This is a genomic window from Terrabacter aerolatus (assembly GCF_007991735.1).
Taxonomy (GTDB): Bacteria; Actinomycetota; Actinomycetes; order Actinomycetales; family Dermatophilaceae; genus Terrabacter; species Terrabacter aerolatus.
This window is the reverse complement of record NZ_BJYX01000003.1, coordinates 171848-286104: the sequence shown is the minus strand read 5'-3', so window position 1 is coordinate 286104 and position 114257 is coordinate 171848. Positions and strand designations below refer to the sequence as shown.

Here is a 114257-nt window from a genome sequence, read left to right as displayed (position 1 = left end):
TGGCCGCGCAGCGCAAGGAGCTCAACAAGCTCGTCTCGACCTATGCCCGCCAGAAGGGCCTGCCGCACGCCAACGTGCACATGGACCTGCGCCGCGTGTGCGGCGGTCCCGACCTCGCGGCGGCGTCGTCCGACCAGGTCACCGAGCGCATCGACAAGATCCGTCTCTGGCTCGTCGGCCGTCGCTGACGGTTCACGATCCGGACGCCTGCTCGCCCCAATACGGGCGAGATGTCGCGTTAGGGTCTGCCTTGCGCCTCGGGGGAGAGCCGCGCACCTGTGACACGGGAATGCTCCGATCGAGCACCGGACAGACAAAGGACGACATGAGCAACGAACACACCTCCACGAGCCCTGACCTCCTCGGGTCCTCGACCACCCGCCGCCAGCTGCTCGCCCTCGCCGCCGTCGGTGGCGCTGGCCTCGCCGCGGTCGGCACCGCCTCGACCGCCGCGGCCGTCCAGGCAGCGCCCGGTCCCGGGACCAACGGCGAGGTCGTGCGGCTCACCGTGCTCGGCACGACCGACCTGCACGGGAACGTCTACAACTGGGACTACTTCAAGAACGCCGAGTACGACGACAAGGCGCACAACGACATCGGCGTCGCCAAGGCGTCCTCGATCATCAAGGCGATCCGCGCCGAGGTCGGTGCCGAGCGCACCCTGACGATCGACGCCGGCGACACGATCCAGGGCACCCCCCTCGCGTACTACTACGCCAAGATCGACCCGATCACCGGCGGCTCGACCCACCCGATGGCCGCGGCGATGAACCAGGTCGGCTACGACGCCGCCGCCCTCGGCAACCACGAGTACAACTACGGCCTCGACACCCTTCGCGCGTTCGAGAAGCAGCTGCGCTTCCCCCTCCTGTCGGCCAACTCCGTCGACTGGAACACCGGCGCGCCGGCCTTCAAGCCGTGGGTCATCAAGACCGTCAAGCTCCCCGACACCAAGGCGATCAAGGTCGGCATCCTCGGCCTCGTCACGCCCGGGGTCGCGATCTGGGACAAGGCCAACGTCGAGGGCAAGGTGAAGTTCCCCGGCATCGTCGAGCAGGCCAAGGTCATGGTGCCGCGGCTCAAGGCGGCCGGCGCCGACGTCGTCATCGTCGCGTGCCACTCTGGCGACAGCGGCAAGTCCTCGTGGGGCGACTCGCTGCCCTACGTCGAGAACGCCAGCGCGATCCTCGCCCAGGAGGTCCCGGGCATCGACGCCGTGCTCGTCGGGCACGCGCACCTCGAGATCCCGCAGCGCTACGTCACGAACACGGCGACGGGCAAGCAGGTCCTGCTCTCGGAGCCCTACTACTGGGGCATGCGCGTGACCCGGATGTCCATCGACGTCCAGAAGATCCGCGGCCAGTGGCAGGTCGTGCACTCCGAGGCGACCCTCTACAACGCCAACGTCGCACCGGAGGACCCCGCCGTGACCGGCGCCGTCGCCGCGGCGCACCAGAAGGTGCTCTCCTACGTCAACGGCGTCATCGGCACGTGCACGCAGGCCATGTCGGCGGCGACCTCGCGCTACGAGGACACCGCCGCGATCGACTTCATCAACTACGTCCAGGCCGACGCGGTGAAGAAGGCGATCGCCGGCACGCCGGAGGCGTCCCTGCCGGTGCTGTCCATCGCCGCCCCGTTCAACAAGCTCGCGGCGATCCCGGCCGGGCAGGTGACGATCCGGGACGTGGCGGGGCTCTACATCTACGACAACACCCTCCTCGGCATCGTGCTCACGGGCGCCCAGGTCAAGGCCTACCTCGAGAAGAGCGCGGAGTACTTCCAGCCGTGCACGAGCACGGGCCCGGTCGCCGCCGACTCCGTCACGAACGCCAACGCGACGCCCGACTACAACTACGACGTCATGGGCGGCCTCGACGCCGACCTCACCTACGACATCGACCTCGCCAGGCCGGTGGGCTCGCGCATCGTCGGACTGGCGTATGCCGGCACGCCCGTCGCGTCCGACGCGCGGTTCGTCGTGGCGATCAACAACTACCGCCAGTCCGGTGGTGGCAACTTCCCGGGCGTCGTGACGGCTCCGGTCGTCTACAACCGGCAGATCGAGATCCGCCAGCTGCTCATCGACTGGGCGACCGCCAACAAGGTCATCGACCCGACGACCTTCGCGAGCATCGACTGGAGGCTCGTCAGCAACGGCAGCCCCATCACCGTCACGCCCTGACGACCGCCCGCGCTGGGATCGGCCGACGCCCGGCCGGTCCCGGCCGGGGTGCCCCGCTGCTTGGGAGGACAGCGGGACACCCCATCACCGGACGTGCTGCGGGTGGGACCACAACACGGCAGAGGCGTACCCGCCGGGACAGGGGAGCACCGACGGGTACGCACCTCCATCCTCGCGGATCGAAGCCCGTGATGTGATCTGTTTCGACGGGTTCCCGCCACGATCTGCGACCTCCGTCATCCGCCGGACGACAGGACGGCAGCCCCGAGCCGTCCGGGACCTCGGCTGGCTCGGGTGTGGCTCGGGGAGCGCTGGCCGGGGGCCCTCCCGGTGGGCGCCGCCGGTCAGGCGCCGACGAGCACCCGGTAGCCCCAGGCGGGCAGGTCGTAGGCCTGTCCCCGGGTCAGCTCGAGCGTCTCGCCGGTGAAGGCGTCACGCCACGAACCGACCTGTGGACCGTCGCCGAGCGTCACCGTCCGGTCCTCGCCGCTGAAGTTGAAGGCCCCGAGCACGCGGTCGTCGCCGACGGCGCGGACGAACGTGAGCACCGAGGACTCGTCCGAGTTGGGCACGCGCACCATCCGGCCGCCGGCGGCACCGTTCCACAGCGCCGGGTGCTGCTTCTTGAGGGCGAACAGCGCCCGGTAGAGCTCGCCCTGCTCGTCCTCGCGCCAGTCGATCTCGTCCTTGTCGAAGAACGTCAGGCGCTTGTCGCTGCCGGCCTCCTGCCCGTTGTAGACCAGCGGCATGCCCTCGCTGATGACGGAGAGGACGATCGAGGGCAGCAGCGCGTCGCCGAACTGCTCGTACTCGGTCCCCTCCCAGGCGTTCTTGTCGTGGTTGCTGACGAACAGCATCCGGTAGGCGTCCCGCTGGTAGAAGCGGTCGTTCCACGCGTAGTAGACCTTGAGCGCCTCGACGTCGGCCTTGCCGTGGGCGATCTTGTGCAGGGTCTCGTTCCAGCTCCAGCCGTACGTCATGTCGAAGGCGCGCACGTGCAGGTCGCGGGACTCCCACTCGGCGAGCATGAAGACGGGCTTGATCTCGTCGAGCTCCCGACGCACGTTGTCCCAGAAATCGACCGGGACGAATCCCGCGACGTCACAACGGAACCCGTCGAAGCCGACGTCACGCACCCAGAACTTCATCGCCTCGGTCATGTAGCGGCGAAGCTCGGGGTTGTCGTAGTCGAGGTCGATGATGTCGTCCCAGTCCCACCACGGGGTGGGCCGGAAGTCGCCCTTCCAGTCGCGGGCGTACCAGTCGGGGTGCTCCTCGGCGAGCGGGTTGTCCCACGCGGTGTGGTTGGCGACCCAGTCGAGGATGACGTGCAGGCCGAGGCCGTGGGCGGTGTCGACGAAGTGGCGCAGGTCCTCGAGGGTGCCGAACTCGGGGTTGACGTCGAGGTAGTCCTTGACGGCGTAGGGACTGCCGAGGACGCCCTTGCGGTTCTGCTCGCCGATCGGGTGCACCGGCATGAGCCACACGATGTCGATGCCCAGCTCGCGGATGCGGGGCAGGTGCGCCTCGGCGGCCCGGAAGGTGCCCTCGGGGGTGAAGTGGCGCTGGTTGACCTGGTAGATCGTGGCGCTGCGGCTCCACTCGGGGTGGGTCAGCTCGACGGCTGCCCGGGGGGCGTAGGGGTTGGCGGTCACGGGAGTCTCCTGGTCCGAAGGGGGGTGGCCGAGGCCGGGTGGGTGCTGCGCTCGTACCCCGTCACGACGAGGCGTCGAGCAGGTGCTCGACGAGCGGGATGGTGCGGTGGTCGAGGCGGGTGGCGAGGGAGATGACGGTCGAGGCGCGCGTGACGTGGGCGTCGTCGACGACCCGGTCGATGACCCGCTGCAGGTCGGCGTTGTCGCGCCCGACGATGCGGATGAGCACGTCGCCCGAGCCGGTGATCGTGTGCGCCTCGAGGACCTCGGGGATCGCGGCGAGGTGCTCGACGACGGGGGAGTGCCCGCCGCGGCCCTGTCGGATCTCGAGGGTGCAGAAGGCCGTCACGGGGTAGCCGAGGGCCGCGGGGTCGACGTCGGGCGCCATCGACCGCAGAACGCCCGTACGCTGGAGGCGGTCGAGACGAGCCTGGATCGTGCCTCGCGCCACGCCCAGCCGGCGGGAGGCCCCGAGCACCCCGACCCCGGGCTCGGTGAGCAGCAGCAGCAGGATCCGGCAGTCCAGGGCGTCGACCGGTGGGCGGGCCGCCGCGCCCGCGGGGGAACTCATGGGCACAGTGTCCAGCACCACCCGGCATACGGGCAACAGTTTGTGCACTCTGCGCAGCCGGCGAGCCTGCTGTTGCACACTCCGAAGGTGTCGGTCACTCTCACACCATGACCGACACGATGCCGTCTGCGGCCACCGACCTCACCGTCCAGGAGCGCGAGGCCGACCTCGACCTCGACCAGCTCAAGCAGCTCGTCGGTCTCGTCGAGTACGACGAGAACACCGACGTCTTCCCCGTCACCGGATGGGACGCGATCGTCTTCGTCGCGGGCAACGCCACCCAGAGCGCGCGCTACTATCAGAGCGCCTGGGGCATGGAGCTCGTCGCCTACTCGGGCCCCGAGAACGGCAACCGCGACCACAAGTCGTTCGTCCTCAGGAGCGGCTCGATCCGCTTCGTCATCATGGGCGCCGTCGACCCCGACAGCCCGCTCGCCGACCACCACCGCCGCCACGGTGACGGCGTCGTCGACATCGCCCTCGAGGTGCCCGACGTCGACAAGTGCATCGCCCAGGCCCGCAGGGCCGGCGCCACCGTGCTCGAGGAGCCGACCGACCACACCGACGAGCACGGCACCGTGCGCACGGCCGCGATCGCCACCTACGGCGAGACGCGCCACACCCTTGTCCAGCGCCAGGTGGACGGTCAGAGCTATGCCGGTCCGTACCTTCCCGGGTACGTCGCTGCGAGCTCGTCCCACGAGAAGCGCGAGGGCCAGCCCAAGCGACTCTTCCAGGCCCTCGACCACATCGTCGGCAACGTCGAGCTCGGCCACATGGACGAGTGGGTCACCTTCTACAACAAGGTGATGGGCTTCGTGAACATGGCGGAGTTCATCGGTGACGACATCGCCACCGACTACTCGGCCCTCATGAGCAAGGTCGTCGCCAACGGCAACCACCGGGTGAAGTTCCCGCTCAACGAACCGGCCATCGCCAAGAAGAAGAGCCAGATCGACGAGTACCTCGAGTTCTACCGCGGCGCCGGCGCCCAGCACCTCGCCGTCGCGACGAACGACATCCTCGCGTCCGTCGACGCCTTGCGCGCCAACGGTGTCGAGTTCCTCGACACTCCGGACAGCTACTACGAGGACGCCGAGCTGCGCGACCGCATCGGCAACGTCCGCGTCCCGATCGAGGAGCTGCAGAAGCGCAAGATCCTCGTCGACCGCGACGAGGACGGCTACCTCCTGCAGATCTTCACCAAGCCGCTCGGCGACCGCCCCACGGTCTTCTTCGAGCTCATCGAGCGGCACGGCTCGCTCGGCTTCGGCAAGGGCAACTTCAAGGCGCTCTTCGAGGCGATCGAGCGCGAGCAGGACAAGCGCGGCAACCTCTGACGCACCTTTCGCTGGCGTCCGCGACGCATCGACCGTGGTCCTGGCACGCCGGGGCCACGGTCGAGCGGCGTCGTGGCACAGTTGTGCCATGAGCCAGCAGCCCTCCGGGTGGTACGACGACCCCAGCAACGCCGACATGCTCCGCTACTGGGACGGCGTGTCGTGGACCAACCACACCGCGCCGAAGAAGTCGCCGACGCTCTCGCAGAGCACCATCGGACTGCCCCAGCAGGGCACACCGGGCCAGGCGCCCGCCGACCGGACGGGCGCCGCCACCCCGACGACCCCGATGCAGCAGGGCACGGGCTGGCCCAGCGCGTCCCAGGCGCCCCAGCAGCAGACCCCGCAGGGCTACTACCAGCAGGCGCCGGCCAACGCCCAGTGGATGCACAACATCAAGACCACCGCCGACGGCGTGCCGCTGGCCTCCTGGGGCAAGCGCGTCGCCGCGTGGCTCATCGACGGTGTCCTCCTCGGGATCGTCGGCGGGGCCGTCGCCTGGGCCGCCACTCCGGCCCTGCAACAGACCATGTCCCGGCTCTTCGACGCCGCATCCCGCGGGGACCAGGCCGCCGCCACCCAGCTGCAGAGCGAGCTGATCGGACCGTCGGTCCAGTTCGGCATCGTGCTCTGGCTCGTCGTCACCGCCTACTGCCTGGTGTTCTGGACGACGACCGGACAGACGCTCGGCAAGATGGCACTGGGGATCAGCGTGCGTCGGGCCGCCGAGCCGGGTCCGCTGCCCCTCGGTACGGCGCTCCTGCGTCGCGTCGTCCCGCTCGCCGGCCAGTTCCTCAGCCTCCTGACCCTCATCGACTACCTGTGGCCGCTGTGGGACGACAAGCGCCAGGCGCTGCACGACAAGGTCGCGAGCACCCAGGTCGTCGAGGGCAAGCAGCCGCGCAAGCAGCCCTGACCCCGACCCGTCCGCGCGACGGGTCCGACCCGCGGGTCAGGCCGAAGGGCGGATGGTGCCGACGACCTCGCCGAGACCGATGCGGGCGTCGCCGGGACCGGGAGCCCAGGCCGTGATGGTCACGGTGTCGCCGTCCTCGAGGAAGCCGCGCGTCGTGCCGTCCTGCAGCGTCAAGGGCTCGGTGCCGTTCCACGTCAGCTCCAGCAGGCTGCCCCGGGTGTCGCGGGTGGGGCCGCTGATCGTCCCGGACCCGAACAGGTCGCCGTCGCGCAGCGAGGCGCCGTTGACGGTGAGGTGTGCGAGCATCTGCGCCGGCGACCAGTACATCCCGGCGTGCTCCGGGCGTGAGACGACGGTGCCGTCGATGCTGACCTCGACGTGCACGTCGAGGCCGAAGGCGTCACCGCGCAGGTAGGGGAGAACCTCCGGATCCGACTGTCCCGGAAGGGGAACGCGGGCCGAGGCCAACGCCTCGAGCGGCGTGACCCATGCCGACACGGACGTCGCGAACGACTTGCCGAGGAACGGCCCGAGCGGCACGTACTCCCACGCCTGGATGTCTCGGGCACTCCAGTCGTTGAGGACGACCACGCCGAAGAGGTGGTCGGGCGCCTCGTCGACCGAGACCCGGGTGCCGAGCTCGGTGGCCCCGCCGACGACGTAGCCGAGCTCGGCCTCGATGTCGAGGCGGATGCTCGGCCCGAAGACGGGGGCGGGGTCGTTCGGCCCCTTGCGCTGCCCGGAGGGTCGCACGACGTCGGTGCCCGAGACCACGACCGTCCCGGAGCGCCCGTGGTAGCCGATGGGCAGGTGCTTCCAGTTCGGCGGCAGCGCGGCGTTGTCGGGCCGGAAGATCTGACCGACGTTGGTCGCGTGGTCCTCACTGGCGTAGAAGTCGACGTAGTCGGCGACCTCGACGGGCAGGTGCAGGGTGACCTCCTCGAGGCGGTGCAGGTGCGGGGAGACGCCGTCCCGGTGGACCTCCTGGCCCAGCACCTCGGTCAGCCACTGCCGGGCCGTCGTCCACGCGGGACGGCCGAGGGCGAGGAAGGCGTTGAGGCTGGGGGTCTGCCACGCCGTCGCGAGGTCGGGTCCGTCCCCGACGAGTCCGGCGTCGCGGCCGACCGCGGCGACCGCGCCGGCGTCGAGCACGAGGTCTCCGATGCGCACCCCGACGCGCCGGACCGGGTCGTCCGCCGTGCTGAAGACGCCGTAGGGCAGGGTGTCGATCCCGAATGGGTGCTCGGCGGCGACGTCGAGCCAGGTGGTCGGCCGGGTGGTCGGCGTCATGCGTGGGACTCCTCGGTCGTGATCAGCCCGAGCGCCTCGAGCTCGGTGAGCGGGTCGAGCACGCCGCAGCAGCCGTAGGCCGTGAGGCTCTCGCGGACCTGCTCGGCGTCGTCGGTGGTCAGGCTCGAGAGCGCGGTGACGAGCACCTCGGTGTCGCGGCGGGCGAGGACGCCCGCCAGCTCGTGCGCCTCGGCTCCACCGAGCGCCTCGTGGGTCGCGAGCAGGACGTTGAGCAGGCCGTGCATGGGCTCGCCGGCGTGGTCGCCCCGGGTCGCATGGTGCAGCCCTCCGGTGAGCTTGAACGCCAGGCCGTGCAGCACGACGGCGTCGAGGAACGCGCCGAGGCTCGCCTCGTCGGGCCAGGCCCAGGTCGGCGTCGCGCCGGTGCGGAACTTCGCCGTCACGTCGTGCTCCTCGTCGACGGCGGCGGCGATGTCGTCGAGGCCGCGTGCCTGCTCGTGGCCGAGGCCGACCTCGACGACGACGGGGACCTCGGCAGCGAGGACCTGCCGCCACTCGGGCGACCAGCCGAGCTCGGCTGCCGTGACGAGGACCCGCTCGTCGTCGCGCAGCGAGGCGAGGGCCTCGACGAGCGGTTGCACCGGGTTGCCGGGGCGCACGACGAGGCTGACCGCGAGAGGGTGGTCGGCGGTACGCGGGTCCGCCGCGGCGAGGGTCGCGAGCTCGGCCTCCGCGGCAGCGGGGACGAGGAGCGGCCCGATGTGGGCGGCATACGGTCCCGTTCGCCGGTCGAGGTGCTCGCGCACGGCCCGATCGAGCGGGGCCAGCCCGGGCGGGAAGACGGCGGCGTCGTCGACGAGGTGGTCGAAGAGGGGCGCGAACGGCGTCCTTGACATGACCGGGAGCGTACTCCACTGTTGCAATAGCGATACACCAGCGTCCGCTCAACGGACGCGCTCGACGGAGAGGCTCTCGCCCATGGCGCACTACCAGGCGGTCGGCAGCATCCCGCCCAAGCGGCACACGCAGCACCGGCGACCCGGGACGGGTGACGCGCCGGGGGAGCTCTACTACGAGGAGCTCATGGGCGAGGAGGGCTTCAGCTCCGACAGCTCGCTGCTCTACCACCGCAACATCCCGTCGACGACGGTCGGTGCGGCCGTCTGGGAGGTTCCCGACCAGTCGACGACGCCGAACCACCCGCTGACCCCGCGCCACCTCAGGCTCCACGACCTCTTCGACGCCGAGGCCGTCGGGAGCACCGACGTCGTGACCGGCCGCCGTCTCGTCCTCGGCAACGGGGACGTGCGCATCTCGTATGCCGTCGCCGGCGCGCCGAGTCCGTGGTACCGCAACGGGATCGGCGACGAGTGCGTCTACGTCGAGCGCGGTGCGGCGCGCGTCGAGACGGTCTTCGGAGCCTTCGAGGTGGGGGAGGGCGACTACGTCATCCTCCCGCGGGCCACGACCCACCGGTGGATCCCCGTCGCCGACGCCGACGAGCCGCTCCGGGCCTACTGCATCGAGGCCAACAGCCACATCGCGCCGCCCAAGCGCTACCTGAGCAAGTACGGCCAGCTCCTCGAGCACGCCCCCTACTGCGAGCGCGACCTGCGCCAGCCCGTCGGGCCGCTGCTCGCGGAGGACGTCGGTGCCAGCCCCGACGAGCAGACCGACGTCTACATCAAGCACCGCGGCAACGGGCCGGGTGGCGTCGTCGGCACGATCCACACGCTGCCGTTCCACCCCCTCGACGTCGTCGGCTGGGACGGCTGCCTCTACCCCTACGTCCTCAACGTGCGCGACTTCGAGCCGATCACCGGCCGCATCCACCAGCCGCCGCCGGTCCACCAGGTCTTCGAGGGCTGGAACTTCGTCATCTGCAACTTCGTGCCCCGCAAGGTCGACTACCACCCCCTCGCCATCCCGGTGCCCTACTACCACTCGAACGTCGACAGCGACGAGATCATGTTCTACGTCGACGGCGACTACGAGGCCCGCAAGGGATCGGGCATCGGCAAGGGATCGGTCTCCGTGCACCCGGGCGGGCACCCGCACGGCCCGCAGCCCGGTGCGACCGAGGGCTCGATCGGGGTCGAGGCCTTCGACGAGCTCGCCGTCATGGTCGACACCTTCCGCCCCCTCGAGCTCGGCGAGGGCGGCCTGGCCGTCGACGACGGCCTCTATGCGATGTCCTGGTCCAAGGGGGTCGCGGCCCGCGACGCAGCGGGCGGCCCCGCCGTCGGCAGTCCCCACTCCGAGGGCTGAGGTGCCGTCCTCCGCCGGCAGCCCACGAGCGGAGTCCTCCCAGACCCTCGACCGAGGCATCCGGGTGCTCGAGACCCTGGCCGACGCCGCGGACGCTACAGGTCTGACGATCACCGAGCTCGCGGCTCGGCTCGGGGTCGGGCGGCCGGTGGTCTACCGGCTCGTGACGACGCTGGAGGAGCACCACCTCGTGTCGCGGGCGGCCGACGGCCGGGTCCGGCTCGCGTTGGGCATCAGCCGTCTCGCCTCCGCGGTCACGCCGGTCGTGCGCAGCGACGCGCGGCCGGTGCTGCGGGAGCTGGCCGACGCCGTGGGCGCCACGGCCCACCTGACGATCGCGGAGGGCGACGAGGCACTGGCGCTCGTCGTCGTCGAGCCCTCCTGGACCGACGTCCACGTCGCCTACCGCTCGGGTGCGCGCCACGCCCTCGACCAGGGCGCCGCCGGCAGGGCCATCCTCGCCGGCCGCGCCGGAGCGGGCGGTGTGGTCGGCACCGACGGTGAGCTGCAGGCCGGCGCCCACGGGCTCGCCGTGTCGCTCGCGACGCGTGACGAGCCGGCGCCCGGGGGCGTCGAGGCCTCGGTCGGGGTCGTCTCCCTCGAACCGCTCGACCTGCGTGCGGTCGGTCCCAGGCTCGAGCGCGCCGCTCGGGACCTGCGCGCCGTCCTGCGCTGAGCGCTGCGGACAGCTGGCTGGGACGCGTCCCTCGGCGCCCTTGCGGCGCAAGGGTATCGGCGTAGGCCGTCAGCCCGGGGTCGTGGGCGCCCCGAGCAGGCGCACGCCTGCCTCGGCGAGCTGCGCCAGGGCCGCCTCGGTGGTCGGGGGCGCCACGCCGGCGGTGAGGGCCAGCAGCACCGTCGTCTCGAAGCCCTCGCGCCGCGCGTCGAGCGCCGTCGCCCGCACGCAGTGGTCGGTGGCGATGCCGACGACGTCGACGCGTGTCACGTCGCGCTGGGTCAGCCAGGTCGCGAGGGCGACGTGCTCGTCGCCGGCGGAACGGCCCTCGAACCCGCTGTAGGCAGCCGCGTGCTCGCCCTTTCGGAAGACCGCCTCGATGCCGTCGAGGGCTCCGACGAGGTTCGGGTGGAAGTCCGCGCCGTCGCTGTCGGCGACGCAGTGGACGGGCCACGAGTCGACGAAGTCGGGGGTGGCCGAGAAGTGGTCGCCCGGGTCGACGTGCCAGTCCGCGGTGGCGACCACGTGGTCGTAGTCGGCCGCGCGGGCGTTGACGTGCTCGCTGATGCGCCGGGCGACGTCGGCGCCGCCGCTCACCGCGAGCGACCCGCCCTCGCAGAAGTCGTTCTGCACGTCGACGATGATGAGCGCTCGGCCTCCGTCGCGCTGCAGGGATGCGGTCACGGCTCAGTCCTTTTCGTAGAGGGTGGGGATCACGGGCTCGCCCCGGGAGAGCTGGGCTGCCGCCCGGGGCAGCTCCGCGCGCGAGGCCTCGTGCCGAGCCCGGGCCTCGTGGATGTCCGGGTGGGCGACCACCTCACCCGCGCGGACGAGGTCGACCATGAGGGGTCGGTCGTTGCCGTCGTCGTGCGGGTGCTCACCGATGCCGATGACCTCGGCCCGGGCCACGCCGGAGTCGTCGAGCCGGCGCAGGGCCCACTTGCGGCCACCCACCGAGGCCTTGTCCTTGCTCTTCTTGGCGACGCCCTGCATCAGCCCCGAGGAGTCCTCACGCTGCACCAGCTTGTAGACCATCGAGGCCGTGGGTGCCCCCGAGCCGGTCACGAGCGCGGTGCCGACGCCGTAGCCGCTGACCGGCCCGGCGGCCAGTCCGGCGATGGCGTACTCGTCGAGGTCGGACGTGACGATGATCCGCGTGTCGGTGTTGCCGGCGGCGTCGAGCTGGGCACGCACCTCGGTGGCCTGGATGAGCAGGTCGCCGGAGTCGAGCCGCACCGCGCCCAGCTCCGGCCCGGCGATGTCGATGGCGAGGGCGACGGCGGTCCTGACGTCGTAGGTGTCGACGAGCAAAGTCGTACCCCTGCCGAGCGACTCGACCTGCGCGGTGAACGCCTCCTTCTCCGAGTCGTAGAGGAGCGTGAAGGCGTGGGCGGCCGTACCGGTCGTCGGCACGCCGTAGCGGCGCCCCGCCTCGAGGTTGCTCGTCGCGTCGAAACCGGCGACGTAGGCGGCTCGGGCGGCCGCGACGGCGGCCTCCTCGTGGGTGCGCCTGGACCCCATCTCGATGCAGGGCCGCCCGACGGCGGCGGTCGTCATGCGCGAGGCTGCGGACGCGATCGCGGTGTCGTGGTTGAGGATCGACAGCACGAGCGTCTCGAGGATGACGCCCTCGGCGAAGGTCGACTCGACGACGAGCACGGGCGACTGCGGGAAGTAGCACTCGCCCTCGGCGTAGCCGCTGACGTCACCGGAGAAGCGGTAGTCCGCGAGCCAGTCGACCGTCCGCCGGTCGACGACCTCGCGGTCGGACAGGAAGCGCAGCTCGTCGTCACCGAAGCGGAACTCCTCGAGGGCCTCGAGCACCCGTCCCGTCCCCGCGACGACGCCGTAGCGTCGACCGTCGGGCAGCCGGCGGGCGAAGGCCTCGAACACGCACCGTCGGTCCGCCTCGCCCGAGGCGAGGGCGGCCTGGAGCATCGTCAGCTCGTAGTGGTCGGTCAGCAGCGCCGTGCTCGCGGCGCGGGGGCTCGTCGGGCTCACGAGCCCACCCTAGGTGCGAATGCTCCTCGGGGACGGTCCGCCCTGCGCGCCCGGTGGACCTAGGGTGGCCCTGTGACCGCAGCCGCCCTCTCCCTCGCTCCCGTCGAGCAGGAGGTGACCTCCACCGACGAGCTCGTCGCACCCGACGTGCCGTGGGTGACGATCGTCTGGAACGACCCGGTCAACCTCATGACCTACGTGACGTGGGTCTTCGAGACGTACTTCGGCTACGCGCGGTCCAAGGCCGAGAAGCTGATGATGGACGTCCACGTCAAGGGTCGCGCCGTCGTGTCGAACGGCCCGCGGGAGTCGATGGAGCGCGACGCCGAGGCGCTCCAGAGCTACGGGCTCTGGGCGACCTTCGAGAAGGACAGCTGATGGCCCGCGCCTTCCTGCGCGAGCGGGGCCGCTACGTGGGCCTGCTCGAGTCGACCGAACGCATCGTGCTCCAGGGGCTCATGCAGCAGACCCGACTGCTGCTCTCGCCGGAGATCGAGCCCACCGGCGACGCGTTCGACGACCTCGTCGCGTCGATGGGGCTGTCCCTCAGCGCCCAGGACCCGCGCGACCAGGACCACGGCGATGAACATCGTGGCGCGGGCGGTCATGTCTCCCAACCGGACTCGTCGACCTTCGCCGACCGCGACCCCGCGCTCGACCGGCTCCTTCCGACCGCGCACCGCGGCGATGACCAGATCGCGGCCGAGTTCCGCAGGCTCACCGAGGAGGGGCTGCGCCAGCGCAAGAGCGGCAACCTCGACGTCGCGCTCCGGTGCGTCGAGGAGGCGGTGGACGACCGGGTCGTGCTCGACGAGACGCAGGCGCCGGCCTTCCTCATGGCGCTGACCGACGTGCGGCTGCTGCTGGGTGAGCGCATGGGCATGCGCACCGAGGAGGACGCCGAGGCGCTGCAGGCCGCGCTGGAGGACATCGACGACGAGGACCCGCTCGGCTACGCCATGGCGTGGTACGACTTCCTCACCTGGCTGCAGGAGACCCTGACCCAGGCGCTCATGGGCACCGACCTGCGCGACGTCGTGACGGCATACGACGACGATGAGGGCGACGCCGGCGACGACGGGCACGAGCCGCACGACGGGCCGCCGCACGGTTCGGTGTGACGCAACCGACGCGCGGCCGTCGGGCCGGCGTCGGCGCCGGCACCTAGGCTCGTCACGTGGACGTCACGATCGTCGGGTGCTCGGGATCCTTCGCCGGGCCACGCTCGCCCGCCTCGTGCTACCTCGTCCGCGCGGAGCACGAAGGACGCACGTGGAGCATCGTGCTCGACCTCGGCAACGGGGCGCTGGGCGCCCTGCAGCGTCACATCGAGCCGTATGCCGTCGACGCTGTCCTGCTCAGCCACCTGCACGTCGACCACTGCATCGACATGTGCGGGCTCTACGTCATGATGCGCTACGTCCCCGGCGGTCCCGGACGCCCGACGATGCCGGTCTGGGGCCCATCCGGCACCGGGGCCCACCTGGCTCGCGCCTACGGCAGCGGTGAGGCCGAGGACGTGCTCGGCGTCTTCGACTTCCACGACCTCCGGCACCGCGCCACGGTGACGATCGGCCCGTTCGTCATCACCCCGGTACGCGTCAACCACCCCGTCGAGGCCTACGGCTTCCGCGTCGAGGCGGGCGGGCGCGTCCTGGCCTACACGGGCGACACCGACACGTGCGACCAGCTCGACGAGCTCCTCGCCGGTGCCGACCTCGTCCTCGCGGACTCGGCGTTCGTCGACGGACGGGACTCCGTGCCCGACATCCACCTGTCCGGTCGTCGCGCCGCCGAGGCGGCGGTGCGCGCCGGGGGAGTGCGGCGGCTCATGCTCACCCACATCCCGGCGTGGAACGACCCCGACGAGTGTCGCGCGCAGGCCGCGGCCGTGTGGCCGGGCGAGGTCGAGCTCGCGGAGCCCGACGCGACCCACTGCGTCTGACGCCGTCCGCCCGACGCGCGACCTCCCCCCGGTGGAGACGGCCGGGAGGCGACGGACGTGGGTGCCCGTCGTCCGTCCAAGGTCGGTGACCGGGTCGAGCACCCGGGTATGGACCGTGACGGTGCGGCAGCCGCCCGGCCCCTGCCGGGAGGTGCGCCGCCCGAGACACACCCAACCCAGGAGGCACCGTTGCAGCAGCGAACCATCGGATCGAGGAAGGTCAGCGCGATCGGTCTCGGCGGCATGCCGATGTCCATCGAGGGCAGGCCCGACGAGGACCGCTCGATCCGGACCATCCACGCCGCGGTCGACGCCGGCGTCACCCTCATCGACACCGCCGACGCCTACCACCGGGACGCCGGCGATGTGGGACACAACGAGTCCCTCATCGCCTCGGCGCTCGCGTCGTGGTCGGGCACCTCGTCGGACGTCCTCGTCGCCACCAAGGGCGGCCACCTGCGGCCCGGCGACGGGTCGTGGACCCTGAACGGGCGCCCGGACCACCTCAAGGAGGCCGCCAAGGCCTCGCTCCAGCGCCTCGGTGGCGACGCGATCGGGCTCTACCAGTTCCACCGGCCCGACCCCGACGTGCCCTACGCCGAGTCGGTGGGCGCCCTCTCAGAGCTCCTCGACGAGGGCGTCATTGAGATGGCCGGGATCTCCAACGCGAACCCCGAGCAGATCCGCGAGGCCCAGCGGGTGCTCGGCGGCCGGCTCGTGTCGGTGCAGAACCAGTTCTCGCCGGCGTTCCGCAGCAGCCGACCCGAGCTCGACCTGTGCGCCGAGCTCGGCATCGCGTTCCTGCCGTGGAGCCCCCTCGGTGGGATCAGCAGGGCGGGTGACCTCGGCAGCCGTCACGACGCGTTCGCGGAGGTGGCCAAGGCCCACGACGTGAGCCCGCAGCGCGTCGCACTCGCGTGGGAGCTCGCCCTGGCCCCGACCGTGGTGCCGATCCCGGGCGCCTCGCGACCCGAGAGCATCGAGGACTCGGTGCAGGCCGTCGACCTCGAGCTGTCTGCCGACGAGCTGGACCGCCTGTCGGCCGAGGCGCTCGACTGACGACGGGGCCGCAGTCGTGCCGGGACGGGACCTTACGGTTCGCTCACGAGCCGTGCGCGCCCGTCCCGGCACGGGCGATTGAGGCCTAGCGTGGAGTCATGGCTAGCCTCGTGGGCATGACTGACCGACATGACGGCCGTGCCCCCGACGAGACCCGAGAGGTGCGCATCACCCGCAACTGGCTCGACCACGCGGAGGGCAGCGTCCTCGTCGAGTTCGGGCGCACCCGCGTGCTCTGCGCGGCTTCCTTCACCGAGGGCGTCCCGCGCTGGCTCAAGGGCAAGGGGACCGGCTGGGTCACCGCCGAGTACGCCATGCTGCCCCGCGCGACGAACACCCGCTCCGACCGAGAGAGCGTCAAGGGCCGCATCGGCGGCCGCACCCACGAGATCAGCCGCCTCATCGGCCGCAGTCTCCGGGCCGTCATCGACACCAAGGCGCTGGGCGAGAACACCATCGTCCTCGACTGCGACGTGCTGCAGGCCGACGGAGGCACTCGCACCGCGGCCATCACCGGCGCCTTCGTCGCCCTCGCCGACGCGATCGAGCACGCCCGTGCCGAGGGCCTCATCGCCAAGAAGGCCCAGCCGCTGATCGGGTCGGTCGCGGCCGTCTCGGTCGGCATCGTCGGAGGTCGCGCCGTCCTCGACCTCGACTACCCCGAGGACTCGACCGCCGAGACCGACATGAACGTCGTCATGACCGGCGACGGCCGCTTCATCGAGGTGCAGGGCACCGCCGAGGGTGAGCCGTTCGACCGTGACCTGCTGGGCCAGCTGCTCGACCTCGCGACGAAGGGCTGCTCCGACCTCACCGAGCGCCAGCGGGCCGCCCTGGCCGAGGGGGTCGCCCAGTGACCAAGGTCGTCCTCGCCACCCGCAACGCGCACAAGGTCGACGAGCTGCGCGAGATCCTCGCCGACCTCAGCGCCGACCTCGGACTCGAGATCGTCGGGCTCGACGCCTACCCGGACGCCCCCGACGTCGTCGAGGACGGCGTGACGTTCGAGCAGAACGCCATCCTCAAGGCCGCCAGCGCCGCGCACGCCACGGGCCTGCCCGCCCTGGCCGACGACTCGGGCCTGGCCGTCGACGTCCTCGGCGGCGCCCCCGGCATCTTCAGCGCGCGCTGGTCCGGCGGAGGCGGCGACCGGGCCAACGTCGAGCTGCTCCTCGCCCAGCTCGGTGACGTCCGCGACGAGCACCGGGCTGCCTCGTTCGTCTGTGCGGCTGCCCTCGTGCTGCCCGACGGGCGGTCCGCCGCCGAGCTCGGACGGTTCCCCGGGACGGTGGCCCGCGCCCCTCGAGGCACCGGAGGCTTCGGCTACGACCCGGTCTTCGTCCCATCCGACCAGCACGACGGCAACGAACGCACACTGGCGGAGTACGACGCCGACGAGAAGAACCACGTCTCGCACCGGGCGCTCGCCTTCCGTGCACTCGCGCCACATCTGAAGGAGCACCTGAGGCCATGACCACGACCAGCCCGGCCACCCGTCCCGAGACCGCACCCGAGGCGCCGGCCCGCCCGCTCTGGTGGGGTGCCCTCGACGGGGTGGTGGCCGGGCTGCTCACGGTCGGCATCGCGACCCTCGTCGCGTCCTTCCTCACCGCGGTCGGTCAGTCCTCGGGCCAGCCCGCCCCGATCGCGGCGGTGGGGGGCGCCTTCATCGACCGGACACCGCCGTGGCTCAAGGACTTCGCCGTCTCGACCTTCGGCACCAACGACAAGCGCGCGCTGCTCGTCGGCACCGTCGTCGTGCTGGCGCTCGCCTGCGCGGCGATCGGCGTGCTCGCCGCCCGACGTCTCGTGGCGGGACTCGTCGTCTTCGCGGTCGTCGGGGTCGTCGGGGCAGCGGCCGTGCTGACCCGTCCCGGCGCCGGCCCGGTCGACGTGCTGCCGACGATCGTCGGCACCGCGATCGGCCTGTGGTTCCTCAGCCGCGCCGCCGCTCCGGCATCGGGCGCCTCGGGCGCGGGCAACCCCAGCCGGCGGTGGGTGATCGGGGGCGCGGTCGGCGCGGTCGCCGCCTATGCCGGCAGCGCCTTCGGGGGCGACTCCGCCGCGGCGACGGTGTCGCGCGACGCGCTCCGCACCGCGCCCCTGACCGGCACGAAGCTGACCGTCCCGGCGGGCGCCGACCTCAAGGTGCCCGGCCTGAGTCCCTACATCGTCCCGAACGCCGACTTCTACCGCATCGACACCGCCATCGTCGTCCCGCGGATCAACGCGGCCGACTGGAAGCTCAAGGTCACGGGCATGGTCGACCGCGAGGTCGAGATCGACTGGAAGACCCTGCAGAGCAAGCAGATGCAGGAGGCGCTCGTGACCCTGACGTGCGTCTCGAACGAGGTGGGCGGCAACCTCATCGGCAATGCCGTGTGGACCGGCTGGCCGGTCCGCGAGCTGCTCGCCATGGCCGGCCCGAAGGCGGGCGCCGACATGGTGCTCCAGACGAGCATCGACGGGTTCACCGCCTCGACCCCGCTCGGCGCCCTCACCGACGACCGCAACGCCCTGCTGGCGATCCGGATGAACGGCGAGCCGCTGCCCTTCGAGCACGGCTTTCCCGTGCGGGTCGTCGTCCCGGGGCTCTACGGCTACGTCTCGGCGACGAAGTGGGTCACCGAGCTCAAGGTCACGACGTATGCCGCCGACGTGGCCTACTGGACGCCGCGCGGTTGGTCGGCGATGGGGCCCATCAAGACCGCCTCGCGGATCGACGTCCCCCAGGCCGGTGCGGTCGTCAAGGCCGGCACGGTCGCCGTCGCCGGTGTCGCGTGGGCGCAGCACACCGGTATCTCCAAGGTGGAGGTGCAGGTCGACCAGCAGCCCTGGACCCAGGCGCGGCTCGCCGCCGACGCGAGCATCGACACATGGCGTCAGTGGGTCTACGAGTGGCAGGCCACCCCCGGCAGCCACGACATCCGCGTGCGTGCCTACGACGCGAAGGGGCAGGTGCAGTCACCGCTAGAGGCGCCGCCGGCGCCCGACGGTGCCACCGGCATCCACGTCGTCAACGTCAGGGTGGAGTGACCTCGGGCGAGCCCGGACCCGAGCCTGAACCCGACGGCGATCCGACGACGGCGTCGGCCTCGATCTCGACGAGCAGGTCGGGGTCGATGAGAGCCGACACCTGCACCATGGTCGAGGCCGGCCGTACCGTGGCGAAGACCTCGCCGTGGGCCCGTCCCACCGCCTCCCAGTCGCGGATGTCGGTGACGAACATCCGTGTGCGCACGACGTCCGCCGGCGTCGCACCGCACGCGGCGAGCGCCTCGACGACGATCTCGAGGGCCACGCGCGCCTGCGTGTAGGCGTCGCCCGGCCCGACGACGCGCCCGTCGCGGATCGCTGTGGTCCCCGCCACGTGGACCTGGTCACCGACCCGGACCGCCCGCGAGTAGCCGACGACGCCCTCCCAGGCACTGCCCGTCGCGATGTTGCGCCTCATGGCCGAAGGCTAGCCGGGTGTGGCGGGCGTCGGCAGGCACCGGCGGGCGCTGGTGGGCGCACAGGGAGTGGCGGCGGGTGCCCGCCGCGCGAGGGGAACTACAGTGGGGCCGCGCACTGCGCCAGCGGACGTGGTGGAACTGGTAGACACGCAGGATTTAGGTTCCTGTGCCCTAGGTGTGCGGGTTCGAGTCCCGCCGTCCGCACCATCGGCCCCCGCCGTCCCCTCGCGGGCGGCCGGGCAGGAGCCGGCAGGCGCGGAGACCGCGGCGCCGGTCGCGGCTCCGCCCGCGATGTGCTCCGGATGGGTACGGGACGTACCGATACGATGCCCGAAAGGCATTCGTCCAGCGGGGGATTCGGGCGCGTCGGCGCCAGCGACCACGGTCCGGCTCCCGGAGCCGACCACGAAGGAGCACACGTGACGTCCAGACTCGAGCCCGGCGAGCAGGCCCCGGCCTTCAGCCTGACCGACGACAGCGGCCAGACCGTCAGCCTGGCGGACTTCGCGGGCCGCAAGGTCATCGTCTACTTCTACCCGGCAGCCATGACCCCCGGGTGCACCAAGCAGGCGTGCGACTTCAGCGAGTCGCTCGACTCGCTGAAGAAGGACGGCTACGAGGTCGTCGGCATCTCCAAGGACAAGCCGGCCAAGCTCGCGAAGTTCCGCGAGCGCGACCACCTCACCATCCCGCTGCTGAGCGACGAGGACCTCGCGGTCCACACGGCATACGGCGCCTGGGGTGAGAAGAAGCTCTACGGCAAGACCGTCGAGGGCGTCATCCGCTCGACCTTCGTCGTCGACGAGGAGGGCAAGGTCAGCCACGCGTTCTACAACGTCAAGGCGACCGGCCACGTGGCCAAGCTCCGTCGCGACCTCGGCATCGCCGACTAGAGTCGCACCGTCCCCGAAAGGAAGCCAGATGAGCGACACCGCACGCATCGAGCAGGACATCCAGGCCGCCCGCGCGCGGCTCGAGGGCACCGTCAACGAGCTCGCGTACCGCGCCCAGCCCCAGGTCATCGCCCAGCGACAGCTGCAGGGCCTGCGGCTCCGTCTCGACGCCGCGACCCACACGGAGGACGGCGAGCTGCGCATCGAGCGCATCGGCGCCGTCGTGGCCGCGGCGGTCGTCGTCGTGGTGGCCGTCGGCTGGCTCCGACGTCGGCGCTAGCAGCAGCCCCCAGCACGGACACGAGAGGACCCGGTCACGCGTCGCGTGACCGGGTCCTCTCGTGTCCGCTGCCGCCCGAGGGACGGGACCGCGACTCCACGGGCGGCACAGGCAAAGGCCCCCGTCCGGATCTCTCCGAACGGGGGCCTTCTCAGTGCGCCGCCAGGGACTCGAACCCCGAACCCAGTGATTAAGAGTCACTTGCTCTGCCAATTGAGCTAGCGGCGCAACGAGGTGAAACGTTAGCAGCCGTTCCGGGCCGGGACAAAATCGGCCGTCGCGGCGCCCCTCGCAGTCCGGACCGGGCAGCCCTCGAAGAGCGAGCGTCCCGGTCCTGCGGGCGGATTCGTCGACCTAGGGGGTCGCGGACGCCGACGAGAGGAGCGACAGCGCGAGGCTGACCACCATGACGCCGATGATGACGCCGACGGTGATCCGCTGGGCCTTCTTGTTCCCCATGAGCATGGGTCCATTGTGGGGCATTCGCCGCCGGGACCGGGCCCGTGGCGCGCACCGTGACCGCTCGGGACCTCTCTGGGCGAGTCCTGGACATGGCCGTGGCCCGGCCCCCTGGAGAGGGGACCGGGCCACGGGCACGTCCTGCCGAGCAGGACCATCGGGGTGAGTGACGGGACTTGAACCCGCGGCCACCTGGACCACAACCAGGTGCTCTACCAGCTGAGCTACACCCACCATGCACAACACGAGCCGGGCCCGAGGGCTCGGCGCCGTGTGACGGCGTCGACAATGCTACAGGCTCTCGTGAGGTGCTCGTGACCACCCCGCCGGCCACGTCTCCGCCCGGTGCGGTCGGCGCCGGCCGGAGACGTCAGGGCGTGATGACGTGGGGGGTCGCGAGCGCCTTGGCCGTGGCGCTGTCGGGTCCGGGCTGCGGCACGAAGACCGCCTCGCGGTAGTAGCGCAGCTCCGCGATCGACTCGCGGATGTCGGCGAGGGCGCGGTGGCCGCCGGACTTCTTGGGCGCGTTGAAGTAGACCCGCGGGTACCACCGACGCGACAGCTCCTTGATCGAGCTGACGTCGATGATCCGATAGTGCAGGTAGGACTCGAGCACGGGCATGTCGCGGGAGAGGAAGCCGCGGTCGGTCGCCACGGTGTTGCCGCCGAGCGGGGCCTTGCGCGGCTCGGGGACGAAGGTGCGCACGTAGTCGAGGACGATGTGCTCCGCCTCCTGGAGCGTGACCCCGGAGTCGAGCTCGGTGATGAGACCCGAGCTCGTGTGCATGTCGCGGACGAAGTCGTCCATCTGCTCGAGGGCCTCGTCCGGCGGCTTGACGACGACGTCGATGCCGTCGCCGAGCTGGTTGAGCTCGAAGTCCGTGACGAGGGCGGCCACCTCCACCAGGGCGTCGGACTTCAGGGACAGGCCCGTCATCTCGCAGTCGATCCAGATGATCCGGTCGGCGATGGCTCGGTGGTTCGTGTCGCTCACCGCTCCACCATAGAGGCTGAGTGCGACGCTCCTCGCCCGCTCGCGCGAGCACGAGCCCGGGTGCGCGGCCGTGCGGCTGCACTAGCCTGCCCCCATGACCTCAGGGGACGTGACGACGCAGGGCCCGGGTGCGGTCCCGGGCGACCAGGCGCAGCAATGGAGTCCGGTGCGCAACCCGACCCGGCGACCGCTGCTGCGCACGGCCCTGACCATCGGCGTCGCGGCCTCGGTCTTCCTCGTCTGCCTGCTCGTCCTCCTCGGCATCCTGGGCGAGCGGCTCAGCACCCAGACGCTCCTGACGTCGGCGCTCATGGCGATCATCCCGGTGCTCGTCATCGTGCCGACGTTCCTCTGGCTCGACCGCTACGAGGCCGAGCCGGTGCGCTACATCGTGTTCGCCTTCCTCTGGGGAGCGCTGGTCGCGGTCGTCGGGGCCTTCTTCCTCAACACCTTCGGTCTCAAGCTGCTCGTCGAGGCACGCTGGACGGATCCGCTCGAGACGGGCGCCGTCTACCTCGCGCCGGTCACCGAGGAGACCCTCAAGGGCCTCGGCGTCCTGCTCATCTACCTGCTCCGGCGCCGCGAGTTCGACGGCATCGTCGACGGGATCGTCTACGCCGGGCTCATCGGGGCGGGCTTCGCCTTCAGCGAGAACATCCTCTACCTGGGTCAGGCCTACAACGTTTACGGCAGCGAGGGGCTGACCTCGACCTTCCTCGTGCGCGGGCTCATGGGTCCGTTCGGCCACCCCCTCTTCACGTCGCTGACGGGGATCGGCATCGGGATCGCCGTGACGACGCGACGGCCGGCCGTGCGCGTCGTCGCCATCGTCGCCGGGTGGGTGTGCGCCATGCTGCTGCACGGCCTGTGGAACCTCTCCGCCCTCGCCGGGATGGACGGCTTCTTCGCGGCCTACGTGACCTACCAGGTGCCGCTCTTCATCGCCTTCATCGGCTTCCTCCTGTGGCTGCGCCGTCGTGAGGGCCGCCTCATCGGGCGCTACCTCTCGCCCTACGCCGACGCCGGGTGGCTGACCCACGGCGAGGTGACGATGCTCTCCCAGCTCCGCCTCCGCCGGGCAGCCCGGACCTGGGCCCGGCAGAACGGCGGTCGCGCGGCGAAGCGCTCGATGGACGCGTTCCAGGACAGCGCGAGCGACCTTGCGCTGCTGCGCTCCCGGCTCGTCCACGGCACGGCCGAGGACGGCGCGTCGGAGCGCGAGATGGTGCTGCTCGAGTCGATCACCGCCCACCGCCGCGCCTTCGTCGGCTCGCCCGTGACCTGACCGGACATCCCGTCGCGGGTGCCTATCATTGGACCGCGCCCGGATCGGGCGCCGGCCCCTGTAGCTCAGCGGATAGAGCAAGAGCCTTCTAATCTCTTGGTCGCAGGTTCGATTCCTGCCGGGGGCGCCGAGAGGTCGCCTCGCGCGCGACCGCGCTCGTGGCACCCGGGCCGAGGACGGCATACGTCCTCGGGAATCGTCGGCAGGCCAACGATCTTCGGCGCCCAGGGCGTATGCCGGGCCCCGTCGTCGGGCGTGGGAGCGGCGGCCGCGAGGACGGCTCAGGTCACGACTCGGGTACGTCAGGGAGGCGCGCCGCCTTTCGGTTTGGTTGTGTAAGCGCGACACGAAAGGATACGGGCGTGGCAGGTGATTCAGGGGTGGGCAATGCCCGGCTCCTCGCGGGCGTTGCGGCACTTCGGTCTGCCGTCGCCGAGGCGACCCTCCCGCTCGAGCTGCCCGGCGCTGCCGAGGCCCGGACGGCCCGCGGGCGCCTGCTCGACCAGCTCGACGACTACGTCATCCCGCGGCTCACGTCGCTCGACGCGCCCCTGCTCGCCGTCGTCGGAGGCTCGACCGGGGCCGGCAAGTCGACCCTCGTCAACTCCGTCGTCGGGCGAGAGGTGACCCTGCCGGGTGTCCTGCGTCCGACGACGCGGTCGCCCGTGCTCATCCACCACCCGTCCGACGCGGCGTGGTTCTCCGGCCCGCGCATCCTGCCCGGCCTGGCCCGGATCACCGGCCGGCACTCCTCCTCCGACGGCCCCGGTGCCGTGCGGCTCGTCTCCACCGACGAGGTGGCGGCCGGCCTCGCCCTGCTCGACGCCCCGGACATCGACAGCGTCGTGGAGGCCAACCGCGGCCTTGCCACCCAGCTGCTCGCGGCAGCCGACCTGTGGGTCTTCGTCACGACGGCCGCGCGCTACGCCGACGCCGTGCCGTGGGAGCTGCTGCGCGATGCGTCGGAGCGCGGCACGTCCGTGGCCGTCGTGCTCGACCGCGTGCCCCCGACGGCCGTCGACGAGATCCGCACCCACTTCGCCTCGATGCTGCGCGAGCAGGGGCTCGACCAGGCCCCGATCTTCACCGTCGTCGAGTCCGACCTCGAGGACGGACTCCTGCCCGCCGAGCAGACCCAGCGGCTGCGCGGGTGGCTGGCCGCGCTCGCCGGTGACGCCCAGGCCCGGGCCGAGGTCGTGCGGCAGACGCTCCGGGGGGCGCTCGTCTCCCTCGACGCCCGCACGCTCGCCCTCGTCGAGGCCTCCACCGAGCAGACCTCGGCCGGCGAGGCGCTCGTCGCCACCGCCGCGGCTGCCTACGACGACGCCAGGAGGCAGGTGCACGAGGGCATGCTCGACGGCACCCTGCTGCGTGGCGAGGTGCTGGCCCGCTGGCAGGAGTTCGTCGGCACGGGCGAGTTCTTCCGCCAGGTCGAGTCCACCGTCTCCCGCGTCCGGGACCGCTTCACCTCCTTCCTCCGGGGCGAGCCGGCGCGTGCCGACCACCTCGGGGAGGCCCTGCAGTCCGGCGTCGAGTCACTCGTCGTCAACCACGCCGAGCTCGCCGCGAGCTCGATCGCCCGCGCGTGGCGCACGCTGCCCGGCGGCGACCAGCTGCTGAGGGCCGACCCGGCGCTCGGACGCTCCGGCGCCGACGTCGACCGGCGCATCCAGCGCCTCGTGCGCGACTGGCAGGGCGACATCCTCCAGATGGTGCGCGACGAGGGGCGGGACCGTCGCACCACGGCCCGGATCATGGCCTACGGCGTCAACGGGCTCGGCGTCGTCCTCATGCTCGTCACGTTCGCGAGCACCGCCGGCATCACGGGCGCCGAGGTGGGGATCGCCGGTGGCACCGCCGTGGTGGGGCAGAAGCTGCTCGAGGCCGTCTTCGGCGACCAGGCCGTCCGCGAGCTCGCCCGCAAGGCCCGCGAGCAGCTGGCCGACCGCGTCGACGAGCTCTATGCCGCCGAGCTCGCCCGCTACCAAGGAGCTGTTACGACGTTGCAGGTCGACACCGCCCAGACCGAGCGCCTGAGCGCGGCCGCTGCTGCGGTGAGGGAGGCCCGATGAGCCCGATCCGGATGGGGCGCGCCACGGTCAAGGCGGTCTCTGCCGCCGAGCTCGGCAGCCGCACGACGGAGCTGTCCATGGCGCTCGTGTCGGGCGCCGACGAGCTCGACCCCTCGGGCGTCGCCGCAGCTCGCCGTGTCGTCGACAAGGCCGTCGAACGCTCCGGGATGGGCGGCGACCACACGGTCGTCGCGCTCGCCGGGGCGACCGGCAGCGGCAAGTCCTCGCTCTTCAACGCCCTCGTCGGCGCTGACGTCGCGACCATCGGCGCCCGCCGCCCGACGACCTCGCGCCCGACCGCCGGCCTGTGGGGCGAGTCCGACGCGACCGAGCTGCTCGACTGGCTCGGTGTCGCGGACCGTCACGTCGTCGACACGGAGGCGCCTGGTGCGCCTTCCTCGGCGGCCTCGGCGGCCTCGGCGGCCTCGGCGGCCGCGGCGGCCGCGTCGGCCGTCCAGGTGGCGGGCTCTCTCGACGGCCTCGTGCTGCTCGACCTGCCCGACTTCGACTCGCGCGAGCTCGAGCACCGCCGTGAGGCGGAGCGGGTGCTCGAGCTCGTCGACGTCTTCGTCTGGGTGACGGACCCCCAGAAGTACGCCGACGCCCGCCTCCACGACGAGTTCGTCAGCCTGCTGTCGCAGCACGACGCCGTCACGCTGGCCGTCCTCAACCAGGCGGACCGTCTGCAGGGCGATGCCGTCAAGACCCTGACGCAGGACCTCTCGAAGCTGCTCGTCGCCGACGGCGTCGCCGATGCGAAGGTGCTCGCGACGTCGACCGTCTCCGGTCAGGGCATTCCCGAGCTGAAGCAGCGACTGGCGAATGCCGTTGCAGGACATGCGGCGTCGCGTCAGCGGCTCAAGGCTGACATCATCGGTGCTGCGGCGCGACTGCGTCCCGGCGTCGGCGACACCGAGGTCGAGGTGGGCCGCGTGCCTCGCGACGAGCTCGATGCCTCGCTGGCCCGTGCGGCCGGCGTGCCCATCGTGCTGGACGCCGTCGCGCGCGACTACCGCCGCGAGGCCTTCGCCCACACCGGGTGGCTCTTCGCCCGCTGGACCAAGGGCTTCGCCGCCGACCCGCTGCGCCGGCTCCGTCTCGACCGCACCGGCGGGCGTCCACCCATCCACGTGGAGATCGACGGGGCCGACGTGAGGGCGCTGCTCGGTCGCTCGTCGATCCCGGCGCCGACCGTCTCGACCGTGTCGGCCGTCGACCTCGCCACCCGCGGCTTCGTCCGCGAGGCGTCCCAGGGCCTGCCGGTGCCGTGGGCCCAGGCCGCCGAGGACGCCGTCGACCCCGGTGAGGGAAACCTGACGGACTCCCTCGACCGCGCCGTCATCGGGACCTCCCTGCGGGCCCGCCGGCCCGTGTGGTGGTTCGCGGTCAACGTGCTCCAGTGGGTGCTCGGTCTCCTCGCCCTCGTCGGGCTCATCTGGTATGCCGTCCTGTGGGCCTTCGCGCTCCTGCAGCTCCCCCGGCCCGAGACCCCCTCGGTCGGCATCGTGCCGCTGCCGCTCGTCCTGGTGGTGGTCGGCGTCCTCGTCGGGATCGGCCTCGGCGCGCTCTCCCGGTGGTGGGCGCGCGTCGGCGCCAGCCACCGCAGGACCGTCGTGGAGCAGCGGCTCACCGAGTCGGTGGCCACCGTGGCCGACGAGCACATCCTCATCCCGGTGGACGAGGTCCTCGTGCGGCACCGGGAGACGCGCGAGCACCTCGAGGCCGCAGCCGGCTGACGGGGGAGCGGTCCCGGAGGGGGCGGACGGGGGCGGTCGGATCCCTCGTCCACACCCCCGGCGGGCCGACCCGTGGTGTCCACAAGCGGCAGACGTCGTCTGTCGGCCCGGGCGAGGGCGCCCGAAGGTGGTCCCAGGCGGCGCGAGGCCGCCTCTGGACCCTCCCGAGGAGCACCGATGAACGAGATCCGCATCACCGTGCACGGCAACGTCGTGAGCGAGCCCGTCGAGCGACAGGCCCGCAACGGCAGCACCTACACCACCTTCCGGGTCGCCACGACGCCCTACCGGCGCACCGGCGACGGCCGCTTCGTCGACGGCGACACGAGCTTCTTCGACGTCATCGCCTTCAACGCCCTCGCCGCCAACGCCGCGACGGCCCTGCGCAAGGGGCAGCCCGTCATCGTCGAGGGCAACTTCTCGGTCAAGCAGTACCTCAGCAACGACGGGACGCCACGCAGCTCCCCGCAGATCGACGCCGCGCACGTCGGGCACGACCTGTCCTGGGGCCGAGCCACCTTCGAGCGGGTGAGCCGGGCGGCCGCCCTGGGCCACGACCGCACGGCCGACCCCGACGTGCAGGCATCGGTGCGGGCGATGACCGAGGGGGCGTCGGGTCCGTCGGATCCCCGGCCGGACCACGTCGACGCGGACGGTGTCGTCGACGACGACTACGACCCCGCGTCGGACTCGGTGACGGGCACGGACGACGTGCTCGCGACGGGCGACCCCGAGACGGACGACTACGAGGTGGTCGAGCGGCTCTCGGCCTGAGCCGGACGGCGGTCAGCGGGCGCGGACACCGATTCGGTGCCGCGCTCGCCGACAGATAGCCTTCTGCGCATGGCCGAGTACATCTACACCATGACCCGTGCGCGCAAGGCACACAACGAGAAGGTCATCCTCGATGACGTCTCGATGTCCTTCTACCCCGGCGCGAAGATCGGCATGGTCGGCCCGAACGGTGCCGGCAAGTCGACGATCCTCAAGATCATGGCGGGACTCGACCAGCCGAGCAACGGCGAGGCGCGTCTCGCGACCGGGGCGACCGTCGGCATCCTGCTCCAGGAGCCGCCTCTCAACGAGGACAAGACCGTCCTGGGCAACGTCGAGGAGGGCGCCGGCGAGATCAAGGCCAAGCTCGACCGCTACAACGAGATCTCCGTGGAGATGGCCGACCCCGATGCCGACTACGACGCCTTGCTCGCGGAGATGGGCAAGCTGCAGGAGGACATCGACCACGCCGACGCGTGGGACCTCGACAGCCAGCTCGAGCAGGCGATGGACGCCCTGCGGTGCCCGCCGCCGGACTCGCCGGTCACCAACCTCTCCGGTGGTGAGCGCCGCCGCGTCGCCCTGTGCAAGCTGCTCCTGCAGAAGCCCGACCTGCTCCTGCTCGACGAGCCGACCAACCACCTCGACGCCGAGTCCGTCCTGTGGCTCGAGCAGCACCTCGAGACCTACCCCGGCGCCGTCATCGCCGTCACCCACGACCGCTACTTCCTCGACAACGTCGCGCAGTGGATCGCCGAGGTCGACCGCGGCCGGCTCTACCCCTACGAGGGCAACTACTCGACCTACCTCGAGAAGAAGTCCGAGCGCCTCCAGATCCAGGGCAAGAAGGACGCCAAGCTCGCCAAGCGGCTCAAGACCGAGCTCGAGTGGGTTCGCAGCAACGCCAAGGGTCGTCAGGTCAAGAGCAAGGCGCGCCTGGCCCGCTACGAGGAGATGGCGGCCGAGGCGGAGCGTACGCGCAAGCTCGACTTCGAGGAGCTGCAGATCCCGCCGGGCCCGCGCCTCGGCTCGACGGTCATCGAGGTCAAGAACCTCAAGAAGGGCTTCGGTGAGCGCGTCCTCATCGACAACCTGTCGTTCTCGCTGCCCCGCAACGGCATCGTCGGTGTCATCGGCCCCAACGGTGTCGGCAAGTCCACGCTCTTCAAGACCATCGTCGGTTTCGAGCAGCCGGACGCCGGTGAGGTCAAGATCGGTGAGACGGTCAAGATCTCCTACGTCGACCAGGGCCGCGAGGGCCTGGACCCGAAGAAGAACCTCTGGGAGATCGTGTCCGACGGGCTCGACTACATGAAGGTCGGCAACGTCGAGATCCCGTCGCGGGCCTACGTCTCGCAGTTCGGCTTCAAGGGTCCCGATCAGCAGAAGCTGTCCGGCGTCCTGTCCGGTGGTGAGCGCAACCGTCTCAACCTCGCCCTGACCCTCAAGCAGGGCGGCAACCTGCTGCTGCTCGACGAGCCGACCAACGACCTCGATGTCGAGACCCTGGGCTCCCTGGAGAACGCCCTGCTCGAGTTCTCCGGCTGCGCCGTCGTCATCACCCACGACCGGTGGTTCCTCGACCGGGTCGCGACGCACATCCTCGCCTACGAGGGCACCGAGGAGAACCCCGCCAGCTGGTACTGGTTCGAGGGCAACTTCGAGTCGTACGAGGCCAACAAGGTCGAGCGCCTCGGGCCTGAGGCCGCGCGTCCGCATCGCGTCACCTACCGCAAGCTGACCCGCGACTGACGCGGTCGGTGGCCGGCGCGGGACGACAGTCGATGGGAGGGCCGGGGCACGTGGTGCCCCGGCCCTCCCGCGTCGTCAGATCCAGCCCTTGCGGCGGAAGACGCCGTAGAGCGTGACGGCCACGCCGGCGATGACCGCAGCGCTGAACAGCACGCCCCAGGCCCGGCCGAAACCGGGGTAGGGCACGTTCTGGCCGAACCAGCCGGTCACGGCGGTCGGAACCGCGATGATGGCGGCCCACCCGGTGAGCTTCTTCATGACCGTGTTGAGCCGCGCGTCCTGGAGCGACAGGTTGGTCTCGAAGATCGTCGTGACCATGTCGCGCAACGACTCGGTCCACTCGGCCGCCCGCAGCACGTGGTCGTAGAGGTCGTCGTAGAAGCCGTCGAGCGCGGTGTGTCGCTGGTCGAGCTCTCCGCGGTGGCGCAGGACGGCGTTGACGACGTCGCGCATGGGCAGCACGACCCGGCGCAGCTCGACGAGCTCCTTGCGCAACCGGTACGTGCGCACCTGCACGGTGTGCATGTGGCCGCGCTCGTCGAAGAGCAGGTCCTCGAGCTCCTCGATGGCGTCGTCGAGCTGTTGGATCGCCTCGAAGTGACCGTCGACGACGGTGTCGAGCAGGCCGTGCACGAGCGCACCCACCCCGAGCTGCAGCAGCTCCGGGTCGTCGTTCCACCGCTCCAGCACCGGACCCATGTCGACGTCGGAGCTCCCGCGGACCGTGATGATGCCACGGGGCAGGACGAACGCCGAGATGCGGCTCGTGCGCAGCCGGGACTCGCGGCCCGATGCGGTGGGATCGTCCGACAGGGACGAGGCCTCCTCGCCGGACAGCAGCCGAGTCGCGTAGACGGTGAGGAAGGTGTGCTTGGCGTGGCGGGTGGCCTTGGGCCGCTCACCGGCCGACGCGGCGTCCTCGACGGCATGCGGGTCGAGGTCGAGCTCGGTGGCGAGGGCGCGCAGCCCGGCGTGGTCGGGCTCGCAGAGGTCGACCCAGATGAGGGATCCCTCCCGCTGGAGGAGGTCTGAGACCTCCTCGAGGGCGAAGCCCTCGTCGACGACCTTGCCGTTCTCCCACCGGCAGGAGGTGATGCGCCCGGTTGCGTCGTTGGTCACGCGGTCAGTCTCGCAGCCCATCATCATCCGGTGGCCCTCCCGTCACACCCGTCACAGGTCGGCGTGTTGCAGGTGGGGAGTGGCGACGGAGCCTTCGGCGGCGATCATGGAGAGGTCAGGCGATGAGGGGGCTGACGTCGCGGGTGGTGGGGCGCTCACCGAGCGCCAGCCGCCAGGCCTCGGCGAGCCGCCGTCCCACCTCGTCGGCCTCGTCGGGGGCGACGCAGAAGGGCACGCGCACCCACCGGCTGAAGCCGCCCTCGACCCCGAACTGCGCGCCGCGGGCCAGGCGCACCCCGGCGGACTCCGCCACGCGTGCGAGCTCGTCGCCGCGGGCCTCGGGCAGCTCGCACCAGAGGTTGAGGCCCCCGGACGGGAGGGCGAAACGCCATTCCGGCACGTGGCGGCGCAGGGCGACGGTGAGGGCGTCGCGCCGGGCGCGGGCCTCCCGCCGCCGGTCCGTGAGCAGGGCCTCGCCCTGGCGGAGCAGGTCGGTGACGACGAGCTGCTCGAGGATCGCGGTGCCGAGGTCGAGGCTGTGCCGCGCCTCGATGACGGACTCCGTGGCGCCCTCGGGAGCCCGGACCCACCCGACGCGCAGGCCGCCCCACCACGTCTTGCCGGCGCTGCCGAGGGTGTGGGCCTGCCGGGACGCGCTCGCAAAGGGCGCGGGGCGGTCGACGTCCTCGTCGAGCCCGAGCTCGACGAAAGTCTCGTCGACGACGGGAACGGCGTCGGCGCGCGCGAGCACCGTCGCGAGCCGGTGCCGCGTCGGGGTGTCCATGACGAGCCCGGTCGGGTTCTGGTGGTCCGGGATGAGGTATGCCGCCCGCGCCCCGCTCTGGCGCAGCCCCACCTCGACGGCCTCGACGTCCCACCCCGTCGGGGTGAGCTGCGTGGGCACCGCCCGGTACGCCGAACGCCGAACTCCCACGATGGCATTCGGGTAGGTCGGGCTCTCGACGAGGACGCGGTCGCCGACCTCGAGCTGGGCGCGCAGCACCGCCGACAGGCCGCCGTGCGCTCCCGAGGTGATGACGACCTGGTCGGGCGACGTCGCCAGCCCGCGGGCCTCGAACCACTCGGCCACGGCGGCCCGGGTCTCCGGCAGGCCGCGCGGGTCGTAGCCCGCCGTGGCCAGGAAGCGCGGCAGCTCGAGCAGGGCCCGCTCGTAGGCGGCGGTGACGCCGGCGGCGGCCGGGAGGGCGGCATACGTCAGGTCGATGACGTCCGGGGGGACGTCGGTGGGGATGAGCCCGGCCTGGGACAGGGCGAGGCCGGACGGTCCGGTCGGGAGGCGGACGACGCTTCCGGAGCCGCGGCGGGTCGCGACGAAGCCCTCGTCACGAAGGGTGTCGAGGGCAGCGCCCACGGTGGTGCGGCTGAGGCCGAGCTCGGTCGTCAGCGTGCGCTCGCTGGGCAGGCGGGTCCCGACGAGAAGCCGTCCGTCGGAGACGAGCCGACGGATGCCGTCCGCGAGGCCCCGGTAGGCCGGCCGGGGGAGGGGATCGGACCCGAGAAGCAGGGCCAGTGAGCGAGCAGAGATGGTGCGCACCGGTCCACTGTCCCACGACTGGCCCTTAGAAATGAGTCCACCCGCGATCATCATGGAGACCATGAGTCGGAACGTCCCCCTCGCGAACCTCACCCCGCGCCAGCAGCTGGGCGCCGGCCGCCTCCCGCGCCGCGTCCTCCAGCTCGTGATCGGGCTCGTGCTCTACGGCGGCTCCATGGCCATGATGATCCGCTCGACGCTGGGCCTCGATCCGTGGGACGTCTTCCATGCCGGCATCGCCTCGCACGTCCCCCTGTCGTTCGGTCAGGTGACGATCGTCGTCGGCGCTCTCGTCCTGCTCCTGTGGGTGCCCCTTCGCCAGTGGCCGGGGCTGGGGACCGTCGCCAACGTCGTCGTCATCGGTCTCGCCGCCGACGCCGGCCTCGCGTTCATCGTCCCGCCGGAGTCGATGTGGGCACGCGTCCTGCTGCTCGGGTCCGGCATCGTGCTCAACGGCGTCGCGGGCGGCCTCTACATCGGCAGCCAGCTCGGACCGGGACCGCGCGACGGGCTCATGACGGGCTTCGCGCGCCGCACCGGGCTCTCGATCCGCCTCGTGCGAACGACGATCGAGGTGGTCGTGCTGTCGGTGGGCTGGCTCCTCGGTGGCCCCGTCGGTCTCGGGACCGTGCTGTATGCCGTCTCGATCGGTCCGCTCGTCCAGTTCTTCCTGCCCCGGCTGACGGTCGACCTCGGGGTCGCGGGCCGGCACCCGTCCGGCCAGGGAGATGCGACTCTGCCCGTGGCTCCTGCATCGGCGCTGGGCTCGACGACGACCTGAGGCCTCAGGCGGTCGTGCCCAGGGGCCACGAGTGCAGGATGCGGCACGCGCCCGGTTCGTACCACGCCAGGTCGAGCCGCTCGGCGCGACACCGGACCGGCACGTGGGCGTCGACGAGGCCTCGCGTGGAGGCCTCGGTGACGGTGTCCGAGAGGGCGTCGAGCGTCAGGTGCGGGACGACGTCGCCGAAGCGGCCGGCATACGGCGGGCACTGCGGGAAGGCCCGCCACAGGTCCGCGGTGAGTGCCGCGAAGGGTGCGGCGGGATCGGGCAGGAGGTGCACGATCCCGTTGGGGAAGGTGCTCACGATCTCGAGCGCGAACGTGAACGGGCTTGTCGTCCGGGCTATCTCGGCGACGAGGTCGACAGCCTCCTGTGTCAGGGCGTCGCGGTCGAGGAACGGGGCGAGAGCCGTGACGTGGGCGTGGACGAAGGCCGGGTCGGCCGAGACGTAGTCGGTGTCGTAGTGCCGCGTCCGGGCGACGACGAACGGCTCGAGCTCCGGCACGGGCACCTGGAGCACCGAGTGTCCGGTGGGGGACACCTAGTGCCCGGCGCCCACGAGCCGGAGGGCGAGTGCGGCGTTCGTCGCGCCGATCTGCGACGGGGTGCGGCGGATCGTCGGGGAGTACCAGCGGGCCACGTCGACGACGATGGACAGCAGCGCGAGGGCCGTGTCGGCGCTGTCGTCGACGGAGAAGGTGCCGTCGGCGACGCCACGGTCGAGCACGTCGCGCACGAGCGAGTCCATCTCCTTGCGCAGCGCCAGCACCTCGGCGTGGTGGTCCGGTGTGAGGTGGTGGTGCTCGTACTGCACGACCCTGGCCACCTGGTACTGCTCGACGTGCCACTCGGTGAAGCGGGCCATGACGTGGACGAGCTGCTGGGTCGGGTCCGATCCCTCGGCGATCGCCGAGCGCATGAGGCGCAGGGCCGACTCGTGGCCGCTCCGGCTCAGGGCGAAGAGCAGCTCCTCCTTGGAGCCGAAGTGGACGTAGACCCCGGCGGGCGAGAGGCCGGCACCGGAGGCGATGTCTCGCGTCGTCGTGGCGTGGAAGCCCTTGTCGGCGAAGGCGTGCGCGGCGGCCTGCAGAAGTCGCTCGACCGTCGACGCGTCGGGGTCGGACGTCCGGGCGACCGTCGGGGACGGGCTCGTGGTGGGCTGCGGCACGTTGACAGCATGCCGCAGGGGAGGGAAACTAAGCAAGCGCTTAGTTACCCGCGGGTACCAGCGCGCCGCACCCGTGAGCACGCCCGATGGAGGACGACATGCCCCGCAACATCTATGACGAGGACCACGAGGCGATGCGCGCGTCGGCGCGCGAGTTCGTCGCCCGCACCCTCGCGCCCCGCGCCGAGGAGATGATCGCGGGCAAGTCGATCCCTCGCGACATCTGGCTCGAGGCCGGCAAGCAGGGCTTCTTCGGCCTCGACATCCCCGAGGAGTTCGGCGGTGCCGGTGTCGACGACTACCGCTTCAACGCCGTGGTCGCCGAGGAGATGTCGCGCTTCAACGCCGCGACGAGCTCGTGCTTCGGCATCCACTCCGACGTGTGCCCGCCCTACATCGTCGACCTCGGCACCGAGGAGCAGAAGCAGCGCTGGCTGCCCGGCATGGCGAGTGGGGAGCTCATCTGCGCCATCGCGATGACCGAGCCCTCGGGCGGGTCCGACCTCGCGGCGCTCAAGACGACCGCCGTCCGCGACGGCGACTCGTGGATCCTCAACGGTTCCAAGACCTTCATCACCAACGGCTACCAGGCCGACCTCGTCATCGTGGCAGCGCGCACCGACCCGTCCAAGGGCGCCAAGGGGATCACGCTGCTCATGGTCGAGCGCGGCATGGACGGCTTCGTCAACGGCCGCAAGCTCGACAAGGTCGGCATGGACGAGTCCGACACGGCCGAGCTCTTCTTCGAGAACGTCCGGGTCCCCGACGAGAACCGTCTCGGTCCCGAGGGCATGGGTTTCATCTCGATGATGCAGCGCCTGCCGCAGGAACGCGTCGGCGCCGCGGTCTCCAACGTCGCGCACGCCAAGGCGATCCTCGAGGAGACGATCCAGTACGCCAAGGACCGCAAGGCCTTCGGGCAGCCGATCGGCGCGTTCCAGCACAACAAGTTCCTCATGGCCGAGCTCGTCACGAAGATCGAGGTCGCCGAGGCCTACGTCGACGACTGTATCGCGGCCCACGCCGAGGGCAAGCTCTCGGCCGTCGACGCCGCCAAGGCCAAGTGGTGGAGCTCGGAGGTCCAGAACGACGTCCTCGACCACTGTGTCCAGCTGCACGGCGGCTACGGCTTCATGAACGAGTACCGCGTGGCCCGGGCCTGGCGCGACGCGCGCGTCACGAAGATCTGGGCGGGCTCGAACGAGATCATGAAGGAGCTCATCGGCCGGGACCTCGGCTTCTGATGGCGGCCGACGCACGCGGCGGGCGCCACGAGGGTGCCGTCGCGATCATCACGGGCGCCAGCCGGGGTATCGGTCTCGGCATCGCCGAGCGCCTCGTCGCCGAGGGTGCCAAGGTCGTCATCACGGCACGCAAGCCCGAGGCGCTCGCCGAGGCGGTGGAGCATCTCGGTGGTTCCGCGAACGCCCTCGGGGTGGCCGGCAACGCCGCAGACGAGTCCCACCAGGACGAGGTCGTCGCCAAGGCCCGTGAGACCTTCGGCGGCCTGCACCTGCTCGTCAACAACACCGGCATCAACCCGGCCTACGGCCCGATGCTGGACTCCGACCTCGACATCGCCCGCAAGGTCCTCGACGTCAACGTCGTCGCCGCCTTCTCGTGGATCAAGAAGGCGGTGGCTGCGGGCCTCGGAGACGACGCCCACCCCGGGGCGGTCGTCAACCTCGCCTCGGTCGCCGGCCAGGGTGCGAGCGGGGTCATCGGCTGGTACGGCGTCTCCAAGGCGGCCCTCATCCACCTGACGACCGAGCTCGGCTACGAGCTGGGTCCCGACGTGCGGGTCAACGCCGTCGCCCCGGCCGTCGTCAAGACGAAGTTCGCCGAGGCGCTCTACGAGGGGCGCGAGGAGAAGGTCGTCCGCGCCTACCCGATGAAGCGCCTGGGCCTGCCCGAGGACGTCGCCGGCGCCGTCAGCTTCCTGCTGAGCAGCGACGCGTCCTGGGTCACCGGACAGACGCTGACCATCGACGGGGGCGTCACGCTGGGCGGCGCGCTGTAGCGCCTGCCGCCGGCCTCGTCGGTCCATCGCCGTTCCCGGCCCCGCGCCTGCGCGCGGGGCCGGAACCGTGTGCGGCCTCGTCCGCAGGTCGTCCCCATGGGGTACTGGAGACAGGGACGCGCGGGCTGAGCAGCGCCTTCCCAGCCGCGAACGGACGGCACGTCGTCTCGCGGCGCGCCGACCGGCATACGACCGCCTTGCGCTCGATGGGCTCCGGCAGGGGAGAATGCGCTGTGCGGCCACCGCCGTCCGCAGGTCGCCACCCCGTGGCGCCGTGGCCCCGTGCCGCGACCGAACGACGGAAAGTAGGTCCATGGAGATCTGGCCGGGCAAGCCCTACCCCCTCGGAGCCACGTACGACGGCTCCGGAGTCAACTTCGCGGTCTTCTCGGAGGTGGCCGAGCGCATCGAGCTGTGCCTGCTCGACGACGACCTCACCGAGACCCGACTGGACCTGCCCGAGACGGACGGCTTCGTGTGGCACGGCTACGTCCCCTACGTGCAGCCCGGGCAGCGCTACGGCTTCCGCGTGCACGGTCCCTACGACCCCGAGCACGGACACCGCTGCAACCCGAGCAAGTTCCTGCTCGACCCCTACGCCAAGGCCATCGAGGGCCAGGCCGAGAACGACCAGTCGCTCTACTCGTACACCTTCGGGGACGAGAAGGCGGCGACCACGACGGAGATCAACACCGACGACAGCGTGCGCCACACGATGCACTCGGTCGTCATCAACCCGTTCTTCGACTGGGGCGACGACCGGCCGCCGCGCCACGAGTACCACGAGAGCATCATCTACGAGGCCCACGTCAAGGGCCTGACGATGCTCCACCCGGAGGTCCCGGAGGAGATCCGCGGCACCTACGCCGGGATCTCGCACCCGGCCGTCATCAAGCACCTGAGCGACCTCGGGATCACCGCCATCGAGCTCATGCCGGTGCACCAGTTCGTCCAGGACGCGCCGCTCGTGGACCGCGGCCTGTCGAACTACTGGGGCTACAACACGATCGGCTTCCTCGCCCCGCACAACGAGTACGCCGCCGGCGGCCAGCGCGGCCAGCAGGTCCTCGAGTTCAAGGCCATGGTCAAGGCGCTGCACGCGGCCGACATCGAGGTCATCCTCGACGTCGTCTACAACCACACGGCCGAGGGCAACCACATGGGGCCGACGCTCGCCTTCCGCGGGCTCGACAACAACAGCTACTACCGGCTCGTCAGCGACGACCTCACGCACTACTACGACACGACCGGCACCGGCAACAGCCTGCTCATGCGCAGCCCGCACGTGCTGCAGCTCATCATGGACTCGCTGCGCTACTGGGTCACTGAGATGCACGTCGACGGCTTCCGCTTCGACCTGGCCGCCACGCTCGCCCGCCAGTTCCACGAGGTCGACAAGCTGTCGGCCTTCTTCGACCTCATCCAACAGGACCCGGTCGTCAGCCAGGTCAAGCTCATCGCCGAGCCGTGGGACGTCGGCGAGGGCGGCTACCAGGTCGGCAACTTTCCGCCCCTGTGGACCGAGTGGAACGGCAAGTTCCGCGACACGGTGCGCGACTTCTGGCGCGGCGAGGGTGGCGCCCTCGGCGAGTTCGCCTCTCGCTTCACGGGATCCAGCGACCTCTACGAGCACTCGGGACGCAAGCCGATCGCCTCGATCAACTTCGTCACGGCCCACGACGGCTTCACCCTGCGCGACCTCGTGTCGTACAACGAGAAGCACAACGAGGCCAACGGCGAGGGCAACAACGACGGCGAGAGCCACAATCGTTCGTGGAACTGCGGCGTCGAGGGTCCGACGAGCGACCCCGAGATCCGGGACCTCCGGCTGCGGCAGCAGCGCAACTTCCTCACCACCCTGCTCTTCTCGCAGGGGGTGCCGATGATGCTGCACGGCGACGAGCTGGGGCGCACCCAGGGCGGCAACAACAACGGCTACTGCCAGGACAACGACATCTCGTGGATCCAGTGGGTCCTCGACGAGGACGACCAGAAGCTGCTCGTCTTCACCCAGTCGCTCGTGAAGCTGCGCCGTGAGCACCCGGTGTTCCGCCGCCGCCGCTTCTTCGCCGGCAACGCCGACCACGGCGGCGAGAGCGAACTCGGTGACATCGCCTGGTTCACGCCCGAGGCCCAGCACATGGACGAGGACGACTGGAGCAACGGCCAGGCCAAGTCGCTCATGATCTTCCTCAACGGCTCGGCCATCCCGGAGCCGGACCCGCGTGGGCAGCAGATCCTCGACGACTCGTTCCTCGTCATGTTCAACGCGCACGACGAGCCGCTGTCCTTCACCCTGCCCGACGGCGAGTACGGCGCGGAGTGGATCCCCGTCATCGACACGGCCCTGCACGAGGTCGAGGCCAACCACCTCGAGCCGACGTGGCAGATCCAGGTGCAGCCGCGCAGCATCGTCGTGCTGAGGTGCCCCCGCGAGATCGTCTCGCCCATCATCCCGGGCGTCACGGAGGAGGCCACCGCGTGAGGTACTCCAGCGCACCGGTCTCGACCCACCGGCTCCAGCTCGAGCCGGACTTCACCCTCGACGACGCGGCCGCGCAGGTGGATCACCTTGCGACACTAGGGATCACGCACCTCTACCTGTCGCCGGTCCTGCAGGCGACGGTCGGCTCGAAGCACGGCTATGACGTCACCGACCACACGACGGTGTCCGAGGGGCTCGGCGGCCACGCCGGGTTCGCCCGGCTCGTCGAGGCCGCCCACGGGGCCGGGCTCGGCGTCGTGGTGGACGTCGTGCCCAACCACATGACCACTCCGACGCCGCTCTCGCTCAACCGGCCGCTCTGGGAGGTGCTCCGCGAGGGCCGCCAGTCGGCCTACGCGACGTGGTTCGACGTCGACTGGGACGCCCAGGACGGCCACATCCTGATGCCGGTGCTGGGCGCGTCCCTCGACGACGTGCTCGCCGCCGGCGAGCTGTCCGTCGGCGAGCACCACGGCGAGCCGGTCGTCCAGTACTACGACCACGTCTTCCCGCTGGCACCCGGCAGCGACACGAGCCGGCCGCTGGCCGAGCTGCTCGAGGCCCAGCACTACCGCCTCGCCTCGTGGACGGTCGGCGACTCGGAGCTCAACTACCGGCGGTTCTTCGACGTGACGTCGCTCATCGCCGTGCGGGTCGAGGACCCCGCGGTCTTCGACGCGACGCACGCGCTCCTCGTCGACGGCATCCGCTCCGGCGCCATCGACGGGCTGCGCATCGACCACCCGGACGGGCTCGCCGACCCCGAGGGCTACCTCGACCGTCTCGGTGACGCGACCGCTGACGCCTGGGTCGTCGTCGAGAAGATCCTCGAGGGCTCGGAGCAGCTGCCCGACGGGTGGCGGACCGCCGGCACCACCGGCTACGACGCCCTGCTGCGCATCGGTGGGCTCTTCGTCGACCCGGCCGGGGCGGGGTCGCTCGATGCGCTGTCGAGCGAGCTGCTCGGCCGGACGCAGGACCTCGAGGCCATCGTCACCGAGTCCAAGCGGTGGGTCGTGCAGGTCATGCTCGCCACCGAGGTCAGCCGCCTCCTGCGGCTCGTCGCCCGGGCGAGGCCCGATCTCGACCCCGACTCGGCGCGGGCCGTCGTCGAGGACCTGCTCGTCGGCATGGAGCGCTACCGCGTCTACCTCAGGCCGGGCAGTCCGGCCGACGCCGACGACGCGTCCGAGCTCGAGGCAGCTGCGGCGCGGGGCGGCGAGAGCGTGGCCGGCACTCTGGATGCGGTGACCGTGCGCGGCGTCCTCGACCTCGCCCTCGGACAGGGCTCGCCCGTCGACCGCGAGGCGGCCGACGAGTTCCTCGTGCGGTTCCAGCAGACCTGCGGACCAGCGATGGCCAAGGCCATCGAGGACACGGCGTACTACCGCTACGTCCGGCTCGTCGCACTCAACGAGGTGGGCGGCGACCCGACGCAGGTCGGCGTGCCGGCCGACGCGTTCCATGCCTTCGCGGGGACGCTCCTCGCGTCGTGGCCGCAGTCGATGACGACCCTCTCGACGCACGACACGAAGCGCGCCGAGGACGTCCGGGCGCGCCTGTTCGTCCTCGCCGAGCGTCCCGACGCGTGGGCGACCTGGGTGCGCACGGCCCGGGAGCTGGCCGCTCCGGTGCGCGGCGACGAGCTCGACGCGCTCACCGAGTACTTCCTGTGGCAGACCGTCGTCGGTGCGTGGCCGATCAGTGAGGACCGCCTGCAGGCCTACGCCCTCAAGGCGATTCGCGAGTCGAAGCTCTACACGCGCTGGACCGAGCCCGACGAGGCCTACGAGTCGGCGGTCGAGCGCTTCGTGGCCGGCGTGGTGACGAGGCCCGAGATCGTCGCCCACATCGAGTCCTGGGTCGAGGCGACGCGGTCCGAGGCGCGGGCCAACGTGCTCGGGCAGAAGCTCGTGCAGCTGACGATGCCCGGCGTGCCGGACGTCTACCAGGGCACCGACCTCGTCGACCTCTCGCTCGTCGACCCGGACAACCGACGCGCCGTCGACTATGCCGAGCGCCGGGACCGGCTGGCGCGTCTCGACGCGGGAGTGGCTCCGGCCGACCTCCACGACGAGAAGCTGCTCGTCACGAGCGCAGCGCTGCGCACCCGACGCGCGCGCCCCGAGGTGTTCACGGGGGCGGACGCAACCTATGTGCCGATCTCGACGACCTCGGAGCACGTCGTGGCCTTCGGCCGCGGCGCGGGTGAGGGCGCCATCGAGGTCGTCACCGTCGTGACCCGGCTGGCCGGGCGTCTGGCCGACGAGGGCGGGTTCGGCGCCGCCACGATCGACCTGCCCGAGGGACCCTGGCGCGACGCGCTGTCGGGGTCGGCGCACGAGCTCGACGGAGGAACGACACCCCTGGACGACGTCGTCGGGGGCAGCGGCCTGCCGGTCGCTCTGCTCGTGCGGGTACGGGACGAGTCATGACCGCACGCTCCAGCACCATCCGCGTCTGGGCGCCGCTCGCCTCGCGCGTGGACGTCCTCGTCAACCCGGTCGAAGGCAGGGGCGAGCCGACGTCCGCCGCGCACCGGCACGCCATGACGGGCGAGGACGGCGGCTGGTGGTCGTGGAATCGCACCGGGAGCGGCACGCTGGACTACTCCTTCTGCCTCGACGGTGGCGACCCCCGACCCGACCCGCGCAGCGCCTGGCTGCCGCACGGGGTCCACGGCTCGAGCCGCACGTTCGACGCCGACGCCCACCCGTGGCGTGACGGCGACTGGCGTGGAACGCGTGACGGCCGCGGCGCGCTCGGGGGCGTCGTCTACGAGTTGCACGTCGGCACCTTCACCCCTGAGGGCACGCTCGACGCCGCCATCGGACACCTCTCGCACCTCGTCGACCTCGGTGTCGACGTCGTCGAGGTCATGCCGCTCGCCGCGTTCGGGGGCACGCACGGCTGGGGCTACGACGGGGTGGCGCCGTATGCCGTCCAGCAGGCCTACGGCGGTCCGGCCGCGTTCCAGCGCTTCGTCGACGCCTGCCACGCGAAGGGACTCGGCGTCTGCCTCGACGTGGTCTACAACCACCTCGGACCCACCGGCAACTACCTCGCCGAGTTCGGGCCCTACTTCACGACCACCCACACGACGCCGTGGGGGCCGGCGGTCAACCTCGACGCCGAGGGCAGCCACGAGGTGCGTCGCTGGGTCATCGACAACGCGCTGCGCTGGTTCCGGGACTTCCACGTCGACGCGTTGCGGCTCGATGCCGTCCACGAGCTGCGCGACGAGTCCGAGCCGCACCTGCTGGCTCAGCTCTCCGACGAGACGGCTTCTCTCGCGACGGAGCTGGGACGTCCCCTCGACCTCATCGCCGAGAGCGACCTCAACGACGCGGTGATCGTCACCCCGACCGCCGAGGGCGGCCGCGGCATGACCGCGCAGTGGGACGATGACATCCACCACGCCCTGCACGTCGCGCTGACGGGCGAGACCCAGGGCTACTACGCCGACTTCGCCGGTGGCACCGAGGCCTGGCCGCAGGGTGGTCCCATCTCGGTGCTGGCCAAGACGCTGTCCGACGCGTTCCTCCACGACGGACGCATGTCGACCTTTCGTGGCACCGTCTGGGGCGCCCGGGTCGACCAGCAGGCGCGCTCGGGCCACCAGTTCCTCGCCTACCTCCAGACCCACGACCAGGTCGGCAACCGCGCCACCGGCGACCGAATCAGCGACCAGATCTCACCGGGTCAGCAGGCGGTCGGAGCCGCGCTCTACCTCCTGTCGCCCTTCACCGCGATGGTCTTCATGGGGGAGGAGTGGCGGGCGAGCACCCCGTTCGCGTTCTTCACCTCGTTCGAGGAGGACTGGCTCGCTGACGCGGTCCGCTCCGGACGCCGTGCGGAGTTCGCCGCCCACGGGTGGAACGAGGCCGACGTGCCCGACCCGCAGGACCCCGCGACCCGGGCGCACAGCGTGCTGGACTGGAGTGAGCCGAGCGCGCCGGGGCACAACGAGATGCTGCACTTCTACCGCGAGCTGATCAAGGTCCGCCGCACGCAGCCCGATGTCGCGTCCGGCGACCTCCGGGCCACGGCGGTGACGTTCGACGAGGCCGCCAAGTGGATGATCATGTCCCGCGGCGCGGTCCACGTCGTCGCCAACCTCGCCGGCCGTTCGCAGGTGGTGCCGTTCACCGGTGAGGTCGAGCACGTCCTCGCGTCGTGGGGTCGCGCCCCGATCGTCGACGGTCACGGTGTGCGCCTCGACGGTCACGACGTCGCAGTCCTGCGCACCACCACCATCTGAGGGGACCCCGTGCGCGGGCCCTCGGGTGGGCGCGAACGGGTCACGACTCCTTGACGCGGACCATGCCCTCCTGGGCGGTGGTGGCCACGAGCGTGCCGTCCTGGCTGTAGATCTCGCCGATGGACAGGCCGCGCCCGCTCTCGGCCGACGGGGACTGCTGGGCGTAGAGCAGCCACTCGTCGGCCCGGACGTCGCGGTGGAACCACATCGAGTGGTCGAGGCTCGCGACCCGCAGTCGGCGGTCGGTCCAGACCAGGCCGTGACGGCGGAGCACCGGCTCGAGAAGCGAGTAGTCGCTGGAGTACGCGAGCACCGCCGCGTGCAGCAGCGGGTCGTCCGGCAGGCGCTCCACGGCACGCATCCATACGTGGTTCGTGGCCACCTGCTCGGGACCGGCGTCGAGGAACATGTTGCTCTCGACGGGTCGCAGCTCGATGGGGCGGGACTCGGAGATGTGACGGGCGCCGGGGTGGTCGACGCCGCGGAAGGCCTCCGCCAGCGAGACGAGGCCGTCGGGCCCTGGCACCGCGGGCATCGTGCCCTGGTGGTCGAGGCCACCGGCCCGGTCCTGGAAGGAGCAGGTCATCGACATGATGGGCGCCCCCTTCTGGACGGCGTGCACCCGGCGGGTCGAGAAGCTGTTGCCGTCGCGCATCTCCTCGACGGCGAAGCGGATCGGCAGCGTGTCGTCGCCGGGTCGCATGAAGTAGCCGTGGAGCGAGTGGATGTGACGCGCGCCGCGCCCCGTGTCGAGGTCACGGACGGTGATGCCGGCGGCCATGACACACTGGGCCAGGACCTGGCCGCCGAAGACGCGCCCGTGAGGCATCTTCTGGCTCCGGCCCTCGAAGACCCGGGCGGAGGACGCCCCGATCGACTCGGCGGCATCGTGCCCGCGGACGTCGGTGACCGAGATGTGGGCCGTCCCGACGTCCTCGAGGGTCAGCACCTCGAGGAGGTCCTCGAGCGGGGGGAGCGGGCGCGGCTCGGAGGGGGCGTCTGCGGTCACAGGACGACCTTAGTGGCCGGGGCGGGGTGGCCGCCGCCGCCCGGGACCGGCGTCACGCCTCCAGGGCCAGGGCCATCGGGAGCACGGCCGGTGCTCCGGCCTCGCGGAGCAGGCCGGAGCACACGGTGAGGGTCCAGCGTGAGTCGCTCACGTCGTCCACGAGCAGCACCGGTCCGGGGATACCCGTCAGCGAACCGGCGAGCTCAGGCCCCACGGCGAGACGCCCCCAGACGTTGGCGAGCCGGAAGGCGCTGTTGCCGCCGGCCTCGCCGACCGGACCACCCTCGACGAGGTCGAGCGCGCCGAGGTAGGGCAGTCGACCGAGCCGACCCAGTCCGGCGGCGAGTGACTCGACGAGCAGCGGACGTCGGCGCGACGGCACCGACACGACGGCCGCCGGACGCTCCTGCCACCCCCACCCGGCGAGAACCTCGACGCAGGCGCGGAGGGCCTCCTCCGGGATCTCCTGGTCCTCGCCCCGGAGCAGCTCGCGCAGGCGCTGACCCCAGCCGAGGTCGCTGAGGCGGGCGACGGCGCGGCCCTCCGACATGGCGACGGCCGGCGAGATCTTGCCCTTGAAGGGCACCCCGAGCCGGTCCATGCCGGGTGGCCACTGGGCGCGCGACTCGAGCACGACGCCCGGCCGCGCGAGGCGGGACCTCGCCGTGTTGACGGCCGCTTCGGGGATGGTCGGGTCGAACCACGGACCCACGCACCGGTCGCAGCGGCCGCAGGGCTCGGCGGAGTCGTCGTCGAGCGTCTCCTGCAGGAAGGCCATGCGGCAGCGGTCGGTGCGTTCGTAGTCGACCATGAGCTGCTGCTCGCGCTCACGCGCCTCGGTGACGCGGCCGTAGCGCTCCGCGTCGTAGGTCCAGGGTTCGCCGGTGGCGGTCCACCCACCCGGCACGCGGTGCACGGCGCCGTCGACGTCGAGCACCTTGAGGAGCAGCTCGAGGCGGGTGCGCCGGACGTCCACAATCGTCTCGAGGGCCACCGTCGAGAGGGCCTTGGGCGACTCGGAGAGCGCACGCACGACCGCGTCGGCCTGGTCCTGCTTCGGCATCGAGGCCGACGCGAAGTAGCGCCAGATGTCCTTGTCCTCGGGGCCGGGCATGAGCAGCACGTCGGCCCGCTCGGTGGCACGGCCCGCTCGACCGACCTGCTGGTAGTAGGCGACCGGCGACGACGGGGCGCCGAGGTGCAGGACGAAGCCGAGGTCGGGCTTGTCGAAGCCCATGCCGAGGGCGGAGGTCGCCACGAGGGCCTTGACCTCGTTGTCGCGCAGAGCCTCCTCGAGCCTGATGCGCTCGGACGGCTCGGTGCGACCCGTGTAGGCGGCGACCTCGTGCCCGGCCTCGCGCAGCGCGACCGCGACGTCCTCGGCGGCGGCCACGGTCAGGGCGTAGACGATGCCCGAACCGGGCAGCTCTGCGAGGTGCGCGATGAGCCAGGCGAGTCGCTGCTCCGGGGCCGCCAGCGGCAGGACGCCCAGACGGAGCGACGCCCGGGCGAGCGGCCCGCGCAGGGTCAGCACGTCGCGGCCGCCGGCTCCGAGCTGCTCGACGACATCGGTGACGACGCGGGCGTTGGCCGTCGCCGTCGTGGCGAGCACCGGCGTGTGCTCGGGCAGCGTCGTGAGCAGGTCGCGGATGCGACGGTAGTCGGGCCGGAAGTCGTGGCCCCAGTCGCTGATGCAGTGGGCCTCGTCGACGACGAGCAGACCGCACGTCTCGGCGAGCGCCGGCAGCTGCTCGTCGCGGAAGCGCGGGTTGTTGAGCCGCTCGGGGCTGACGAGCAGCACGTCGACCTCGCCCCGGGCGAGGGCGCCCGACACGGCGCCCCACTCGTCGGCGTTCGTGGAGTTGAGGGTGACGGCCGTGATGCCGGCGCGCCCGGCGGCGGCGATCTGGTCGCGCATGAGGGCGAGCAGCGGGCTGACGATGACCGTCGGTCCGGCCCCCTCGGCCCGGCGCAGCGCCGTCGCGACGAAGTAGACGGCCGACTTGCCCCACCCGGTGCGCTGCACGACGAGCACGCGTCGTCGACCGGCCACCAGCTCGTTGATCGCCTCGAGCTGGCCGTCGCGGAAGTCGACGTCGTCACGGCCCACGAGGCGCCGCAACGCGCTCGTCGCCCGCTCGCGCAGGGCAGGGTCGACGTCGGCGACGGGCAGTGCGGAGGGTGCCGAGGGGGTGGGTGGGGTCATGGCCCCCAACCTACGTGGCCCCACCGACCGGGCCGACCGGCATACGCACGCTGTGGACGCAGGCGCGTCCACCACCGGGGATGTGGACGGGCGCGCCCGGGCGGGCTGGAAGGATGGGGGCATGACCGAGACGAGCGACGCGACCGGCACCCCGCCCGAGCCCGACGCGCAGGCGACGCCGTACGCCGCACAGGTGTCGCTGCGCTGGTCCGACATGGACGCGTACGCGCACATCAACAACGTGCAGTTCCTCCGGCTGCTCGAGGACGCCCGTGTCATCGCCTTCCGCGACTGGTTCGACGGCGGGGGAGCGGGCGACAAGACCCTGCTCGACGAGGGCGTGCTCGTGTCGCGCCACGAGATCGAGTACCGCCGTCCCCTCGGTTTCCGGCACGCGCCGGTCGAGATCCAGATGTGGGTCTCACGGGTCGGCGGAGCGGGTTTCGACGTCGCCTACATCGTCACCGACCCTGAGGGCGTGGGCGACGGTGAGCGGCCGGTCTACGCCGTCGCGGAGACCGAGCTGGCGCTCTACGACTTCGCGAGCGAGTCGCCGCGGCGCATGCGGCCGGACGAGCGCACGTCGGTCCGGGCACACCTCGGTGAGCCTGCTCCGTTCCGTAGGCGGCGCCGGTGAGCGACGCCCAGCACATCGACTTCGGGGACCCGCGCGGCCTCGCCGACCTCGGCACCTATCTCGGACGCGCGAGCCGCGCCAACCCGGAGGGCGCCGTGCGGCTCCAGGTGCTCGGCAACCTCCTCCTGACGACCGTGGCCGTCATCGAGGGGACCGGTCTCATGGGCGACGGCACCGTGCTCGGGATGCGCGTCGTCACCATCGCCGCCGCCGACGACGTCGATGCCACGGTGTCCTTCGCGTCGGTCAACGACCGCCTTGCACGCGAGGGCATCGGCGCCGTGCTGAGCGTCCCGCCCACGACGGTGCGCGCTCCCTGGAGCGGGCTCACCCCGCCTCGTGACGGTTGGGAGCCGGTCGGTCAGCTGGACGGCGACGTCATCGATTCCATTGCGCGACAAGGCATCTCGCAGGTCGCTGAGGGCACCCCGGAGAACGCCGGCGGTCATGCCGTCGACGCGCTCCGCCGGCGCACGTGGGGCGCGATGAGCGACACGGTGCCGCCGATCGCTGCTGGCCTCGCGTTCGGCGCGCACGTGCTCGGCTTCACGTCGGCGGGGGAGCCGGCGACGATCGCGGCGCACGGTCGCTGGACCCGCCTCACCACCTCCCGAGGGCACGTCCTGGTCCGCTGACCCGATTGGCGTATGCCGTGTCCCTCCTCCGGGAGACGGGTGGGATCGGGCGTGCGGCCCGGTCGTCAGCCCTGCCCGGTCCAGACTCCTCGACCGACGAGGACGTCCTTGAGGACGTCGATGCGGTCACTGACGAGACCGTCGACCCCGAGGTCGAGCAGGCGCTCCATCTCGTCGGCGTCGTCGATGGTCCAGACGTGCACCTGCTTGTCGCATCGATGGGCGGTTTCGACGAACCGGGCCGTGACGATGCGAATGGGCCTGCCCCGCAAGGGAATGGAGGTCGGGACCTGGAAGACGTCGGCGGGGGTGCGGAAGACCGCGCTGAGGACCCAGGGCCCGAAACGGGCGAGGGCCGTGCCCACCTCCGCTGCCGCCGTCGCGACCGTGCCGTGGGAGAGCCGCCGGAAGTGCGAGATGTTGCGCTGGGAGAACGAGCCGACGCACACCTGGCCGTGGATTCCACGCTCCTCGATGAGCTCCCACAGGGGCTCGGCGGTGCCGGGAGCCTTGAGGTCGATGTTGAGGTTGATGGCGGGCCACGCGTCGAGCAGGTCGCTGAGCAGCGGGATGCGCCCGCCGTCGCCGACCTCGGCGTGGGCCACCTCGGACCACGGCAGGTCACGGATGCGGCCGCGGGCGTTGGTCACCCGGTCGAGCACCGTGTCGTGGAAGGCGACGAGCCGTCCGTCCCGCGTGAGGTGCACGTCGGTCTCCAGGTGCGTGTAGCCGAGGGCGACAGCGTTGCCGAAGGCCGTCATGGTGTTCTCGAGCCCGACGTTGGGGGTGTAGAGGGACCCGCCGCGGTGGGCCAGGGCCACCGGCGTGCGCTGGAGGTAGGCCCGGGTCGTCACAGGGCGAGCGTAACCGGGTGCCTCAGTCGACGTCGGGGAGCCGCCCCAGAGCCGCCTCGGCCCACGCGCGGCTGCAACCAGTCGTCGAGCCCGCGCACCACCAGAAGGTCGTAGATGGTGTCCGCCTCGAGGTGTGCCCCAGGCTTGCCCCACCTCACCCGGCACCACTGCCGGGGTTCGCACTGGCGTCGAAGTCCCTCATCATCCAGTTCCGGACGTCCGCGGCCGTGATCGTGGCCCGGGCGTCCCGCGGGACGGCCGGACCGATCACGAGCGTCCCGGTCCGGTCGTCGCCTGTTCGGAAGAGGGCATAGGTCGTGAACACGAGGTCCTGGGTGCGCGGGACCCCTGCGCCTCGTGGCGGAGCCTGCTCGTGCAGGGTGGGGTGGGGTCGCAGCAACCCGGCACGCACGAGCTCGCCCGTCAGTTCGAGCGATCGGTCACGCACAGCGTCCTGGGGGACTCCGGAGTCCGCGAGAACCGCCAGGACGTCGGACGGCGTCAGAGGCCCCGATCTCGCGAGCCCCAGCAGTCGGGCACCGACAGCTCGGGAGTCCCAGTCCACGAGCTCGATGTGCTGCGTCGCGGGCGAGCCCGGACGCACCGACACCTGCCACCTCCGCTCGCTGACGAGGAGCCCGCCGTCGTCCCACATCTGCATCGGTGCCGTGGTCTGGGCCGCGAGGTGGTCGTAGATGCGCCACGCACCGATGGTGCTGCGGTCCTTGACGCTGATCGAGGCCTGGTCCTGGGGGTCGCCCGCAGAAGGTGCGGCGTCGACCCACGCCGCACGGCCTTCCCCGAGATCGATCCCGATCCCCGTCGGGATGTCTTCGACGGCCACACCGGGCAGGCGCCTGAGGACGGCGATGACGTCGGAAGGCGGGAGGCCGATGCTGATGTCCCACGAAGCCATGGCTAACGCGTCCTCTCGGTGGTGCGACCGTCCTTGTCGATGATGAGGATGGCTTCGATGCGATCGTATCGATCGAGTGCGTACTCGGCCTGACCCACGGCCTCGGCCACCGTGATGTCACATCGCGCCAGGTCGATCACGATACGAGGGGATTGTTCGGACCCCTTGCGCAGGTTGCGGGCGATCGTCTCGCTGCTGGCGCCCGTCGGTGATTTGAACTCCCACAGGACCCCGTCGACCAGCGCGTCCGGAGACTTCCCGTGCCCGGTCGCAGACAGGAACTCGACGTCGTGCCCGAGCGCGGCGAGGCGGCTGGCCGTCGCCTTCTCGTGGTCCTTGAGGTCCTTGGCCGCGCCCAGGTCGACGCTGCCGACCTTGGACCGGGGGCTGCTTCCGGATCCCTCGACGACGTGGACACGGTCCGGAAGGGTGGTGCGCTGTCCCAGGCGTTCACTCACCCGCGAGCCGAGCCCGGCCGTGCCGTCCTGGGCGGCGGCCTCGGCTGATGCCCGGATCTCGTCGGCGCGGATGGCTCGCAGGGCCTCGGCGGAGGGCAGGCCCGGCGCGAGGGCTGCGCCGCCCGACAGAGCGGGGAGCACGTCACGGCCACCACCGGTGATCGCCTCGACGCGCGAGACGAGCTCGGAACGCCGAGCCTCGTCGACCTCGGTCTGGGAGAGCTCGACGTTCGAGCGGACGAGCGAGATGACGAGGTCGTCGGCCGGCGTGCGAAGCGTGCCCCCGTCGAGGTAGGTGTGCACGGCCGCCGTCAGGCCGGGCAGGTCGCCGCGCTTGACGATGTCGATGACGTGGACCGCCTCGGCGATGCCCTGCCACGCAGAGCGGTTGAGGTCGTCCTGTCGTCGTGCGAGGGCCACGAGCGTCGCCGACGCCGACTGGTCGAGGAACCCGAGCCGGACCTCGTCTGCCTGCGGGTCGCCACCGGTCGCCACGGTCTCGCGGGCGGCGTCGAGCTCCCGGTCGACGAGCCGGTCGTATGCCGCGCCCGTCTGCTTCGCACGGAGCCCCATCCCGGTGTCGACCGCCAGGGCGCCGACGACACCGGTGAGCTCACGAGGCGTCAGCCACGGCTGCGGCCCGTCCGTCGTCACCGCGGTGTAGGGGGCCGCCATCGTGGACAGCGCGCCGGGGGAGGCGAGCGCCCGGTCGACGTTCTCCCGCATCGCCGCCACCCAGTCGGCGACGAGGCCCTCCACGGGGGCTGTGGCTGCGGTGTAGATGCGGGTCGTCGACGCCTCCGACATGGCGAAGGCACTCGTCCGCGACACCTCGAGCATCACCCTCGCCCGGGTCTGCGCGGCGCCGTCGCCGTCGACGAACGCAAGGTCCCCGAGCAGTTGCCTGAGGTCGTCGTCGGTGTGCAGGTGCAGGTCGGGGTGGCTCTCGGTCCCGCTGGCCTCGTGCGTGATCCACCGGCGCACCAGGTGCTCGCCCAGGGTCAGCCGGTCGCCGCGGGAGTTGGCGAGGGCGAGGCCTGCGACTCCGGAGTCGGGCAACGGCTCGGCGAGCAACGCCGCTGCCTCCGCCGGGTCGTCACGGACGTGCCCGAGCAGGACGTGCAGCGCGTCACCGGTCGTCGCGGCGTCCTCGAACCACGAGGCGAACGTCGAGCTCGCGTCCGGCACGAGGGTGCTGCCGTGGCGCAACGTCGGGTCGGCGTCGCGGGTCTCGGCGATCTCGGACGTGGCAGCAGCCGCCGCGGCACGCCGCGCCAGGCGCGGCGGAAGACGACGCACGTCGCCGTCCGCTCGGGCCCCGGAGAGCAGCTGGCCGAGCAGCCAGGCCCCGGTCGCCCGCCCGTCGCCGGATGGTGCGGTGCGCACGGTGTCGACCCCGGCGACGACGTCGTCGGCGAGCAGGGCCGCTCCGGACGCCAGCTCGGCACGGGTCCGAGGGTCGGTGCCGGCCGGCACCACCCGCCCCGTTGCCGTGATGACGAGCGAGCCCAGCGTCCCGAGGAGTCCGCGCACGGTGTCGACGTGCGCGCCGGAGCCCTCGTGCGTCACTCCGGCCGTCAGGAGCAGGTCGGCGAGCCCGTCGGTCCCGAGCTCCTCGAGGAGGGCCTGCGCGTAGGCCGGGTCATCGCGCCGCTCGCGGATCCGTGTCACGAGGACGGCTGTCGCCCCGTCGGTCAGCCGGCCACCACCGGCCTGGGCCGCCGCCACCGCGCGCCGCACGAGAAGCCCGTCAGAGAGGGCGGCCTCGCGCGAGCGGCGCTGCGCGACGACTCCGTCGGCGAACGACAGGCCGCCGGTCACGACCGACCGCACCAGTCCCGGGGTGGGGGTCGACCCCGAGGGGAACGTCATGTCGGTGAGAGCGGCAACCGTCGCCGTGCACCGCCGCGCCGAGGCCCGGAGCTCCTCGAGGACCGCCGCGTGCGTCCGGCTCAGCCGTGCGCGGCCGGCAGCCAGGTCGGCGCGGGCGCGCTCCAGCCCGAGCACCACGCCCGCACCGGTGGGGTCCGGCAGGTGGGACAGGCGGAGGGTCGCGAGGGCGTGGTCCGCGTCGAGGGCGTCCCACTCGCGCTGCAGGGCGCGCACCCGGCCGGTCGCGTGGTCGAGCGCCGCGGCATACGTGACCAGGGCATGCGCCGTGCGGGGGAGGGCTCCCACGACCGGTCGGGAACGTGATCCGAGCTCGTCGGCCTCGACCCGCGCGGCGTCGGCCGCGGCACCGCTCCACACGCTGCCGAGACGGGCGGCCAGGGTGCCGCACACCGTCGTCGTCGCCTGCGCTCTCGCAGCGGCCCGGTCGAGCGATCGTGCGGCTGCGCGCAGACCCTCACCGTCGCCGGTGGGGAGCGGCAGGGCGACCTCGCCCGAGATCGACGGTGCCGCGTGCCCTCCGTCGTGGACGCGGCTCATCCCGCTCCCGCCACGCCCGTGGGAGCGGCCGGAAGGCCATGTCGCACAGGACCGCTCGCGGCCACGGCGGCGAACCCGGACGTGACGAACAGCTCCACCGCCCGCGCCTCCGCCACCGACCGGTCGAGACGGCCCCCGAGCGCACTCGCGGCGTCGGCGAGCGCGTCGAAGGCGTGCGCCTCGACCGCGCGGAACCGTGCGAGTGCAGTGCGAAGCGCCTGCCCCTCAGACCCGGTCGACGCCATGGCACCCGCGGTCGCCGCGGCGACGAGAGACGCGCACTCACGCAGCTCGACGGGGTCATGGCCGAGGGCGACCCGTTCGCGGGACACCCCGGCACCGTCGAAGGAGTAGCGGGTCATGGTCCGACGGTAGGAGAGCCCGGCTGACCGCCTCGGCGCTCGTCCACAGGCCCGTGGATGCCGTGAGGCCCCCGTCCCGAGGGGACAGGGGCCTCACGTGCTGCCGCCCCTCAGGCGGCCGGCGCACCAGGTCAGGACCAGCGGGCCCAGACCGTCGTGTCGGTCGGGACGAGCCCGTCCTCGAGCGGCCCGGAGGCCACGACGACCTCGGCCCCGGCGGGCAGGGCCACGGCGTCCTCACCGAGGTTCGTGACGACGAGCAGGCGGTCGCGCTGGGACGACCCGTTGGTCAGGGCGACGACGTCACCGGCATACCCCTCGACCCACGTCAGCGAGCCGGTGCCGAGCGACAGCTCACGCCGCGCGGCGAGGAGCGAGCGGTAGAGCTCGAGCGTCGAGCCCTCGACGCCCTCCTGGCGGTCCACGGCGTACTCGGCGTAGACGTCGGGCTGCGGCAGCCACGTGCTGGCGCCCGGGCCGAAGCCGAGCGACGGACCCTGGGACGACCACGGGATCGGCACGCGGCAGCCGTCACGGCCCGTCTCGGCGCCGTCGGTGCGCGCGAACGTCGGGTCCTGGCGGAACTCGTCGGGCATGTCGGTGGAGTCCGGCAGCCCGAGCTCCTCGCCCTGGTAGAGGTACGCCCCACCCGGCAGTGCGAGCATGAGCGCGGTGGCCGCACGGGCGCGGCGCAGGCCGAGCTCGCGGTCGGGCTGCGGGTCCGTCGCCGAGATGCCGTTCATCCGAGGCGTGCCCGGCGCGTAGCCGAGACGCGACGCGTGACGCACGACGTCGTGGTTCGACAGCACCCACGTCGACGGGGCGCCCACCGAGTCGGCGGCGTGCAGCGACGACGTGATGACGGCGCGCAGGTCGTCGGCGATCCACGAGGCCGTGAGGAAGTCGAAGTTGAACGCCTGGTGCATCTCGTCCGAGCGGACGTAGGCCACGGCGCGCTCCTGCGGCTCGACCCAGGCCTCGGCGCACAGGATGCGGTCGGGCGTCCCGTAGGACTCGAGGATCCGGCGCCAGGCGCGGTAGATCTCGTGGACGCCGTCCTGGTCCCACATCGGGCTGCGCTTCGTGTGGTCGATCCGCGGCGCCTCCTCGACGGGGGCAGCCTCGGACACCCCCTCGGGGCCGTGCTCGTGCTCGGAGTGGCCGAGCATCGTCGTGCGCTCCTCCTCGGTGTCGGGCAGGCCCTGCTCCTTGATGAGGCCGTGCGCCACGTCGACGCGGAAGCCGTCGACGCCCCGGTCGAGCCAGAAGCGCAGGATCGACTCGAATTCGGCGCGCACCTCGGGGTGCTCCCAGTTGAAGTCGGGCTGCTTGGTGTCGAAGATGTGCAGGTACCACTGGCCGGGCTTGCCGTCGGCCTCGGTGACCCGCGTCCACGCGGCGCCGCCGAAGACGGACTCCCAGTTGTTCGGGGGCAGCTCGCCGTGCTCACCGCGGCCCTCGCGGAACATGTAGCGCTCACGCTCGGCCGAGCCGGGGCCGGCGGCGAGGGCGGCCGTGAACCACTCGTGCTCGTCGGAGGAGTGGTTGGGCACCATGTCGACGATGACCTTGAGGCCCAGCTCGTGGGCGCGCGCGATCATGTCGTCGGCGTCCGTGAGCGAGCCGAAGATCGGGTCGATGTCGCGGTAGTCCGCGACGTCGTAGCCGGCGTCCGCCTGGGGCGAGGTGTAGAACGGCGAGAGCCAGATGGCGTCGACGCCGAGGGCGCGCAGGTGCGGCAGCCGCGAGGTGATGCCGGGCAGGTCGCCGATGCCGTCACCGTCGTGGTCGGCCCACGAGCGGGGGTAGATCTGGTAGATCACGGCCTGCCGCCACCAGGCGGCGTCCGGGCGGTCCTCGGCGTGGACCGGGGTCGCGTCCTCGCGGACGTCCACGTCGTGCCCGGCGCCGAGGCCGGGGTGGTTCAGGGTCTGGGTTGCTGATGGCGTCACGAGCCACCATCGTTCCTCATCGGGTCGAAAACTCAAAGAAAGTTCTGCAACTTCTTGCAACGCGTCGCGCGGCGCCCCATCCGGGTCGACCGGTGGCCGATCGTCGGCGTATGCCGGGTGGCCGGCTCGGGCGGTCAGGCGGGCTCTGGCGGGTGTTGCGTCAGCAGCCCCCGGTGCTCGTCGGTCAGGGCGGTGATCCGGCGCAGGAAGTCGGCCATGAAGGTCAGCTGCTCGGTGCTCAGCTCGTCGAGCATCGGCTGACCGGCGCGCACGAGCGGGCCGTACGCCTCCCACGTCCGGCGCTGCCCGAGCTCGGTCATCTCCACGAGCACGGTGCGCCGGTCGGCCTCCGACCGGGTGCGACGCACGAGACCGCGCTTGGCGAGCCGGTCGATCAGGGCCGTCGTCGCCGCGGGGCGCAGGCCCGTGGCGGTGCTCAGCTGGCCCGCCGACTTGGGGCCGTCGACGAGCCAGTCGAGGCAGCGCAGGTCGGCCGGCCCGAGCCCGAGGGCGCGTCCGACGGTGTCGTCGAAGGCCTGCACGGAGCGCTGGTACTGCTGCATGGCCTCGCCGATCGCCTGGACGAGCTCGTCGCGGCGTTCGGGTGCGGGCGGTTGACGGACGGTCGCCACGGGCCTACCTTTCGAATATTGAAACATTCGATTCTCGTAGGAAAGGGTACCAAGATGAAGGCTCTCGTCGTGGGAGGCGGCATCGCCGGCCCGGCTACCGCGCTCGCACTCCAGCACGTCGGCATCGAGGCCGTCGTGCTCGAGGCCTGGCCGCGGTCCGACGGTGAGGCCGGCTCCTGGTTCACCCTCGCCGCGAACGGGCTGCACGCCCTCGACGTGCTGGGCGCGCGGCACCTCGTATCGCGCATCGGCTTCCCGAGCGAGCGCAACGTCATGATCGGTGCCACCGGGCGCACCCTCGGCACCATGAGCCTCGGCGTCCCGCTCGCCGACGGCACCGTGGCGATGACCATGAAGCGCTCGCGCCTCGCTGCGGCGCTCGTCGACGAAGCCGTTCGGCGCGGTGTCGACGTGCGTCACGACGCCAGGGTCGTCGACGTGGCGAGCCGGCCGGACGGGGTCACCGTGACGCTGCAGGACGGGTCGACGGTGGAGGCCGACCTGCTCGTCGGTGCCGACGGCGTCCGCTCCCTCGTCCGGCGCACCATCGACCCCGCGGCGGCCGCGGCGCGCTACGTCGGCCTGACGAACTTCGGCGGCTTCACGACGGCCACTCCGCTCGCGGCGCACCTTCCCGCGCGGCAGTGGCACTTCGTCTTCGGCTCGCGGGCCTTCTTCGGGGCCCACCCCACCCCCGAGGGCGACGTCGTGTGGTTCGTCAACGTCCCCGGGCGTGCGATCACGCCGGCCGAACGCGCCGCCCGCACCCCGCAGCAGTGGCGTGACCACCTCGTCGACCTGCTCGTCGACGACGCCGGCCCCGCCGCCGACCTCGTGCGCTCCGGACGGCTCGAGCTCTGGGCCGACAACACCCACGACCTGCCCCGGGTCGCGCGCTGGCACCGGGACCGCATGGTCGTCGTCGGCGAAGCCGCCCACGCACCGTCCCCGAGCTCGGGACAGGGGGCGTCGCTCGCGCTCGAGGACGCCGTGGTCCTCGCCACGTGCCTGCGCGACGCCGCCACGGTCGAGGAGGCCCTGACGGCATACGACAGCGCTCGACGGCGGCGCGTCGAGCGCATCGTGGCCGCGGGAGCGCGCAGCAGCAGCTCGAAGATCCCCGGCCGGGCCGGCCGGGCGGTGCGGGACACGATGATGCGGCTCGTCTTCCGCTTCGTCGTCACCGAGCGGTCCAGCGCCTGGATCACCGGGCACCGGGTCGGTTGGGAGCCCGCCGAGGGGCCGGCGCTACCGTCGGGGGCATGACGACCTTTGTCACCGCCGCCTTCTGCCTCGTCCGTGACGGTCGGCTCCTGACCGTCCGCAAGGCCGGCTCCACCCGGTTCATGCTGCCCGGCGGCAAGATCGACCCTGGCGAGAGCGCCCGGGACGCCGCCGTGCGCGAGGTCATGGAGGAGGTCGGCCTCGACGTGTCCGGTGCCGGGGAGCCCCTCGGCCGCTTCCACGACGTCGCGGCCAACGAGCCGGACGCCTGGGTCGAGGCGACGGTCTTCGTCCTGCACCTGCGCCCGCACGACGACCCGACCCCGCGGGCCGAGATCGCCGAGCAGCGTTGGCTCGACCTCGACGAGGACCTTCCGGCCGACCTCGCACCCCTGCTCACCAACCACGTCGTGCCCTCGCTCCGCGAGCACCTCGGGGCAGGCTGAAGGGCGCCTCCCGCCGGGCGGGAGACGCCCTTCAGGCGATGCCGGTCAGCGAGGACCGCCGTGCATGTCGATGACGCCCGCCTTGGCCGCCTTCTTGACCGCGTCGGCCTCCGCCTGCGTCAGCGTGCCGGCCTTGACGGCCTGCGCCAGGCGGTCGTCGAAGGCCTTCTGCTCGTCGGCGTCGCGGGCGGCGCGCAGGTCGGCGAAGGCCGCCTTGACCTTGGCCGCGTCGATGCCGAGCTTGCTCGCGAGCTTCGTCGCCAGCTCGTCCTGCCTCGCCGCCGGGTCCGGCTTGGTCGCGGGCGCCTGGCCGGGGGTGCGGCTCGCCTTGAGCTCGTCCCGCACCGCCTTGAGGGCGTCCTCGAGCTTGGTCTGGTCGACGCCGAGCTTGGTGGCCAGCGCCGAGAGGTCCGCGCCGCGGCCCAGCCCCATGCCCATGCCGCCGTGCCGGCCCCCGGGACCCCAGCCCTTGCCGTTGCCCGGACCCGGGGCGGTCGAGCCGCCGCCCGGCCCGGCCTGCGTGGAGGTCGCCGTGGGGGTGGGCGTCGTCGTGCTCGCGTCGTCCGCCCGTGCCACCTGCGAGACCCCGATCCCGATGACGGCCGCTGCGGCCGCGACCACCGCGGCTCCGGCCGTCTTCCGGTTCAGGGGCTTCCCGTTGATCGACACCATGCTCGTCCCTCCGTCGTGACGCCGGACGTGAGGCCCGGCCGTGGATCCACCTGTGTCCAGAGAACACCTCGGGCCGGACCGGGCACCCGTGAACGCGCTGTGAGTTGCTGTGAGTCCCGCTCGCGGCTCAGAAGGTCCCGTCGGGACCGGGAGCGTTGACGAGGGAGTATGCCGCCCGCGTGAGGTAGTCGCGCAGCCTGTCGTCGTTCTCGGGGGAGAGCCCGAGGGTGTCGACGGCGTTCATCATGTGCAGCAGCCAGCGATCGCGCATGTCGGGCGTCACGGCATACGGCATGTGGCGCATCCGCAGGCGCGGGTGGCCACGCTGCTCCGAGTACGTCGTCGGCCCGCCCCAGTACTGCTCGAAGAACATCCTCAGGCGCTCCTGCGCCGGCCCGAGGTCCTGCTCCGGGTACAGCGCGCGCAGGGGCTCGTCCTCGGCGACGCCGCGGTAGAACTCGCGCACGAGCTTGGCGAAGGTCTCGTGGCCACCGAAGTCGTCGTAGTACGTCACGTCGGGCAGTCTCCCAGAGTCGGCGTCACGGCCCGCGACGGGCCGGGGTGGCCACTCACTTCGGGGTGGGTCCGCCGTAGGGCGGCATGACGGGCAGCGGGCTGCGCACGCCCTCGCGGTCGAAGGCCAGCTTGACGCGCTCGCGGATCTCGCGCTGGATGCCGAACTGCTCGTTGGCGATGGTCTTGGCGATGACGCGGATGGTGATGGCGCCGTTGGAGATCGACTCGACCCCCACGACGTTGGGCTCCTCGAGCAGGATGTCCTTGAAGGCCTCGTCGTCGTCCATGACGCTCACGACGTCGCGGATGACGGTGATCGCCTTCTCGACGTCCTGGTCGTAGGCGACGGCCAGGTCGACGATGGCCGTGGACCAGCCCTGCGTCTTGTTGCCGATGCGGACGATCTCGCCGTTGCGGACGTACCACGTCATGCCACCGGCGTCGCGCAGCTGGGTGACGCGCAGCGACACGTTCTCGACGGTGCCGACGACCTCACCGGTGTCGATGACGTCACCGACGCCGTACTGGTCCTCGACGATCATGAAGACGCCCGAGAGGAAGTCCTTGACGAGGCTCTGCGCACCGAAGGCGAGGGCGACACCGCCGACACTGGCGGACGCGAGCATCGGCCCGAGCGGGATGCCGACGAGGGAGAGCACGGTCAGCACCGTGATGCCCCCGACGACGAAGGTCGTGATGCTCTTGAGCAGGGCGCCCATCGTCTGGGTGCGTTGCACGTGGCGCACGTTGGCGACCCCGACGGCCTGCAGGGCGCGTCCCGCACCGGGGATGTTCGCGAGGCGCTCGGTCCGCTTCGAGGTGGCCGTCGTGACGACGCGGTTGATGACCCGGTGCAGCAGGAACCGGGCCACGAAGCCGACGAGCACGACGACGATGATGAGCAGCGGCGTCCCGACGAGCCAGTCACCGACTCCGGACCAGGTCAGGCCGGAGAGGTCGGGCATCGAGAGGTTCACGGGCAGCTCCTGCGAGGGAGACGGACTCGGCGACGAACTCGGGGTCGGGGTCGGAGTCGAGGTGGGGATCTGGCGGACGACAGCGGTCAGGTTCGTGAAGGCAGTGATCACAGGGTCTCAGTCGGCGTTCGGTGTCAGTCAGGTCGTGCGGTCGTGCGGTCGTGCGGGACCGGGACCCGGCAGGGCCCGGTCCCGCACCGGAGTCAGACGCGTCGGTCGCGCTCCTGCGCGATCAGCGCACGCGCGATGGTGTCGCGGTTCTCGGCGACGGTGCGCACGAGCCCGGGAGCCGCGTCCGCGTTGGCGGCCAGCCACGCGTCCGAGGCGTCCTTGAGCTGCTGGCTCGCGAGCGAGAACGGGTAGAAGCCGCCGACGACGCGCTCGCCGATGGCCACGCTGCGCTCGGCCCACGCGTCGACGAGCATCGAGTGGTAGGTCTCGACGTACGGCTCGAGCAGGGTGAGGTCCGTGCTCCGGCGGAAGCCGGCGCTCACGGCCTCGACCATCTGGTTGGGCAGGTCGTTGCGCTCGACCGCCTTGGCCCAGGCGTCGGCCTTGGCCTCGGCGGTGGGGCGTGCGGCGAGGGCCTCGGCGGCCCGCTCCTTGCCGGTGGCGGTCGGGTCGCGGTCGAGCTCGGTCGCGATCTCGACCTCGTCGGCGGCGCCGATGGCGGCGAGGGCCTTGATGAAGGTCCAGCGCAGCTCCGTGTCGACCGTCAGTCCGGGCAGCGACTCCGTGCCGCTGAGCAGGGCCCGCAGACGGGCCTCGTCCGCGACGTCGGCCGCCGATCCGGCCCACGCCTCGACGAGCTGGAACTGGGCGTCGCTACCGGCCTCGGCCGAGTCGGCGAGGGAGCGGAGCGACGACGACAGGAGCGCCGTCACCTCGGCGCGGTGCTCCGGCGCCGTGTAGAGGCGGGCCGCGGTCGACACCTGCCCGATGAGCACGCGCAGCAGCGTCGAGTCGGTCTCGCCGGGCAGCGACTCGAGGACGAAGCGCACGAAGTCGCGGGCCGGCATCTCACCGTCGCGGGTCATGTCCCACGTCGCGCCGAGCACGAGCGAGCGGGGCAGCGAGTCCTGGAACCCGCGGGGGAGCGACAGGGCCGTGGCGAGGGAGTGCTCGTCGAGGCGGATCTTGCCGTAGGCGAGGTCGTCGTCGTTGAGCAGCAGCAGGTCCGGCTGCTCCTGGCCGACGAGCTCGCCGAGCTCGGTGCGCTCACCGGCGATGTCGACCTCGTCGTAGCCGACGCGCTCGAGCACGTCGGCTGCGCCGTCCGCGCCCCGCCGGACGGCATACCGCCCCACGCCGATGCGGTGTGGACGGAGCGTGGGGTGCTCGTCCGTCGCGGACTGGGTGATCGCGAAGGCGGTGTAGCGCCCGTCGGCGTCGACCTCGAAGACGGGGCGCAGCGTGTTGACGCCGGCCGTCTCGAGCCACAGCTTGCTCCACTCGGTCAGCTCGCGACCCGAGGCCTTCTCGAGCTCGCCGAGCAGGTCGGAGAGGGTCGTGTTGCCCCACGCGTGCTTGCGGAAGTACTCGCGGAGCGCGGCCACGAAGGGCTCGCGCCCGACGTAGGCGACGAGCTGCTTGAGCACGGACGCGCCCTTGGCGTACGTGATGCCGTCGAAGTTGACCTCGACGTCCTCGAGGTGGCGCATGTCGGCCGCGATCGGGTGGGTCGAGGAGAGCTGGTCCTGGGTGTAGGCCCAGGCCTTCTCCGACGTGCCGAAGGTCGTCCAGGCGCTCGTCCACTCGGTGGCCTCGGCCTGGCACGTCGTCGACGCCCACTCGGCGAACGACTCGTTGAGCCAGAGGTCGTCCCACCACTTCATCGTCACGAGGTTGCCGAACCACATGTGGGCCAGCTCGTGCAGGATCGTCAGGGCCCGGCGCTCGATCTTCGCCTCGGAGACCTTGGAGCGGAAGACGTAGACCTCGACGAAGGTCACGGCGCCCGCGTTCTCCATCGCACCCATGTTGTACTCGGGCGTGAAGATCTGGTCGTACTTCTCGAAGGGGTACGGCTGGTCGAACTCCTCCTCGAAGAACGCGAAGCCCTTCTTGGTGCAGTCAAAGATGTTGTCGGCATCGAGGTACTGCGTCAGCGACTTGCGGCAGTAGACGCCGAGCGGCACGACGCCCTTGCGCGTCTCGACCTCGTCGCGGACCTCGTCGTAGGGGCCGGCGATGAGGGCCGTGATGTACGACGAGATGCGCTGGGTCGGCGCGAACGACCACGTGGCGCGCTCGACGCCGTCGGCGACCCCGGCCGCCTCCGGGTGGGGCGTGGGGGAGTTGCTGATGACCTTCCAGTGCGTGGGTGCCGTCACCGTGAAGCGGAAGGACGCCTTGAGGTCGGGCTGCTCGAACACGGCATACATGCGGCGGGAGTCGGGGACCTCGAACTGGGTGTAGAGGTAGACCTCGTTGTCGACCGGGTCGACGAAGCGGTGCAGACCCTCGCCGGTGTTGGTGTAGCGGCCGGTGGCGTCGACGGTCAGCTCGTTTTCGGCGGCCAGCGCGGGCAGCTCGATGCGCGAGTCCGCGAAGACCTCGGCCGGGTCGAGGTCGACGCCGTTGAGCGTCACCTTCTCGACGGAGTCGGCGATGAGGTCGATGAACGAGTCCGCGCCGGGCTCGGAGCAGGCGAACGTGACCGTGGTGACGGTGTGGAAGTTCTCCGGACCCGTCGTCAGGTCGAGACGGACGTCGTAGGAGTCGACGCGCAGGATGCTGGCGCGGCTCGCCGCCTCGTCGCGGGTCAGGTTCTTGCCGGGCACGTAGGACCTCCTGGGAAGGGGCTGGGGGCACGACGGAACGTCGGTCGGACGGCGTCGTCGCGGGCCATCCTCGCACGGAACCCCGACCGGTCCACCACCGCGATGGGCGCCCAGCGGGCAGTGCCATGATGGGCCGCATGGCCGATGTGAACGACAGCCCGAAGCCGAGCCGCACCGCCGTCGAGATGTGGTTCGACCCGATGTGTCCGTGGGCGTGGATGACCTCCCGCTGGCTCATGGAGGTCGAGACGCTCCGTGAGATCGACGTCACGTGGTCGGTCATGAGCCTCGCGGTGCTCAACGAGCACCGCCACGACCTCGACGCCGCCTACCGTGCGCGCATGGACGAGGCCTGGGGCCCGGTGCGCGTCATCATCGCCGCCGCCGAGGCGCACGGCGACACCGTGATCAAGCCGCTCTACGACGCCATGGGCACGCGGATCCACCTGAAGCGGATCAACGACTTCGACCAGGTCATCCGTGAGTCGCTCGAGGAGGTCGGCCTGCCCGCGGCGCTCGCCAAGGACGCCCACCACAAGAAGTTCGACGCGGCCCTGCACCGCAGCCACAAGCGCGGCATCAGCCTCGTCGGCACCGACGTCGGCACCCCGATCATCGCCGTCGACGGCGTCGCCTTCTTCGGCCCGGTCGTGACGCCGGCCCCCAAGGGCGAGGCCGCCGCACGACTCTGGGACGGTTGCGTCCTCGTCGCCGGCACGCCCGGCTTCTACGAGCTGAAGCGCAGCCGCACCGAGGGCCCCATCTTCGACTGACCCACCCCAGCACCCGGACAAGGACGGACATGCGCATCCACATCGGCGGCGACCACGCGGCCTACGAGCTCCACCAGTCCCTGCTCGCTCACCTGCGCGACGCGGGGCACGACGTCGTCGACCACGGCCCGTTCGGCTACGACGCCCAGGACGACTACCCCGTCTTCGTGCTGCGTGCGGCCGAGGCCGTGGCCGCCGAGCCGGGCTCGCTCGGCGTCGTCCTCGGTGGCTCCGGCAACGGTGAGCAGATGGCCGCGAACAAGGTCTCGGGGATCCGCGCGGCCCTCGCCTACAGCGTGGAGCTCGCGAGCCTGGCCCGCGAGCACAACGACGCCCAGGTCGTCTCGATCGGGGCGCGCTTCACGGCCGAGGACCTCGCCAAGGAGATCGTCGACACCTTCGTGGCGACGAAGTTCAGCGATGAGGCGCGCCACAGCCGTCGTCTGGGTATGGTTTCCGCGTACGAGAACACGGGGGACTTGCCGGCTTTGCCGGAGTTGGACGCGCGCTGACGTATGACGTCCGGCGTCCCCCTTCATCGCCGATAGGGAGGCACGTGGCCCACAACGAGAGCTTCGTCTCTCGGCGCCCTCGCTACGCTGCCGGCCCCGTACGACGTCTTCAGCTGCTGGGCCCCTGGCTGAGTCGTGCCCCGTGGGTCCTCGTGACGGCGTTCCTCGGTCTCAGCATCGCCGCGACCGTCGCCATCGCCATCTGGCCCGACCGCGTGCCGTGGGGGATCTACGGTTTCATCGTCGTGCTCTCCGGGCTCTTCCTCGAGCCCCGGCTGCTGCTCGTCGTCTACATCGGGCTGTTCCTCGCCATGGCGATCCTCGGCGCCTACCTCGGTGAGCTCAAACCGACGACGACCGGCGCGCAGATCGTCACCGTCGCCACGATGATGCTCATGCTGTGGCTCTCGCACGCGCGGGCCCAGGTCGGCGTCGTCGGCGTCAGCGGCGAGTCGATGCTCGTCGACATGCGCGACCGCCTCCGGGCCCAGGGCGAGCTCCCTCCGCTGCCTGCGTCGTGGGGCGCCGAGGTGGCGCTCGAGTCGGCGTACGGCGACGGCTTCGCCGGGGACTTCGTCGTCGCGAGCCGGTCGACCGACGGCGTCACCCTCGAGGTCGCGCTCGTCGACGTCTCCGGCAAGGGCCGTGAGGCCGGCACCCGGTCGCTGCTCCTGTCCGGGGCCCTCGGCGGCCTCCTCGGCGAGATGAGCGAGGGCGGCTTCCTGCAGTCGGCCAACAACCACCTCCTACGGCTGCGCTGGAACGAGGGTTTCGCCACCGCCGTGCACGTGGCCGTCAACCTCGAGACCGGCGACTTCACCATCGGGTACGCCGGCCACCCCGCTGCCGCGCAGTTCGCGGCGGGCTCGGGCCGGTGGCGCATGCTCTCCGGTGGCCGGGGCCCCCTGCTCGGGGTCATCGAGCAGGCCGACTACCCCCGCGAGAGTGGCACGATCCGCCGCGGTGACGCGCTCGTCCTCTACAGCGACGGCGTCATCGAGGCCCGCGACAAGGCGCTCGTCGACGGCATCGACCGCATGCTCGGCCGGGCCGAGTCGTTCATCCGGACCGGCTTCGAGGGGCTGGCCCAGCGCCTCTGCGACCAGGCGGCTGCCGGCCTCGGCGACGACCGCGCCGTCGTCACCATCTGGCGCAGCTGACCTCCCGGGACGGACGCACCCGAGGGGGCCGGCGGCTGCCCTCACTACGATGCCTGCGTGAGCGAGCAACCGATCGAACCGACGTCACGCGAGGCCGGCCACGACCGGCGCAAGGAGCACGTCGTGCCCGAGCTGCCACCCGGGGTCAGCCCCGCGCGGGTGCGCACCTTCGTGCGTCGCGGTCGGCTGTCGTCGCTGACGAAGGAGCGCGTCGAGCGCCTGGCGCCGGCCCGGTCCCTGCCCGACGGCCCGTTCGACGCGGCGCACGCGTTCGGGCGCACCGCGCCCCTCGTCCTCGAGATCGGCTGCGGCCACGGCCATGCCGCGATCGCGTATGCCGCGGCCTTCCCCGAGCACGACATCGTGGCCATGGACGTCCACACCCCCGGGCTCGCGCGGATGCTCGCGGACGCCGACGAGGCCGGGGTGCCGAACCTGCGCGTCGAGATCGGCGATGCCGTGCTCTTCCTCGAGGAGCGCGTCGCCGACGCGACGTTCGACGCCGTCCACCTCTTCTTCCCCGATCCGTGGCGCAAGCAGAAGCACACGAAGCGCCGCTTCGTCAGCCCCGCCAACCTGGACCTGCTCGCGCGGGTGCTCAAGCCCGGTGGTCACGTGCTCATCGCCACCGACCAGGACTTCTATGCCGAGCACGCCCTCGCCGAGGTCGCGGCGCACCCGCGTTTCGAGGCCCACCGCGTCGACCGGCCGCAGTGGCGCCCGCGAGACGGCTTCGAGGCCAAGGGAATCGCCGTCGGGCGCACGATCAACGAGCTGCGTCTCCACCTGCTGCCCTGACCGCACATCCCTCGACACGGCGACCAGCGGCCCGGAGGCCGTCCTCTGGCGACTTCGTCGCTCCGAGGGCGGCCTCCGCGTCTGTCGGGGTGACAGGATTTGAACCTGCGGCCCTTGCGTCCCAAACGCAATGCGCTACCAAGCTGCGCCACACCCCGTGGCGTCGGAATCGTAGCCCAACGACCGGCGGGTGGCCGCGTGCGCGCCGAACCGGCGACGTCGACGCCGGAACGGGCGAGCCGATTTCTGCGGACGGTCCGGCACCCAGTACGCTGACGTCTCGGATCGCCGGCACGACCGGCGCCGTGCGGGCGTAGCTCAATGGTAGAGCCTCAGTCTTCCAAACTGATCACGCGAGTTCGATTCTCGTCGCCCGCTCCAGAAACTCCCTTGGCAGGGCCCCGCCGCCCTTCCTAGCGTGGACGCATGTTCCGCCCCGACCTGCAGGACGCCCTGCGCGACCGCGACGCCGTCCTCCGCTCGTTCCTTGCTGCCGACGGCACGCTGACGAGCATCCCGACCAGGATCCGCAAGCGCCTCGTCGTGCTCGACCTGCTCGCGCAGGAGTTCGAGCCGGGGGAGAAGTACGACGAGACCGAGGTCAACAACCGCCTGCGCGCCTACCACCCCGACGTCGCCGCGCTGCGCCGCTACCTCGTCGAGGAGGGCTTCCTCGAGCGAGCCGAAGGCCGCTACTGGCGCAGTGGCGGCACCGTCCTGGACTGACCGGGCCACCCGGCATCCTCGGGCAGGACGGGAAAGGACCGGGTCAGGACCGGGTCAGCGGAAGCCGAGCGCCTCGCTGAGCCAGCTCTCGGCGCCGTCGGCCTCGAGTCCGACCTCGACGGCCGCCGCCGTGCGCGGCGACGGCCAGCCGTGCACCCAGAAGAGCGCGAGGCCGCCCGGGAGGGCGATGAGCAGCGTCAGCCACGAGTGGGGCGTGAAGACGAAGGAGCACGCGAAGGCCACGAGCACCGGCGCCTCGGCCAGCGCCGTGCGCAGGGTCGTCGTCGACGTGAAGTAGCGCAGGCTCGTCGTCTCCGCGTTCTCCCGGGGCAGCCCGTGCGGGAGGGACGGCACGGCATACCCGACGTAGCGGATGAGCACGGCGGAGGCGACGAGCGTGGCGAGCACGATGCCGACCGCCCACGGCGACGGCACGGGGGCCGACGGGTCCACGAGGATGCGCACCGCGCTCAGCATCAGGGCCCCCATGCCCACCGCGACCGACACCATCTGGATGGGGCGCAGGGCGGCGTTCTCAGGAGTGGCGAACGGGCCGGAAGGGGTGCTCATGGCCCCCGAGCATAGGCGTCGACGAGCCCGGGACGATCGGTGCATTTAGCCATCTGCCGCGTGCCCGATAGCATGGTGCGCTGGCCCGTCCATTCACCGTCGACGACCACGTCGGCACCACCCCAATGGAGTAACCCGCAGTGAAGAGTGCGCTCGAGACCCTCAGCCCGACCCGGGTCAAGATGACCGTCGAGGTCCCGTTCGAGGAGCTCAAGCCGAGCCTCGACGCGGCCATCAAGCACATCGGTGAGCACATCCAGGTGCCCGGATTCCGCAAGGGCAAGGTGCCGGCCCGCATCATCGAGCAGCGCGTCGGCCGCGCGGCCGTCCTCGAGGAGGCCGTCAACAACGCCCTCCCGACGTTCTACGGCCAGGCCCTCGAGGAGAACGAGGTCCGCCCGCTCGGCCAGCCCGAGATCACCGACCTCCAGGTGCCCGCGACCGACGGCGAGGACTTCGTCTTCACCGCCGAGGTCGACAAGCGCCCCGAGATCACCCTTCCCGACTTCGGCGACATCGAGCTGACCGTCGACGAGGCCAAGGTCGAGGACGAGGCCGTCGAGCAGCGTCTCACCGACCTGCGCGCCCGCTTCGGCACCCTCAAGGGCGTCGACCGTGCCGTCCAGGACGGCGACTTCGTCTCCATCGACCTGTCCGCCGAGATCGACGGCGAGCAGATCGACGAGGTCACCGGCGTCTCCTACGAGGTCGGCAGCAAGAACATGCTCGACGGGCTCGACGAGGCCCTGATCGGCATGACCGCCGACGAGACCAAGCAGTTCACCGCCCCCCTCGCCGGTGGCGACCAGGAGGGCCAGGACGCCAACTGCACCGTGACCGTCACCGCGGTCAAGGAGCGCGAGCTGCCCGAGCTCGACGACGAGTTCGCCCAGCTGGCCTCGGAGTTCGACACCCTCGACGAGCTCAAGGCCGACCTCACCGCCAAGGCCGAGGTCGACGCCAAGTTCGCCCAGGGCGTCGCCGCCCGCGACCAGCTCCTCGAGGCCATCCTCGAGAAGGTCGAGGTGCCGATCCCCGAGAGCATCGTCGAGGCCGAGGTGCACAGCCACCTCGAGGGCGAGGGGCGCCTCGAGGACGACGAGCACCGCGCCGAGGTCGGCGAGAGCACCCGCAAGGGCCTCAAGACCCAGCTCGTGCTCGACGCGATCGCCGAGAAGGAAGAGGTCAAGGTCGAGCAACAGGAGCTCATCGAGTTCCTCGTCATGAGCTCGCAGCAGTACGGCATGGACCCGAACCAGTTCGCGCAGTCGCTCGACCAGGAGGGTCAGATCCCCGCCATGGTCGCCGAGGTCGCCCGCCGCAAGGCGCTCGCCACGGTCCTCGAGAAGGTCTCCGTCAAGGACACCGCCGGCAACGTCATCGACCTCAACGAGGCCGTCCCCGGCACCGAGGGCGACGAGGCCGAGGCCGCCGAGGCGGCGGACGCCGACGAGGCGAAGGCCGAGAAGGCCGACGCCTGACCTGCACAGCACTGGAGCCGTGGGAGGCCGAGAGCTTGCTCGTTGGCCTCCCCGCCACTCCGGAATGCCGTGAGGCCGGCTCCCGCTCGGGAGCCGGCCTCACGCGTTCCCGGGTCGTGGCCCCGGGTGATCCCGTCGGGTTGTCCGGCTGGTGGCGCGGGTACGTGTCGGACGGCCGCCGTCCGGCGGCTCGCACCTCGACGAGGGAGCCAGAGATGAGCAGCACCGACGAGTCGGGCGCCGGCATGGCCGACACCGACATCAACAGCGCCGACCCCGACGGAACGAACCTCCCCGAGGGGAGCGGGGCCGCGGCCCAGGGCTCCGGCGACGACGCCGACCGTGGCAACCTCGACGGCAGCAACGCCCTCGACGAGCCGCGCAACCGTTCCCTGGACCAGGCCGGCGGCAACGGCTCGTTCGACGACGCCTCCGAGCAGTCGGGCGACGCGTCCGCCTCGGACGCCGGCGAGTCCGGTCAGGACAACGGGCTGAGCGACTGACCGCGCGCGCCCGCAGGACCCCGCCGGACGGCACACGACCGGCGGGGTCCCGCGCGTGGTTGCGCCCGGGCCGCTCAGGTTTGTGCGCTCACGGCGAACACGGTGCGGTTCGGGAAATCTGCCCGAGGGGTCGCGCGTTAGGGTCAGTGACGAGCCAGCCGGCGCCACATCCCGTGGCGAGAGGCTGGACCACTTCGACGATGGAGACATGGTGATTTCGGAGACCTCCGCCAACGGCAACGGCATGCCGGGTGGTCTGGACGACCACATCTACAACCGCCTGCTCAAGGAGCGGATCATCTTCCTCGGGTCCGACGTCCGCGACGACAACGCGAACGCCATCGCGGCGCAGCTGCTGCTGCTGTCGGCCGAGGACCCCGAGAAGGACATCTGGCTCTACATCAACAGCCCCGGCGGTTCGATCTCGGCCGGCATGGCCATCTTCGACACGATGAACTGGATCCCCAACGACGTCGCCACCGTCGCGATGGGCATGGCCGCCTCGATGGGACAGTTCCTCCTGTCGGCCGGCACCAAGGGCAAGCGCTACGCCACGCCCCACGCCCGCGTCATGATGCACCAGCCCTCGGGCGGCATCGGCGGCACGGCGACGGACATCAAGATCCAGGCCGAGCAGATGCTCTACGTCAAGAAGCAGATGGCGCGGCTCATCGCCGAGCACACCGGCCAGACGATCGAGCAGATCGAGAAGGACTCCGACCGCGACCGCTGGTTCAGCGCGGAGGAGGCCAAGGAGTACGGCTTCGTCGACCACGTGTTCAGCCGCTCCGACCAGGCGGTCGAGGGCAAGGGTGTCGGCCAGGCCGACGCCAAGGCCGACAACTGACCGCGGGCCTGAACAGGACTTGGAGACACGCATGAACATCGAACCCACCAACCGCCTCGCGGTCGCCGCTCCCTCGAGCCGCTACATCCTGCCGCAGTTCGAGGAGCGCACCTCCTACGGGATGAAGCGTTCCGACCCCTACAACAAGCTCTTCGAGGACCGCATCATCTTCCTCGGCGTGCAGGTCGACGACGCGTCGGCCGACGACATCATCGCCCAGCTGCTCGTGCTGGAGTCGCTCGACCCCGACCGCGACATCCTCATGTACATCAACAGCCCCGGTGGCTCGTTCACCGCCATGACGGCGATCTACGACACGATGCAGTTCGTCCGGCCCGACATCCAGACGTTCGTCATCGGCCAGGCCGCCTCCGCGGCCGCGGTGCTCCTCGGTGCCGGTGCGCCGGGCAAGCGCTTCGCCCTGCCGAACGCCCGCATCCTCATCCACCAGCCGGCGCTCTCGGGTGGCGACTACGGCCAGGCCTCGGACATCGAGATCCAGGCCAACGAGGTGCTCCGCATGCGCACGTGGCTCGAGGACACCCTCGCGCACCACACGGGCCGCACGTCCGAGCAGGTCCGCACCGACATCGAGCGCGACAAGATCCTCTCGTCCGAGGACGCCAAGGCCTACGGCCTCATCGACGAGGTGCTCGCCTCGCGCAAGGCCTCGCTCGAGGTCTGACGCCTCCTCGTCGACGAGTCGACGAGTCGACGAGTCGACGAGCAGGTGTGCCGCAGGGCCGGGTTCCACGGGGACCCGGCCCTGCGGCATACCTGCTTGGATGGGGAGGGACCTGGCGTCGAGCGTGGAGGAGCGAGTCGTGGCGAGTGCGGAGTTCGAGCAGGCGGTCGAGGCGGTCAAGGGACTCACGACCGATCCGGGCAACGACGTGAAGCTCACGCTCTACGGGCTGTTCAAGCAGGTCACGGCCGGTGACGCGACCGGGTCGCGACCCGGCTTCACCAACCCCGTCGGGCGGGCCAAGTACGACGCCTGGGCCCGGCTCTCGGGCACGTCGGCCGAGGCGGCGCAGGAGCAGTACGTCGCCATCGTCCGCGACCTGACGGCCGGCTGACGCGGGCGATGACCGGCAGGGCCGTCGACCGGCCCCGTGGAGCGGGGGCCGTGTGTCGCTGACGACGATGCTCGTCATCGCGCTCGTCGGGCTGCTCGTCGTGACCTTCGGCGGCCTCGCGCTGGCCGTCGGCCTGGGGCTGCTCACCGGGCGCCGTCGCAGCAGGACGGCTCCCCGTGACCCTCGCGACCCCGGCGGGACGGGCGGCCCCGACGACCTCGGGAGCCCTCCCGGTCCTCGGGGAGCGCCGCTCCCGTGACAGCCGTGTCGTTTGTCCGCCATCAGCGGACAAACGGCGTTGCGCGAGCGAGGGCGGCTCGCTCCGTCGTCTAATAGGAGTCGACCCCCTAGCGTGGGGGAGGCCGGGTGCACCCCAGCGTTCGGCGCCGACGAACCAGGAGCAAGTCCGTGGCACGCATCGGAGAAGGCGGAGACCTCCTCAAGTGCTCTTTCTGCGGAAAGAGCCAGAAGCAGGTCAAGAAGCTCATCGCCGGTCCCGGTGTGTACATCTGCGACGAGTGCATCGACCTCTGCAACGAGATCATCGAGGAGGAGCTCGCCGAGAGCAGCGAGCTGGGCCTCGACCACCTGCCGAAGCCGCGCGAGATCTTCGACTTCCTCGAGAACTACGTCATCGGCCAGGACGTCGCCAAGAAGTCGCTCGCCGTCGCCGTCTACAACCACTACAAGCGCATCCAGGCGGGCGAGGGCGTCAAGCGCGACGACGACCACATCGACATCGCGAAGTCCAACATCCTGCTCATCGGCCCCACGGGCTCGGGCAAGACCTACCTCGCCCAGACGCTCGCCAAGATGCTCAACGTGCCGTTCGCCATCGCCGACGCGACCGCCCTGACCGAGGCCGGCTACGTCGGCGAGGACGTCGAGAACATCCTCCTCAAGCTCATCCAGGCCGCCGACTACGACGTCAAGAAGGCCGAGACGGGCATCATCTACATCGACGAGGTCGACAAGATCGCCCGCAAGAGCGAGAACCCGTCGATCACCCGCGACGTCTCCGGCGAGGGCGTGCAGCAGGCCCTGCTCAAGATCCTCGAGGGCACGACCGCGTCGGTGCCGCCGCAGGGCGGGCGCAAGCACCCGCACCAGGAGTTCATCCAGATCGACACGACCAACGTCCTCTTCATCGTCGGCGGCGCCTTCGCCGGCCTCGAGAAGATCATCGAGTCGCGCTCGGGTCGCAAGGGCCTCGGCTTCGGCCAGCCGCTGCACAACCCCAAGGACCTCGGCGACAGCTTCCAGGACGTCATGCCCGAGGACCTGCTGAAGTTCGGCCTCATCCCCGAGTTCATCGGCCGTCTGCCCGTCCTGACGACCCTCGCACCGCTCGACCAGCAGGCCCTCGTCAACATCCTCACCGTGCCGCGCAACGCGCTCGTCAAGCAGTACCAGAAGATGTTCGAGATCGACGGCGTGGACCTCGAGTTCACCGACGACGCCATCGCGGCGGTGGCCGACCAGGCCCTGCTGCGCGGCACTGGTGCCCGAGGGCTGCGCGCCATCATGGAGGAGGTCCTCCTCCCGGTCATGTTCGACGTGCCGAGCGACGACGAGATCGCCCGCGTCGTCGTGACCCGTGAGGTCGTCCTCGACAACGTCAACCCGACGATCGTGCGCCGTGAGGCCGAGCCCCGTGCCAAGCGCCCCCGCAAGGAATCCGCCTGACGGCGGTCGCCCTGCGCACCAGCGCGTGATCGGAGGCTGACCCGTGGTGGAGCCCTTCCGGCTCGTCGCCGGCGACCAGGCGCCGATGCAGCAGACGAGCACCACGTGCGGCTCGGCGTCGCTCACGGTCGCCCGCATGCTCGCCGACCCGGCCTTCGCGCAGTGGATCCGGGACGGCATACGCAAGGACGCCCGTGACGGTGACGTCCCCGACTCCGGCACCGAGACCCAGCGGTTCGCCGCCTACGAGCAGGTGGTCGCGGCGCGGACCAACGGGCTCGTCGGCGCGGGCCGTCGACTGCAGCTCCCGTGGCCGCGAGCCCTGGGCACCCCGCCGTGGGGCGCCGTGAACGAGCTCGAGCTCGGGGCGGCGGACCCCACGTCGCACTACGCCGTGGCCTGGTTCCGCCACCGTGGCCGTGTCGGGCTCGGGCACACGTACGCCGACCTTCGCGACTGGGTGCGGCCCGGCCGGCCGGCGCTGCTCTACGTCGGCAACGCGTGGGCGCCACGGCACGTCGTGCTCGTCCTGCCGCCGACGGGGGACCAGCACCTCGACGTCTACGAGCCGTCCGCCGGCCGCGTCGTCGACCTGCCGCAGCACGGGTTCGTCGAGCGGCGGCTCGCGATCGCCGGCTGGAACGTGCCGTGGGCCGCGGTGTGGGCCACGCGGCCCCGCTGAGGGGTCGTCCCGGCCCGCGGGCCTCCCAACGCCTGAAACCGGCGAGAGGCCACTCCTTGCGACCCCGCGCACGTCGAGAGGCCACTGCTCGTGACGAACAGTGGCCTCTCGACTGCATCGAGACCACGAACTCTGGCCTCTCGACGGTGGGGGCTGGGGCGGGTCAGCCCATGTGGGCCGGGGCGGCTCCGTCGGTCGCGAGCTCCTGGTGCCGCACGTGCAGCGCGACGAGGGTCACGACGCCGCCGACGGCGATCATGATGGCCGCGACGAGGTAGGCCCGGCTGGCGCCGTAGGTGAAGGCCTCGTGCGCGATCATCTGCTGCGTGGCGGCCAGCTGCTCCTTGGTGGGGGCGGGGCCTCCCTGCGGCAGCTTCGCGGTCAGCTCGGCGACCCTGCTGTTGAGGTTGTTGACGAAGATCGTGCTCAGGGTCGCGAGGCCGAGGGTGCCACCGACCTGCTGCATCGTGTTGAGCACCGCGGAGGCGACCGAGGAGTCCTCGTGGGCGACCCCGTGCACGGCGGTCAGGGTGAGCGGCACGAAGATCAGGCCGAGCCCGAACGCGAGGACGACGATCCACGGCAGCAGGCCCGAGGCATACGTGCTCTGCGGCGTCAGGTGGGTGAAGCCCCACATGCCGAGCGTCGCGAAGCCGGCGCCTGCCCCGGAGATCCAGCGGGGGTCGACCTTGGAGATGAGGAAGGAGGCCACCTGGGCCGCGACGACGATGCCGACCGAGAACGGCAGGAAGGCGAGACCGGTCTTGAGCGGCGAGTAGCCGAGGATCGTCTGGATGTAGATGCCGAGGAAGTAGAACATCGCGAACATGCCGGCGCCGACGATGAGCATGACGAAGTACGACGTGCCGCGGGTGCGGTCACCCGGGATGCGCATCGGCAGCAGCGGGTGCGCGACCCGGGTCTCGATGACGACGAAGGCCACGAGGAGGGCCACGCCGATGGCGAGGTAGGTGACCGTCGTCGCGTCGCCCCACGAGGTGCTGGCGGCGTGCGTCAGGCCGTAGACGAGCGAGGACAGACCGGCGATCGAGGTGATCGCTCCGGGGACGTCGAGCGAGCCGCGGCCGTCCTCGGACTCGGTGAGGATCCGCTGCGCGAGGAACGCGACGACGATGCCGATCGGCAGGTTGATGAAGAAGTTCCAGCGCCAGTCGATCTCGGTCAGCGCACCGCCGAGGATGAGGCCGATGGCTGCACCCGCGCCGGACATGGCCGCGAAGACGCCCATGGCGCGGTTGCGCTCCTTGCCGGCCGGGAAGGTCGTCGTGATGAGCGCGAGGGCGTTGGGGGCGGCGAGCGCGCCGCCGAGCCCCTGCACCGCGCGAGCCGCGAGCATCATCGTCTCGTTCTGCGCGATGCCGGCGACGAGCGAGGCGATGGTGAAGAGCGCGATGCCCCAGACGAACATGCGCCGACGGCCGTAGAGGTCACCGAGGCGACCGCCGAGGAGCAGCACGCCACCGAAGGCCAGCGTGTAGATGGTGACGACCCACTGAAGGTTGGCCTGGCTGAAGCCGAGGTCGGTCTCGATGTGCGGGAGGGCGATGTTCACGATGGTGCCGTCGAGCACGATCATGAGCTGCGCGGCGCAGATGACGAAGAGCGCCAGGCCGAGCCGCTTGGGCGGGGTGTCGTGGGAGGTGAACTCGCCGGTGGGCTCGTCCACCTGCCGGGCCGTGGTCGAAGACATGGGTGTTCCTCTCGAGGACATGCAGGAAGGGTGGTGTGGACGCCTGGTCGGCTCCGGCTCAGCGGGTGCTGGGCGCGGGAGCGACGGTGGCGGCGCAGGCCGGGAGGACGACGGTGTCCACGAACTCGGCGATGCGGTCCGGCCCGGGTCGTCGACCCGAGAGCAGGGCCTCGTGGATCGACAGGGACGGCAGGATCATCAGTAGCGTGTCGAGGTCGGCGTCCGTGCCGACCTCCCCTCGCTCTCGGGCGTGCTCGAAGATGGTGCGGGTGGCCTCGATCTTCGGGGCCAGGAACCGCTCGTGGATGCCGCGGGCCAGCTCCGGCTCGCGGTGGATGACGGGGAGCAGGGCCCCCCACGTGCCGATGACGACCTCGTCGTCGAGGCCCCCGTCGGCGCAGGCCTGGGCGAGGAGGTCACCGCGCAGGCTCCCGGTGTCGGGATCCTGCTCGGCGGGACAGTCGATGAAGAGCCCGACGGCGTCGATGACGAGGTCCCGCTTGTGCGGCCAGCGCCGGTAGAGCGTCGCCTTGGACGCCCGTGCCGCCGTGGCGACGGCGTCGAAGGTGAGCCGGTCGTAGCCGGTCTCGCGCAGGACGTCGATCGCGGCCTCGAGGATCTCGACCTCGCGGTCACCGGCCACGCGCGGACGGCTCGCGTGGGCCGCGTCCGTCGTGCTCGTCGTGCTCGCGCTGGTCGTGCTCATGCTCACCCCGGTCCCACCCCGATGAAACGAAACTGTTTCGTTTCATCTCAAGAGTAGGTCGGCGCCGGCTGATTGGCAAACACGTTCTCAGCCACGATCGACGGGTGGGCTCGTCCGCACGAGGACCAGCCCGACGGCGACGCCCCCGAGCCCGACGACGTATGCCGTGGGCACGAGTCCCGGCGAACGCCCGGCCAGCAGGGCGGCCAGCACCGACACCGGGACCGCCGCGGCGAAGGCCGCAGCCGTGTGGCGCGCCCAGCGCCGGGCCGTCCGCGCCGTGTGGGAGCCGGCGGGCGGCGACGAGGCCGACAGGGCGGTCGCCGCGTGGCCCACGATGCACCCTGCCGCGGCCGGCAGGGACCACCACGAGAAGCTGCCCGCCGGGGTGAGGGTGAACCAGCCGAAGAGCAGGAGCGCCCAGTAGGCGAGGGGAGCCGCGGAGCCCGCCCACGACATCGTGAGCAGCGGCAGGAGCACGAGCGCCCACCAGACGGCGTCGAAACCCCCGGCGGCCAGCGACAGGCTCGCGAGGTAGACCGCGACGGCGCCCATCGCCGCCAGGGTCGCGCCGAGCTGGCTCAGCGACCACTCCTGACCGGAGCCGAACTGCACGGTGCGCCGCAGACGACCGGTCTCGGGCATCGTCACCGCCTCGCAATCCGGGGTGCGGCAGCGCGGCGGGCGATGTCGCGCAGCACCTGGTCGAGCGAACCGGGCCCGCGCCAGGGCACGACCGGCACGCCGCGCTGGCGCAGGGCGTGGACCTCGGAGTCGCGCGACAGCAGTCGCATGCGCCATGCCAGAGCGAGGTAGATGCTCGTCGGGTCGGCGACGAGGTGGTCGGGGAAGGTGTCGACGACGACCACGGTCATCCCCCGCATGGCGAGCGTGTGGGCCAGCGACACCATCGTCGGGTCGATGAGCGGGGACAGCACGAGGCAGAGGGCGTTGGGGTCGACACCCCGGATGGCGCGCTCGCCCGAGTCGCGGCGCTCCGTCGCCGGTGAGATCGCGGCGAGGGTGTCGAGCACACGGCGCAGGTGGTTGGTGCCGGACCCCACGCCGAGGACCGGGACCTCCGCGGCACCGACCGTGCGGAGGGTGAGTCGGTCGTTGCTGCGCAGGAAGTGCTCGCTGACGGCTCCGGCCGCACGCACCGTGACGTCGAGGCTGGTCGGTCGCCCGTCGATGCCCTCGCGAGGGCCGACGTCGCTCAGGCAGTCGACGAGCAGGACGACGTGGGCGTCCTCGTCGGTGAACGTCGACGTCACGTGCAGGGCACCGGTGCGCATCGACACGGGCCAGTGGATGCGGCGCAGCCGGTCGCCCGGGTGGAAGCGGCGGATCGTGTTGAACTCCGAGCCGGAACCGGGCCGGTTGGAGCGGTTGAGCCCGACGATGCCGCGCGGGTGCGGGGTCGGCGCGCTGGCGTCGAACGAGGCCGGGACCGGCAGCGTGGCGCACTCGAGGTCGGGCAGGTCGACGGGGCCGGCCCGGAAGGAGCCCCACGTGCTGACGAGCGCGATGCTGACGGTGCCCACGCGTCGGCGCCCCCACCGGGTGGACCGCACGCCGAGGGTCGCCGTGCCCTGCTCGAGCTCGACGATCCCGCTCGAGGGCTTGCGCTCCACCCAGGGGGCCTGGGCGAGCAGGGCGATGCCGTGCAGGTCGGGAAGGGGTGGGTCGATGCTGACCCGCACGCCCGTGACGGCGCCCTCGCGCATCGTCGTGTCGCCGAGGCGGGCCTCGCCCGTCACATCCACCCGGGGGCGGGCCAGGTGGCCCCACAGTGCCGCGACGACGAGGGGTGCGACGATGACGAGCAGGTCAGGGCGCCGGCCGACCACCGCGACGACGGCGCCACCGGCGGCGAGCATGATGGCCCGCTCGTGAGCAGCCGTCGACGCCCACCGACCCAGCCGACGGGTCACGGTGCGGTGCGGGCGCCACTCCGGCATGGTCGCTCAGGCGCTCGCGCTCGGGCCGGTCGCGAGGTGCTCGCGCGCCGACGGGGTGGCGACGGTCCTCAGCAGGCTCTCGACGATGCTGTGGCCCGAGGCGTTGCTCATCCAGAGCTCCGGCTTGACCGTGATGCGGTGGGCCAGCACGGGCACCGCGACCGCCTTGACGTCCTCGGGGGTCACGTAGTCGCGGCCGTCGACGACGGCATACGCCCGGGAGCAGAGGAGCAGACCGAGCGCCCCACGCGGGGAGGCCCCCATGAGCACGTCGGCGTGGGTGCGGCTCGCCGCGGCCAGCGCGACGCAGTAGCGCCCGACCGACTCGTCGACGACCGTGGCCTCGATCGCGGCCTGCATGGCGAGCAGCTGCTCGGCGTCGACGACCGGCTGCAGCTCCTGCTCCTCGCGTCGGCGGGCCATCCGGTTGGTGAGGATCTCCCACTCCTGCTCGGGGGTCGGGTAGCCGAACGAGATGCGCATGAGGAACCGGTCGAGCTGGGCCTCGGGCAGCGGGTAGGTGCCCTCGTACTCGACGGGGTTGGCGGTCGCGAGCACGTGGAAGGGACGGGGCAGCTGGAAGGTGCGGCCCTCGACGGTCACCTGCTTCTCCTGCATCGCCTCGAGCAGTGCGGCCTGGGTCTTGGGCGGGGTGCGGTTGATCTCGTCGGCGAGGAGCAGTCCGGCGAAGAGCGGGCCCGCCCTGAACTCGAACTCGCTCGTGCGCTGGTCGTAGACGAACGACCCCGTGATGTCGCCGGGCAGCAGGTCCGGCGTGAACTGGGCCCGCCGGAAGTCGAGTCCGAGGGTCTGGGCGAAGCTGCGGGCCGCCAGCGTCTTGCCGAGCCCGGGGAAGTCCTCGAGGAGCACGTGCCCGCCGGCCAGGATGCCGGACAGCACGAGCCGCAGGGACTCGCGCTTGCCGACGACGGCGCGGTCGACCTCGTCGAGGACGGCACTGCTCAGCTCACTGACCCGGGCGAGGTTCATCTCGGTCATGCGTTACCACTGCTCGATTCGTCGGAGGATGGGGTCGAGGACCTGCGGGCGGTAGAGGTCGGGCGGCGGCAGGCCGACGAGCAGGTCCCACAGCTCGGGCGGCGTGACTCCCTCGGCCCAGCGGGGCTCCTCCTCGACCACGATCCCGTGCCTGGCGTAGAGGCGCTCCCGGATGAGCACCTGCAGCTGCCGGTGCAGGTCCTGGACGACGCTCTCGCGGCCCTCGCGACGCAGGTCGGCCGCTTCGAGTCGCCCGGCGAGGTTCGCGACGCGGAAGTCGTTGCCGCGCGAGTGGCTGCCGAGATCGCCGTCGACGAGGGGCCAGAGCGTCGGGTGCTGCGGATCCGTGTGGTCGAGGAGGTGCCAGACCAGCAGGGCCACGGCGACGAGGATCGCGAGGAGCACCGGCACGTCCGGCTCGAGCCCGAGCGCCGCGGTGAGTGCCGCGAGCGCCACCCACGTCAGCAGGAGCCCGACGAGGCGTCGTCGCCAGGGACGCAGGGCGGCCGCCGCCGCGCGCAGCGGGGAGGGCTCGCGGCGCTCCGCGCCCCGGGGAAGCCACGCCGCCGCGTCGAGGGCCCGCGCCTCGCGCCGGGTCCGCGGAGGTGTGCCGTCCGGCCGGCTCATGGCCGCCGTCCGCCGCCGGCCGTCGACGGGCCGGCCCCGCCCGGCTGTGCGTTCGCCTGCGCCAGGGCTCGTTCGGCGGCCTGGCGGGACGCCACGTGCTCGAGGTCGGCGATGAGGACCCGGAGGTCGGCGATGGCCCGGTCGCGATGGCTCTCGCCGAGGGGGTGCACGGAGAAGCGGGCCTCCCTGTACAAGGCCCCGAGGTCGCCGAGCCGGGCCGAGTCGACGGGCCAGACCCCGATGACCCGTTCGGTGTACTCGCTGGAGGTCTCGGCCGGCAGGCGGGGCAGCCCCGTGGCGGCGGCCGAGGTCTCCAGGCCCAGCCAGGCCGCCACGATGGCGTTGCGCGGCTCGCCGGTCTCGAGCTCCAGGAGCCGCTGGCGGGCCTCCTCGAGCAGCTCGGTGGGCACCGCCGGGATGGCGAAGCCCGGCTCGGCGTGCAGCTCTAGGTGGGGCCGGCGTCGCAGGAGGGAGCGGATGACGAGGGCCAGGACGACGAGGACGAGGGCGACCGTCAGGACGATGAGCACCTGCACGATGGCGATGAGCACCGGTGACGGGTCGTACGGAGTGGCGTCGGTGCTGGCCGGCGGTGCGGGGGTCGCCGACGGCGGTGGGGTCGACGCCACGCTGGCCCGGCGGCTGACGGTCTCGGTGTCGGCAGGCCGCGAGAGGAGGGGCAGCGGTGCGCCCATCGCGGCCACGACCAGGGCGACCATGACGACGGCGCCACCGGCGATGGTGATCCCCACCCCCCGCCTCGACATGCGAGAGACCCTATGCCAGCAGGGTGCCGGTCGGGACGCCTGGGCTCTGATCGTTGCCGTCCCGAGAGGTTCCGACGGCAACGGCCGACGTCACCGCGGAGGGTCTCCGGTCCTGACCGGCTCCGGATCCCCCCCGGGATCCCCTCCGAACCGTCTCCGGAGGGGCCGCGGATCAGGCCTGGGTGGGCGGCTTCTCGACGGGGACGAGCTCGGCGTCACGGACGGCCACGGCCTCGCCCTCGGCATACGTCATCTCGCTGATGCGTCCGCTGGCGCGCAGGTCGGCCTCGGCCGCCTGCACGTGCGCGACGGACGCGGCGGGGGCGACGAGCGTCATGGTGCGCACCTCGGCGCGCATGCCGACCTTGGCCTCGGACTTGACCTTGCGCACGCCGGCGAGGGCCGCCCCGACCGACGCGAGGAGCGCCGGGTCGCCACCGGCGGGCAGCTCGTCGCGCGTGGGCCAGGACTGGCGGTGCAGCGAGCCCTGCCCGAACCACGACCAGACCTCCTCGGTGGCATACGGGATGAACGGCGCCAGCAGGCGCAGCAGCGTCTCGAGGGCGAGGCGCAGCGCGGCGCGCGCGCTCGCCGCGGCCTCGTCGCCCTGCCCGCCGTAGGCGCGGTCCTTGACGAGCTCGAGGTAGTCGTCGCAGAACGTCCAGAAGAACGTCTCGGTGGCCTCGAGCGACCGGGTGTAGTCCCAGCTCTCGAAGCCCTGCGTCGCCTTGTCGACGACATCGGCCAGGGCCGAGAGCATCGACAGGTCGAGCGGGTGCGTGACCGCGGCCCGCAGGTCGCCCTCGACGTCACCGAAGCCGAGCGCGAACTTGCTCGCGTTGAGCACCTTGATCGCGAGGCGCCGACCGACCTTCATCTGGCCGGTGTCGTAGGCGGCGTCGGTGCCGAGGCGGCCCGAGGCGGCCCAGTAGCGCACGGCGTCGGCGCCGTTGGACTTCACGACGTCCTCGGGCGTCTCGGCGTTGCCCTTGGACTTGCTCATCTTCTTGCGGTCCGGGTCGAGGATCCACCCGCTGATCGCCGCGTGGCGCCAGGGGGCCACACCGTGCTCGAGGTAGGAGCGGGTCACCGTGGCGAAGAGCCACGTGCGGATGATGTCGTGCGCCTGCGGCCGCATGTCGTAGGGGAAGAGGGAGGCGAAGAGCGCCTCGTCGGAGCCGAGCCGGTCGGCCTCGCCGGCGCCCTCGCGCACCGGCCAGCCGGCGGCGATCTGCGGGGTCAGCGACGACGTCGCCCACGTGTCCATGATGTCGGGGTCGGCCACGAAACCGCCGGGCACGCCGCGCTGGCTCTCGTCGTAGCCCTCCGGCACGTCGATCTGCGGGTCGACGGGAAGAGCGGACTCGGGCGCGACGATCGGGTGGGCGTGGTCGGTCTCGCCGTCGGCCGTGACGGGGTACCAGACGGGGAAGGGGACGCCGAAGAAGCGTTGGCGCGAGATGAGCCAGTCGCCGTTGAGGCCCTCGACCCAGTTCTTGTAGCGCGAGCGCATGAAGGCCGGGTGGAAGTCGACCTCGTCACCCTTGCCGACGAGCTTGCCGCGCAGCGCCTCGTCCCGGCCGCCGTTGCGGATGTACCACTGGCGCGAGGTGACGATCTCGAGCGGCTTGTCGCCCTTCTCGTAGAAGTTGGCCTTGCGCTGGGTCTTGACCGGCTCGCCGTCGAGGTCGCCGGACTCGCGCAGGGCGGCCACGACGGCCTCGCGCGCGCTGAACGTCGTCTTGGTCGCGAGCTGCTCGGCGTAGAGGGCCTCGCCGGGACCGCCGGCGACCCACTCGGGGGTCTCGGCCTGGAGGCGGCCGTTGCGCGTGATGAGCGAGCGGATGGGCAGCTGCAGCTCGCGCCACCAGATGACGTCGGTGAGGTCACCGAAGGTGCAGCACATGGCGATGCCGGCGCCCTTGTCCATCTCGGCCGCGTGGTGCGCGAGCACCGGCACCTCGACGCCGAACAGGGGCGAGGTCACGGTCGTGCCGAAGAGCGGCTGGTAGCGCTCGTCGTCGGGGTGGGCGATGAGCGCGACGACCGACGGGATGAGCTCGGGCCGGGTCGTCTCGATGTGCACCGGGGTGCCGTCGGGGCGGTGGAAGGCGACGCGGTGGTAGGCGCCGGGGTAGTCGCGGGCTTCCAGCTCGGCCTGGGCGACGGCGGTCTGGAACGTCACGTCCCAGAGGCCCGGCGCCTCGCTCTGGTAGGCCTCGCCGCGGGCGAGGTTGCGCAGGAACGCCTGCTGGGCGACGGCGCGCGAACGCTCGTCGATGGTCCGGTAGGAGATGTCCCAGTCGAGGCTGAAGCCGAGGCGGCGGAAGAGCGACTCGAAGGTCACCTCGTCCTTGACCGTCAGCACGTCGCACAGCTCGATGAAGTTCTTGCGGCTGATCGGACGCTGGTCGGCGGGCTTGATGGCCTTGCCCTTGGCGTCGACGCCCTCCTCGGACGGCGGCGTGAAGTCCGGCTCGTAGGGCAGGCTCGCGTCGCCGCGCACGCCGTAGTAGTTCTGCACGCGGCGCTCGGTCGGCAGGCCGTTGTCGTCCCAGCCGATGGGGTAGAAGACCTCGAGGCCCTGCATCCGCTTGTAGCGCGCCATGCAGTCGGTGTGGGTGTAGCTGAAGACGTGGCCCACGTGCAGGCTTCCGCTCGCCGTCGGCGGCGGGGTGTCGATGGCGAAGACCTGGTCACGGGGGAGGGAGAGCGCCTTCTCCCGGTCGAAGGAGTAGGTGCCCTCCTGCGCCCATACCTGCATCCACTTCTCCTCGAGCCCGTCGAGCGAGGGCCGCTCGGGGATCCGCGAGGTCGAGGTGGCAGGCGTGTCAGTCATGCGCCCAATCCTTCCATGCGCGCCGGGGTGCCCTCGACCGCCTTTGTCGAGCCGGCCATCCCGCAGCCGGATCCCGCGGTCGTATGCCGTCGGGCCGCCCCCGCGCGCCGCTCAGAAGTCGCAGCCGGCCAGGTCGCACCCGGGCAGGTCGCAGCCGGGCAGGTCGCAGCCGTCGCCGCACCCCGTGAGCCCGTCGAAGGAGAACAGCGAGTCGGCGGCGTCGGTGAAGCCGTCGACCCCGTCGAGCAGGTCGCCCGGGTCGCTCATCCAGGTCGCCGCGTCGGCGACGTCCCCGAGCGCGTCACCGAGGGCGAGGTCGTCGCCGTCCGGGCCGGAACCGCCGAAGTCGTACCAGTCGAGCCCGTCGACGTAGTCGGTCCAGTGGCTCTCCTGCGCGAGGTCGCGCAGCAGTCCCGCGAAGTGGCCCGTCAGGCCGAACGCCACGGCATACGGCAGGTAGCTGCTGAGCAGGGCCCGCTTCTCCTCGAACCGCAGCCGGTCCGCCTCGGCGGTCGCGAGGTACTCGCGGAAGCCGAGGGCCTGGATGCGCAGGGCGGTGCCCTCGGCGGTGCGCGGCGTACGGGCGCCGCCCCAGCGGGCGAGCACGGCGAGGGCGGCCACGAGCCCGACGAGCACCGGGGTGAGCGACCAGTCGTGGGCATCGACGAGCCCGGCCACGACGAGGACGGCCGCCGCGAGGCTCGACGGGACGAGGACCGCGAGCCCGGCGGCCCGGGTGCGCCCGTTGCGGGCGCGAGGGTGTCGGGCGTACCAGCCGCGGTCGACGACCTCGCGGTAGAGCCCGATCTGCGCCTCGCGCATCGTCAGCCCGAACGAGCCCTTGAGCGCGGACAGCCGGACGACGTCGCGTGCCTCGAAGATCCGGTCGAGCAGCAGCTGCTCGAAGGCCGTCGTCGTCTCTGCAGGGGCGGGCCCCACGCGGTGCAGCTCCCAGTCGCGCGGGCGCTCGTCCCGCTCCGTCCGCACGTCGACGATGCGGAACCAGCCGCGAACGGCGAGGTCGAGCAGCGTCGCGCTGACGTCGTGCGGGTCGGCCACGCCGTCGACGACGGTGCCGACGACGCCCGGCCGGACGTCAGGCGGGGGAGCGAAGACCGGCGCCACGGTGCCCGACCACTCGCCGCCGCGCACGCGGTGGCGCGATCCTGCGGTCCCGTCCGGCGGAAGGAGTCCGGGGGTCACGCCGCCGAACATCTCGTCGCGTCCGCGCCACCACTTGACGAGCACGACGACCCCGGCGAGGAGCAGCGGCACGAGTCCGAGGGCCGAGGCCCCGACGAGGGTGTCACGGTCGACGAGCGCCGGCGTCGCGGCATACGCCATCCCCGGGAGGCCGGCCATCGGCGTGGCGTGCATCACTGCGGCACTCGTGCCCACGGTCGTTCCCCCGTTCGTCGCACGCCTCGATACCGGCATCGGCGTGCCGAAGCGTAGCGGCGCAGGGCAGAGTGTCCTCCATGGAGCCCGTCTACTCGTCCGTCATCGGTTTCGCCCGTGGGGTGTTCGCGATGCAGGGACTGAAGTTCACCATCCTCGGCGACGACAACGTGCCACGCAGCGGGGGAGCGGTGATGACCGTCAACCACACGGGCTACTTCGACTTCGCGTATGCCGGGCTCGCCGCCCACCCCTCGGGCCGCCTCGTGCGCTTCATGGCCAAGGACGGCGTCTTCTCCCACCCGGTCAGCGGGCCGCTCATGCGCGGCATGCACCACATCCCCGTCGACCGCACCGCCGGCGCCGCGTCGTATGCCGCGGCCGTGTCGGCGCTCCGGGCGGGCGAGATCGTCGGCGTCTTCCCCGAGGCCACCATCTCCCGCTCCTTCGAGCTCAAGGAGTTCAAGACGGGGGCCGCGCGGATGGCCATCGAGGCCGGGGTGCCGATCCTGCCCACCGTCATCTGGGGCTCGCAGCGGGTCTGGACCAAGGGACACCCCAAGCGGCTCGGCCGCACCAACGTGCCGATCCTCATCAACGTCGGGGAGCCGATCCCGGTGGCCCCCGACGCCGACCCCGACGCCGTCACCGAGCAGTACAAGACCGTCATGGCCGACCTGCTCGCCGTCGCCCGCGCGGCGTACGAGCCGCTCACCGGACCGGACCTCAAGTACCTCCCTGCGAGCATGGGCGGCACGGCGCCCACCCTCGCCGAGGCGACCCGGCTCGACGAGGCGGACACGGCGGAGCGCCAGCGCCGGGCCGACGAGCAGCGCGGCTTCTCCTCCGAGTGACGCGGACCGACGCGTTCGAGGGGCCCGGCCGGCGCCGGTAGCCTTCCGGCATGGCTCGTCAGGCACGTCAGCGCGTCCCCGAGGGTCCGGCTCCGGACCCCGCGGTCCAGAAGCTCCGGATCCGCTACACGAAGCGAGGCCGGCTGAGGTTCACCTCGAGCCGGGACTTCCAGCGCGCCCTCGAGCGGGCGCTGCGGCGGGCCGACGTCCCGATGGCGTTCTCCGCCGGCTTCCACCCGCACCAGAAGATCAGCTACGCCAACGCGGCGGCCACCGGCACCGGCAGTGAGGCGGAGTACTTCGAGATCTCGGTGACCCAGCGCGTCGAGCCCGAGTCGGTCCGGGTCGCGCTCGACGAGGCCCTGCCCGAGGGGATCGACATCCTCCAGGTGGTCGAGGCCGCGCCCGGCGCGCTCGCCGACCGCCTGGAGGCCAGCGACTGGCTGCTCGAGTTCGCGGGCGTGCCCCTCGAGGTCCTCCGGGCGGCCGTGACCACCCTGCTCGAGCGCGACACCGCCGAGGTGACGCGCCTGACGAAGTCGGGTCCGCGCACCTTCGACGTGCGTGGCTCGATCGTCTCGGCACGGGTGCTTGCGCCGCGCGACGCGCTCGACGACACGGTCACGACTCACGAAGTCGGGGCCGACTGTGCGATACTGCGCATGGTCGTACGGCACACCACACCGGCTGTACGCCCCGACGACATTCTGACCGCGCTGCGTGAGATCGCCGACCTGCAGCCTCCGCGCCCACCCCTGGTGACGCGTCTGGCGCAGGGACCGCTCGACACCGCAAACGTGCGGGTGACCGACCCGCTGGAATGACCTGCCAGGTCATGACGGCGAACCGGTTGCCGACCAGGACGTCGACGGCATTCGATCACGGGGCCGCGCCCAGCGCGAACCGTTTTCGGGTGTAGCGAGACGACTTCCGTCCCGTCGCACACGCGGCGCGACGACTGCAACCGCACTCGTGCGGTGTCGGCGGCTCCGGCCGGGTGTGGGTCACACCGCACCTGACGGGAGACTGCCTGATGGCACCCAACGACACCCCCTCCGGCGACGCGACCCTGTTCCCCGCCGAGCACGAGCAGAGCGCCCCCGCCGCCGACGCCCCGGCGCCGCGTCGACGCGCCCCGCGACGCAGCACGAAGAAGGCCACGACCATCGAGCCGTCCGCCGAGTCGGCTCCTGCCCCGGCCGTCGAGCAGGTGCCGGCCGCCCCGGTCGCTGACGCCGCCGCCGCTCCCGAGGCCGCCGAGCCCGCCGTGGCCCCTGAGGCGACCGGCGCCGACGAGGGCGCCGAGACCGCCGAGACCAAGCGTCCGGCTCGCAAGCGCGCCACCCGCAAGAAGGCCGACACCGGCGAGGCCCCCGCCGCTCCGAGGGCCGCCAAGCGCGCCTCGCGCAGCAGCAAGGCCGACCGGGCGAGCGCCGCGGTCGAGGAGCTCGTCGCCGGCACGCAGGCCGAGGTGCCGGACGTTGTGGGTGCCGAGCCCACGGGCACGGCCGACTCGACGGGGTCGACGTCGGTCGGTGTGGCCCCGGAGGGCGAGGAGTCCGACGAGGCCGTCGACCTCACCGCCATCATCGACGTCGACGCGTTCGACGAGACGGAGCGCACCGACGACCTGCCCGTGCTGGGCGGAGACACGGACTCACGTCCGTCGGCCGTGGTCCCCAGCTTCAGCGTGCTCTTCCAGGCGCCCGACGCGAGCCAGGCGACGCCGACGCGTCGCCGCCGGGGAGCGGCAGCACCCGAGCCGGTCGAGCAGGCGGACGAGCCGGTCGACGAGCCCGTCGACGACGTCGAGGAGAACGAGCCCGAGGCCCCTGCCGGTGGTCGCGGCGACGACCAGGCCGACGAGGACAACGGCCCCCGCCGCTCGCGCCGCCGTCGCGGTGGCAAGGGCCGGCGCGGTCGCGCCGCCGACGACGACGAGGCCCAGGACCAGGAGTCCGAAGCCGGCGACACCCGCACCGCGTCGGTCGACAGGGACGGCGACACCGAGTCCGACGCCGACAGCGACTCGGAGGGCGAGGCGGACGACGAGGGCGTGTCGAGCCGTCGCCGTCGCCGTCGCCGTCGCGCCGGCTCCGCGCCGGACGCCGGTGACGACACCCCCAACGTCTCGACCCGGGTGCGCCAGCCGCGCAGCCAGAGCGACGAGCCGGTGGCCGTCAAGGGGTCCACGCGCCTCGAGGCCAAGAAGCAGCGCCGCCGCGAGGGTCGCGAGGCCGGCCGTCGCCGCACCATCATCACCGAGGCCGAGTTCCTCGCCCGCCGCGAGGCCGTCGACCGCGTCATGGTCGTGCGCAACAAGGACGGCCGCACCCAGATGGGTGTCCTCGAGGACGGTGTCCTCGTCGAGCACTACATCGACCAGGCCACCAACGTCTCCATGGCCGGCAACATCTACCTCGGCCGGGTCCAGAACGTCCTCCCGTCGATGGAGGCCGCCTTCGTCGACATCGGCAAGGGCCGCAACGCCGTGCTCTACGCCGGCGAGGTCAACTGGGACGCCGCCGGTCTCGAGGCCAACCAGCCCAAGCGCATCGAGAACGCCCTGGGGTCCGGCCAGACCGTCCTCGTGCAGGTGACGAAGGACCCGATCGGCCACAAGGGCGCACGCCTCACGTCGCAGATCTCGCTGCCCGGCCGTTACCTCGTCTACGTGCCGAACAGCTCGATGACCGGTATCAGCCGCAAGCTGCCCGACACCGAGCGCGCCCGCCTCAAGAAGATCCTGCGCGACGTCGTGCCGGACTCCGCCGGCGTCATCGTGCGCACCGCGGCCGAGGGGGCCAGCGAGGAGGAGCTGCGCGCCGACGTCGAGCGCCTGACGCGCACGTGGGAGGAGATCCAGGCCAAGGCCGAGGCCGCCTCCACCCCGCGCGCGGGCAAGAGCAAGGGCAAGAAGAAGAACGGCGCAGCCGGATCCGTCACCGGCGGCCAGGCCCCGATGCTGCTGCACGGCGAGCCGGACCTCACCGTGCGCGTCATCCGCGACGTCTTCAACGAGGACTTCAAGCAGCTCGTCGTCGCCGGTGACCAGGCGTGGAACGAGATCCACCCCTACATCAGCTCCGTCGCGCCCGACCTCGCCGACCGCGTCAGCAAGTGGACGGCCGAGGAGGACCTCTTCACGCACCACCGCGTCGACGAGCAGCTCTCCAAGGCGATGGACCGCAAGGTCTGGCTGCCGAGCGGCGGCTCCCTCGTCATCGACCGCACCGAGGCGATGACCGTCGTCGACGTCAACACCGGCAAGTTCGTCGGCTCCGGGGGCAACCTCGAGGAGACGGTGACGAAGAACAACATCGAGGCGGCTGAGGAGATCGTGCGCCAGCTGCGGCTACGCGACATCGGCGGCATCATCGTCATCGACTTCATCGACATGGTGCTCGAGAGCAACCGCGAGCTCGTCGTGCGTCGTCTGCTCGAGTGCCTCGGACGCGACCGGACCAAGCACCAGGTCGCCGAGGTCACCTCGCTCGGCCTCGTGCAGATGACCCGCAAGCGCGTCGGCTCGGGCCTCATCGAGGTCTTCTCCGAGACGTGCGACCACTGCAACGGACGCGGCTTCATCATCCACACCGACCCCGTCGACAAGGGCGCCCACCCGCAGGACCAGGGCCAGTCCGACAACGGCGGCACGAACGGTGGCCGCCGACGTGGCCGCGGTCAGGGCTCGACCCAGGGTGGCAACCAGCAGGGCGGCAACGGCGGCTCGGGCCAGCAGTCCGGTCAGCACTCCGGCCAGGGCCAGCAGTCGGGGCAGCAGTCGGGCCAGCAGGGCGGGCAGGCCGAGTCACGCAGCGGTGGCCCCACCGCGGCGCAGATCGCCGCGGCCGCCCACGCGGCCGCGCTCAAGAGCGCCTCGGGACAGCCCGCCGGCGAGGCGGCCGCCGAGGCCATCGCCGAGATGGGTGCCGGGAGCGGTTCCGGTCACGGCTTCCCCGAGGACGACGGTCCCTGGTCCGGTGACGACGCGGTCGACCCCGCCGACGAGCAGGCCACCCAGGGTGGCACGCACGTCGAGCTGGAGTCCGACGTCAGCGTGCCGGCCGACGTGGCCGACGTGGCCGACGTGGCCGCCGCGGACGAACCGGCCGCACCGCAGCCGGACGCGACAGTCGACTCGTCCAGCACCCCCACCGCCCACGTCGAGCCGCAGACCGCGCCCGAGGCCGATCCCCGGTCCCCGGCGCAGCCGGCGGCGCGTGGTCGACGTCGCCGCGGGCGGGTCGTCGCCCCGGCGGGTCCGCCGCGGGGAGCGGGCGCGGGCGACAGCGAGAGCTGAGCTCGGTTTGGAGCTGGGCCTTCCCAGCCGGTAATCTTTGTCCTTGGTGCGCCCACCGGGCCCGTGTTGACGGGCCGGTGCCGAAAGCGGCGATACCAACCCTTGATGAGAGAGTGAGTTTCACTGTGTACGCGATTGTTCGCGCTGGCGGTCGCCAGGAGAAGGTGTCGGTGGGCGATGTCCTGCTCGTCGACAAGGTGACGGGTCAGCCCGGCGATGCCATCGAGCTCACGCCGCTGCTCCTCGTGGACGGGACCACGGTCACGTCCGACGCCGACAAGCTGTCCAAGGTGTCGGTCAAGGCCGAGGTCGTCAAGGCCGCCAAGGGCCCCAAGATCGTCATCATGAAGTACAAGAACAAGACCGGCTACCGCAAGCGTCAGGGCCACCGTCAGCCGCTGACCCAGGTCAAGATCACCGCCATCGACGCGTGATCCGCCCGGAACCCAGAGACTCACGAGAGAAGGACTGACATGGCACACAAGAAGGGTGCGTCCTCGACCCGCAACGGTCGCGACTCGAACGCACAGTTCCTCGGCGTCAAGCGTTTCGGTGGCCAGAAGGTCAACGCGGGCGAGATCCTCGTCCGTCAGCGCGGCACGCACTTCCACCCGGGTGAGGGTGTCGGTCGCGGTGGCGACGACACGCTGTTCGCCCTCGTCGCCGGCGCCGTGAAGTTCGGCACCAAGCGCGGCCGCAAGACCGTCAACATCGAGCAGCCGGAGACCGCTGCCGCTGAGTGATCGACGCGATCACCACTGATGTACCGGAAGGGCGGGCCCGAGCGGCCCGCCCTTCCGCCTTTCCCGGGCGACACGGCATACCGAAATGATGTGGCAGTCCCTCGCAGGCTCGCGAGTGCCACCTCCTCGGCTCCAGCCATCGTGCGTATGCCGTCCGCCCACCCTGATCTGGAAGAGTGACCTCTCATGGCAGTGACCTTCGTCGACCGCGTGGTGCTGCACCTGAGCGCCGGTGCGGGCGGGCACGGTGTCGCCTCCGTCAAGCGCGAGAAGTTCAAGCCGCTCGGTGGCCCCGACGGCGGCAACGGCGGTCGTGGAGGCTCGGTCATCCTGCGCGTCGACCCCTCGTCGACGACGCTGCTCGACTACCACCGGCACCCGCACCGCAAGGCCGGCAACGGCGCACCCGGCGCCGGTGACGAGCGCAACGGCGCCGACGGCGACGACCTCGTGCTGGCCGTGCCGGAGGGCACCGTCGTCAAGGACGCGGAGGGCCAGATCATCGTCGACCTCGTCGGGATGGGCACCGAGCACGTCATCGCCGCCGGCGGTCGCGGGGGCCTCGGCAACAAGGCCCTGTCGAGCGCCCGGCGCAAGGCACCCGGTTTCGCCCTCCTCGGCGAGCCGGGCGAGGACATCGACGTCGTGCTCGAGCTGAAGTCGCTCGCCGACGTCGCGCTCATCGGCTTCCCGAGCGCAGGCAAGTCCTCCCTCGTCTCGGTGCTGTCTGCGGCCAAGCCCAAGATCGCCGACTACCCCTTCACGACCCTCGTGCCCAACCTCGGCGTCGTGACGGCCGGGTCGAGCCGCTTCACCGTCGCCGACGTGCCCGGGCTCATCCCCGGCGCGCACGAGGGCAAGGGCCTGGGCCTGGAGTTCCTGCGCCACGTGGAGCGCTGCTCGGTGCTCGTCCACGTCATCGACTGCGCGACGCTCGAGCCGGGCCGCGACCCGATGAGCGACCTCGACGTCATCGAGAACGAGCTCTCGCTCTACGTCCCCGACGCCGACCTCGGCGGTCGTCCGCTGTCGGAGCGCACCCGCATCGTCGTGCTCAACAAGGCCGACGTGCCCGAGGCACGTGAGCTGGCCGAGATGGTCAAGCCCGACCTCGAGGCCCGCGGCATCGAGGTGTTCATCGTCTCGGCCGTGGCGCACGAGGGCCTGCGCGAGCTGAGCTTCGCGATGGCCCGCCACGTCGACGCCGCCCGCAAGGAGATCGGCGACGCCGTCCCGAAGCGGGTCGTGCTGCGGCCCCGCTCGGTCGACGACCAGGGCTTCACCGTGACGAAGGAGAACGGCCCCGACGGCGTCTTCTTCCGCGTCACCGGGGCACGTCCCGTGCGGTGGGTGCGCCAGACCGACTTCAGCAACGACGAGGCCGTCGGCTACCTCGCCGACCGGCTCGGGCGCCTCGGTGTCGAGGAGCAGCTCTACAAGGTCGGCGCGGTCGCCGGCGACACGGTCGTCATCGGTGCCACCGACGACGCGGTCGTCTTCGACTGGGAGCCGACCCTGCAGGCCGGTGCGGAGCTGCTCGGCTCGCGGGGCACCGACCTGCGCCTGTCCGAGTCCTCCCGCCCGACGCGCGACGAGAAGCGCGAGGCCCAGAAGGACCGCTACGCGGCCCGCGCCGCCACGCAGGAGGAGCTCGACGCCGAGCGCCGTTCGGGGCTGTGGCACGTGGCCGCCGAGGCCGACGACGACGCCTGACGCCAGCCTGGCACCGACCCCCCACGCCGCACCCCGCCACACCCCGATTTCTCGACGTGCGGGGGGTTCGGGGGGCGGAGCCGGGAGATGGTGGGGGGAGGCGGTGCGGCGGGGGAGCGGGGCGGGCGACGGCATACGGAAACGGCCTGCGACAAGTGCCCCCTCGAGATTCCGGGGGCCATCTAGGGTGTCGGCATGAGCTCGTGGGGCGCGCTGCTGCGTCGGGGTCACCTCGGCACCGAGGCCGACCGCGCGACGTACCGCACCCTGCACACCGCCCTGCTCGCCTCACCGCCGCTGCGGATGGGGCTCACCGCGGTGGCGGCCGAGCGCTCGCTCAAGCACCTGCGCGCCCTCCTCGGGGCGACCGCCGTGGCGATGACCGACACGACGGGCCTGCTCGCGTGGGACGGTGGCCGGTCGCACCACGCGACGCAGCCGGCCGTGATCTCCGCCGGCACGCTGGCCCACGGTCGCACGACTGTCGTGGACGGAGCCGACGTCGCCTGCGGCGAGGCGTCCTGCGTCGTGCGTCAGGCGATCGTCGCCCCGCTGGACGTCGACGAGAAGGTCGTCGGGACGCTGCAGGTCTTCACCGACCGCGCCTCGGCGGGGCTCGTCCGCGCGACGAACGAGGTGGCCCGGTGGGTGTCGGGGCAGCTCGAGCTCGCGGAGCTCGACGCCTCGCGGACACGGCTCATGGAGGCCGAGGTCCGCGCCCTGCGCGCGCAGATCAGCCCCCACTTCGTCTACAACTCCCTGACGGCCATCGCGTCCTTCACCCGCACCGACCCCGAACGGGCGCGTGAGCTGCTGCTCGACCTCGCCGAGTTCACGCGCTACTCCTTCCGGCGGCACGGCGAGTTCACGACCCTCGCGGAGGAGCTGCGCTCGATCGAGGCCTACCTCGTCATCGAGAAGGCGCGGTTCGGCGACCGCCTGACGGTGACGGTGCGCGTCGCGCCGGAGGTCCTCCCGGTCGTCGTGCCGTTCCTGTGCCTCCAACCGCTCGTCGAGAACGCCGTCCAGCACGGCATCGAGGGCCGCGAGGGCGACGGCGAGATCAGCATCCTCGCCCAGGACGCCGACCACGAGTGCGTCGTGACGATCGAGGACAACGGCGTGGGGGAGGACCCCGAGCGGGTACGACGGGTGCTCGCAGGCGACCCGGGCAGCGACTCGGTGGGACTCGCCAACGTCGACGAGCGGCTGCGCACCGCCTTCGGCGACGACTACGGGCTCGTCGTCGAGACCGCCCCGGGCGCCGGCACCAAGGTCGTCGTCCGGCTGCCGAAGTTCCGACCGGGGGTGCACGTGTGACCGGACCTGCCGACCCGACCGAGGCCCACGCAGACCCGTCGTCCGCGACCGGCGGTGCGCCGCTGCTGCGGGTGCTGGCCGTCGACGACGAGGCCCCGGCCCTCGACGAGCTGGCCTGGATGCTCGGCCGGCACGAGTGCGTGCGCCAGGTCGTGCCGGCCCAATCCGGGGAAGCCGCCCTGCGCGTGCTGCACGACGGGCAGGTCGATGCCGTCTTCATGGACGTGCAGATGCCCGGCCTCAGCGGCCTCGACCTCGCGCGGGTGCTCTCGCGCTTCACGACCCAGCCGCCGATCGTCTTCGTCACGGCCCACGAGCAGCACGCCGTCGACGCGTTCGAGCTCAACGTCGTCGACTACGTCCTCAAGCCGGTGCGCGACGAGCGGCTCGACCAGGCCGTGCGCCGCGTCGTCCGGCAGCTCGGGGGTCGCGAGCCCGCCGCAGCGTCGGCCGACGAGAACATCGTCGTCGAGCTGGCCGGGGTGAGCCGGCTCGTGCCGCGTTCGGAGGTGCTCTTCGTCGAGGCCCAGGGGGACTACGCCCGGCTCCACACGGCCACCGAGAGCCACCTCGTCCGGGTGCCGCTGACGACGCTCGCCGACCAGTGGCGCGAGGCGGGCTTCGTGCGCATCCACCGCTCCTCCCTCGTCGCGCTCGGCCACATCGGCGAGTGGCGCACCGAGGGCGGACGCACGACGGTCGTCGTCGGCGGCCACGAGCTCGTCGTCAGCCGCCGGCACACACGCGCCCTGCGCGACCTGCTCGTGCGGCGTGCCCAGCCGCTCGGTCGGGGCGGGCCATGACGCTGCCCGACGGGCCCCGGGCGCGGGTGCGCATCACGAGCCCGCGGACGTCGGCCGCGCGCACCCGCGACGTCTCGATCGCATCGGAGATCGACGAACAGACCCGTCTCGGCGAGGTCTACATCTCCTCCCTCATGCGCAGCCAGCTGCGCCTCGCGCTCGGGGTCCTGCTCGTCCTCGCCGCGACCCTCGGTGCGCTGCCGCTGCTCTTCCGGGCGGTCCCGGGCATCGCCGACGTCGACGTCCTCGGGGTGCCGCTGCCGTGGGTCCTGCTCACCGTCGTCGCGTTCGCCGAGATCATCGCCCTCGGCTGGTTCTACGTGCGCCGGTCGGAGCGCAACGAGGACGACTTCAGCGACCTGCTCGAGGGACGGTGAGACGCGGTGCCTGACCGGTGAGCAACGCGGCCAGCATCGTCGCCGTCGTCCTCGTGTCCCTCGCGTCGCTGGCCGTCGGCGCCTTCGGGCTGCGGCTCTCGCGGACGATGAGCGACTTCTACGTCGCGTCGCGCGGAGTGAGCCCCGTGCTCAACGCATCCGCCATCAGCGGCGAGTACCTCTCTGCCGCATCGTTCCTCGGCGTCGCCGGTCTCGTCCTCGCGCGCGGGGTCGACATGTTGTGGCTGCCCGTCGGATGGACGGCCGGCTACCTGCTCCTGCTCGTCTTCGTCGCCGCGCCGCTCCGGCGGTCGGGGGCCTACACCCTGCCCGACTTCGCGCAGCTGCGCCTCGAGTCCGACCTGGCGCGCCGGGCCTCGAGCCTGCTCGTCGTCGCCATCGGACTGCTCTACCTCATCCCGCAGTTCCAGGGCGCCGGCCTGACCCTGCGCACCCTGACCGGGGCGCCGTCGTGGGTCGGTCAGCTGGCGGTGGCCGTCGTGGTCAGCCTCAACGTCCTACCCGGTGGCATGCGCAGCGTCACCTTGGTGCAGGCGTTCCACTACTGGCTCAAGCTGCTCGCCCTGCTGACGCCCCTCTCCTTCCTCCTCGGGGCGTTCGGACGCCGGAGCGGGGGCCCCGACGTGGGCGCGGTCCTCGTCTCCGACTGGGTCGAGCCGCTGCGCGGTGACCACGCGCTCTACCTGACCTACTCGCTCGTGCTCGCGACCTTCTTCGGCACGATGGGCCTGCCCCACGTCGTCGTCCGCTTCTACACCAACCGGGACGGCCGAGCCGCACGCCGCGCGACGCTCGCGGTGCTCGTGCTGCTCTCGGGCTTCTACCTGCTGCCCGTGGCCTACGGCGTCATCGGCCGCTACGTCGCCGTCGACCTCGTCGCGGCCGGACGCGCCGACTCGGTCGTCCTCGAGCTGCCGAGCCGGCTCTTCGACGGACCGCTCGCCGAGGGACTGACGGCCCTGCTCGCCGCCGGCGCCTTCGCGGCGTTCCTGTCGACGTCGACCGGGCTCGTGGTCTCGGTCGCGGGCGTCGTGAGCCAGGACCTCGTGCGGTGGGGAGCCGGCCGGCGCCCCGGGCACCGCGACGGGCACCGCGACGGACACCGACACGGGCATCGGCAGGGCATCCGGACCTTCCGGCGCTCGACCGTCGTCGTCGTGGCGGTCTCGCTCGCGCTGACCGTGGCCTCGGCAGGGGTCCCGGTCGCGCACGCCGTCGAGCTGACCTTCGCCGTGGCGGCCTCGACGTTCGGCCCGATGCTGCTGCTCGGCATCTGGTGGCGGGGCCTCACGGCCCGCGGGGCGATCGCCGGTCTCGTCGTGGGCGGTGGACTGTCGATGGGGGCCGTGGTGTCGACGACCTTCGGCATCGCGACGGGCGGCTGGTTCGGCGTCGTCATGACCCAGCCGGCAGCGGTCAGCGTCCCCCTCGCCTTCGCGACGATGGTGCTCGTGTCGATCGCCACCCGGGGCAGCACGCCGGAGCACGTCGCCCGGACCATGGTGCGGCTGCACGCTCCGGAGCACATCGACCTCAACCGCGGCTCGTTCCACCCCGAGCGGTGGGACCGACCCGCAGCCGCTGCGGAGGGCACGGTCGACGCGACGCAGCACACGGCATACGCCGGCACCGACGCGACCGCTCGTCGCGCGCCGTCGACCGCTCGTCGCGACTGACACCTCGCACGGCGAGCGGTCGGCGCCACTGGGCGATGGCCCGGGCCCTGCCCCTGCTCCGACGCCGCGCCGCCTCCTACCTTTGCTCTCGCCGGCCGAGTGGCCGGTAGCGCGGAGCGACAGGGGCGTCGACTCACCACCGCACGGGCGGGGGAGCGTCGACGGCAGCAGGCCGCGCCGACCGAGACACCCAGGCACGACCCAACCGCCCCGGAGGTGGCCCAGTGAGCAAAGAGGCTCCAGAGCGCGTGGTCGACGATCCCAACGTCGCCATGCAGGACTCGCCCGAGTTCGACCAGCTGCGCAGCAAGTTCCGCAGGTTCGTCTTCCCGCTGACCGCGCTGTTCCTCGCGTGGTACTTCCTCTACGTCCTGCTGTCCGTCTTCGCGAAGGACTTCATGGGCACGCGCGTCATCGGCAACGTGACCTGGGGCCTGATCCTCGGGCTGCTCCAGTTCGTCTCGACCTTCACCATCACGATGGTCTACGCCCGCTGGGCCGACCGCGTCTTCGACCCCGAGGCCGAAGCCCTGGCCCGCAAGATGGGAGGGGAGCAGTGAGCGCCCTCGCCACCGCCCCGTCGCTCGTGACGGCCGGCCCGTCCATCGCACCGGCCGCGACGACCGTCGGCAACCCGGCGATCAACATCGGCATCTTCGCCCTCTTCGTCGTCGTCACCCTCGCCATCGTCATCCGCGCCTCGCGCAACAACCGCAGCGCCGCGGAGTACTACGCCGGCGGCCGTGCCTTCACGGGGCGGCAGAACGGCATCGCCATCGCCGGCGACTACCTCTCGGCGGCCAGCTTCCTCGGCATCGCCGGAGCCATCGCCATCAACGGCTACGACGGGTTCCTCTACAGCATCGGCTTCCTCGTCGCCTGGCTCGTCGCCCTGCTCCTCGTCGCCGAGCTGCTGCGCAACGTCGGCAAGTACACGATGGCGGACGTGCTGAGCTTCCGGCTGCGGCAGCGACCGGTGCGGATCGCCGCCGCGATCTCGACCCTCGTCGTCTCGTTCTTCTACCTGCTCGCCCAGATGGCGGGAGCCGGTGGGCTCGTCGCCCTCCTGCTCGGCATCGAGGGCGCCGTCGGGCAGCGGCTCGTCATCGTCGTCGTCGGCATCCTCATGATCTTCTACGTCATCTTCGGCGGCATGAAGGGCACGACGTGGGTCCAGATCATCAAGGCGGTGCTGCTCATCATCGGTGCCGCCATCATGACCGTCTGGGTGCTCGGCAAGTTCGGCCTCAACCTCTCGACCCTGCTGGGCGACGCGACGACGGCCTCGCAGGACGCGGGCGGCAAGGACCTGCTCCAGCCGGGCCTGCAGTACAAGAACCCCGTCGACTTCATCTCGCTGTCGATGGCGCTCGTGCTCGGCACCGCGGGGCTGCCGCACGTGCTCATGCGCTTCTACACCGTCCCGACCTCCCGCGAGGCCCGCCGCTCGGTCGTCTGGGCGATCTGGCTCATCGGCATCTTCTACCTGTTCACGCTCGTGCTCGGCTTCGGTGCCGCCGACCTCGTGGGCGCCAAGGAGATCAAGAACGCACCGGGAGGCGTCAACTCCGCAGCCCCCCTGCTCGCCTTCGAGCTCGGCGGTGAGATCCTCCTCGGGATCATCTCGGCGGTGGCCTTCGCGACGATCCTCGCGGTCGTCGCCGGTCTGACGATCACGGCGAGCGCGTCCCTGTCGCACGACATCTACAACACCGTCGTCAAGAAGGGCGCCGCGACCCCGGAGGAGGAGGTCAAGGTCGCGCGGATCGCTGCCCTCGTCCTCGGGGCCATCGCCATCGTCGGCGGCATCTTCGCCCTCGGGCAGAACATCGCCTTCCTCGTGGCGCTCGCCTTCGCCGTGGCCGCGAGCGCGAACCTGCCGACGATCCTCTACTCGCTCTTCTGGAAGCGGTTCAACACCAGGGGCGCCCTGTGGAGCATCTACGGCGGCCTCGTCAGCGCCATCACGCTCATCGTCTTCTCGCCCGTGGTGTCGGGCAAGGCGATCGACAAGGTCACGGGCAAGAGCCCCTCGATGCTCCAGGGGGTCGACTTCCACTGGTTCCCGCTCGACAACCCCGGCATCATCTCCATCCCGCTCGGCTTCCTGCTCGGCTACATCGGGACGGTCACGAGCAGGGAGTACAACGCCGCGAAGTACGCCGAGATGGAGGTTCGCTCGCTCACCGGTCACGGCGCCGAGACGGCGACCCACCACTGACGGTCTGAGCCCGGCCGGACCGGCGCTGCGGAGCCGAGCGGCCGCGCACCCCAGGGGAGTGCGTGGCCGCTCGCTCCGCGGGGCCGGCCGCGTGACGATCAACCCGTCGTCGGGACAAAGGTCCACGGCTGTGACAACCTTCTGCCACCCCGGACCGTCGTCGTGGTCGAGGGGCCGCGAGGGCGGACCACCGGACAGGGAGCAACCGATGTCGACCGAACCCAGACGTGAGCGTGACCCTTACTCCTGGCGACCGGGCCGGGGCCACGCCGGCGGCGCCGTGACGGGTGTCTGGTTCGCCGTCCTGCTCGCGCTGCTCACGGGTGTCGCCGACGCGATCGGAGCCGGGTGGCGGCTCGGCCTGGTCGGCGTGGTCGGTGCCGAGCTGGTCGGCACCCTCGTCGTCGGTGTGGCGGTGCTGACGCTCGTGGGCGGCGCCGTGCGCTCGAGCTCGCGTGCCCTGACGATCGGGGCGTATGCCGCGGGCGCCCTCGTCGCCCGCCTGCTCGTGGCCCGCCTGCTCGGTGCCGCGGTCGACCTGGCGCCGGCCCCCGCACAGCAGGTCGCCGTCCTCGCGGCGCTCTGCGTCCTCGCGGCGGTCGCGGCGGCCCTGTTCACCACCCGTCCTCGGCTGCCGCGCACCAGCGGCAGGTTCGCGTTCCGCGCCGGAGGTCGACCCGACGCCGGTGGCGTCCCCGGCCCGTCCGCCGCTCCGGCGCCGGCGGCTCGTTACCTCTCCGGCGGCCCCTGACCCTCGTCGGGTCTGCCGGGGTCGTCGGAGGGCTGGCTCGGGGGCTCGGCCGAGGTGTCAGATGACGACGAGGTCGTCGCGGTGGATGACCTCGCGCTCGTACTCGGGCCCGAGGTCGCGGGCGAGCTCCTTCGTGGACCGTCCCAGCAGGGCCGGCAGCTCGCTGCTGCTGTAGTTGACGAGGCCGCGGGCGACCGTGGCCCCGTCGGGTCCGCACACGTCCACCGGGTCGCCGTCGTGGAAGGTGCCCTCGACGGCCGTGATGCCGGCCGGCAGCAGGGACTTCTTGCGGTCGACGAGCGCCGTGACGGCGCCGTCGTCGATGATGAGCCGGCCGCGGGCGGTCGTCGCGTGCTCGAGCCAGAGCCGGCGCGACCGGCCCCGCACGCCGACCGGGAGGAAGACGGTGCCGACGTCCTCGCCCGACAGTGCCTGGACGACGCGGTCGGCGCCGGTGACGAGGGTGACGACCCCGGCGGCGGTGGCGATGCGGGCCGCCTCGATCTTGGTCGTCATGCCGCCCGTGCCCACCTTGGACCCGCTGCCGCCGCTCTCGACGCCGACGAGGTCGTGGGGTCCCCGCACCACGGGAACGCGCCTGGCCCCGGGCCGGGACGGTGGACCGTCGTAGAGGGCGTCGACGTCGGAGAGCAGCACGAGCGCGTCCGCGTCGATGAGGTGCGCGACGAGGGCCGCGAGACGGTCGTTGTCGCCGAAGCGGATCTCGCTCGTGGCGACGGTGTCGTTCTCGTTGACGATGGGCAGCACGTCGAGGTCGAGGAGCCGCTCGAGGGTGCGGCGGGCGTTGGCGTAGTGGGTGCGCCGGGTGACGTCGTCGGCCGTGAGCAGCACCTGGCCCACGGTGATCTCGTGCCGGGCGAAGGCTCGCGTGTAGGCCGCGAGCAGCGCTCCCTGCCCGACCGAGGCGGCAGCCTGCTGGGTCGCCAGGTCGCGGGGACGGCTCGTCAGCCCGAGGGGGTGGATGCCCGCAGCGATGGCCCCGGAGCTGACGAGGACGATCTGGGTGCCGCCGAGGTGCTGTCGCGCGAGGGCGTCCGCGAGCCCGACGAGGCGGTCGTGGTCGATCCCGCCGTCGGGACCGGTCAGCGAGCTCGAGCCGACCTTGACGACGAGCCGTCGGGCGCTGCTGATGACGGAGTGGGGCGACACACCTCGAACTCTAGTGACGCTCCCCGACCCCCGCTCGGGGCGTCCAGACCCGGCCGGCCGTCCAGCCTCCGGGAACGCCCGGTCCGGTGCGGTGCGCACGACCTACCCTGAGGGCATGTCCCAGACGATCGACCCCGCCGTCGTCGAGCAGGTGACGGCGCTCGCCGTGAAGGCACGAGTGGCCTCCCGTCGCCTCGCCCTGATGTCCCGCGCCGAGAAGGACGCGGCCCTGCTGCTCCTCGCCGATGCCCTCGACGCCGCGGCCCCTGCCGTCGTCGCCGCGAACGCCGAGGACATCGAGCGCGGCCGCTCGGGCGGCATGAGCGAGAGCCTGCAGGACCGGCTCCGCCTCGACGAGGCCCGTGTCGCCGCGGTCGCCCAGGCGCTGCGCGACGTCGCGGCACTGCCCGACCCCGTCGGTGAGATCGTGCGCGGCTCGACCCTGCCGAACGGCCTCCAGATCCGCCAGGTCCGGGTCCCGATGGGGGTCGTCGGCATGATCTACGAGGCTCGCCCGAACGTCACCGTCGACGCAGCCGGCCTCGCCCTCAAGTCGGGCAACGCGGTGCTGCTGCGAGGCGGTTCGGCCGCCGCCAGCAGCAATCATGCGCTCGTCGAGGCGATGCGCGGATCGCTTGCGGCACAAGGGCTTCCGGTCGATGCGATCACGCTTCTCGAGGAGGGTGGACGTGACGCCGCTCGCGCCCTGATGACGGCGCGCGGCCACGTCGACCTCGTCATCCCGCGCGGGGGAGCCGACCTCATCCAGACGGTGGTCCGCGAGTCCACGGTGCCCGTCATCGAGACCGGCGTCGGGGTCTGCCACGTCTACGTCGACCGCGCCGCCGACCTCGACAAGGCGCAGGCGATCACCCTCAACGCCAAGACCCACCGGCCGAGCGTCTGCAACGCCGCCGAGTCGCTGCTCGTGCACCGCGACGTCGCCGACGACTTCCTGCCCAAGGCGCTGACCGACCTCGCGGGTGCCGGGGTGCGACTGCACGTGGCTCCCGAGGTCACGGCCTACGCCGAGGCGGCCGGGGCGGCATACGCCCTCGCCAGCGAGCAGGACTTCGGCACGGAGTGGCACGGCCTCGAGATGAGCGTGGCCCTCGTCGACGACCTCGACCAGGCCATGGACCGCATCCGTCGCTACGGCACGGGCCACACCGAGGCGATCGTCACCGAGGACCGCGGCGCCGCCCGGCGCTTCACCGCCGAGGTCGACGCCGCGGCCGTCATGGTCAACGCGAGCACGCGCTTCACCGACGGCGGCGAGTTCGGTTTCGGCGCCGAGATCGGCATCTCGACGCAGAAGCTGCACGCCCGCGGACCGATGGCGCTGCCCGAGCTGACGACGACGAAGTGGATCGTCGAGGGCGACGGACACACCCGCTGACCACCTCGTCGGCAGCTGGCAGGAGCGGATGGCATGATGTCCGACCATGGAAGGCACCGAGGTCCGCAAGCTCGCTGAGCTCGAGGACGACCACTGGTGGTACCGCGAGCGACGCCACCTCCTGGCCAAGGCCATCTCGGGGCTGACGCCCGGACGGGCCCTCGACATCGGCGCGGCAGGCGGCGGCAACACCCGCGTCCTGCGCCAGCACGGCTGGGACGCCGTCGCGCTCGAGTACGGCGCCGACGGCGCGGAGGTGGCCCACGGGCGCGGCCTCGCCACGGTGCGCGGCGACGCGACGCGGCTCCCGCTGGCCGACGCCTCGCTCGACCTCGTCATGGCCTTCGACCTGCTCGAGCACCTGGTGGACGACGACGCGGCCGTGGCCGAGGTGCATCGCGTGCTCAAGCCGACGGGTACCTACCTCGTCGCCGTCCCGGCCGACCCCCGCCTGTGGTCCGACCACGACGAGGCGGTCGACCACGTCCGGCGCTACACCCGAGAGGGGCTCGTGAGCCTGCTCGAGCGCGGTGGTTTCGAGGTCACCGACGTGCGGTCGTGGAACGTGCTGCTGCGCCCGGTCGTGGCGATGCGGCGCAGGACGAGCTCGGGGTCCGACCTCGACGACATGCACCCCGTCGTCAACTGGGGCCTGCGCACCATCATCACCGCCGAGCGTTACCTGCCGGTGGGCGGCCTGCCGGGCGTCAGCCTGCTGCTGCGGGCTCAGCCGCGCAGCTGACTCGGCTCCGGGGAGGACGCCGACGGGGCCTGCTGGAGACCAGCCTCGAGGGGCGTGTCCTCGGCGGGGCCTGCGGGACCGGCGACGCCGGCGACACCGGCCGGGCCGGCGTCCGCCGACGCGGCGACCGCGCTGGGCTGGTCGCCGGTCGGCTGCCCCGGGAGGGGCGTGTCGGTGGGGCCGTGCCCGGCCGAGTCGGCCGTCATCGAGTCGTAGGCGATGAAGTACGTGGGTCGACCCTGCATGTGGCCGTACATCCGCCCGATGTACTCGCCGAGGATGCCGACGCAGACGAGCTGGACGGCCCCGACACCGGCGACGATGGCCACCGTCGAGGTCCAGCCGGCCACCGTGTGACCCTGCGAGCGCGAGATGAGCGTGTAGAGCACGAGCAGCACCGCGAGGACCGCGCCACCGAAGCCGGCGAACGTCGCGAGCCGCAGCGGCGCGGTGGAGAAGCCCGTCAGGGAGTCGAGCGACAGCTTGATCATCTTGATGAGGGGGTACTTCGAGTCCCCGGCCGCGCGCTCCTCCCGCTTGTAGTGCACGGTGTCGGAGGGGAAGTTCAGCGCCGGCACGATGAAGCGCAGGACGCGGTTGTGCTCGGGGAGGCTGTTGATGGCGTCGACCGTGGCGCGCGACATGAGGCGGTAGTCGCCGGCGTCGGCGTGCGCCGAGGTCTGCGACATCATCCCGATGAACCGGTAGAAGGCGCGGGCCGAGACGCGCTTGAACCACGTGTCGGTCGAGCGGTCGTTGCGCACGCCGTAGACGACGTCGACGCCGTCGCCCTTCGCGGCCGCGAGCATCTGGGGGATGATCTCGGGCGGGTCCTGCAGGTCGGCGTCGATCGTGACGACGTAGTCGCCGAGGGCGCGGACGAGGCCCGCCGAGATCGCCGCCTGGTGGCCGGCGTTGGCGCGCAGCCGGACGACGCGCAGGGCAGGCCACTCGCGGTGGTAGCGCTGGAGCAGCACGGCCGTCAGGTCCTTGCTGCCGTCGTCGACGGCGACGACCTCGTAGCTCGTGCCCATGGCGTCGAGGAGGGGCCGGAGCCGCTCGACGAGGAGGGGGAGCACCTCCTCCTCGTTGTACATCGGGATGACCACGGACAACTCAGGAACCATGCGAACAAGGGTACGGCCGCCGATGGGCTGCCGCTGTCACGCCACTGTGTCGCGTCTGTGCCCGTTCGGGCGGCCCGGCGGTAGGGTTCCCCGCGTGAGCGAGGCGAGCACGCAGCACCCGCCGGGTCGCGGTATGCCGCCGGGCGGCCTCGCGCCGGGGACACCCGTCGCCGGAAGGTTCACGAAGTGGGGCGGCGGGCGGCACTGGGAGTGGGTCGGCCGCTACCTCGGGGCCGACGAGCACGGCCACTGGTGGTACTCCCCGGCGGGCACCCGGTGCGCGCGTCCGGGAGCCGACTTCCTCGAGTCGAGCGGCTGGGTCTCCCTCGTGCCCCACGAGGGGGCGTATGCCGCGGGCTTCTACCCCGCCCACCGCGAGGTCAGCGTCTACGTCGACATGACGACGGAGCCGGTGTGGCAGCGGAGGGGCGCGGCGGGCAGCGACTCAGGACCGGTGTGGGAGGTGACGATGGTCGACCTCGACCTCGACGTCGTGCTCACCCGAGACGGCCACCTCTACGTCGACGACGAGGACGAGTTCGCCGAGCACCGGGTCGAGCTCGACTACCCGCCCGAGGTCGTCGCGCTCGCCGAGCAGTGGCGCGACCGCGTCCACGAGGCCGTGGCCGCGGGGTAGGAGCCGTTCGCGACGGTCGGCCACGGCTGGCTCGTCCGTGCCGAGGCGGCGCCGGGCAGCACGGCCCCTCGCTGAGCCGACCGCCGCCAGACGTGCACGGACGGGCGGCGTCGGTCCCGCCGGGCGGGCGCTAGGCTGGGCGCATGTCTGATCGTGTCCTCGCACTCGCCACCGAGGGGGAGCAAGCCGCGCGCGAGCTCCCGCTGCCGGTGATCGCCTACTTCCTCATCACGTTCGCGCTGTTCCTCGTCGCCCTCGGCGTCACGTGGAGCTTCCGCAACACCGCCTACAAGGTGCAGGCGCCCCGTCCGACCCGCCCGACCGAGGGCACGCACGGCAGCTCGAGCGGATCCGACGTGGCCCACCACTGACCATGCGCCTCGGCGTCATGGGTGGGACCTTCGACCCGATCCACCACGGCCACCTCGTGGCCGCCAGCGAGGTCCAGTCGCGTTTCGACCTCGACGAGGTCGTCTTCGTCCCCACGGGACAGCCGTGGCAGAAGGCGGACCGCCACGTCTCGTCGGCTGAGGACCGCTATCTCATGACCGTCATCGCGACGGCGTCCAACCCCCGTTTCACCGTCAGCCGGGTCGACATCGACCGGCCCGGCCCGACGTTCACGATCGACACCCTGCGGGACATCCGCGCGGAGCGGGCGGGCGACGAGCTCTTCTTCATCACCGGCGCGGACGCCCTGGCCGAGATCCTGTCCTGGAAGGACGCGGAGCACCTCTTCGAGCTGGCCCACTTCATCGGCGTCACCCGGCCCGGGCACGAGCTGTCCGACAAGGGGCTGCCGGGGCAGCGGGTCACCCTCCAGGAGGTCCCGGCCATGGCGATCAGCTCCACCGACTGCCGTTCGCGGGTCGCCGGCGGTGCACCCGTCTGGTACCTCGTGCCCGACGGGGTCGTCCAGTACATCAACAAGTACCGCCTGTATGCCGCCGACCCGGCGAGCGCAGGCTCCGCGCCGGCACACGTGCTGTCGGCGCCCCACCGAGGAGATTCGTGACCGCAGCAGACCATTCGATCCAGCTCGCGAAGGTGGCCTCCCTGGCTGCCGAGGAGAAGCTCGCCGAGAAGGTGCTCGCCATCGACGTGAGCGAGCAGATGCCGCTCACCGACGTGTTCGTCATCGCGTCGGCGCCGTCCGAGCGCCAGGTCGGGGCCATCGTTGACGAGGTGGAGGACCGGCTGCGCGAGCTCGGCAGCAAGCCGATCCGCCGTGAGGGCGAGCGCGAGGGCCGATGGGTCCTCATCGACTTCGGCGACATCATCGTGCACGTCCAGCACGAGGAGGAGCGCGAGTACTACGCGCTCGAGCGGCTGTGGAAGGACTGCCCCGAGATCGACCTCGCGACGGTGACCGCACCGGCCCGACCGGGTGCCGCAGACGAGGCCGACGACGCCGCCGAGGTCGACGAGGCGTGACCTCGGCGTCGTCTGCCGGGCCGCGTCGCGTCGTCGTCGTGCGTCACGCCGAGACGGTCGACAACGCGGCTCGGATCTGGCAGGGCCACAAGGACACCGAGCTGTCCGAGCGCGGACGTGCGCAGGTGCAGGCCGCGGCCCCGCACCTGGCGGCCTACGCCCCGTCGCTCATCGTCTCGAGCGACCTCCGGCGCGCAGCGGCGACGGCCGAGGCCATCGCCGGGCTGACCGGGCTGGAGGTGCGCCTCGACCCGCGCCTGCGCGAGGTGCACGTGGGCGAGTGGCAGGGCCTGCACGCCGACGAGGTCCGTGAGCGCTACCCCGAGGTCGTCGCCGCCCTGGACCGTGGCGAGGACGCTCCCCGTGGCGTCACCGGCGAGACCATGGCACAGGTGGCGCACCGGGCCGGAACCGCCCTGCGCGAGATCTCGGACGAGCTGGAGGCCGGGGAGACCGCGGTCGTCGTGGCTCACGGCGTGAGCGCCCGCGTCGCGGTGAGCGATCTCGTGGGGCTCGACCAGGACGTGTCCGACGCCGTCTTCCGGGGCCTCGGCAACTGCCACTGGATCGAGCTCGTCGAGGCGGGCAAGAGCTACTCGGAGGCGACGCGCTGGCGGATCAGCGGCTGGAACCTCGGGCCCTGGAACGTCTGACCCGAAAGGCCGCCCCCGATTTTGGCGGAGGGGCGCGGACCCGCTATGGTTACGCAGTCGCTTCGACGAGGTGACACCCGCACGGGGCTGTGGCGCAGCTGGTAGCGCACCTGCATGGCATGCAGGGGGTCAGGGGTTCGAGTCCCCTCAGCTCCACCGATGCGAAGAAGACCGGACAGGAATCCTGTCCGGTCTTCTTGCGTCCGGACCCTTCCTCGTACGAGTCCGGTGGATCGGGTGGGTCCTGTTCAGCGTGACGTCGTGGTCGGCGGGGTCGACGGACCACCCGCCGATGCGGGGTCCGTGCGGGCGAGCACTCGCCGGTAGGCACCCTCGTAACCGGTCGCCATCGCCTCGAGGCCGAACCGGCTGCTCACGTGGCGCCGGCACTCGGCCGCCTCGAGGGAGGCGCAGTCTCGGATGGCCTCCGCGAGCTGCTCCGGCCGGTCGACGACGAAGCCGGTGCGACCGTGCGCCACCACCTCCGGCGCGGCTCCCCGGGCCAGCGCCACGACCGGGGTCCCGCACGCCATGGCCTCGACCATGACGAGGCCGAACGGCTCCTCCCAGCGGATGGGGAAGACGAGGCAACGGGCGCCGGCCAGGAGCCGGCGCTTCAGGGCGGCGTCGGCGACCCCGACCGCGACGGCGTCGGGGCCCAGCATCGGAGCCAGCACGTCGCGGTAGTACTCGTGCTCGAGCTCCTCGCTGCACTTGCCGGCCAGGATGATGCGCACCCCCGCGCGGCGGGCCGCCTCGATCGCCAGATGGGGTGCCTTGTCCGGGTGGAAACGGCCGAGGAACAGGACGTAGTCGTCCTTCTCGGCCCGGTAGGGGAAGCTGTCGACGTCGATGCCGTTGTGGACGGTGGCCACCCAGTTGAGGTCCGGGGCGCGACGCCGCTGGGCGTCGGAGACCGCGACCAGGCTCACGGACCCGTCCAGCGGCCGATAGACCTCCGACAGGTCGTCCATCGCACCGTGCACCGTCACGACCGTCGGTGAGCGTCGTGCCTGCGCGGTCAGGGGCCCGGCCAGGGTGTGGTCGTGGACGAGGTCCACCGGGTGCGCCAGGAGCAGGGCCTCGACCCGCGCGGCATGCACCACCTCCGGCAGGGCCAGCGTCAGCTGGGCGGTGGGCGGTGTCTCCCACGTGCGGACGAACTCCTGCGCCGTCGTGCCGCGCACTCGTGCGGCGAAGAGGACGACGTGGTGCCCGTGGGCCACGAGCCGGTCGACGAGTCCCGCCACGACGGACTCGACCCCGCCGTAGCCCTGGGGCGGGACCGAGTAGTAGGGCGGCGCCACCACCGCGATGCGCAGGGGCCGCGGCCGGAGCACGACGTGCGGGCCTGCGCCGGACGTCGAGACCGTGGACACGTTGCACCACCCCCCGGGCCCGGACGTCCCGCATCGGGGTGGTCGGCGGGCCCACTTCCACCGTACGCGGCGGGGGTCGCGTGCGGCGCGGACCGCGACGTTCCTCACTCGGCAGGGCGCGGCGGACCGGACCCACCCGGCCCCCGATCGACGCGCAGCCCGTCCGTGAGCCCCGAGACCTGCCAGCCGGAGAGGTCGACGGACACCCGCAGCAGGTCGCCGCCGACGTGGAGCTGGCCGATCGAGATCGGCAGCAGCCGGTCGGGCAGCCGCGGGTCGAGGCGCACGACACCACGGGGCAGGTCCACCTCGAGGCCGAGCAGGGACCGGACGAGCAGGAGCGGGGCGGCCGCGGCCCAGGCCTGGGGCGAGCACGACGTCGGGTAGGGCACCGGTCGGGCGAACTCGTGACGGTCGAAGCCGCAGAACAGCTCGGGCAGCCGGTCGCCGAAGCCGGCCGCGGCGTCGAGCAGGCCGAGGACCACCCGGTTGGCCTCCGCCACGAAGCCGTAGCGCCGCAGACCCGCCGCGATGATGGCGTTGTCATGGGGCCAGACCGACCCGTTGTGGTAGCTCATCGGGTTGTAGGCACCGGCCGCCGACGACAGCGTGCGGATGCCGAACCCGGTGAACATCTCGCGCGACATGAGCGAGGCCGCCACCGACGCGGCGTGCTCGTCGTCGACGATCCCGGTCCACAGGCAGTGGCCCATGTTGGAGCCGAGCGCGTCGACGGGACGCTTGTGGGCGTCGAGCGCCATCGCGTAGTAGCCACGCCCCGGCAGCCAGAAGGACTCGTTGAAGCGGCGCTTGAGCGTCGCGGCGCGCTCCTCCAGGTCGTGGGCACGATCGTCGTCGTGCCCGGCCCGGGCGAGCTCGGCCCCGGCGAGGAGCGCGGCGTAGACGTAGCCCTGGACCTCCGCGAGAGCCAGCGGCGGAGCAGCGATGGCACCCGAGTCGTACGTGATGCCGTCGAAGGAGTCCTTCCAGCCCTGGTTGACGAGCCCCCGGTCCGTGGCCCGCTCGTACTCGACGAACCCGTCCCCGTCGGCGTCGCCGTACCGCTCGATCCAGGCGAGCGCCCGTCGGACGTGTGGCGCGAGCGAGGCCGACTCGGCCTTCGAGGCGCCCCAACGGTGCAGCTCGCCCGCGAGCATGACGAACAGGGGGGTGGCATCGACGGTGCCGTAGTAGACGGTCTCCTCGCCCTCGCTCGCCTCGTCCAGCAGCCCCGACCGGATCTCGTGGAGGATGCGGCCCGGCTCCTCCTCGGTGAGCGGGTCCACGGTCCGGCCCTGCGCCTGCGCGAGGGTCTCCAACGTGCCTCGGGCGACTCGCGCGTCCAGGGGCAGCAGCATCCAGGCCGTCAGCAGGGAGTCCCTGCCGAAGAGCGTCATGAACCACGGAGCCCCGGCCGCGAGGACGATCCGTCTGGGGTGCTGTGGGTCGGTGATCCGCAGTCCCGACAGGTCATCGGTGCTCGCGCGGACGAGTCGGTCGAGGCGTGGGTCGGCGGCCGCGACGACCGGACTGCGCTCGCGCCAGCGTCGGTGCTCCAGAGCCGGATGACTCTCGCGGCGCGACACCCCCGTGCGGTAGGGCGAGGGGAGAGGGACGTCACGGAAGACCGGCACGACCCGGACCGTGAACGTCGTTCTCGACCTGGCGGGCACCGACAGGCGCCACACGAGACCGTGGCGGAACACCTGGCAGCCGCCCGTGGCGCTGAGCTCGACCGCCCGTGAGTCCGGGCGGTCGAGCCGACGCCGGAGGGTCGTGTCGTCCGTCGTGACCTCGATGCGGCCGTCGCCCCTGCCGATCCGTCCCTCCTTGACGTCGAAGAGGCTCGCGAAGTCGGTGGCTGCCGTGAGCGTGAGGGTCACGTCCGCCTCGGCGTTGCTGAGGTTCTCGAGCGTGACGTCCTCGACCATCCCGTTGCCGACGTAGCGACGTCGCACGACGAGCAGGGTGCTGTCGGCGAGCCCCGGACGAGGTCGACGGCGCGTGACGAAGGTCGCTGCGTGCGGCCCGATGTGCTCGACCGTCAACGGCTCGAGCGGTTCGCCGTCGACGCGCAGCTCGAGGTGGTCGAGGAAGCGGGTGTCCTTGACCACGAGCCCGTGGCCGCCGGAGGTCCCGATGTCGCCGGACGGTCCGGACACGCAGAAGCTCCGGCCCTCGACGACCGCGACGGTCGCCACGCTCCCGGAGGCGGGAGGACCGCCCGTGTAGGCCCACCCCTCGGTCATGGCGTGGCCCTGCCCATCACCGCGGCCTCGACGTGACGACGAAGACCGAGTCGGTGCGCCAGTCCGCGAGGGCGGCCCCCTCCGGCCGAGGACCGAGGCGACGGGTCCTGGTGCCGCCGAGCACCCGGTCGAGCGTCGACGCGGCCCCGGCCGGCGTGTCGACGCCCCGCACGCTCTCGGCGGGTGGCGCGCTGACGTCGAGCTCCTCCTGCTCGAGCGACCGCGGGTCGAACTCCACCGTGCTCGTGACGACCATGAGCTGGTCGCGGAGCGAGACGGTGCCCGCCGCCCACGCCCCGTCGCTGACCTGTCCGACGAGGTCCACGCTCGTCCTCTCTCCGGGCCCGAGTGCGACGGAGCCGGCCGGGAACGCGTCGGTGAAGATGCCGTAGGTCTCCGTCAGGTCGAGCAGGGCCGCCCACAGGGGGGTGGACGTGGTGTTCGCGAGACCTACGGTGAACCGCGGCGGAACGCTCCCGGCATACGTGACCGTCAGGGTGCCCCCCGCGCCCACGGCACCGGAGCCTGCGTCGACCTCCAGGAGGACGGATCCGTCGGACAGCCGCGTGGCCGGGTTGGCGAGCGCGGAGAGGCGCAGCCAGCGGGCCACGCGTTCGAGCGCGAGGACGGTCCGCTCCTCGCGGGCGTCGCCCCCGACGACGGGCACGAGGGGCCGGGTGACGCCGGGTCGGGTGATGACGAACCCGTCCGGGGTCGCGCGGACCAGCAGGTCGGACGCGCCGTCGCCCGCATCGGCGTCGGCGTCGGCCAACCTGACGAGCTCGACGAGCTCGACGAGCGTCTCGTCGGCCCGGGCAGCCGCCTCGCGCAGGGCGACGGTGCCCGTGGCGTCGCCGACGACACCGACCCGCAACGGCGCGAGGGGGATCGCGGTGACGACGGCGCGGTAGACGTGGGCCGCGTCGAGCTCCGGGGCCAGGTCGACAAGGCTGCGGTCCGGCAGGACCTCGGTGACGAGGGCGGTCGCGAGTGGAGCCCCCGAGGTCTCGCCCGTCAACGGGTAGACGGCCAGCTCGGTCGTGTCGTCGCCGATGGGCTCGGGCACCCCGTGCACGGCGCCGAGGTCGATGGACCACCCGTCCGGCAGCCGGCTCAGGGTGAGCGGGCGGGGCGTCGCTGCGACCGCCCCGCCGAGGAAGGGGCGGTCGAGCTCGGTCGCGTCGGTCGTCTCGACCTGGGGGTGCTGGTCGGCAACCCGGCTCGTCACGTCCGCTGTGACCAGCCGCAGCACGTCGCGGTAGGTGGGCCGTCCGTCCGCACCGGTGAGCGCCGAGACGAGCGCGGCCGACAGCGCTCCGTGCCGGCGGCCGGCGACGGTGACCTCGCGGGCCCGCTCGGAGGAGCGACAGGCCGCGAGCAGGACGTGGCGTCCTGCCGGGGTCCATCGCCCGCCACCACGGACCCGTCCGGTCGCGGCGTTCCCGCCGAGGTAGGTGGACGAGGGCCGCGGCCGCAGGTCCGGGGGCGCGAGGCGGACGACCTCGTCGGCGTCGCGCGTGCCGTCACCCGAGTGGCAGCAGTCGAGCACCACGAGCACGTGACACCCGGACGCCGTGACGCCGGCGAGCAGGGCGGCGAGCTCCTTGTCGGCCACGTCCCAGCTCCCCGGGGACCGGCTGTCGACGCACACGATCGTCTCGTCGCGATGGTCCGGCTCCACGGACCACGACGCCTCGGGTGCCACTTGTTGCGAACCGTGCCCGCTGAAGTAGAAGAGGGCGACGTCCTGCGCCGTGGCGCGCCCCAGCTGCTTCGTCAGCTGGGTGGTCACCGCGGACCGGGTCGCCTCGCCGTCCCGGAGCACCACCAGGTCGAGCGCGTCTGCGCCCACGCGCTCGCCGAGCACCTCGGCGAAGCGTGTGACGTCGTTGACGCAGCCCGTCAGCGCCGGGACCGGAGGTGGGTAGGCGTCGACCCCGACGAGGAGGGCGTAGAGCCGCGCGCCCATGTCACGAGGCCGCGTCGGACAGGGTGACGGTCTGCCACCCGCGAGGAAGGCCCTGCGTGTCCGCGGTGCGGGCGGCGTTCGTGCTCTTCATCGTCCGCAACGTCCACGCGGCAGGGGCGCTCGTCGCGTCGCTGATGTTGACGTTCATCGAGAAGACCGTGCCGGGCGCCGGGGGAGTCGCCAGCTGCAGCGACGACCAGGGCACCCGGACCTCGAGGTCGTAGCCGCTCACGGCATCGGCCCTCCCGACCGTGATCTCCGGGTGGCGTGTGCCCACGACGAACGTGCCGCGCGCTGCCGGGTTGATCGCCGCGACCCCCGAGCTCGGCGCGTCGCTCGAGAGTCCCACCATGACGTCGACGTCCTGGCCGGGGCGCGTCGTCGCCGAGGGGGAGAGCCGACGGGCGTCCGGACCGAACTCGAACGAGAACCCGTCCCCGTTGAAGTACGCGCCCGGCTGGGCCGCGTCGACACCGCGCAGGTCCGCGTCGTCGACGTGCACCCGGAGGTAGAGCGCCCCGGTGTCCCAGACGACCTGCCAGTCGCCGCCGAACGCCCGCTGCGGGGTGCCGCGCTGGGCGACGACGTGGGAGATGGGGAGCGTCGGCACGCCGTCCCAGTCGCCGAAGTCGCCGTCGATCGAGGGCGTCGTCGTGGCGCACCCGGCGACGAACGTCGTCGCCGCGGGCGTGGCGCCCGAGGCCGCGGGAGCACCGCACGCGGAGGTGCCGCCGGACGTCGCCCCGGAGAACCACCGTGGTGCCTGGGTGAGACCGACCCAGAGCAGGGCGACGAGGACGACGAGACCGACGAGACCGGGCACCAGACCGCTGCGGCCGCGTCGGTGCCGGTCGGGCTCGGCCTCCTCGCCGGACACCAGCTGAGGCTCCGGCTCTGCCGCCAGCGCCGGCTCCGGCTCTGCCTCCGGGTCCGGCTCCGGCCGGGACGTTGGGCGGACCCGCTCGAGCAGCTGCGTGACGTCCTCGTAGTCCGGGTGCTCGGACGCGATCTGCTCGAGCAGCGGCAGGGCCGTCGCCGGGGCGCTCGCCTGAAGCGCCCCCTTCGCGGCGTCGTACAGGGACTCGAGGCGGCTCCCGGGTCGTTCGGCCCGGGCCGCGGCCCCGGCCGTGAACGAGAACGGCTGTTCGGCGCCGGAGCGGAGCAGCACCGCGGTGCCCCATTCCGAGGCCTCGTCGGACACCGCCATCGCCTTGCGCACCTCGCAGATGGCGGCGTCGATCCCGAGGCCGCGCGTCAGGAAGTAGTAGAACTCGTGGCTGAAGACGAGGGCAGCACGGTCGGAGATCTCGGTCTGCATCGCCACGACTGCCGGCAGACCCTGGCGCACGAGCGCCTGCGCGACGCCGGAGAAGGCGTCGCGCCCGGACGAGCGCGCGCCCTCGCACGCGTTGAGCACCGCGAGCTGCATGGTGCGGGCGTCGTGGAGCAGGGTCCCCAGCCGCGCCCCGGACACGCGGTGCGCCGTGCCGTCGTCGCGCTCGAGGACGAGCACGCCCTCCTGGGCCTCCTGGTCGAAACCACCGTGACCGATGAAGTGGAAGACGTGGAAGTCGTCGAGCAGGGCGCGCTGGAGCGCCGTCAGCGTCGCCGCCTCGAGCACCGTGACCGTGAGCCGGCCGCTCGCGACGAGGTCGCCCGTGGTCGCCATGAGCAGCTCCCGCTCGCGGTCGACCGCGAGCTCGGGCAGGTCGCTCGGGCTCGAGATCATGACGAGCACGCGCAGGGGCGCCTCGACCCGGACGACCGGTGGCCGTTCGAGCGAGTCGAGCAGCCGGACGACCGGTGTCTCCTGCGAGAGCGTGAGGAACCGGCCGAGTGCCGTGTCGTAGAGGTACTCCCACGGGACCGGGTCGAGGTCCGGCACCGCGTCGAGCCGCAGGCGGAGGCGCAGGTCCCGACCCTCGCTCCGGGCCGCGTCGAGACTGTCCCGGAAGGCCTTGCCCACCTCACCGGAGAGCAGGGCGTCACCGAGCCTCCGGCCGTACTCCCTGACGTCGAGGACCCGTGCCTCCGCCGGCACGAGCCGCCTCGAGGACACCCGCGGTGGCCCCACCGCGACCATGAACTGCGCGAGGTCCGTGGCCACGAAGGGGAGGGTGAAGGGGACCGAGGCCTGGCCGACGGGCGACGCGAGGACGCGGGCGGCATACCCCTGGCCCTCGCGGGTCACGGCGACGTCGAAGTCGAGATAGTCACGGCTCATGGCGATCCTCTGTCCGCAGGAGCGCGCCTGCACTCGACAGTACGCCGCGGGTGGCGGGCTGATACCTCGTTTCGGCCGAGGGCGGCCCGTGGGTAGGTCGGATACCGAGCGCGCGAGCCGCGTTCGCGGACGAGGGAGCCGTACCCGCACAGCGACAAGACGGCCAGATCGGATCGTCGTGCACTGGCTCGCCCTCATCCTCTCTGGCACGCTGGAGGCCGTCTGGGCCACCGCGCTCGCCGCCTCGGACGGCTTCCGCCGTCCCCGCCCGACCGCCCTCTTCGGGGGCGCGCTCGTGCTGAGCATGGTCGGGCTCGCGTGGGCCATGACAGCCCTCCCGGCCGGGACGGCGTATGCCGTGTGGGTGGGCATCGGGGCCGTGGGCACCGTGCTGCTCGCCGTCGCCCGGCGCGAGGAGCGGCTCGGATTCGCCCGTGCCGCACTGCTGCTCGTGCTCGTCGCCTGCGTCGCCGGTCTCAAGGCGGTGGCGTGATGCCGTGGGTCGTGCTGCTCGCCAGCGCCGTCCTCGAGGCGGTCTGGGCCTCGGCGCTCGCCGCCTCCGACGGCCTCTCCCGACCGGCGCCGGCCGCGCTCTTCCTCGTCGCGGGCGCCCTGAGCATGGTCGGGCTCGCCCGCGCCGTGCGCTCGATCCCGATCGGGACGGCGTATGCCGTGTGGACCGGCCTCGGCGCGGCGCTCACCGTCACGTGGGCCATGACCACGGGGGGCGAGGCCTTCTCGGCCGCCAAGGTGCTCCTGCTCGCCGGGATCGTCGCCTCGGTCATCGGTCTCAAGCTCGTCGGCCACGAACCGCCCAGGTCGCCCCGGTCGCCCCGGTCGCCCCGGTCGCGCCGATCGACGGACGGGCCCCCGCCACAGGGCTAGGGTCGCGGCCATGGGTTCCTGGTGGCTCGAGGCGGTCGGCTGGGCCGGGTCTGCGGTCCTCGTGTGGTCGCTGTTGCAGACGCAGCTGCGACGGCTCCGGCTCATCAACCTCGT

At 71.9% G+C, this 114257-nt stretch carries 106 protein-coding genes, 7 tRNA genes and 1 riboswitch (2 of these 114 running past the window's edge); of the genes, 70 read left to right on the top strand and 43 right to left on the bottom strand.

Going from position 1 to position 114257, the window contains the following annotated elements; genetic code table 11:
- Both TAE01_RS05150 and TAE01_RS05145 read left to right on the top strand, forming a co-directional pair.
- Positions 1-188, top strand: partial view of a DEAD/DEAH box helicase gene (locus TAE01_RS05150; protein WP_147064062.1) — the end only. The gene continues 1573 nt to the left of window position 1, outside the view; only the last 188 of its 1761 coding nucleotides appear in the window; its start codon lies off the left edge, out of view; its stop codon occupies positions 186-188.
- A 137-nt stretch (positions 189-325) separates the two neighbouring features.
- Positions 326-2185, top strand: coding sequence for a bifunctional metallophosphatase/5'-nucleotidase (locus tag TAE01_RS05145; protein ID WP_147064060.1), 1860 nt, complete (start codon positions 326-328; stop codon positions 2183-2185).
- 344 nt (positions 2186-2529) lie between these two features.
- Here the strand turns inward: TAE01_RS05145 and TAE01_RS05140 are convergent, their stop codons facing one another.
- Both TAE01_RS05140 and TAE01_RS05135 read right to left on the bottom strand, forming a co-directional pair.
- Complete coding sequence (locus tag TAE01_RS05140; protein WP_147064059.1) at positions 2530-3840, bottom strand: alpha-amylase family glycosyl hydrolase; 1311 nt, start codon at positions 3838-3840, stop codon at positions 2530-2532.
- A gap of 61 nt (positions 3841-3901) precedes the next feature.
- Positions 3902-4411, bottom strand: a complete 510-nt coding sequence (locus tag TAE01_RS05135) for an Lrp/AsnC family transcriptional regulator (protein ID WP_147064057.1) — start codon at positions 4409-4411, stop codon at positions 3902-3904.
- 107 nt (positions 4412-4518) lie between these two features.
- On the opposite strand from TAE01_RS05135, the gene hppD reads away from it, so the two are divergent.
- Positions 4519-5751 carry a 4-hydroxyphenylpyruvate dioxygenase gene (gene hppD, locus TAE01_RS05130; protein WP_147064055.1) on the top strand — a complete coding sequence of 411 codons (1233 nt, stop codon included), beginning with the start codon at positions 4519-4521 and terminating at the stop codon, positions 5749-5751.
- 88 nt (positions 5752-5839) lie between these two features.
- Positions 5840-6667 carry an RDD family protein gene (locus TAE01_RS05125; RefSeq protein WP_147064053.1) on the top strand — a complete coding sequence of 276 codons (828 nt, stop codon included), beginning with the start codon at positions 5840-5842 and terminating at the stop codon, positions 6665-6667.
- A gap of 36 nt (positions 6668-6703) precedes the next feature.
- On the opposite strand, the gene fahA is transcribed toward TAE01_RS05125, so the two are convergent.
- Together fahA and TAE01_RS05115 are read right to left on the bottom strand one after the other, a co-directional pair.
- On the bottom strand, positions 6704-7957 hold the full coding sequence (gene fahA, locus TAE01_RS05120) for a fumarylacetoacetase (protein WP_147064051.1): 1254 nt from the start codon (positions 7955-7957) through the stop codon (positions 6704-6706).
- On the bottom strand, positions 7954-8814 hold the full coding sequence (locus TAE01_RS05115) for a hypothetical protein (RefSeq protein ID WP_147064049.1): 861 nt from the start codon (positions 8812-8814) through the stop codon (positions 7954-7956). The genes fahA and TAE01_RS05115 overlap by 4 nt, the downstream gene beginning before the upstream one ends.
- An 82-nt stretch (positions 8815-8896) precedes the next feature.
- Here TAE01_RS05115 and TAE01_RS05110 point away from each other — a divergent pair, with 82 nt between their 5' ends.
- Positions 8897-10186: a homogentisate 1,2-dioxygenase gene (locus TAE01_RS05110; RefSeq protein WP_147064047.1), complete on the top strand. Its 1290-nt coding sequence runs from the start codon at positions 8897-8899 to the stop codon at positions 10184-10186.
- A gap of 1 nt (position 10187) precedes the next feature.
- Positions 10188-10862, top strand: a complete 675-nt coding sequence (locus TAE01_RS05105; RefSeq protein ID WP_222594065.1) for an IclR family transcriptional regulator — start codon at positions 10188-10190, stop codon at positions 10860-10862.
- A gap of 69 nt (positions 10863-10931) precedes the next feature.
- On the opposite strand, the gene TAE01_RS05100 is transcribed toward TAE01_RS05105, so the two are convergent.
- Positions 10932-11546 (bottom strand): isochorismatase family protein, encoded by a 615-nt coding sequence (locus TAE01_RS05100; protein WP_246111145.1) that lies wholly within the window; start codon positions 11544-11546, stop codon positions 10932-10934.
- Between the two features lie 3 nt (positions 11547-11549).
- Positions 11550-12863, bottom strand: coding sequence for a nicotinate phosphoribosyltransferase (locus TAE01_RS05095; protein ID WP_147064043.1), 1314 nt, complete (start codon positions 12861-12863; stop codon positions 11550-11552).
- A 72-nt stretch (positions 12864-12935) separates the two neighbouring features.
- Here TAE01_RS05095 and clpS point away from each other — a divergent pair, with 72 nt between their 5' ends.
- The 7 genes from clpS (at position 12936) to TAE01_RS05060 (ending at position 18903) form a co-directional block, all read left to right on the top strand.
- Positions 12936-13241, top strand: a complete 306-nt coding sequence (gene clpS, locus TAE01_RS05090; RefSeq protein WP_147064042.1) for an ATP-dependent Clp protease adapter ClpS — start codon at positions 12936-12938, stop codon at positions 13239-13241.
- A complete protein-coding gene (locus TAE01_RS05085) occupies positions 13241-13984 on the top strand; it encodes a DUF2017 domain-containing protein (protein ID WP_147064040.1) in 744 nt (247 codons plus the stop codon). The genes clpS and TAE01_RS05085 overlap by 1 nt, the downstream gene beginning before the upstream one ends.
- Before the next feature lie 56 nt (positions 13985-14040).
- The gene (locus TAE01_RS05080) at positions 14041-14808 is read left to right on the top strand and encodes an MBL fold metallo-hydrolase (protein WP_147064038.1); all 768 of its coding nucleotides are present in this window, start codon (positions 14041-14043) and stop codon (positions 14806-14808) included.
- 189 nt (positions 14809-14997) lie between these two features.
- Complete coding sequence (locus TAE01_RS05075; RefSeq protein WP_147064036.1) at positions 14998-15867, top strand: aldo/keto reductase; 870 nt, start codon at positions 14998-15000, stop codon at positions 15865-15867.
- Positions 15868-15983: 116 nt separating this feature from the next.
- The gene (gene rph / locus TAE01_RS05070) at positions 15984-16724 is read left to right on the top strand and encodes a ribonuclease PH (RefSeq protein ID WP_147064034.1); all 741 of its coding nucleotides are present in this window, start codon (positions 15984-15986) and stop codon (positions 16722-16724) included.
- A complete protein-coding gene (gene rdgB / locus TAE01_RS05065) occupies positions 16721-17341 on the top strand; it encodes an RdgB/HAM1 family non-canonical purine NTP pyrophosphatase (RefSeq protein WP_147064032.1) in 621 nt (206 codons plus the stop codon). The genes rph and rdgB overlap by 4 nt, the downstream gene beginning before the upstream one ends.
- Positions 17338-18903 (top strand): molybdopterin-dependent oxidoreductase, encoded by a 1566-nt coding sequence (locus TAE01_RS05060; RefSeq protein ID WP_147064030.1) that lies wholly within the window; start codon positions 17338-17340, stop codon positions 18901-18903. Before rdgB ends, TAE01_RS05060 begins: the two co-directional genes overlap by 4 nt.
- On the opposite strand, the gene TAE01_RS05055 is transcribed toward TAE01_RS05060, so the two are convergent.
- Entirely contained in the window at positions 18890-19321 is a 432-nt protein-coding gene (locus tag TAE01_RS05055) for a RidA family protein (RefSeq protein ID WP_147064028.1), read from the bottom strand. The genes TAE01_RS05060 and TAE01_RS05055 overlap by 14 nt on opposite strands.
- A gap of 124 nt (positions 19322-19445) precedes the next feature.
- Here TAE01_RS05055 and TAE01_RS05050 point away from each other — a divergent pair.
- From TAE01_RS05050 to TAE01_RS05040, 3 genes are all read left to right on the top strand, one after another.
- A tRNA-Leu gene (locus TAE01_RS05050) sits at positions 19446-19529 on the top strand.
- A 212-nt stretch (positions 19530-19741) separates the two neighbouring features.
- Positions 19742-20215, top strand: coding sequence for a thioredoxin-dependent thiol peroxidase (gene bcp / locus TAE01_RS05045; RefSeq protein ID WP_147064027.1), 474 nt, complete (start codon positions 19742-19744; stop codon positions 20213-20215).
- Between the two features lie 28 nt (positions 20216-20243).
- On the top strand, positions 20244-20495 hold the full coding sequence (locus TAE01_RS05040) for a DUF3618 domain-containing protein (protein WP_147064025.1): 252 nt from the start codon (positions 20244-20246) through the stop codon (positions 20493-20495).
- A 155-nt stretch (positions 20496-20650) separates the two neighbouring features.
- On the opposite strand, the gene TAE01_RS05035 is transcribed toward TAE01_RS05040, so the two are convergent.
- The 3 genes from TAE01_RS05035 to orn form a co-directional block, all read right to left on the bottom strand.
- Positions 20651-20723, bottom strand: a tRNA-Lys gene (locus TAE01_RS05035).
- A 392-nt stretch (positions 20724-21115) separates the two neighbouring features.
- Positions 21116-21188 (bottom strand) — tRNA-His (locus TAE01_RS05030).
- A gap of 136 nt (positions 21189-21324) precedes the next feature.
- Complete coding sequence (orn, locus tag TAE01_RS05025; RefSeq protein ID WP_222594064.1) at positions 21325-21948, bottom strand: oligoribonuclease; 624 nt, start codon at positions 21946-21948, stop codon at positions 21325-21327.
- Positions 21949-22042: 94 nt separating this feature from the next.
- Between orn and TAE01_RS05020 the strand changes: the two genes are divergently transcribed.
- The 6 genes from TAE01_RS05020 to ettA all read left to right on the top strand — a co-directional run bounded on the left by TAE01_RS05020 (position 22043) and on the right by ettA (position 29567).
- Positions 22043-23233: a PrsW family intramembrane metalloprotease gene (locus TAE01_RS05020; RefSeq protein WP_246111144.1), complete on the top strand. Its 1191-nt coding sequence runs from the start codon at positions 22043-22045 to the stop codon at positions 23231-23233.
- A 54-nt stretch (positions 23234-23287) separates the two neighbouring features.
- Positions 23288-23360 (top strand) — tRNA-Arg (locus TAE01_RS05015).
- Positions 23361-23595: 235 nt separating this feature from the next.
- Positions 23596-25305, top strand: a complete 1710-nt coding sequence (locus tag TAE01_RS05010) for a GTPase family protein (protein ID WP_246111143.1) — start codon at positions 23596-23598, stop codon at positions 25303-25305.
- Positions 25302-27041: a dynamin family protein gene (locus TAE01_RS05005; protein WP_147064023.1), complete on the top strand. Its 1740-nt coding sequence runs from the start codon at positions 25302-25304 to the stop codon at positions 27039-27041. The genes TAE01_RS05010 and TAE01_RS05005 overlap by 4 nt, the downstream gene beginning before the upstream one ends.
- Positions 27042-27218: 177 nt before the next feature.
- A complete protein-coding gene (locus TAE01_RS05000; protein WP_147064021.1) occupies positions 27219-27815 on the top strand; it encodes a single-stranded DNA-binding protein in 597 nt (198 codons plus the stop codon).
- A gap of 69 nt (positions 27816-27884) precedes the next feature.
- On the top strand, positions 27885-29567 hold the full coding sequence (gene ettA / locus TAE01_RS04995) for an energy-dependent translational throttle protein EttA (protein ID WP_147064019.1): 1683 nt from the start codon (positions 27885-27887) through the stop codon (positions 29565-29567).
- 75 nt (positions 29568-29642) lie between these two features.
- Here ettA and TAE01_RS04990 read toward each other — a convergent pair whose 3' ends face one another.
- Both TAE01_RS04990 and yczR read right to left on the bottom strand, forming a co-directional pair.
- Entirely contained in the window at positions 29643-30686 is a 1044-nt protein-coding gene (locus tag TAE01_RS04990; RefSeq protein ID WP_222594063.1) for a magnesium transporter CorA family protein, read from the bottom strand.
- 115 nt (positions 30687-30801) lie between these two features.
- On the bottom strand, positions 30802-32304 hold the full coding sequence (yczR, locus tag TAE01_RS04985; protein ID WP_246111142.1) for a MocR-like transcription factor YczR: 1503 nt from the start codon (positions 32302-32304) through the stop codon (positions 30802-30804).
- On the opposite strand from yczR, the gene yczE reads away from it, so the two are divergent.
- Positions 32303-33022 (top strand): membrane protein YczE, encoded by a 720-nt coding sequence (gene yczE / locus TAE01_RS04980; RefSeq protein WP_147064017.1) that lies wholly within the window; start codon positions 32303-32305, stop codon positions 33020-33022. The two genes, yczR and yczE, sit on opposite strands and share 2 nt — an antisense overlap.
- Before the next feature lie 4 nt (positions 33023-33026).
- Here the strand turns inward: yczE and TAE01_RS04975 are convergent, their stop codons facing one another.
- Both TAE01_RS04975 and TAE01_RS04970 read right to left on the bottom strand, forming a co-directional pair.
- Positions 33027-33566 (bottom strand): 2'-5' RNA ligase family protein, encoded by a 540-nt coding sequence (locus tag TAE01_RS04975; RefSeq protein ID WP_147064015.1) that lies wholly within the window; start codon positions 33564-33566, stop codon positions 33027-33029.
- Entirely contained in the window at positions 33567-34193 is a 627-nt protein-coding gene (locus TAE01_RS04970; protein WP_147064012.1) for a TetR/AcrR family transcriptional regulator, read from the bottom strand.
- Positions 34194-34291: 98 nt separating this feature from the next.
- On the opposite strand from TAE01_RS04970, the gene TAE01_RS04965 reads away from it, so the two are divergent.
- The 5 genes from TAE01_RS04965 (at position 34292) to treZ (ending at position 42959) form a co-directional block, all read left to right on the top strand.
- On the top strand, positions 34292-35437 hold the full coding sequence (locus TAE01_RS04965) for an acyl-CoA dehydrogenase family protein (RefSeq protein WP_147064010.1): 1146 nt from the start codon (positions 34292-34294) through the stop codon (positions 35435-35437).
- Entirely contained in the window at positions 35437-36213 is a 777-nt protein-coding gene (locus tag TAE01_RS04960; RefSeq protein ID WP_147064008.1) for an SDR family oxidoreductase, read from the top strand. The genes TAE01_RS04965 and TAE01_RS04960 overlap by 1 nt, the downstream gene beginning before the upstream one ends.
- Positions 36214-36526: 313 nt before the next feature.
- Positions 36527-38698, top strand: coding sequence for a glycogen debranching protein GlgX (gene glgX / locus TAE01_RS04955; RefSeq protein ID WP_147064006.1), 2172 nt, complete (start codon positions 36527-36529; stop codon positions 38696-38698).
- Positions 38695-41133 (top strand): malto-oligosyltrehalose synthase, encoded by a 2439-nt coding sequence (gene treY, locus TAE01_RS04950; RefSeq protein WP_147064004.1) that lies wholly within the window; start codon positions 38695-38697, stop codon positions 41131-41133. The genes glgX and treY overlap by 4 nt, the downstream gene beginning before the upstream one ends.
- A complete protein-coding gene (treZ, locus tag TAE01_RS04945) occupies positions 41130-42959 on the top strand; it encodes a malto-oligosyltrehalose trehalohydrolase (protein ID WP_147064002.1) in 1830 nt (609 codons plus the stop codon). The genes treY and treZ overlap by 4 nt, the downstream gene beginning before the upstream one ends.
- A gap of 40 nt (positions 42960-42999) precedes the next feature.
- On the opposite strand, the gene TAE01_RS04940 is transcribed toward treZ, so the two are convergent.
- Together TAE01_RS04940 and TAE01_RS04935 are read right to left on the bottom strand one after the other, a co-directional pair.
- Complete coding sequence (locus tag TAE01_RS04940; protein ID WP_147064000.1) at positions 43000-43968, bottom strand: acyl-CoA thioesterase; 969 nt, start codon at positions 43966-43968, stop codon at positions 43000-43002.
- Positions 43969-44020: 52 nt separating this feature from the next.
- Positions 44021-46174 carry a RecQ family ATP-dependent DNA helicase gene (locus TAE01_RS04935; RefSeq protein ID WP_147063998.1) on the bottom strand — a complete coding sequence of 718 codons (2154 nt, stop codon included), beginning with the start codon at positions 46172-46174 and terminating at the stop codon, positions 44021-44023.
- A gap of 121 nt (positions 46175-46295) precedes the next feature.
- Between TAE01_RS04935 and TAE01_RS04930 the strand changes: the two genes are divergently transcribed.
- Positions 46296-46811, top strand: a complete 516-nt coding sequence (locus TAE01_RS04930; protein ID WP_147063996.1) for an acyl-CoA thioesterase — start codon at positions 46296-46298, stop codon at positions 46809-46811.
- Positions 46808-47446: a DUF8185 domain-containing protein gene (locus TAE01_RS04925; RefSeq protein ID WP_147063994.1), complete on the top strand. Its 639-nt coding sequence runs from the start codon at positions 46808-46810 to the stop codon at positions 47444-47446. Before TAE01_RS04930 ends, TAE01_RS04925 begins: the two co-directional genes overlap by 4 nt.
- Positions 47447-47511: 65 nt before the next feature.
- On the opposite strand, the gene TAE01_RS04920 is transcribed toward TAE01_RS04925, so the two are convergent.
- From TAE01_RS04920 to TAE01_RS04895, 6 genes are all read right to left on the bottom strand, one after another.
- Positions 47512-48300: a glycerophosphodiester phosphodiesterase family protein gene (locus TAE01_RS04920; RefSeq protein WP_147063992.1), complete on the bottom strand. Its 789-nt coding sequence runs from the start codon at positions 48298-48300 to the stop codon at positions 47512-47514.
- A 154-nt stretch (positions 48301-48454) separates the two neighbouring features.
- Positions 48455-49216 carry a hypothetical protein gene (locus TAE01_RS04915; RefSeq protein ID WP_147063990.1) on the bottom strand — a complete coding sequence of 254 codons (762 nt, stop codon included), beginning with the start codon at positions 49214-49216 and terminating at the stop codon, positions 48455-48457.
- Positions 49217-49218: 2 nt separating this feature from the next.
- Positions 49219-52104: a CdiA C-terminal domain-containing protein gene (locus TAE01_RS04910; protein WP_147063988.1), complete on the bottom strand. Its 2886-nt coding sequence runs from the start codon at positions 52102-52104 to the stop codon at positions 49219-49221.
- A complete protein-coding gene (locus tag TAE01_RS04905; RefSeq protein ID WP_147063986.1) occupies positions 52101-52466 on the bottom strand; it encodes a hypothetical protein in 366 nt (121 codons plus the stop codon). The genes TAE01_RS04910 and TAE01_RS04905 overlap by 4 nt, the downstream gene beginning before the upstream one ends.
- Positions 52467-52597: 131 nt before the next feature.
- Positions 52598-54361: a glycoside hydrolase family 13 protein gene (locus tag TAE01_RS04900; protein WP_186815048.1), complete on the bottom strand. Its 1764-nt coding sequence runs from the start codon at positions 54359-54361 to the stop codon at positions 52598-52600.
- A gap of 191 nt (positions 54362-54552) precedes the next feature.
- Positions 54553-55050 carry a MarR family winged helix-turn-helix transcriptional regulator gene (locus TAE01_RS04895; RefSeq protein WP_147063981.1) on the bottom strand — a complete coding sequence of 166 codons (498 nt, stop codon included), beginning with the start codon at positions 55048-55050 and terminating at the stop codon, positions 54553-54555.
- Between the two features lie 54 nt (positions 55051-55104).
- On the opposite strand from TAE01_RS04895, the gene TAE01_RS04890 reads away from it, so the two are divergent.
- Together TAE01_RS04890 and TAE01_RS04885 are read left to right on the top strand one after the other, a co-directional pair.
- The gene (locus tag TAE01_RS04890) at positions 55105-56316 is read left to right on the top strand and encodes an FAD-dependent oxidoreductase (RefSeq protein WP_147063979.1); all 1212 of its coding nucleotides are present in this window, start codon (positions 55105-55107) and stop codon (positions 56314-56316) included.
- A complete protein-coding gene (locus TAE01_RS04885) occupies positions 56313-56720 on the top strand; it encodes an NUDIX hydrolase (protein WP_147063977.1) in 408 nt (135 codons plus the stop codon). The genes TAE01_RS04890 and TAE01_RS04885 overlap by 4 nt, the downstream gene beginning before the upstream one ends.
- 45 nt (positions 56721-56765) lie before the next feature.
- Here TAE01_RS04885 and TAE01_RS04880 read toward each other — a convergent pair whose 3' ends face one another.
- The 4 genes from TAE01_RS04880 to pepN form a co-directional block, all read right to left on the bottom strand.
- Positions 56766-57392 carry a hypothetical protein gene (locus TAE01_RS04880; protein WP_246111141.1) on the bottom strand — a complete coding sequence of 209 codons (627 nt, stop codon included), beginning with the start codon at positions 57390-57392 and terminating at the stop codon, positions 56766-56768.
- A gap of 127 nt (positions 57393-57519) precedes the next feature.
- Positions 57520-57906 (bottom strand): globin, encoded by a 387-nt coding sequence (locus tag TAE01_RS04875; RefSeq protein WP_147063975.1) that lies wholly within the window; start codon positions 57904-57906, stop codon positions 57520-57522.
- Positions 57907-57961: 55 nt separating this feature from the next.
- Positions 57962-58885, bottom strand: a complete 924-nt coding sequence (locus tag TAE01_RS04870) for a mechanosensitive ion channel family protein (RefSeq protein ID WP_246111140.1) — start codon at positions 58883-58885, stop codon at positions 57962-57964.
- A 203-nt stretch (positions 58886-59088) separates the two neighbouring features.
- The gene (gene pepN, locus TAE01_RS04865; RefSeq protein WP_147063973.1) at positions 59089-61668 is read right to left on the bottom strand and encodes an aminopeptidase N; all 2580 of its coding nucleotides are present in this window, start codon (positions 61666-61668) and stop codon (positions 59089-59091) included.
- A gap of 137 nt (positions 61669-61805) precedes the next feature.
- Between pepN and TAE01_RS04860 the strand changes: the two genes are divergently transcribed.
- The 4 genes from TAE01_RS04860 (at position 61806) to trmB (ending at position 64911) form a co-directional block, all read left to right on the top strand.
- The gene (locus TAE01_RS04860) at positions 61806-62441 is read left to right on the top strand and encodes a mycothiol-dependent nitroreductase Rv2466c family protein (protein ID WP_147063971.1); all 636 of its coding nucleotides are present in this window, start codon (positions 61806-61808) and stop codon (positions 62439-62441) included.
- A gap of 29 nt (positions 62442-62470) precedes the next feature.
- Entirely contained in the window at positions 62471-62953 is a 483-nt protein-coding gene (locus TAE01_RS04855; RefSeq protein ID WP_147063969.1) for a ribose-5-phosphate isomerase, read from the top strand.
- 152 nt (positions 62954-63105) lie between these two features.
- Entirely contained in the window at positions 63106-64113 is a 1008-nt protein-coding gene (locus tag TAE01_RS04850; protein WP_246111139.1) for a PP2C family protein-serine/threonine phosphatase, read from the top strand.
- A 57-nt stretch (positions 64114-64170) separates the two neighbouring features.
- Positions 64171-64911, top strand: coding sequence for a tRNA (guanosine(46)-N7)-methyltransferase TrmB (gene trmB, locus TAE01_RS04845; protein ID WP_147063965.1), 741 nt, complete (start codon positions 64171-64173; stop codon positions 64909-64911).
- 84 nt (positions 64912-64995) lie between these two features.
- On the opposite strand, the gene TAE01_RS04840 is transcribed toward trmB, so the two are convergent.
- Positions 64996-65069 (bottom strand) — tRNA-Pro (locus tag TAE01_RS04840).
- A gap of 149 nt (positions 65070-65218) precedes the next feature.
- Between TAE01_RS04840 and TAE01_RS04835 the strand changes: the two genes are divergently transcribed.
- Both TAE01_RS04835 and TAE01_RS04830 read left to right on the top strand, forming a co-directional pair.
- Positions 65219-65292: transfer RNA gene (locus TAE01_RS04835), tRNA-Gly, on the top strand.
- 45 nt (positions 65293-65337) lie between these two features.
- Positions 65338-65637: a DUF2087 domain-containing protein gene (locus tag TAE01_RS04830; protein WP_147063963.1), complete on the top strand. Its 300-nt coding sequence runs from the start codon at positions 65338-65340 to the stop codon at positions 65635-65637.
- A 54-nt stretch (positions 65638-65691) separates the two neighbouring features.
- Here TAE01_RS04830 and TAE01_RS04825 read toward each other — a convergent pair whose 3' ends face one another.
- Positions 65692-66207 (bottom strand): hypothetical protein, encoded by a 516-nt coding sequence (locus tag TAE01_RS04825; RefSeq protein WP_147063961.1) that lies wholly within the window; start codon positions 66205-66207, stop codon positions 65692-65694.
- Positions 66208-66347: 140 nt separating this feature from the next.
- On the opposite strand from TAE01_RS04825, the gene tig reads away from it, so the two are divergent.
- The 8 genes from tig to TAE01_RS04785 all read left to right on the top strand — a co-directional run bounded on the left by tig (position 66348) and on the right by TAE01_RS04785 (position 72485).
- Entirely contained in the window at positions 66348-67688 is a 1341-nt protein-coding gene (gene tig / locus TAE01_RS04820) for a trigger factor (RefSeq protein WP_147063959.1), read from the top strand.
- Between the two features lie 215 nt (positions 67689-67903).
- Positions 67904-68191 carry a hypothetical protein gene (locus TAE01_RS04815; RefSeq protein ID WP_147063957.1) on the top strand — a complete coding sequence of 96 codons (288 nt, stop codon included), beginning with the start codon at positions 67904-67906 and terminating at the stop codon, positions 68189-68191.
- Positions 68192-68399: 208 nt separating this feature from the next.
- On the top strand, positions 68400-69038 hold the full coding sequence (locus tag TAE01_RS04810; protein WP_147063954.1) for an ATP-dependent Clp protease proteolytic subunit: 639 nt from the start codon (positions 68400-68402) through the stop codon (positions 69036-69038).
- Between the two features lie 31 nt (positions 69039-69069).
- A complete protein-coding gene (locus tag TAE01_RS04805; protein WP_147063952.1) occupies positions 69070-69723 on the top strand; it encodes an ATP-dependent Clp protease proteolytic subunit in 654 nt (217 codons plus the stop codon).
- A 139-nt stretch (positions 69724-69862) separates the two neighbouring features.
- Positions 69863-70117: an acyl-CoA-binding protein gene (locus TAE01_RS04800; protein ID WP_222594062.1), complete on the top strand. Its 255-nt coding sequence runs from the start codon at positions 69863-69865 to the stop codon at positions 70115-70117.
- Between the two features lie 52 nt (positions 70118-70169).
- Positions 70170-70376: a hypothetical protein gene (locus TAE01_RS04795; protein WP_147063948.1), complete on the top strand. Its 207-nt coding sequence runs from the start codon at positions 70170-70172 to the stop codon at positions 70374-70376.
- Between the two features lie 149 nt (positions 70377-70525).
- Positions 70526-71803, top strand: coding sequence for an ATP-dependent Clp protease ATP-binding subunit ClpX (clpX, locus tag TAE01_RS04790; protein ID WP_030200347.1), 1278 nt, complete (start codon positions 70526-70528; stop codon positions 71801-71803).
- A 43-nt stretch (positions 71804-71846) separates the two neighbouring features.
- Positions 71847-72485: a hypothetical protein gene (locus TAE01_RS04785; protein ID WP_147063946.1), complete on the top strand. Its 639-nt coding sequence runs from the start codon at positions 71847-71849 to the stop codon at positions 72483-72485.
- Positions 72486-72648: 163 nt separating this feature from the next.
- Here the strand turns inward: TAE01_RS04785 and TAE01_RS04780 are convergent, their stop codons facing one another.
- The 9 genes from TAE01_RS04780 to TAE01_RS04740 form a co-directional block, all read right to left on the bottom strand.
- A complete protein-coding gene (locus tag TAE01_RS04780) occupies positions 72649-74196 on the bottom strand; it encodes an MFS transporter (protein ID WP_147063944.1) in 1548 nt (515 codons plus the stop codon).
- 58 nt (positions 74197-74254) lie between these two features.
- A complete protein-coding gene (locus TAE01_RS04775; protein WP_246111138.1) occupies positions 74255-74902 on the bottom strand; it encodes a TetR/AcrR family transcriptional regulator in 648 nt (215 codons plus the stop codon).
- 87 nt (positions 74903-74989) lie between these two features.
- On the bottom strand, positions 74990-75547 hold the full coding sequence (locus TAE01_RS04770; RefSeq protein WP_147063940.1) for a hypothetical protein: 558 nt from the start codon (positions 75545-75547) through the stop codon (positions 74990-74992).
- Between the two features lie 2 nt (positions 75548-75549).
- Positions 75550-76863: a DUF58 domain-containing protein gene (locus tag TAE01_RS04765; protein WP_147063938.1), complete on the bottom strand. Its 1314-nt coding sequence runs from the start codon at positions 76861-76863 to the stop codon at positions 75550-75552.
- Positions 76864-76869: 6 nt separating this feature from the next.
- The gene (locus TAE01_RS04760; protein ID WP_147063936.1) at positions 76870-77862 is read right to left on the bottom strand and encodes an AAA family ATPase; all 993 of its coding nucleotides are present in this window, start codon (positions 77860-77862) and stop codon (positions 76870-76872) included.
- Between the two features lie 3 nt (positions 77863-77865).
- Positions 77866-78489, bottom strand: coding sequence for a hypothetical protein (locus tag TAE01_RS04755; protein ID WP_147063934.1), 624 nt, complete (start codon positions 78487-78489; stop codon positions 77866-77868).
- On the bottom strand, positions 78486-79256 hold the full coding sequence (locus tag TAE01_RS04750) for a DUF4129 domain-containing protein (protein ID WP_147063932.1): 771 nt from the start codon (positions 79254-79256) through the stop codon (positions 78486-78488). Before TAE01_RS04750 ends, TAE01_RS04755 begins: the two co-directional genes overlap by 4 nt.
- A 172-nt stretch (positions 79257-79428) precedes the next feature.
- On the bottom strand, positions 79429-82095 hold the full coding sequence (gene valS, locus TAE01_RS04745) for a valine--tRNA ligase (protein ID WP_147063931.1): 2667 nt from the start codon (positions 82093-82095) through the stop codon (positions 79429-79431).
- 111 nt (positions 82096-82206) lie between these two features.
- Positions 82207-83472: a DUF2207 domain-containing protein gene (locus TAE01_RS04740; RefSeq protein ID WP_246111149.1), complete on the bottom strand. Its 1266-nt coding sequence runs from the start codon at positions 83470-83472 to the stop codon at positions 82207-82209.
- 101 nt (positions 83473-83573) lie between these two features.
- On the opposite strand from TAE01_RS04740, the gene TAE01_RS04735 reads away from it, so the two are divergent.
- From TAE01_RS04735 to TAE01_RS04675, 13 genes are all read left to right on the top strand, one after another.
- Positions 83574-84347 (top strand): lysophospholipid acyltransferase family protein, encoded by a 774-nt coding sequence (locus TAE01_RS04735; RefSeq protein ID WP_147063926.1) that lies wholly within the window; start codon positions 83574-83576, stop codon positions 84345-84347.
- A 50-nt stretch (positions 84348-84397) separates the two neighbouring features.
- Complete coding sequence (locus tag TAE01_RS04730) at positions 84398-85171, top strand: TIGR03936 family radical SAM-associated protein (RefSeq protein WP_147063924.1); 774 nt, start codon at positions 84398-84400, stop codon at positions 85169-85171.
- A gap of 209 nt (positions 85172-85380) precedes the next feature.
- Positions 85381-88650, top strand: coding sequence for an Rne/Rng family ribonuclease (locus TAE01_RS04725; RefSeq protein ID WP_147063922.1), 3270 nt, complete (start codon positions 85381-85383; stop codon positions 88648-88650).
- Between the two features lie 125 nt (positions 88651-88775).
- A complete protein-coding gene (rplU, locus tag TAE01_RS04720; RefSeq protein WP_142180216.1) occupies positions 88776-89084 on the top strand; it encodes a 50S ribosomal protein L21 in 309 nt (102 codons plus the stop codon).
- Positions 89085-89123: 39 nt separating this feature from the next.
- The gene (gene rpmA / locus TAE01_RS04715) at positions 89124-89393 is read left to right on the top strand and encodes a 50S ribosomal protein L27 (protein WP_030200289.1); all 270 of its coding nucleotides are present in this window, start codon (positions 89124-89126) and stop codon (positions 89391-89393) included.
- A gap of 186 nt (positions 89394-89579) precedes the next feature.
- Complete coding sequence (obgE, locus tag TAE01_RS04710; RefSeq protein ID WP_147063920.1) at positions 89580-91106, top strand: GTPase ObgE; 1527 nt, start codon at positions 89580-89582, stop codon at positions 91104-91106.
- Positions 91107-91301: 195 nt separating this feature from the next.
- Positions 91302-92426, top strand: coding sequence for a sensor histidine kinase (locus tag TAE01_RS04705; protein WP_147063918.1), 1125 nt, complete (start codon positions 91302-91304; stop codon positions 92424-92426).
- Entirely contained in the window at positions 92423-93229 is an 807-nt protein-coding gene (locus TAE01_RS04700; RefSeq protein WP_246111137.1) for a LytR/AlgR family response regulator transcription factor, read from the top strand. Before TAE01_RS04705 ends, TAE01_RS04700 begins: the two co-directional genes overlap by 4 nt.
- Positions 93226-93606: a hypothetical protein gene (locus TAE01_RS04695; protein ID WP_147063916.1), complete on the top strand. Its 381-nt coding sequence runs from the start codon at positions 93226-93228 to the stop codon at positions 93604-93606. Before TAE01_RS04700 ends, TAE01_RS04695 begins: the two co-directional genes overlap by 4 nt.
- A gap of 17 nt (positions 93607-93623) precedes the next feature.
- Entirely contained in the window at positions 93624-95303 is a 1680-nt protein-coding gene (locus TAE01_RS04690; RefSeq protein ID WP_246111136.1) for a sodium/solute symporter, read from the top strand.
- A 272-nt stretch (positions 95304-95575) separates the two neighbouring features.
- Positions 95576-95863 carry a DUF485 domain-containing protein gene (locus TAE01_RS04685; RefSeq protein ID WP_186815044.1) on the top strand — a complete coding sequence of 96 codons (288 nt, stop codon included), beginning with the start codon at positions 95576-95578 and terminating at the stop codon, positions 95861-95863.
- Positions 95860-97524, top strand: coding sequence for a monocarboxylic acid transporter (locus TAE01_RS04680; RefSeq protein ID WP_425581101.1), 1665 nt, complete (start codon positions 95860-95862; stop codon positions 97522-97524). Before TAE01_RS04685 ends, TAE01_RS04680 begins: the two co-directional genes overlap by 4 nt.
- Positions 97525-97732: 208 nt before the next feature.
- Entirely contained in the window at positions 97733-98275 is a 543-nt protein-coding gene (locus TAE01_RS04675; protein ID WP_147063912.1) for a hypothetical protein, read from the top strand.
- A 57-nt stretch (positions 98276-98332) separates the two neighbouring features.
- Here TAE01_RS04675 and proB read toward each other — a convergent pair whose 3' ends face one another.
- Positions 98333-99445 (bottom strand): glutamate 5-kinase, encoded by a 1113-nt coding sequence (gene proB / locus TAE01_RS04670; protein WP_147063910.1) that lies wholly within the window; start codon positions 99443-99445, stop codon positions 98333-98335.
- 115 nt (positions 99446-99560) lie between these two features.
- Between proB and TAE01_RS04665 the strand changes: the two genes are divergently transcribed.
- Together TAE01_RS04665 and TAE01_RS04660 are read left to right on the top strand one after the other, a co-directional pair.
- Complete coding sequence (locus TAE01_RS04665) at positions 99561-100844, top strand: glutamate-5-semialdehyde dehydrogenase (protein WP_147063908.1); 1284 nt, start codon at positions 99561-99563, stop codon at positions 100842-100844.
- 46 nt (positions 100845-100890) lie between these two features.
- Positions 100891-101586 (top strand): class I SAM-dependent methyltransferase, encoded by a 696-nt coding sequence (locus TAE01_RS04660; RefSeq protein WP_147063906.1) that lies wholly within the window; start codon positions 100891-100893, stop codon positions 101584-101586.
- Here TAE01_RS04660 and TAE01_RS04655 read toward each other — a convergent pair.
- Positions 101571-102713, bottom strand: a complete 1143-nt coding sequence (locus tag TAE01_RS04655; RefSeq protein ID WP_246111135.1) for a glycosyltransferase family 2 protein — start codon at positions 102711-102713, stop codon at positions 101571-101573. The two genes, TAE01_RS04660 and TAE01_RS04655, sit on opposite strands and share 16 nt — an antisense overlap.
- A gap of 94 nt (positions 102714-102807) precedes the next feature.
- On the opposite strand from TAE01_RS04655, the gene TAE01_RS04650 reads away from it, so the two are divergent.
- The 6 genes from TAE01_RS04650 to TAE01_RS04625 all read left to right on the top strand — a co-directional run bounded on the left by TAE01_RS04650 (position 102808) and on the right by TAE01_RS04625 (position 105593).
- A complete protein-coding gene (locus TAE01_RS04650; RefSeq protein WP_186815037.1) occupies positions 102808-103350 on the top strand; it encodes a ribonuclease FAU-1 family protein in 543 nt (180 codons plus the stop codon).
- Positions 103351-103493: 143 nt separating this feature from the next.
- Positions 103494-103721 carry a hypothetical protein gene (locus TAE01_RS04645; protein ID WP_147063902.1) on the top strand — a complete coding sequence of 76 codons (228 nt, stop codon included), beginning with the start codon at positions 103494-103496 and terminating at the stop codon, positions 103719-103721.
- Between the two features lie 2 nt (positions 103722-103723).
- Entirely contained in the window at positions 103724-104365 is a 642-nt protein-coding gene (nadD, locus tag TAE01_RS04640; protein ID WP_281289268.1) for a nicotinate-nucleotide adenylyltransferase, read from the top strand.
- The gene (gene rsfS / locus TAE01_RS04635; RefSeq protein WP_147063898.1) at positions 104362-104784 is read left to right on the top strand and encodes a ribosome silencing factor; all 423 of its coding nucleotides are present in this window, start codon (positions 104362-104364) and stop codon (positions 104782-104784) included. The genes nadD and rsfS overlap by 4 nt, the downstream gene beginning before the upstream one ends.
- Positions 104781-105437: a histidine phosphatase family protein gene (locus TAE01_RS04630; RefSeq protein ID WP_147063896.1), complete on the top strand. Its 657-nt coding sequence runs from the start codon at positions 104781-104783 to the stop codon at positions 105435-105437. Before rsfS ends, TAE01_RS04630 begins: the two co-directional genes overlap by 4 nt.
- Positions 105438-105520: 83 nt before the next feature.
- Positions 105521-105593, top strand: a tRNA-Ala gene (locus TAE01_RS04625).
- Between the two features lie 92 nt (positions 105594-105685).
- Here the strand turns inward: TAE01_RS04625 and TAE01_RS04620 are convergent.
- The 4 genes from TAE01_RS04620 to TAE01_RS04605 form a co-directional block, all read right to left on the bottom strand.
- The gene (locus TAE01_RS04620; RefSeq protein WP_222594060.1) at positions 105686-106816 is read right to left on the bottom strand and encodes a glycosyltransferase family 4 protein; all 1131 of its coding nucleotides are present in this window, start codon (positions 106814-106816) and stop codon (positions 105686-105688) included.
- A 104-nt stretch (positions 106817-106920) separates the two neighbouring features.
- The gene (locus tag TAE01_RS04615; protein ID WP_147063895.1) at positions 106921-109065 is read right to left on the bottom strand and encodes an amylo-alpha-1,6-glucosidase; all 2145 of its coding nucleotides are present in this window, start codon (positions 109063-109065) and stop codon (positions 106921-106923) included.
- Positions 109066-109081: 16 nt separating this feature from the next.
- Positions 109082-111034, bottom strand: coding sequence for a caspase family protein (locus TAE01_RS04610; RefSeq protein WP_147063893.1), 1953 nt, complete (start codon positions 111032-111034; stop codon positions 109082-109084).
- Between the two features lies 1 nt (position 111035).
- The gene (locus TAE01_RS04605; RefSeq protein ID WP_147063891.1) at positions 111036-113258 is read right to left on the bottom strand and encodes a CHAT domain-containing protein; all 2223 of its coding nucleotides are present in this window, start codon (positions 113256-113258) and stop codon (positions 111036-111038) included.
- A 103-nt stretch (positions 113259-113361) separates the two neighbouring features.
- A riboswitch (guanidine-III (ykkC-III) riboswitch) is annotated at positions 113362-113427 on the top strand.
- Positions 113428-113436: 9 nt separating this feature from the next.
- On the opposite strand from TAE01_RS04605, the gene TAE01_RS04600 reads away from it, so the two are divergent.
- The 3 genes in view from TAE01_RS04600 to TAE01_RS04590 are tightly spaced (at most 10 nt apart) and all read left to right on the top strand, a layout consistent with a single transcriptional unit that may run on beyond the window.
- Complete coding sequence (locus TAE01_RS04600) at positions 113437-113751, top strand: DMT family transporter (RefSeq protein WP_147063889.1); 315 nt, start codon at positions 113437-113439, stop codon at positions 113749-113751.
- The gene (locus TAE01_RS04595; RefSeq protein ID WP_147064109.1) at positions 113751-114143 is read left to right on the top strand and encodes a DMT family transporter; all 393 of its coding nucleotides are present in this window, start codon (positions 113751-113753) and stop codon (positions 114141-114143) included. The genes TAE01_RS04600 and TAE01_RS04595 overlap by 1 nt, the downstream gene beginning before the upstream one ends.
- A 10-nt stretch (positions 114144-114153) precedes the next feature.
- A protein-coding gene (locus TAE01_RS04590) for a YgjV family protein (protein ID WP_147063887.1) crosses the window boundary here: on the top strand, positions 114154-114257 show its start. 508 nt of this gene lie beyond the right edge of the window; only the first 104 of its 612 coding nucleotides appear in the window; its start codon is at positions 114154-114156; the stop codon falls past the right edge of the window.

Bases quoted from the DNA above. Each gene is read 5' to 3' on its own strand.
- TAE01_RS05145 (WP_147064060.1), top strand. From the start codon at position 326: ATGAGCAACGAACACACCTCCACGAGCCCTGACCTCCTCGGGTCCTCG.
- TAE01_RS05135 (WP_147064057.1), bottom strand. From the start codon at position 4,411: ATGAGTTCCCCCGCGGGCGCGGCGGCCCGCCCACCGGTCGACGCCCTG.
- hppD (WP_147064055.1), top strand. From the start codon at position 4,519: ATGACCGACACGATGCCGTCTGCGGCCACCGACCTCACCGTCCAGGAG.
- TAE01_RS05125 (WP_147064053.1), top strand. From the start codon at position 5,840: ATGAGCCAGCAGCCCTCCGGGTGGTACGACGACCCCAGCAACGCCGAC.
- fahA (WP_147064051.1), bottom strand. From the start codon at position 7,957: ATGACGCCGACCACCCGGCCGACCACCTGGCTCGACGTCGCCGCCGAG.
- TAE01_RS05115 (WP_147064049.1), bottom strand. From the start codon at position 8,814: ATGTCAAGGACGCCGTTCGCGCCCCTCTTCGACCACCTCGTCGACGAC.
- TAE01_RS05110 (WP_147064047.1), top strand. From the start codon at position 8,897: ATGGCGCACTACCAGGCGGTCGGCAGCATCCCGCCCAAGCGGCACACG.
- TAE01_RS05085 (WP_147064040.1), top strand. From the start codon at position 13,241: ATGGCCCGCGCCTTCCTGCGCGAGCGGGGCCGCTACGTGGGCCTGCTC.
- rph (WP_147064034.1), top strand. From the start codon at position 15,984: ATGACTGACCGACATGACGGCCGTGCCCCCGACGAGACCCGAGAGGTG.
- TAE01_RS05060 (WP_147064030.1), top strand. From the start codon at position 17,338: ATGACCACGACCAGCCCGGCCACCCGTCCCGAGACCGCACCCGAGGCG.
- TAE01_RS05055 (WP_147064028.1), bottom strand. From the start codon at position 19,321: ATGAGGCGCAACATCGCGACGGGCAGTGCCTGGGAGGGCGTCGTCGGC.
- TAE01_RS05040 (WP_147064025.1), top strand. From the start codon at position 20,244: ATGAGCGACACCGCACGCATCGAGCAGGACATCCAGGCCGCCCGCGCG.
- TAE01_RS05020 (WP_246111144.1), top strand. From the start codon at position 22,043: ATGACCTCAGGGGACGTGACGACGCAGGGCCCGGGTGCGGTCCCGGGC.
- TAE01_RS05005 (WP_147064023.1), top strand. From the start codon at position 25,302: ATGAGCCCGATCCGGATGGGGCGCGCCACGGTCAAGGCGGTCTCTGCC.
- TAE01_RS05000 (WP_147064021.1), top strand. From the start codon at position 27,219: ATGAACGAGATCCGCATCACCGTGCACGGCAACGTCGTGAGCGAGCCC.
- ettA (WP_147064019.1), top strand. From the start codon at position 27,885: ATGGCCGAGTACATCTACACCATGACCCGTGCGCGCAAGGCACACAAC.
- yczE (WP_147064017.1), top strand. From the start codon at position 32,303: ATGAGTCGGAACGTCCCCCTCGCGAACCTCACCCCGCGCCAGCAGCTG.
- yczR (WP_246111142.1), bottom strand. From the start codon at position 32,304: ATGGTCTCCATGATGATCGCGGGTGGACTCATTTCTAAGGGCCAGTCG.
- TAE01_RS04965 (WP_147064010.1), top strand. From the start codon at position 34,292: ATGCCCCGCAACATCTATGACGAGGACCACGAGGCGATGCGCGCGTCG.
- TAE01_RS04960 (WP_147064008.1), top strand. From the start codon at position 35,437: ATGGCGGCCGACGCACGCGGCGGGCGCCACGAGGGTGCCGTCGCGATC.
- glgX (WP_147064006.1), top strand. From the start codon at position 36,527: ATGGAGATCTGGCCGGGCAAGCCCTACCCCCTCGGAGCCACGTACGAC.
- treZ (WP_147064002.1), top strand. From the start codon at position 41,130: ATGACCGCACGCTCCAGCACCATCCGCGTCTGGGCGCCGCTCGCCTCG.
- TAE01_RS04935 (WP_147063998.1), bottom strand. From the start codon at position 46,174: ATGACCCCACCCACCCCCTCGGCACCCTCCGCACTGCCCGTCGCCGAC.
- TAE01_RS04930 (WP_147063996.1), top strand. From the start codon at position 46,296: ATGACCGAGACGAGCGACGCGACCGGCACCCCGCCCGAGCCCGACGCG.
- TAE01_RS04915 (WP_147063990.1), bottom strand. From the start codon at position 49,216: ATGGCTTCGTGGGACATCAGCATCGGCCTCCCGCCTTCCGACGTCATC.
- TAE01_RS04910 (WP_147063988.1), bottom strand. From the start codon at position 52,104: ATGAGCCGCGTCCACGACGGAGGGCACGCGGCACCGTCGATCTCGGGC.
- TAE01_RS04905 (WP_147063986.1), bottom strand. From the start codon at position 52,466: ATGACCCGCTACTCCTTCGACGGTGCCGGGGTGTCCCGCGAACGGGTC.
- TAE01_RS04890 (WP_147063979.1), top strand. From the start codon at position 55,105: ATGAAGGCTCTCGTCGTGGGAGGCGGCATCGCCGGCCCGGCTACCGCG.
- TAE01_RS04885 (WP_147063977.1), top strand. From the start codon at position 56,313: ATGACGACCTTTGTCACCGCCGCCTTCTGCCTCGTCCGTGACGGTCGG.
- TAE01_RS04880 (WP_246111141.1), bottom strand. From the start codon at position 57,392: ATGGTGTCGATCAACGGGAAGCCCCTGAACCGGAAGACGGCCGGAGCC.
- TAE01_RS04860 (WP_147063971.1), top strand. From the start codon at position 61,806: ATGGCCGATGTGAACGACAGCCCGAAGCCGAGCCGCACCGCCGTCGAG.
- TAE01_RS04855 (WP_147063969.1), top strand. From the start codon at position 62,471: ATGCGCATCCACATCGGCGGCGACCACGCGGCCTACGAGCTCCACCAG.
- TAE01_RS04830 (WP_147063963.1), top strand. From the start codon at position 65,338: ATGTTCCGCCCCGACCTGCAGGACGCCCTGCGCGACCGCGACGCCGTC.
- TAE01_RS04825 (WP_147063961.1), bottom strand. From the start codon at position 66,207: ATGAGCACCCCTTCCGGCCCGTTCGCCACTCCTGAGAACGCCGCCCTG.
- TAE01_RS04815 (WP_147063957.1), top strand. From the start codon at position 67,904: ATGAGCAGCACCGACGAGTCGGGCGCCGGCATGGCCGACACCGACATC.
- TAE01_RS04810 (WP_147063954.1), top strand. From the start codon at position 68,400: ATGGTGATTTCGGAGACCTCCGCCAACGGCAACGGCATGCCGGGTGGT.
- TAE01_RS04805 (WP_147063952.1), top strand. From the start codon at position 69,070: ATGAACATCGAACCCACCAACCGCCTCGCGGTCGCCGCTCCCTCGAGC.
- TAE01_RS04780 (WP_147063944.1), bottom strand. From the start codon at position 74,196: ATGTCTTCGACCACGGCCCGGCAGGTGGACGAGCCCACCGGCGAGTTC.
- TAE01_RS04775 (WP_246111138.1), bottom strand. From the start codon at position 74,902: ATGAGCACGACCAGCGCGAGCACGACGAGCACGACGGACGCGGCCCAC.
- TAE01_RS04770 (WP_147063940.1), bottom strand. From the start codon at position 75,547: ATGCCCGAGACCGGTCGTCTGCGGCGCACCGTGCAGTTCGGCTCCGGT.
- TAE01_RS04765 (WP_147063938.1), bottom strand. From the start codon at position 76,863: ATGCCGGAGTGGCGCCCGCACCGCACCGTGACCCGTCGGCTGGGTCGG.
- TAE01_RS04760 (WP_147063936.1), bottom strand. From the start codon at position 77,862: ATGACCGAGATGAACCTCGCCCGGGTCAGTGAGCTGAGCAGTGCCGTC.
- TAE01_RS04755 (WP_147063934.1), bottom strand. From the start codon at position 78,489: ATGAGCCGGCCGGACGGCACACCTCCGCGGACCCGGCGCGAGGCGCGG.
- TAE01_RS04750 (WP_147063932.1), bottom strand. From the start codon at position 79,256: ATGTCGAGGCGGGGGGTGGGGATCACCATCGCCGGTGGCGCCGTCGTC.
- valS (WP_147063931.1), bottom strand. From the start codon at position 82,095: ATGACTGACACGCCTGCCACCTCGACCTCGCGGATCCCCGAGCGGCCC.
- TAE01_RS04740 (WP_246111149.1), bottom strand. From the start codon at position 83,472: ATGCACGCCACGCCGATGGCCGGCCTCCCGGGGATGGCGTATGCCGCG.
- TAE01_RS04735 (WP_147063926.1), top strand. From the start codon at position 83,574: ATGGAGCCCGTCTACTCGTCCGTCATCGGTTTCGCCCGTGGGGTGTTC.
- TAE01_RS04730 (WP_147063924.1), top strand. From the start codon at position 84,398: ATGGCTCGTCAGGCACGTCAGCGCGTCCCCGAGGGTCCGGCTCCGGAC.
- TAE01_RS04725 (WP_147063922.1), top strand. From the start codon at position 85,381: ATGGCACCCAACGACACCCCCTCCGGCGACGCGACCCTGTTCCCCGCC.
- rpmA (WP_030200289.1), top strand. From the start codon at position 89,124: ATGGCACACAAGAAGGGTGCGTCCTCGACCCGCAACGGTCGCGACTCG.
- obgE (WP_147063920.1), top strand. From the start codon at position 89,580: ATGGCAGTGACCTTCGTCGACCGCGTGGTGCTGCACCTGAGCGCCGGT.
- TAE01_RS04705 (WP_147063918.1), top strand. From the start codon at position 91,302: ATGAGCTCGTGGGGCGCGCTGCTGCGTCGGGGTCACCTCGGCACCGAG.
- TAE01_RS04695 (WP_147063916.1), top strand. From the start codon at position 93,226: ATGACGCTGCCCGACGGGCCCCGGGCGCGGGTGCGCATCACGAGCCCG.
- TAE01_RS04685 (WP_186815044.1), top strand. From the start codon at position 95,576: ATGCAGGACTCGCCCGAGTTCGACCAGCTGCGCAGCAAGTTCCGCAGG.
- TAE01_RS04675 (WP_147063912.1), top strand. From the start codon at position 97,733: ATGTCGACCGAACCCAGACGTGAGCGTGACCCTTACTCCTGGCGACCG.
- TAE01_RS04665 (WP_147063908.1), top strand. From the start codon at position 99,561: ATGTCCCAGACGATCGACCCCGCCGTCGTCGAGCAGGTGACGGCGCTC.
- TAE01_RS04660 (WP_147063906.1), top strand. From the start codon at position 100,891: ATGGAAGGCACCGAGGTCCGCAAGCTCGCTGAGCTCGAGGACGACCAC.
- TAE01_RS04655 (WP_246111135.1), bottom strand. From the start codon at position 102,713: ATGGTTCCTGAGTTGTCCGTGGTCATCCCGATGTACAACGAGGAGGAG.
- TAE01_RS04645 (WP_147063902.1), top strand. From the start codon at position 103,494: ATGTCTGATCGTGTCCTCGCACTCGCCACCGAGGGGGAGCAAGCCGCG.
- nadD (WP_281289268.1), top strand. From the start codon at position 103,724: ATGCGCCTCGGCGTCATGGGTGGGACCTTCGACCCGATCCACCACGGC.
- TAE01_RS04615 (WP_147063895.1), bottom strand. From the start codon at position 109,065: ATGACCGAGGGGTGGGCCTACACGGGCGGTCCTCCCGCCTCCGGGAGC.
- TAE01_RS04610 (WP_147063893.1), bottom strand. From the start codon at position 111,034: ATGGGCGCGCGGCTCTACGCCCTCCTCGTCGGGGTCGACGCCTACCCA.
- TAE01_RS04605 (WP_147063891.1), bottom strand. From the start codon at position 113,258: ATGAGCCGTGACTATCTCGACTTCGACGTCGCCGTGACCCGCGAGGGC.
- TAE01_RS04595 (WP_147064109.1), top strand. From the start codon at position 113,751: ATGCCGTGGGTCGTGCTGCTCGCCAGCGCCGTCCTCGAGGCGGTCTGG.